This is a genomic window from Haloarcula rubra, from assembly GCF_019599465.1.
In the GTDB taxonomy this organism is placed as follows: Archaea; Halobacteriota; Halobacteria; order Halobacteriales; family Haloarculaceae; genus Haloarcula; species Haloarcula rubra.
This window is the reverse complement of the sequence record NZ_RKLR01000001.1, coordinates 54,809-164,031: the sequence shown is the minus strand read 5'-3', so window position 1 is coordinate 164,031 and position 109,223 is coordinate 54,809. Positions and strand designations below refer to the sequence as shown.

General features: G+C 67.4%; 122 protein-coding genes and 1 tRNA gene (2 of these 123 running past the window's edge). 42 read left to right on the top strand and 81 right to left on the bottom strand.

What is annotated here, in order from left to right; translation table 11 throughout:
• On the bottom strand, positions 1-323 hold the 5' end (the start) of the coding sequence (locus EGH21_RS00905; protein WP_220616595.1) for a DUF7839 domain-containing protein. 448 nt of this gene lie to the left of the window's left edge; 323 of the gene's 771 nt are visible here — the first part of the coding sequence; it begins with the start codon at positions 321-323; its stop codon lies beyond the left edge, outside the window.
• Positions 324-406: 83 nt separating this feature from the next.
• On the opposite strand from EGH21_RS00905, the gene EGH21_RS00900 reads away from it, so the two are divergent.
• Positions 407-1,087 carry a metallophosphoesterase gene (locus tag EGH21_RS00900; protein ID WP_220616594.1) on the top strand — a complete coding sequence of 227 codons (681 nt, stop codon included), beginning with the start codon at positions 407-409 and terminating at the stop codon, positions 1,085-1,087.
• A 102-nt stretch (positions 1,088-1,189) separates the two neighbouring features.
• On the top strand, positions 1,190-1,345 hold the full coding sequence (locus EGH21_RS00895) for a hypothetical protein (RefSeq protein ID WP_220616593.1): 156 nt from the start codon (positions 1,190-1,192) through the stop codon (positions 1,343-1,345).
• 29 nt (positions 1,346-1,374) lie between these two features.
• Here EGH21_RS00895 and EGH21_RS00890 read toward each other — a convergent pair whose 3' ends face one another.
• Entirely contained in the window at positions 1,375-2,634 is a 1,260-nt protein-coding gene (locus tag EGH21_RS00890) for an NAD(P)/FAD-dependent oxidoreductase (RefSeq protein WP_220616592.1), read from the bottom strand.
• 82 nt (positions 2,635-2,716) lie between these two features.
• Here EGH21_RS00890 and EGH21_RS00885 point away from each other — a divergent pair, with 82 nt between their 5' ends.
• On the top strand, positions 2,717-3,844 hold the full coding sequence (locus EGH21_RS00885) for a threonine synthase (protein WP_220616591.1): 1,128 nt from the start codon (positions 2,717-2,719) through the stop codon (positions 3,842-3,844).
• 41 nt (positions 3,845-3,885) lie between these two features.
• Positions 3,886-4,332, top strand: a complete 447-nt coding sequence (locus EGH21_RS00880; protein WP_220616590.1) for a DUF6653 family protein — start codon at positions 3,886-3,888, stop codon at positions 4,330-4,332.
• A 13-nt stretch (positions 4,333-4,345) separates the two neighbouring features.
• Here the strand turns inward: EGH21_RS00880 and EGH21_RS00875 are convergent, their stop codons facing one another.
• From EGH21_RS00875 to EGH21_RS00850, 6 genes are read right to left on the bottom strand one after another with little or no spacing between them, the layout of a single operon-like run.
• Complete coding sequence (locus EGH21_RS00875; protein ID WP_220616589.1) at positions 4,346-4,945, bottom strand: J domain-containing protein; 600 nt, start codon at positions 4,943-4,945, stop codon at positions 4,346-4,348.
• Between the two features lie 40 nt (positions 4,946-4,985).
• The gene (locus EGH21_RS00870) at positions 4,986-5,744 is read right to left on the bottom strand and encodes a proteasome assembly chaperone family protein (protein ID WP_220616588.1); all 759 of its coding nucleotides are present in this window, start codon (positions 5,742-5,744) and stop codon (positions 4,986-4,988) included.
• Between the two features lie 5 nt (positions 5,745-5,749).
• The gene (locus tag EGH21_RS00865; RefSeq protein ID WP_220616587.1) at positions 5,750-5,932 is read right to left on the bottom strand and encodes an RNA-protein complex protein Nop10; all 183 of its coding nucleotides are present in this window, start codon (positions 5,930-5,932) and stop codon (positions 5,750-5,752) included.
• 2 nt (positions 5,933-5,934) lie between these two features.
• Positions 5,935-6,735 (bottom strand): translation initiation factor IF-2 subunit alpha, encoded by an 801-nt coding sequence (locus EGH21_RS00860; RefSeq protein ID WP_220616586.1) that lies wholly within the window; start codon positions 6,733-6,735, stop codon positions 5,935-5,937.
• 1 nt (position 6,736) lies between these two features.
• On the bottom strand, positions 6,737-6,910 hold the full coding sequence (locus tag EGH21_RS00855; protein WP_220616585.1) for a 30S ribosomal protein S27e: 174 nt from the start codon (positions 6,908-6,910) through the stop codon (positions 6,737-6,739).
• A 2-nt stretch (positions 6,911-6,912) separates the two neighbouring features.
• Positions 6,913-7,191 (bottom strand): 50S ribosomal protein L44e, encoded by a 279-nt coding sequence (locus EGH21_RS00850; protein WP_166969205.1) that lies wholly within the window; start codon positions 7,189-7,191, stop codon positions 6,913-6,915.
• Positions 7,192-7,328: 137 nt separating this feature from the next.
• Between EGH21_RS00850 and EGH21_RS00845 the strand changes: the two genes are divergently transcribed.
• Positions 7,329-7,601 carry an HAH_0734 family protein gene (locus tag EGH21_RS00845; protein WP_220616584.1) on the top strand — a complete coding sequence of 91 codons (273 nt, stop codon included), beginning with the start codon at positions 7,329-7,331 and terminating at the stop codon, positions 7,599-7,601.
• A gap of 18 nt (positions 7,602-7,619) precedes the next feature.
• Here EGH21_RS00845 and EGH21_RS00840 read toward each other — a convergent pair whose 3' ends face one another.
• Positions 7,620-9,938 (bottom strand): DUF2298 domain-containing protein, encoded by a 2,319-nt coding sequence (locus EGH21_RS00840; RefSeq protein ID WP_220616583.1) that lies wholly within the window; start codon positions 9,936-9,938, stop codon positions 7,620-7,622.
• A gap of 101 nt (positions 9,939-10,039) precedes the next feature.
• On the opposite strand from EGH21_RS00840, the gene EGH21_RS00835 reads away from it, so the two are divergent.
• The 3 genes from EGH21_RS00835 (at position 10,040) to EGH21_RS00825 (ending at position 11,438) form a co-directional block, all read left to right on the top strand.
• Positions 10,040-10,807: a glycosyltransferase gene (locus EGH21_RS00835; RefSeq protein WP_220616582.1), complete on the top strand. Its 768-nt coding sequence runs from the start codon at positions 10,040-10,042 to the stop codon at positions 10,805-10,807.
• Complete coding sequence (locus EGH21_RS00830; RefSeq protein WP_220616581.1) at positions 10,804-11,295, top strand: GtrA family protein; 492 nt, start codon at positions 10,804-10,806, stop codon at positions 11,293-11,295. The genes EGH21_RS00835 and EGH21_RS00830 overlap by 4 nt, the downstream gene beginning before the upstream one ends.
• Positions 11,296-11,363: 68 nt before the next feature.
• A tRNA-Met gene (locus EGH21_RS00825) sits at positions 11,364-11,438 on the top strand.
• Positions 11,439-11,556: 118 nt separating this feature from the next.
• Here the strand turns inward: EGH21_RS00825 and hpt are convergent.
• From hpt to EGH21_RS24340, 20 genes are all read right to left on the bottom strand, one after another.
• A complete protein-coding gene (gene hpt, locus EGH21_RS00820; RefSeq protein WP_220616580.1) occupies positions 11,557-12,126 on the bottom strand; it encodes a hypoxanthine/guanine phosphoribosyltransferase in 570 nt (189 codons plus the stop codon).
• Between the two features lie 44 nt (positions 12,127-12,170).
• On the bottom strand, positions 12,171-14,069 hold the full coding sequence (locus EGH21_RS00815; RefSeq protein WP_220616579.1) for a hypothetical protein: 1,899 nt from the start codon (positions 14,067-14,069) through the stop codon (positions 12,171-12,173).
• The gene (locus EGH21_RS00810) at positions 14,066-14,554 is read right to left on the bottom strand and encodes a hypothetical protein (protein ID WP_220616578.1); all 489 of its coding nucleotides are present in this window, start codon (positions 14,552-14,554) and stop codon (positions 14,066-14,068) included. Before EGH21_RS00810 ends, EGH21_RS00815 begins: the two co-directional genes overlap by 4 nt.
• Before the next feature lie 87 nt (positions 14,555-14,641).
• Positions 14,642-15,145, bottom strand: a complete 504-nt coding sequence (locus EGH21_RS00805; protein WP_220616577.1) for a type IV pilin domain-containing protein — start codon at positions 15,143-15,145, stop codon at positions 14,642-14,644.
• 269 nt (positions 15,146-15,414) lie between these two features.
• Positions 15,415-15,984 carry a DUF7344 domain-containing protein gene (locus EGH21_RS00800; protein WP_220616576.1) on the bottom strand — a complete coding sequence of 190 codons (570 nt, stop codon included), beginning with the start codon at positions 15,982-15,984 and terminating at the stop codon, positions 15,415-15,417.
• A gap of 122 nt (positions 15,985-16,106) precedes the next feature.
• Positions 16,107-16,586 (bottom strand): type IV pilin domain-containing protein, encoded by a 480-nt coding sequence (locus EGH21_RS00795; RefSeq protein ID WP_220616575.1) that lies wholly within the window; start codon positions 16,584-16,586, stop codon positions 16,107-16,109.
• A gap of 144 nt (positions 16,587-16,730) precedes the next feature.
• Entirely contained in the window at positions 16,731-18,524 is a 1,794-nt protein-coding gene (locus EGH21_RS00790) for a Na(+)/H(+) antiporter subunit D (protein WP_220616574.1), read from the bottom strand.
• Entirely contained in the window at positions 18,524-20,221 is a 1,698-nt protein-coding gene (locus EGH21_RS00785) for a cation:proton antiporter (RefSeq protein WP_220616573.1), read from the bottom strand. Before EGH21_RS00785 ends, EGH21_RS00790 begins: the two co-directional genes overlap by 1 nt.
• Positions 20,218-21,696 carry a monovalent cation/H+ antiporter subunit D family protein gene (locus tag EGH21_RS00780; protein WP_220616572.1) on the bottom strand — a complete coding sequence of 493 codons (1,479 nt, stop codon included), beginning with the start codon at positions 21,694-21,696 and terminating at the stop codon, positions 20,218-20,220. Before EGH21_RS00780 ends, EGH21_RS00785 begins: the two co-directional genes overlap by 4 nt.
• Positions 21,689-22,057, bottom strand: coding sequence for a cation:proton antiporter subunit C (locus EGH21_RS00775; RefSeq protein ID WP_220616571.1), 369 nt, complete (start codon positions 22,055-22,057; stop codon positions 21,689-21,691). The genes EGH21_RS00780 and EGH21_RS00775 overlap by 8 nt, the downstream gene beginning before the upstream one ends.
• The gene (locus tag EGH21_RS00770) at positions 22,054-22,524 is read right to left on the bottom strand and encodes a Na(+)/H(+) antiporter subunit B (protein WP_220616570.1); all 471 of its coding nucleotides are present in this window, start codon (positions 22,522-22,524) and stop codon (positions 22,054-22,056) included. Before EGH21_RS00770 ends, EGH21_RS00775 begins: the two co-directional genes overlap by 4 nt.
• Positions 22,521-23,060: a DUF4040 domain-containing protein gene (locus tag EGH21_RS00765; RefSeq protein ID WP_220616569.1), complete on the bottom strand. Its 540-nt coding sequence runs from the start codon at positions 23,058-23,060 to the stop codon at positions 22,521-22,523. Before EGH21_RS00765 ends, EGH21_RS00770 begins: the two co-directional genes overlap by 4 nt.
• Positions 23,057-23,377, bottom strand: a complete 321-nt coding sequence (mnhG, locus tag EGH21_RS00760) for a monovalent cation/H(+) antiporter subunit G (RefSeq protein WP_220616568.1) — start codon at positions 23,375-23,377, stop codon at positions 23,057-23,059. Before mnhG ends, EGH21_RS00765 begins: the two co-directional genes overlap by 4 nt.
• A complete protein-coding gene (locus EGH21_RS00755) occupies positions 23,374-23,649 on the bottom strand; it encodes a cation:proton antiporter (RefSeq protein WP_220616567.1) in 276 nt (91 codons plus the stop codon). The genes mnhG and EGH21_RS00755 overlap by 4 nt, the downstream gene beginning before the upstream one ends.
• On the bottom strand, positions 23,642-24,688 hold the full coding sequence (locus EGH21_RS00750) for a monovalent cation/H+ antiporter subunit E (RefSeq protein WP_220616566.1): 1,047 nt from the start codon (positions 24,686-24,688) through the stop codon (positions 23,642-23,644). Before EGH21_RS00750 ends, EGH21_RS00755 begins: the two co-directional genes overlap by 8 nt.
• A 92-nt stretch (positions 24,689-24,780) precedes the next feature.
• A complete protein-coding gene (gene coaBC / locus EGH21_RS00745) occupies positions 24,781-25,959 on the bottom strand; it encodes a bifunctional phosphopantothenoylcysteine decarboxylase/phosphopantothenate--cysteine ligase CoaBC (RefSeq protein ID WP_220616565.1) in 1,179 nt (392 codons plus the stop codon).
• 51 nt (positions 25,960-26,010) lie between these two features.
• Positions 26,011-27,513 carry a DUF7519 family protein gene (locus EGH21_RS00740; RefSeq protein ID WP_220616564.1) on the bottom strand — a complete coding sequence of 501 codons (1,503 nt, stop codon included), beginning with the start codon at positions 27,511-27,513 and terminating at the stop codon, positions 26,011-26,013.
• The gene (locus EGH21_RS00735) at positions 27,510-28,859 is read right to left on the bottom strand and encodes a DUF58 domain-containing protein (protein ID WP_220616563.1); all 1,350 of its coding nucleotides are present in this window, start codon (positions 28,857-28,859) and stop codon (positions 27,510-27,512) included. The genes EGH21_RS00740 and EGH21_RS00735 overlap by 4 nt, the downstream gene beginning before the upstream one ends.
• A complete protein-coding gene (locus EGH21_RS00730; protein ID WP_220616562.1) occupies positions 28,856-29,623 on the bottom strand; it encodes a DUF7269 family protein in 768 nt (255 codons plus the stop codon). Before EGH21_RS00730 ends, EGH21_RS00735 begins: the two co-directional genes overlap by 4 nt.
• The gene (locus tag EGH21_RS24340; protein WP_220616561.1) at positions 29,620-30,621 is read right to left on the bottom strand and encodes a DUF4129 domain-containing protein; all 1,002 of its coding nucleotides are present in this window, start codon (positions 30,619-30,621) and stop codon (positions 29,620-29,622) included. Before EGH21_RS24340 ends, EGH21_RS00730 begins: the two co-directional genes overlap by 4 nt.
• Before the next feature lie 107 nt (positions 30,622-30,728).
• Here EGH21_RS24340 and EGH21_RS00720 point away from each other — a divergent pair, with 107 nt between their 5' ends.
• Complete coding sequence (locus EGH21_RS00720; protein WP_220616560.1) at positions 30,729-31,769, top strand: M48 family metalloprotease; 1,041 nt, start codon at positions 30,729-30,731, stop codon at positions 31,767-31,769.
• Position 31,770: 1 nt separating this feature from the next.
• Here EGH21_RS00720 and EGH21_RS00715 read toward each other — a convergent pair whose 3' ends face one another.
• On the bottom strand, positions 31,771-32,508 hold the full coding sequence (locus EGH21_RS00715; protein WP_220616559.1) for an NAD(P)/FAD-dependent oxidoreductase: 738 nt from the start codon (positions 32,506-32,508) through the stop codon (positions 31,771-31,773).
• 153 nt (positions 32,509-32,661) lie between these two features.
• Between EGH21_RS00715 and pan1 the strand changes: the two genes are divergently transcribed.
• Together pan1 and EGH21_RS00705 are read left to right on the top strand one after the other, a co-directional pair.
• On the top strand, positions 32,662-33,876 hold the full coding sequence (gene pan1 / locus EGH21_RS00710) for a proteasome-activating nucleotidase Pan1 (protein ID WP_220616558.1): 1,215 nt from the start codon (positions 32,662-32,664) through the stop codon (positions 33,874-33,876).
• 76 nt (positions 33,877-33,952) lie between these two features.
• Positions 33,953-34,594: a DUF420 domain-containing protein gene (locus EGH21_RS00705; protein WP_220616557.1), complete on the top strand. Its 642-nt coding sequence runs from the start codon at positions 33,953-33,955 to the stop codon at positions 34,592-34,594.
• 46 nt (positions 34,595-34,640) lie between these two features.
• On the opposite strand, the gene EGH21_RS00700 is transcribed toward EGH21_RS00705, so the two are convergent.
• The 7 genes from EGH21_RS00700 to EGH21_RS00670 all read right to left on the bottom strand — a co-directional run bounded on the left by EGH21_RS00700 (position 34,641) and on the right by EGH21_RS00670 (position 42,983).
• Positions 34,641-38,498: a glycoside hydrolase family 97 N-terminal domain-containing protein gene (locus tag EGH21_RS00700; RefSeq protein ID WP_220616556.1), complete on the bottom strand. Its 3,858-nt coding sequence runs from the start codon at positions 38,496-38,498 to the stop codon at positions 34,641-34,643.
• Positions 38,499-38,690: 192 nt separating this feature from the next.
• Positions 38,691-38,948, bottom strand: coding sequence for a hypothetical protein (locus EGH21_RS00695; protein WP_220616555.1), 258 nt, complete (start codon positions 38,946-38,948; stop codon positions 38,691-38,693).
• On the bottom strand, positions 38,920-39,660 hold the full coding sequence (locus tag EGH21_RS00690; protein WP_220616554.1) for an ABC transporter permease: 741 nt from the start codon (positions 39,658-39,660) through the stop codon (positions 38,920-38,922). Before EGH21_RS00690 ends, EGH21_RS00695 begins: the two co-directional genes overlap by 29 nt.
• Positions 39,657-40,598 carry an ABC transporter ATP-binding protein gene (locus EGH21_RS00685; protein ID WP_220616553.1) on the bottom strand — a complete coding sequence of 314 codons (942 nt, stop codon included), beginning with the start codon at positions 40,596-40,598 and terminating at the stop codon, positions 39,657-39,659. Before EGH21_RS00685 ends, EGH21_RS00690 begins: the two co-directional genes overlap by 4 nt.
• 49 nt (positions 40,599-40,647) lie before the next feature.
• A complete protein-coding gene (locus tag EGH21_RS00680; protein WP_220616552.1) occupies positions 40,648-40,878 on the bottom strand; it encodes a SelT/SelW/SelH family protein in 231 nt (76 codons plus the stop codon).
• A 39-nt stretch (positions 40,879-40,917) separates the two neighbouring features.
• Complete coding sequence (locus tag EGH21_RS00675; protein ID WP_220616551.1) at positions 40,918-41,592, bottom strand: DUF7546 family protein; 675 nt, start codon at positions 41,590-41,592, stop codon at positions 40,918-40,920.
• On the bottom strand, positions 41,589-42,983 hold the full coding sequence (locus EGH21_RS00670) for a heme o synthase (RefSeq protein WP_220616550.1): 1,395 nt from the start codon (positions 42,981-42,983) through the stop codon (positions 41,589-41,591). The genes EGH21_RS00675 and EGH21_RS00670 overlap by 4 nt, the downstream gene beginning before the upstream one ends.
• 191 nt (positions 42,984-43,174) lie before the next feature.
• Between EGH21_RS00670 and coxB the strand changes: the two genes are divergently transcribed.
• On the top strand, positions 43,175-43,948 hold the full coding sequence (coxB, locus tag EGH21_RS00665; RefSeq protein ID WP_220616549.1) for a cytochrome c oxidase subunit II: 774 nt from the start codon (positions 43,175-43,177) through the stop codon (positions 43,946-43,948).
• Positions 43,949-44,006: 58 nt separating this feature from the next.
• Positions 44,007-44,438, top strand: coding sequence for a MaoC family dehydratase (locus EGH21_RS00660; RefSeq protein WP_220616548.1), 432 nt, complete (start codon positions 44,007-44,009; stop codon positions 44,436-44,438).
• On the opposite strand, the gene EGH21_RS00655 is transcribed toward EGH21_RS00660, so the two are convergent.
• Together EGH21_RS00655 and EGH21_RS00650 are read right to left on the bottom strand one after the other, a co-directional pair.
• Positions 44,435-44,713 carry a hypothetical protein gene (locus tag EGH21_RS00655; protein WP_220616547.1) on the bottom strand — a complete coding sequence of 93 codons (279 nt, stop codon included), beginning with the start codon at positions 44,711-44,713 and terminating at the stop codon, positions 44,435-44,437. The two genes, EGH21_RS00660 and EGH21_RS00655, sit on opposite strands and share 4 nt — an antisense overlap.
• A 56-nt stretch (positions 44,714-44,769) precedes the next feature.
• Positions 44,770-45,561 (bottom strand): CAP domain-containing protein, encoded by a 792-nt coding sequence (locus EGH21_RS00650; RefSeq protein WP_220616546.1) that lies wholly within the window; start codon positions 45,559-45,561, stop codon positions 44,770-44,772.
• A gap of 144 nt (positions 45,562-45,705) precedes the next feature.
• Here EGH21_RS00650 and srp19 point away from each other — a divergent pair, with 144 nt between their 5' ends.
• Genes srp19 through EGH21_RS00635 form a run of 3 tightly spaced genes read left to right on the top strand, consistent with a single transcriptional unit; the run spans position 45,706 to position 47,269 of the window.
• Complete coding sequence (gene srp19 / locus EGH21_RS00645) at positions 45,706-45,984, top strand: signal recognition particle subunit SRP19 (protein WP_220616545.1); 279 nt, start codon at positions 45,706-45,708, stop codon at positions 45,982-45,984.
• Positions 45,981-46,208, top strand: a complete 228-nt coding sequence (locus EGH21_RS00640) for an H/ACA ribonucleoprotein complex subunit GAR1 (protein WP_220616544.1) — start codon at positions 45,981-45,983, stop codon at positions 46,206-46,208. Before srp19 ends, EGH21_RS00640 begins: the two co-directional genes overlap by 4 nt.
• A gap of 59 nt (positions 46,209-46,267) precedes the next feature.
• Complete coding sequence (locus EGH21_RS00635) at positions 46,268-47,269, top strand: presenilin family intramembrane aspartyl protease PSH (protein ID WP_220616543.1); 1,002 nt, start codon at positions 46,268-46,270, stop codon at positions 47,267-47,269.
• Here the strand turns inward: EGH21_RS00635 and EGH21_RS00630 are convergent.
• On the bottom strand, positions 47,266-48,267 hold the full coding sequence (locus EGH21_RS00630; protein ID WP_220616542.1) for an ornithine cyclodeaminase family protein: 1,002 nt from the start codon (positions 48,265-48,267) through the stop codon (positions 47,266-47,268). The genes EGH21_RS00635 and EGH21_RS00630 overlap by 4 nt on opposite strands.
• 83 nt (positions 48,268-48,350) lie before the next feature.
• Positions 48,351-48,572, bottom strand: coding sequence for a DUF8015 family protein (locus EGH21_RS00625; RefSeq protein ID WP_220616541.1), 222 nt, complete (start codon positions 48,570-48,572; stop codon positions 48,351-48,353).
• A gap of 469 nt (positions 48,573-49,041) precedes the next feature.
• Between EGH21_RS00625 and EGH21_RS00620 the strand changes: the two genes are divergently transcribed.
• A complete protein-coding gene (locus tag EGH21_RS00620; protein WP_220617319.1) occupies positions 49,042-49,251 on the top strand; it encodes a DUF7331 family protein in 210 nt (69 codons plus the stop codon).
• Positions 49,252-49,334: 83 nt separating this feature from the next.
• On the opposite strand, the gene EGH21_RS00615 is transcribed toward EGH21_RS00620, so the two are convergent.
• Complete coding sequence (locus EGH21_RS00615) at positions 49,335-49,754, bottom strand: DUF3054 domain-containing protein (protein WP_220616540.1); 420 nt, start codon at positions 49,752-49,754, stop codon at positions 49,335-49,337.
• A 20-nt stretch (positions 49,755-49,774) separates the two neighbouring features.
• Positions 49,775-50,356, bottom strand: a complete 582-nt coding sequence (locus EGH21_RS00610; RefSeq protein ID WP_220616539.1) for a class I SAM-dependent methyltransferase — start codon at positions 50,354-50,356, stop codon at positions 49,775-49,777.
• Positions 50,357-50,433: 77 nt separating this feature from the next.
• Here EGH21_RS00610 and EGH21_RS00605 point away from each other — a divergent pair, with 77 nt between their 5' ends.
• On the top strand, positions 50,434-50,958 hold the full coding sequence (locus EGH21_RS00605; protein ID WP_220616538.1) for a GNAT family N-acetyltransferase: 525 nt from the start codon (positions 50,434-50,436) through the stop codon (positions 50,956-50,958).
• Here the strand turns inward: EGH21_RS00605 and EGH21_RS00600 are convergent.
• Positions 50,955-51,761 carry a DUF8054 domain-containing protein gene (locus EGH21_RS00600; protein WP_220616537.1) on the bottom strand — a complete coding sequence of 269 codons (807 nt, stop codon included), beginning with the start codon at positions 51,759-51,761 and terminating at the stop codon, positions 50,955-50,957. The genes EGH21_RS00605 and EGH21_RS00600 overlap by 4 nt on opposite strands.
• An 80-nt stretch (positions 51,762-51,841) precedes the next feature.
• On the opposite strand from EGH21_RS00600, the gene fen reads away from it, so the two are divergent.
• Positions 51,842-52,822 (top strand): flap endonuclease-1, encoded by a 981-nt coding sequence (gene fen / locus EGH21_RS00595; protein ID WP_220616536.1) that lies wholly within the window; start codon positions 51,842-51,844, stop codon positions 52,820-52,822.
• Positions 52,823-52,849: 27 nt separating this feature from the next.
• On the opposite strand, the gene EGH21_RS00590 is transcribed toward fen, so the two are convergent.
• From EGH21_RS00590 to EGH21_RS00580, 3 genes are read right to left on the bottom strand one after another with little or no spacing between them, the layout of a single operon-like run.
• Positions 52,850-53,992 (bottom strand): ABC transporter ATP-binding protein, encoded by a 1,143-nt coding sequence (locus tag EGH21_RS00590; protein ID WP_220616535.1) that lies wholly within the window; start codon positions 53,990-53,992, stop codon positions 52,850-52,852.
• A 14-nt stretch (positions 53,993-54,006) separates the two neighbouring features.
• Positions 54,007-54,939, bottom strand: a complete 933-nt coding sequence (locus EGH21_RS00585) for a carbohydrate ABC transporter permease (RefSeq protein ID WP_220616534.1) — start codon at positions 54,937-54,939, stop codon at positions 54,007-54,009.
• Positions 54,936-56,006: a carbohydrate ABC transporter permease gene (locus EGH21_RS00580; RefSeq protein WP_220616533.1), complete on the bottom strand. Its 1,071-nt coding sequence runs from the start codon at positions 56,004-56,006 to the stop codon at positions 54,936-54,938. Before EGH21_RS00580 ends, EGH21_RS00585 begins: the two co-directional genes overlap by 4 nt.
• Positions 56,007-56,745: 739 nt before the next feature.
• On the opposite strand from EGH21_RS00580, the gene EGH21_RS00575 reads away from it, so the two are divergent.
• A complete protein-coding gene (locus EGH21_RS00575; RefSeq protein ID WP_220616532.1) occupies positions 56,746-58,152 on the top strand; it encodes a class II fumarate hydratase in 1,407 nt (468 codons plus the stop codon).
• 147 nt (positions 58,153-58,299) lie between these two features.
• Here EGH21_RS00575 and EGH21_RS00570 read toward each other — a convergent pair whose 3' ends face one another.
• Positions 58,300-59,088 carry a hypothetical protein gene (locus tag EGH21_RS00570; protein WP_220616531.1) on the bottom strand — a complete coding sequence of 263 codons (789 nt, stop codon included), beginning with the start codon at positions 59,086-59,088 and terminating at the stop codon, positions 58,300-58,302.
• Positions 59,089-59,169: 81 nt separating this feature from the next.
• On the opposite strand from EGH21_RS00570, the gene gatE reads away from it, so the two are divergent.
• Both gatE and EGH21_RS00560 read left to right on the top strand, forming a co-directional pair.
• Positions 59,170-61,044: a Glu-tRNA(Gln) amidotransferase subunit GatE gene (gene gatE / locus EGH21_RS00565; RefSeq protein ID WP_220616530.1), complete on the top strand. Its 1,875-nt coding sequence runs from the start codon at positions 59,170-59,172 to the stop codon at positions 61,042-61,044.
• Positions 61,045-61,105: 61 nt separating this feature from the next.
• Positions 61,106-62,590, top strand: a complete 1,485-nt coding sequence (locus tag EGH21_RS00560) for a DUF7504 family protein (protein WP_220616529.1) — start codon at positions 61,106-61,108, stop codon at positions 62,588-62,590.
• A 1-nt stretch (position 62,591) separates the two neighbouring features.
• Here EGH21_RS00560 and EGH21_RS00555 read toward each other — a convergent pair whose 3' ends face one another.
• The 4 genes from EGH21_RS00555 to EGH21_RS00540 all read right to left on the bottom strand — a co-directional run bounded on the left by EGH21_RS00555 (position 62,592) and on the right by EGH21_RS00540 (position 66,074).
• Positions 62,592-63,338 carry an RNA methyltransferase gene (locus EGH21_RS00555; protein WP_220616528.1) on the bottom strand — a complete coding sequence of 249 codons (747 nt, stop codon included), beginning with the start codon at positions 63,336-63,338 and terminating at the stop codon, positions 62,592-62,594.
• The gene (locus EGH21_RS00550) at positions 63,335-63,859 is read right to left on the bottom strand and encodes a DUF8114 family protein (RefSeq protein ID WP_220616527.1); all 525 of its coding nucleotides are present in this window, start codon (positions 63,857-63,859) and stop codon (positions 63,335-63,337) included. Before EGH21_RS00550 ends, EGH21_RS00555 begins: the two co-directional genes overlap by 4 nt.
• A 48-nt stretch (positions 63,860-63,907) precedes the next feature.
• The gene (locus EGH21_RS00545; RefSeq protein WP_220616526.1) at positions 63,908-64,480 is read right to left on the bottom strand and encodes a DoxX family membrane protein; all 573 of its coding nucleotides are present in this window, start codon (positions 64,478-64,480) and stop codon (positions 63,908-63,910) included.
• Between the two features lie 136 nt (positions 64,481-64,616).
• Positions 64,617-66,074, bottom strand: a complete 1,458-nt coding sequence (locus tag EGH21_RS00540) for an alpha,alpha-trehalose-phosphate synthase (UDP-forming) (RefSeq protein WP_220616525.1) — start codon at positions 66,072-66,074, stop codon at positions 64,617-64,619.
• A 213-nt stretch (positions 66,075-66,287) separates the two neighbouring features.
• On the opposite strand from EGH21_RS00540, the gene EGH21_RS00535 reads away from it, so the two are divergent.
• The gene (locus EGH21_RS00535; RefSeq protein WP_220616524.1) at positions 66,288-66,983 is read left to right on the top strand and encodes a 6-hydroxymethylpterin diphosphokinase MptE-like protein; all 696 of its coding nucleotides are present in this window, start codon (positions 66,288-66,290) and stop codon (positions 66,981-66,983) included.
• An 11-nt stretch (positions 66,984-66,994) separates the two neighbouring features.
• On the opposite strand, the gene EGH21_RS00530 is transcribed toward EGH21_RS00535, so the two are convergent.
• Entirely contained in the window at positions 66,995-67,993 is a 999-nt protein-coding gene (locus EGH21_RS00530) for a TIGR04024 family LLM class F420-dependent oxidoreductase (protein WP_220616523.1), read from the bottom strand.
• Complete coding sequence (locus EGH21_RS00525; protein ID WP_220616522.1) at positions 67,990-68,754, bottom strand: SDR family NAD(P)-dependent oxidoreductase; 765 nt, start codon at positions 68,752-68,754, stop codon at positions 67,990-67,992. Before EGH21_RS00525 ends, EGH21_RS00530 begins: the two co-directional genes overlap by 4 nt.
• Positions 68,755-68,869: 115 nt before the next feature.
• On the opposite strand from EGH21_RS00525, the gene EGH21_RS00520 reads away from it, so the two are divergent.
• The gene (locus EGH21_RS00520; RefSeq protein WP_220616521.1) at positions 68,870-69,550 is read left to right on the top strand and encodes a haloacid dehalogenase type II; all 681 of its coding nucleotides are present in this window, start codon (positions 68,870-68,872) and stop codon (positions 69,548-69,550) included.
• A gap of 4 nt (positions 69,551-69,554) precedes the next feature.
• Here EGH21_RS00520 and EGH21_RS00515 read toward each other — a convergent pair whose 3' ends face one another.
• Positions 69,555-70,712, bottom strand: coding sequence for a dihydropteroate synthase (locus EGH21_RS00515; protein ID WP_220616520.1), 1,158 nt, complete (start codon positions 70,710-70,712; stop codon positions 69,555-69,557).
• 63 nt (positions 70,713-70,775) lie between these two features.
• On the opposite strand from EGH21_RS00515, the gene EGH21_RS00510 reads away from it, so the two are divergent.
• Positions 70,776-72,227 carry a sulfatase-like hydrolase/transferase gene (locus EGH21_RS00510; protein ID WP_220616519.1) on the top strand — a complete coding sequence of 484 codons (1,452 nt, stop codon included), beginning with the start codon at positions 70,776-70,778 and terminating at the stop codon, positions 72,225-72,227.
• Positions 72,228-72,354: 127 nt separating this feature from the next.
• The gene (locus tag EGH21_RS00505) at positions 72,355-73,368 is read left to right on the top strand and encodes a phosphotransferase family protein (protein WP_220616518.1); all 1,014 of its coding nucleotides are present in this window, start codon (positions 72,355-72,357) and stop codon (positions 73,366-73,368) included.
• A 128-nt stretch (positions 73,369-73,496) separates the two neighbouring features.
• On the opposite strand, the gene EGH21_RS00500 is transcribed toward EGH21_RS00505, so the two are convergent.
• The 12 genes from EGH21_RS00500 to EGH21_RS00445 all read right to left on the bottom strand — a co-directional run bounded on the left by EGH21_RS00500 (position 73,497) and on the right by EGH21_RS00445 (position 81,494).
• Complete coding sequence (locus EGH21_RS00500) at positions 73,497-74,009, bottom strand: HTH domain-containing protein (protein WP_220616517.1); 513 nt, start codon at positions 74,007-74,009, stop codon at positions 73,497-73,499.
• Between the two features lie 388 nt (positions 74,010-74,397).
• Complete coding sequence (locus EGH21_RS00495) at positions 74,398-75,471, bottom strand: methionine synthase (protein WP_220616516.1); 1,074 nt, start codon at positions 75,469-75,471, stop codon at positions 74,398-74,400.
• On the bottom strand, positions 75,468-76,463 hold the full coding sequence (locus EGH21_RS00490; RefSeq protein ID WP_220616515.1) for a 5-methyltetrahydropteroyltriglutamate--homocysteine methyltransferase: 996 nt from the start codon (positions 76,461-76,463) through the stop codon (positions 75,468-75,470). Before EGH21_RS00490 ends, EGH21_RS00495 begins: the two co-directional genes overlap by 4 nt.
• Positions 76,464-76,525: 62 nt before the next feature.
• Entirely contained in the window at positions 76,526-77,140 is a 615-nt protein-coding gene (locus tag EGH21_RS00485) for a HemK2/MTQ2 family protein methyltransferase (protein WP_220616514.1), read from the bottom strand.
• A gap of 3 nt (positions 77,141-77,143) precedes the next feature.
• Positions 77,144-78,001, bottom strand: a complete 858-nt coding sequence (locus EGH21_RS00480) for a 16S ribosomal RNA methyltransferase A (RefSeq protein WP_220616513.1) — start codon at positions 77,999-78,001, stop codon at positions 77,144-77,146.
• Between the two features lie 80 nt (positions 78,002-78,081).
• The gene (locus EGH21_RS00475) at positions 78,082-78,660 is read right to left on the bottom strand and encodes a DUF655 domain-containing protein (RefSeq protein ID WP_220616512.1); all 579 of its coding nucleotides are present in this window, start codon (positions 78,658-78,660) and stop codon (positions 78,082-78,084) included.
• A gap of 76 nt (positions 78,661-78,736) precedes the next feature.
• The gene (locus EGH21_RS00470; RefSeq protein ID WP_220616511.1) at positions 78,737-79,093 is read right to left on the bottom strand and encodes an RNA polymerase Rpb4 family protein; all 357 of its coding nucleotides are present in this window, start codon (positions 79,091-79,093) and stop codon (positions 78,737-78,739) included.
• A 3-nt stretch (positions 79,094-79,096) separates the two neighbouring features.
• A complete protein-coding gene (locus EGH21_RS00465; protein WP_220616510.1) occupies positions 79,097-79,390 on the bottom strand; it encodes a 50S ribosomal protein L21e in 294 nt (97 codons plus the stop codon).
• A 120-nt stretch (positions 79,391-79,510) separates the two neighbouring features.
• A complete protein-coding gene (locus EGH21_RS00460; RefSeq protein WP_220616509.1) occupies positions 79,511-79,777 on the bottom strand; it encodes an elongation factor 1-beta in 267 nt (88 codons plus the stop codon).
• Between the two features lie 2 nt (positions 79,778-79,779).
• On the bottom strand, positions 79,780-79,959 hold the full coding sequence (locus EGH21_RS00455; RefSeq protein WP_166969363.1) for an HVO_2753 family zinc finger protein: 180 nt from the start codon (positions 79,957-79,959) through the stop codon (positions 79,780-79,782).
• Between the two features lie 72 nt (positions 79,960-80,031).
• Positions 80,032-80,625, bottom strand: a complete 594-nt coding sequence (locus EGH21_RS00450; protein WP_220616508.1) for a DUF2391 domain-containing protein — start codon at positions 80,623-80,625, stop codon at positions 80,032-80,034.
• Entirely contained in the window at positions 80,622-81,494 is an 873-nt protein-coding gene (locus tag EGH21_RS00445) for a 3-hydroxyacyl-CoA dehydrogenase family protein (protein ID WP_220616507.1), read from the bottom strand. The genes EGH21_RS00450 and EGH21_RS00445 overlap by 4 nt, the downstream gene beginning before the upstream one ends.
• Before the next feature lie 138 nt (positions 81,495-81,632).
• On the opposite strand from EGH21_RS00445, the gene EGH21_RS00440 reads away from it, so the two are divergent.
• Positions 81,633-82,592: a transcription initiation factor IIB gene (locus EGH21_RS00440; RefSeq protein ID WP_166969369.1), complete on the top strand. Its 960-nt coding sequence runs from the start codon at positions 81,633-81,635 to the stop codon at positions 82,590-82,592.
• Between the two features lie 54 nt (positions 82,593-82,646).
• Here EGH21_RS00440 and EGH21_RS00435 read toward each other — a convergent pair whose 3' ends face one another.
• Together EGH21_RS00435 and EGH21_RS00430 are read right to left on the bottom strand one after the other, a co-directional pair.
• Positions 82,647-83,348: a bacteriorhodopsin gene (locus EGH21_RS00435; RefSeq protein WP_220616506.1), complete on the bottom strand. Its 702-nt coding sequence runs from the start codon at positions 83,346-83,348 to the stop codon at positions 82,647-82,649.
• Between the two features lie 2 nt (positions 83,349-83,350).
• Positions 83,351-85,672 carry a methyl-accepting chemotaxis protein gene (locus EGH21_RS00430; protein ID WP_220616505.1) on the bottom strand — a complete coding sequence of 774 codons (2,322 nt, stop codon included), beginning with the start codon at positions 85,670-85,672 and terminating at the stop codon, positions 83,351-83,353.
• A 131-nt stretch (positions 85,673-85,803) separates the two neighbouring features.
• Here EGH21_RS00430 and EGH21_RS00425 point away from each other — a divergent pair, with 131 nt between their 5' ends.
• The 10 genes from EGH21_RS00425 (at position 85,804) to EGH21_RS00380 (ending at position 96,820) form a co-directional block, all read left to right on the top strand.
• Complete coding sequence (locus EGH21_RS00425; protein WP_220616504.1) at positions 85,804-87,210, top strand: protein kinase domain-containing protein; 1,407 nt, start codon at positions 85,804-85,806, stop codon at positions 87,208-87,210.
• A complete protein-coding gene (locus EGH21_RS00420) occupies positions 87,200-87,928 on the top strand; it encodes a hypothetical protein (protein ID WP_220616503.1) in 729 nt (242 codons plus the stop codon). Before EGH21_RS00425 ends, EGH21_RS00420 begins: the two co-directional genes overlap by 11 nt.
• 38 nt (positions 87,929-87,966) lie before the next feature.
• Entirely contained in the window at positions 87,967-88,923 is a 957-nt protein-coding gene (locus EGH21_RS00415) for an NADPH:quinone reductase (protein WP_220616502.1), read from the top strand.
• A 33-nt stretch (positions 88,924-88,956) separates the two neighbouring features.
• On the top strand, positions 88,957-89,667 hold the full coding sequence (locus EGH21_RS00410) for an SDR family oxidoreductase (protein ID WP_220616501.1): 711 nt from the start codon (positions 88,957-88,959) through the stop codon (positions 89,665-89,667).
• Between the two features lie 469 nt (positions 89,668-90,136).
• The gene (locus tag EGH21_RS00405; protein WP_220616500.1) at positions 90,137-91,480 is read left to right on the top strand and encodes a sodium-dependent transporter; all 1,344 of its coding nucleotides are present in this window, start codon (positions 90,137-90,139) and stop codon (positions 91,478-91,480) included.
• A 54-nt stretch (positions 91,481-91,534) separates the two neighbouring features.
• Positions 91,535-92,935, top strand: coding sequence for a sodium-dependent transporter (locus EGH21_RS00400; protein ID WP_220616499.1), 1,401 nt, complete (start codon positions 91,535-91,537; stop codon positions 92,933-92,935).
• A 67-nt stretch (positions 92,936-93,002) separates the two neighbouring features.
• On the top strand, positions 93,003-93,905 hold the full coding sequence (locus EGH21_RS00395; RefSeq protein ID WP_220616498.1) for a DNA-3-methyladenine glycosylase family protein: 903 nt from the start codon (positions 93,003-93,005) through the stop codon (positions 93,903-93,905).
• 53 nt (positions 93,906-93,958) lie between these two features.
• Positions 93,959-94,234 (top strand): acylphosphatase, encoded by a 276-nt coding sequence (locus EGH21_RS00390; RefSeq protein WP_220616497.1) that lies wholly within the window; start codon positions 93,959-93,961, stop codon positions 94,232-94,234.
• A gap of 55 nt (positions 94,235-94,289) precedes the next feature.
• The gene (locus EGH21_RS00385) at positions 94,290-95,732 is read left to right on the top strand and encodes an NAD(P)H-hydrate dehydratase (protein WP_220616496.1); all 1,443 of its coding nucleotides are present in this window, start codon (positions 94,290-94,292) and stop codon (positions 95,730-95,732) included.
• 122 nt (positions 95,733-95,854) lie between these two features.
• The gene (locus EGH21_RS00380; protein ID WP_220616495.1) at positions 95,855-96,820 is read left to right on the top strand and encodes a dienelactone hydrolase family protein; all 966 of its coding nucleotides are present in this window, start codon (positions 95,855-95,857) and stop codon (positions 96,818-96,820) included.
• Here the strand turns inward: EGH21_RS00380 and hflX are convergent.
• Positions 96,812-98,122, bottom strand: a complete 1,311-nt coding sequence (hflX, locus tag EGH21_RS00375; RefSeq protein ID WP_220616494.1) for a GTPase HflX — start codon at positions 98,120-98,122, stop codon at positions 96,812-96,814. The genes EGH21_RS00380 and hflX overlap by 9 nt on opposite strands.
• A 112-nt stretch (positions 98,123-98,234) precedes the next feature.
• Here hflX and EGH21_RS00370 point away from each other — a divergent pair, with 112 nt between their 5' ends.
• On the top strand, positions 98,235-98,582 hold the full coding sequence (locus EGH21_RS00370) for an FUN14 domain-containing protein (RefSeq protein ID WP_220616493.1): 348 nt from the start codon (positions 98,235-98,237) through the stop codon (positions 98,580-98,582).
• A gap of 36 nt (positions 98,583-98,618) precedes the next feature.
• Here EGH21_RS00370 and EGH21_RS00365 read toward each other — a convergent pair whose 3' ends face one another.
• The 7 genes from EGH21_RS00365 to EGH21_RS00335 all read right to left on the bottom strand — a co-directional run bounded on the left by EGH21_RS00365 (position 98,619) and on the right by EGH21_RS00335 (position 102,559).
• Positions 98,619-99,347, bottom strand: coding sequence for a ribosome assembly factor SBDS (locus tag EGH21_RS00365; protein ID WP_220616492.1), 729 nt, complete (start codon positions 99,345-99,347; stop codon positions 98,619-98,621).
• Positions 99,348-99,449: 102 nt separating this feature from the next.
• On the bottom strand, positions 99,450-100,223 hold the full coding sequence (gene psmA / locus EGH21_RS00360) for an archaeal proteasome endopeptidase complex subunit alpha (protein WP_220616491.1): 774 nt from the start codon (positions 100,221-100,223) through the stop codon (positions 99,450-99,452).
• Between the two features lie 2 nt (positions 100,224-100,225).
• The gene (locus tag EGH21_RS00355) at positions 100,226-100,705 is read right to left on the bottom strand and encodes an Rpp14/Pop5 family protein (RefSeq protein WP_220616490.1); all 480 of its coding nucleotides are present in this window, start codon (positions 100,703-100,705) and stop codon (positions 100,226-100,228) included.
• Positions 100,706-100,783: 78 nt separating this feature from the next.
• Positions 100,784-100,960 (bottom strand): hypothetical protein, encoded by a 177-nt coding sequence (locus EGH21_RS00350; protein ID WP_220616489.1) that lies wholly within the window; start codon positions 100,958-100,960, stop codon positions 100,784-100,786.
• Between the two features lie 285 nt (positions 100,961-101,245).
• Positions 101,246-101,944 (bottom strand): RNase P subunit p30 family protein, encoded by a 699-nt coding sequence (locus tag EGH21_RS00345; protein WP_220616488.1) that lies wholly within the window; start codon positions 101,942-101,944, stop codon positions 101,246-101,248.
• The gene (locus EGH21_RS00340) at positions 101,944-102,369 is read right to left on the bottom strand and encodes an RNA-binding protein (protein WP_220616487.1); all 426 of its coding nucleotides are present in this window, start codon (positions 102,367-102,369) and stop codon (positions 101,944-101,946) included. The genes EGH21_RS00345 and EGH21_RS00340 overlap by 1 nt, the downstream gene beginning before the upstream one ends.
• A 7-nt stretch (positions 102,370-102,376) precedes the next feature.
• Positions 102,377-102,559 carry a DUF1918 domain-containing protein gene (locus EGH21_RS00335; RefSeq protein ID WP_166969410.1) on the bottom strand — a complete coding sequence of 61 codons (183 nt, stop codon included), beginning with the start codon at positions 102,557-102,559 and terminating at the stop codon, positions 102,377-102,379.
• Positions 102,560-102,757: 198 nt separating this feature from the next.
• Here EGH21_RS00335 and EGH21_RS00330 point away from each other — a divergent pair, with 198 nt between their 5' ends.
• A complete protein-coding gene (locus EGH21_RS00330; RefSeq protein ID WP_220617278.1) occupies positions 102,758-103,318 on the top strand; it encodes an NUDIX hydrolase in 561 nt (186 codons plus the stop codon).
• Between the two features lie 46 nt (positions 103,319-103,364).
• Here EGH21_RS00330 and EGH21_RS00325 read toward each other — a convergent pair whose 3' ends face one another.
• The 3 genes from EGH21_RS00325 to thiC all read right to left on the bottom strand — a co-directional run bounded on the left by EGH21_RS00325 (position 103,365) and on the right by thiC (position 106,097).
• A complete protein-coding gene (locus EGH21_RS00325) occupies positions 103,365-103,604 on the bottom strand; it encodes a glycine zipper 2TM domain-containing protein (protein WP_220616486.1) in 240 nt (79 codons plus the stop codon).
• A gap of 52 nt (positions 103,605-103,656) precedes the next feature.
• Positions 103,657-104,481: a hypothetical protein gene (locus EGH21_RS00320; RefSeq protein WP_220616485.1), complete on the bottom strand. Its 825-nt coding sequence runs from the start codon at positions 104,479-104,481 to the stop codon at positions 103,657-103,659.
• Between the two features lie 197 nt (positions 104,482-104,678).
• On the bottom strand, positions 104,679-106,097 hold the full coding sequence (gene thiC / locus EGH21_RS00315; protein WP_220616484.1) for a phosphomethylpyrimidine synthase ThiC: 1,419 nt from the start codon (positions 106,095-106,097) through the stop codon (positions 104,679-104,681).
• Between the two features lie 111 nt (positions 106,098-106,208).
• Here thiC and EGH21_RS00310 point away from each other — a divergent pair, with 111 nt between their 5' ends.
• Entirely contained in the window at positions 106,209-107,093 is an 885-nt protein-coding gene (locus EGH21_RS00310; protein WP_220616483.1) for an extracellular solute-binding protein, read from the top strand.
• Positions 107,068-107,868, top strand: coding sequence for a molybdate ABC transporter permease subunit (locus EGH21_RS00305; protein WP_220616482.1), 801 nt, complete (start codon positions 107,068-107,070; stop codon positions 107,866-107,868). The genes EGH21_RS00310 and EGH21_RS00305 overlap by 26 nt, the downstream gene beginning before the upstream one ends.
• Here EGH21_RS00305 and EGH21_RS00300 read toward each other — a convergent pair.
• On the bottom strand, positions 107,865-108,698 hold the full coding sequence (locus tag EGH21_RS00300; RefSeq protein ID WP_220616481.1) for a molybdopterin synthase: 834 nt from the start codon (positions 108,696-108,698) through the stop codon (positions 107,865-107,867). The two genes, EGH21_RS00305 and EGH21_RS00300, sit on opposite strands and share 4 nt — an antisense overlap.
• Positions 108,699-108,861: 163 nt before the next feature.
• On the opposite strand from EGH21_RS00300, the gene EGH21_RS00295 reads away from it, so the two are divergent.
• On the top strand, positions 108,862-109,223 hold the 5' portion of the coding sequence (locus tag EGH21_RS00295) for a DUF4382 domain-containing protein (RefSeq protein WP_220616480.1). 235 nt of this gene lie beyond the right edge of the window; only the first 362 of its 597 coding nucleotides appear in the window; its start codon is at positions 108,862-108,864; its stop codon lies off the right edge, out of view.

The following is a 109,223-nucleotide window of genomic DNA, read 5'->3' as shown; positions in this document are numbered from 1 at the left end:
TCTAACGCGGCCTCGGCGATGGCGGCGTCTTCCTGGACGCTCCCGAGGACGTCGTCGGTGACGCGGTCGACGAACCGCCGCATGTCGGTCGCCGACTGGAACACCCAGTCGACGCCCTCCTTCGTGACCCGGTAGCGAGAGCGCCCCTCCTTCTCGACGAGGCCCTCGTCGACGAGGTCGCGGATGTACTCGCTGACCGCCTGACTCGTCACACCGACGGCCTCAGCTATCTCGCCCTGACTGACCGCGGGTTGGCGCTCCGCTATCTCCACGAGGATGCGAAAGCGCGTCGCGGCCCGTTTGTTCTCGAGGACGTCGACCATAGTGGCCCGTAGTCGGCACGGCTAAAAATACCTCTGTCCTGCGGACGCCAGCGATATGTGCGCGTAGCCCCGACACCGACCCGATGGACGCACGATACGACGACCGGGCGCTGGTCGTCGGCGACACACTCGTCGTCGCCGACCTCCACGTGGGCCGCGGCACCGGCGGGAACCTCGAGTTTCCGGTCGGGTCGGGGACCGACGTCGTCGAGCGGTTCCGCTCGCTCGTCGAGCGACACGGTCCCGAGACGGTGGTGGTCGCCGGCGACTTGCTCCACTCCTTCCAGACGGTCCCTCGGACCGTCGAGGACACCGTGGCTGGCCTGAAAGCCGTCGCCCGCGACGCCGGGGCCCGTCTCGTCGTCACGCCGGGCAACCACGACACGATGCTGGACTCGGTGTGGGACGGCCCCACGGAACGCGAGCACCGAATCGGCGACACCGTCGTCCTGCACGGCCACGAGGCACCCGACAGCGACGCCGACCGCTACGTCGTCGGGCACGACCACCCGACCATCGTCATCGAGGGACAGCGCCGCCCGTGCTATCTGGTCGGCCCGGACCAGTACCGCGGTGCGGACGTGGTGATGCTCCCGTCGTTCAACCGCCTTAACGCCGGCGTCGTGGTCAACGAGATGTCGGCCGGCGACTTCCAGTCGCCGCTCGTCACCGACGCCGACAGGCTCGAACCGGTCGTCTGGGACGAGAGCGCCCGACAGACCCGGTCGTTCCCGCCGCTGGGGGAGTTCCGTCGGCTGTTGTAAGGGCTCGGCGACCGGCGGGAGACGGCCGCGAACGGCGCGGTGACGCGCGGCACCGGAGCGTATAACGGTAGGTATTTGGGCTACCGCGGTGGACCCACGGATATGGTTCAGACTGGTGCCGCACTCGCGCTTATCGCGATAACGCTGTTCTGCCTGCTGTTGCTGTACTTCGCGACGATAAAGTACGTCTCGGCGGTCCTCATCGACGACGAGGAGGGACACGAGGGAAACACGAGTAGCGGCGGCCCGGCAGCGTAGGCCCGCCGCGACGCCTTCGAGACGTCGTCTCAGGACAGTCTCTCCGCCGCGATTCTCCCGCTCTCCAGCGCACCCTGAATCGACGACCAGCGGGTGTAGTCACCGGCCAACACGACGTCGCCGTCGGGGGCGTCGGGGTCCGGCAGGCCCGCCCTGAAGCCCGGCGGTTGCGCGAACTGCGCGAGAGGCACCCGGTCGGTCCGCAGGTGTTCGAGCGCGTCGAACCCGGCCGCCGGGTACCAGGACCCGAGCGTCTCCTGCACCGCGGCCGCCAGCGTCGCGTCGTCCTCGTCCGGGACGCCGAGGAACGTCGCGCTGTACAGTTCCATCCCCTCGGGGGCGTACTCGGGCGCGACGGCGGACATCGGCGCGACGGTGTTCGGGCGGTCGTCGGCCGCGTTGAGGACGATGCGTTTGCCCATCGACGGCGCCTTGCTCGTCGGCAGCGAGAAGTACTGGGTGACACAGCCCAGCGCGTCGGACGGGACGGCGTCGACGCCGGTGAGTTCACGAGCGGTGGCGGGGTCCGTCGCGACGACGGCCCCGTCCGCCGTCACCGTCTCGCCGGCCACCTCGACGGTCACTTCGCCGTCGCTCCCCTCGACGGCCTGCACCTCGCGCCCCGTCTCGATGGTCGCCCCCGCCGAGACGGCGCGGTCGGCCAGTTGCTCGGGCATCGCCTGCATCCCCGCCGCGGGGACGAATATCTCGCCCTCGCTCAGCATCTTGTAGGTGTACTCGAAGACGGCGCTGTCGGTGCCCAGCGAGCGGTCGAGCGTGATGCCGCCGTAGAACGGCGCCGCGAACCGCTCGACGAAGCGCTTCGAGAACCCTCTGTCGGCGAGGTACTCGGCGATGGACTGCCCGCTACCGGGGCCGTCGAGGATGGTCTCGGCGTCCCGCCCCGCCAGTTCACGCTGGAGCGAAAAGAGTCGAAGTTTGTCGGCCGTCCGGACGTCCGTGTTGAACAGCGTCTGCGGCGCGGCCGTCGGGTTCCGAAGTGGGTCCGACAGCACGGACCGGTGGTTCGGGCGAGCGATGGTCGCGCCGGGCGTGAAGGGACGGGGCGAGAGTGCCTCGACGTCGAGTTCGCGCCGGACCGCTGGGTAGGCGGAGAACAGCACCTGGAACCCCCGGTCGAACGTGTAGCCGTCCTCGTGGGTGGTCCGGACCCGGCCGCCCACGCCGTCACTCGCTTCGAACACCGTCACGTCCAGTCCCGACTCTGCGAGGTGGCGGGCCGCGACCAGTCCCGCGAGGCCCCCACCGGCGACGACCACGTCTGTCATGGGCCGTGGTTCGGACTCGTGGCTCATGAGGATGCTGGAGTGGACCGGACGACACTTGTGGGTGCCGTCCTCACGGCCGGGTATGCAGACGACAGCGGCGTTCCGTGGCCTCTCCTGTACCGCGTGTGGCGCGTCAGCCGACCCCGACGAAGAGCGCTGTCCCGACTGCGGCGGCGTCCTCGCCCCCGAGTACGACGCCGACGAGGTGGCGAGTGCCGACGACGCCCGACCGTTCCCGACCGACGCGGCCGTCAGCATCGACGAGGGGGCGACGCCGCTCGTCGCGGTGCCGACGCTGGCCGACGAACTCGGCGTCGCCAGCGCCGCGGTCAAGGACGAGGGCCGCAATCCGACCGGGTCGCTCGCCGACCGGAAACTGGCACTGGCCGTCTCGGCGGCCGTCCAGCAGGGCGCCGACCGCGTCGCGACGCCTTCGCCGGGCAACGGCGCACAGGCCGCCGCGGCGTACGCCGCCCGCGCGGACGTCGACTCGAAGGGGTTCGTCCCCTCGCGCTGTCCGTTCCTCAACAAGGCGATGGTGAACGTCCACGGCGGCGACATGTACGTCGTCGAGGGCCGCTATCCCGACGCTGTGGCGGCGTTCGAAGGGAGCGACGAGGCGTTCACGTCCGTCGCGCCCGGCCACCCCTTCCGCGTCGCCGGCGGCGTGGCGCTGGCGCTGGAACTCCTCGACGACCGCGCGTGGACCGCACCCGACGCCGTCGTCCACCCGACCGGCCACGGCGAGACGGTCGTCGGCCTCGAACGCGGTTTCGCACTCGCCGCGGCGACCGGCCTCGTCGAGTCGGTCCCCCGACTCTACGCGGCCCAGCCGGACGCGTCGGCGCCAATCGCCGACGCGGTGCGCGACGGCGTGGCCGACCCGACGCCGGTCGACCACCCGGACACCATCGTCGGGCCACTGGAGATTCCCGACCCGGCCGCCGGGGCCGCCGCCGTCGACGCCCTGCACGCGACCGACGGCGGTGCCGTCGCGGTACCCGACGAGGACGTGTTGCAGGGTGCGGTCGACGGGTGCGAGATGGGGCCCGAAGTCGGGGCGACCGGCGGGACTGCCGTCGCCGGCGTCCGAGCGCTCGCCAACCGCGACGCCTTCGCGCCGGACGAGGACGTGGTGCTCGTCAACCCCGTCGCCGGGAGCAAGGAGGCCGACCTCCTCCGCTCTCACCTGATGAGTCAGGGGCTCTGAACCGTCGGTAGGGATTTGACGGGGCGAGCCGACCGTTGGGTATGGCCCCGTCCCACCTCCCCTCGGACGACTCCGCCCTCGACCGCTACTTCTGGGCGCGTCACGCCAACCCACTGAGCGGGTGGTCCCGCGTCCCGACCCTGCCGCTCCTGATTGCCTGCCTCTACCGGCGGGACTGGCGCGGCCTCGTGCTGACGCTCGCGTTCGTCGCCGTCAATCCCTTCCTGTTCGCGCCGCCCGAGGACGACAGTGCGTGGATGACGAAGGGGGTGTACGGCGAGCGGCTCTGGACGAAGGCGGACCGCGACGCGACCAGCTATCCGACCGTCCTGAACTACCTCACCGGCGTGGCGGGGCTGTACGCGCTCTACGCTGCCGTCCGCCGTCACCCCGCGGAGACGGCGCTCGCGACGGCGCTGTCGATGGCGCTGAAACTCTGGTTCGTCGCCGAGATGGTCCACCTGTACGAGGCCCAGCGAGACGGCTAGTGGTCGCCCCCGACTACGAGGCGTGCTGTTTCGCCATCGTGTACGCCTCACGCACCCGCTTGAACTCGTCCTCGTCGCCGCCGTGGTCCGGGTGGACCTCTTTCACCCGGTCGCGGTAGGCCGACTTCACCTCGGCCAGCGTCGCCGTCTGTCGCAGTCCGAGTTCGGCGAACGCCTGCAACGTCGGGTCGGCGGACCGCTCGGGGGCCGGTCCGAGCGACACCTCCGGCGTCTCGAAGGGGAGGCGAGCGCCCAGATGGACGCCCGGCATCTCGTGCTCGACGAGGACCGGCCGCGTCGGCGACCGCTCGATGCGGTAGTACGCCCGCGCGTCGAACGTGATGGCGACGTCCCGTTTGGGGAGGTAGAAGGCGACGTGCTGGCCCTCGACGAAGTGGTTCTCCGCGAACTGCTCGTCGATGGCCTGCAGATACTCTCGCAACTCCGCGCGTCGGCGTTCCTCGCCGCCGTCGCGCAACTGGCGTGCCTGCTGGTCGGCGGGAAAGAGTCGCCCCGCGAGGACGAACAGTCCGGCGACCAGCAGACTCCCGCCGAGGCCGAGGACCACGCCGAGGAGCAACCACTCCGGTACCGAACTCGGGTCTACCTGCACGCGAGTCCGTTGGCGCCGGCGAAATAAGAAATTCTCGCTGTCACCCGATGTACCGGAGGTCCTCGTCGGCCGGCGACGGCGCGTTCTGCTGTTCCATCTCCTGTATCTTCCGGACGACTTCCTCCATCTCGTCGGCCCGTTCCTCCAGCGACTCGTAGTCGACGTCGAAGCCGACGACGTCCTGGAGGATTTCGAGGACGGCCTGCGCGCTCTTGGGGTCGACCAGATAGCCGGACGTCTCGCCCATCAGACAGGCCGCCGGGATGTCGCGCCGTTCGCCGAGGCCCAACAGGAGTCCGGAGACGCCGACGATGCCGCCGGCGGGTTCGTCCTCGCGGAAGACGACGCCCGACGCTTCGAGCCTGTCGGCGAACTCGTCGGTGGTCGTCGCGCCCAGCACGTCGTACTCCTCGATGAGTTCGCCGGTGGGGACCCCGCCCAGCGCGAACACTTCCTCCACGCCGAAGTCCTCGCCGACGTCGAGGAACGCGTCGGTCAGGCCGTAGTGGCCCTCGCTGTCCTGTGCCTGATGGTCGCCCGAGAGGACGAGCATGTCCCGGCCCTCCTCGGGCGTGACGGCGTGGAACTCGGCGCTCGCTAGCTGGGCCGTCCGGTCGTCGATGCTGACCTGCGGCGGGAAGTGCGTCGAGTAGACGCGCCGGACGAGTTCGCTGTCCAGTTCCTCCAGCAGGTGCTCGGCGGCGAGTTTTCCGACGTGTCCGACACCGGGGAGGCCCTCGACGAGGACGGGGTCCTCCAGGTCCGGGTCGGCGAGTACTTCGATGTCGAATTCGTCCATACCGCCTATTGGCGGTTGCGGCGCTTAAGTGAACGTCGATACTCGCCGTGGGGGTCCGTCGGGTCGAACGGTGCCGGGGCGCTGTTGACCGCCTCGGCGCCACACTCGGGACAGGAGTCGGAGAGGGTGTACACCGGGGCGCCGTGTTCGGTGTCCCACGCCGAACACACCCGGATGTCGGACTTCATCGTTACTCGTCGTCTTCGCTACGCTCGCGGTGGAACTCGGCGCTCCCGCCGTGCTCCTCGACGACGGCCTTCGCGCGGGCGGCGCTCTCTTCGAGTTCGCCCTCGGCCGTCTTGTAGTCGGGCGCCTGTACCTGGATGCGGTACTCCGGGGACCCGACGTAGGTGACTTCGAGTTGAATCTCCTCGGGCACCTCGCCGTTGCCCTCGGCGGCCTTCAGCGCCTCCTTGATGACGTCGACGCCGTCGGCGGTCGGGCACTCGAGGTCGACGTAGCCCGTGACGTTGACGTACGGCACCGAGACGTTGTTGCGGGCCGTCTGGACGATGGCCTCGACTTCGTCGTCGTCGAGGTCCGTCTCGTCGAGAGCGTCGGCGCCGTGGATGGCGGCCGCCTCGAACCCGTCGTACAGCGACCCGAACTCGGCCAGGAGCGCGTTCGCGACGGCGCTGTACGCCTCGTCGTCGATGTCCTCGCCGAAGGCCAGTTCCATCCAGTTGTCGGCCTTCTGCTCGTTCTTCCACTCCTGAATCTTCTCTTTGCGCTGGTGGTCGTTGACGTCCTTGATGGAGAGGTCTATCTGCTGGGCGCTCTCGTCGACGTCTAGCACCTTGGCGACGACCGTCTGACCCTCGTTGACGTGGTCGCGGACGTTCTTGATCCATCCGCTGGCGACCTCGGAGATGTGACAGAGGCCACGCTTGCCCTCGTACTCCTCGAGGTCGACGAACACGCCGAAGTCCTCGATCTCGTCGACCTTGCCGACGACGAGTTCGCTCGGTTCGGGCCAGCCGCTGTATTTCATCCTATCGGGCCTCGACGACGTCGGTCACTTCGCCTTCGATGGCGGCTTTCCCACCGGTGGGTCGGGCGAGGGTGTGGCCACAGACGGCACACGAGACCTCGGTCGACGCCTTCTCGAAGAGGGTCTGTTCGTTCTCGCAGTCCGGACAGGCGACGGTGACGAAGCTTCCAGCCATGATTACTCCTGGAACTCCAGTCGGCCGGCGCGCCATCCTTCGCGGAGGTGGGCCTTGCCACACTCTCCGCAGCGGTACTTGAGGTCCGTCTTCTTGGTGGGTTTGTCCCCACCGGGGACCTTCGAGAACTTCCCGTCGTTCCCGATACCGGAGTTGCGTTTGCGCTGGCGGTCGATCCACTTCATTCCGGTCTCGCGACCGGAACGGACCTTCTCGACCTCGTGTTCGTTGTGCTCGTTACAGTGCGGACAGTACGTATTGAAGCGTCGCGGCATCTCCATAGATATCGACCTTACGGGCGATTCGACACGGGCGCTTAAAACCCGTACGGTTCGGAGTGGGCCGCCGTCTCGCCATGTGGACCGTTCTCTCGCTCGCCTTCGAAGTCACTAAGTACGCCGTTTCCGAAGCCACTGCCATGAAGAAGCTCATCATCCACGGGGACCCCGGCCTCCGGAAGGGCGGCCGCATCGAGTACGACGGCGACGAGTACGAGGTGTTCGCCGTCGCTCGACAGGGCGACTGGCACGGCCCAGACCGCCCGCAACTGTGGTGTACTATCGGACAGGAAGACGAGGAGGAGACGTTCAAACGACAGGACTACATCCCGATTCACCTCGACACCGAGGACGTCGAGGCCGAAGCGGTCACGGTCCTTCGCGAACGCGGCGAACCGAGCGCCGAAGCCTGAACGCGGTCCCGTCGCTTCTCAGAGCTGTTCTCGGTGGACGCGGTACACCACCACATCCCCGGCCCGTTTCTCTACAGTCACGCCCGAGACGTGGTCGACCGTTATCTCCCCGTACCGGGCGCGCTCTGCGGGCCCGACGTAGACGTACCGCACGTCGTACTGCCGCAGGAGCGCTATCTGGTCGCCGGCGCTGCCGGTGTATATCGTCCTGACGTCCTCGACGCGCGTCTGATACACCGTTTCGTTGCGGTACTGGGCCTCGTGGTACCAGCCAGCGACCGTCGGCAGGCCGGTCAGACTCGCCGGGGCACTGGACCCCTTGCCCTCGTCGGGGTTCCACCGGTAGCCGGCGGGCGCGGCGGTGACGATGGTCGGTCGCCCCTCGACGGTCCGGTCCAGCCAGCGAATCGCCTCGGCCTCCCGTGGGTGTTCGCGGTCCAGATACGCAGTGCCGTCCAGCGTCGGGTCGCCGGCGGCGCCGACGTGGTTCGAGAGCGCGAACGCGCCGTACACCGACGTCGAGACGACGAGCAGGGCGACGAACGCCCGTATCCCGGTCGTCGTCACCGTCCGCCGCGTCTCCCCGTCGGGCCGCCACCGTGTGAGGAGCCACGCCAGCACGGGGCCGACGGCGGCCGCCCACAGCACCCACACCTGCATGTACGTCTTGAACACGGTGTTCATCCGGCCGATGTTCTCCTTCACGAAGACGAACTCCACGAGCAAGACGAGGCCGGCACCGGCCAGAATCAGGACGACTTCGAAGTCGACAGTGCGGTCACCGCCGTCGGTGAGCGCGGGCACGGAATCGAGCGACCGACTCAGCGACGGCGACCGGGCGAACAGCCACGTTCCGGCGACGAGCGGGACGAGGAGTCCGACCGCGGCGAGGTCGACCGCCGCGCCGAGGAAGACGACGCCCACCGTCGCCACACCGACCACCCGTGCTCGGTCCGTCCCGAGCGCCCGTCCGGCCTGCGCGTAGAGGTAGAGCGCGAACGGGACGAGGAACACGCCGTGGACCGAGAGCAGTTCGAGCAGGGAGGTCCGGTCCGGGAGGACGGCTATCTCGCGGCCGCTCGCCGCACCCAGCCAGAACGGGAGCGACCACAGCAACCCGACGAGGACGATGGCGACGGCGACGGCGAGTGCGACGCCGACGCGGACGGCCTCGTGTGTCAGGCCGGTCGTCCGGAGTCGCCGGCCGACGCCGTTGGGCAACAGCGTCGTCGGGTCCGACGGGGCGAGGACGACGGTCAGCATCGCGAGGCCGGCGACGGAGGGGAACGACCACGTGTTCGTCACGGCCATCAGGCCCGCCAGCGTCGGGAGCGCTCCGAACAGGAGCGTCAGTCGGCGACGCCACTCCACCGCCGGCGTCTGGTAGTAACTGAAACACAGCGCGGCAGCCAACAGCAGGAAGCCCGTGCTCATCATGTGAGCGTGCATGTCGCCGTTGAGCCACGCGAAGAGGGGGAACTCGTCGATGACGAAGGCCGCACTGGGCTCGTAGGTCACGAAGTCACCGGCGTCGTCGGTGATGACCCGGCTGGCGTCCCAGTAGCTGAAGCGGTCGGGTCCGGCGGCGAGCCCCTCGATTTCGTAGCCGACGGCGCTCGCCACCCACTGCGTGACGCCCTCGGGCAGGAGCCAGATGAGGAACCGCGTGGGCGTCGAGAGGTTGCTGGCGACGCCGACGAAGAAGGCTGAGAACCCCGCGGCCAGTCGGCGGGGGACGCCTCTGTCGGCCGCGACGGCGCCAGCCAGTCCGTAGGCCGCGGTCACGAGCGTCGCGTAGAACCCCGCGAGAGCGAGGTTGTAGGCGTACTGGCCGGCAGTTCCCGTGAGACGCGTGAGGATGGCCGCCAGCAGGTGGCCGCCGTAGTAGTACGCCACCGGTTCGCCGGCGAACCACATGTCCTCCGGCGGGAGCGTGTCGGCCCGCAACAGCGACTTCAACAGGCCGTAGTCGAGGAACTTCTCGCCACCGATGGGGACGATGGCGGGGTCCAAGGCCCGGACGGCGACAAGGAAACCGAAGGCGAGCGTGAACACGGCCGCGACCTCCGCGTAGGCCCGTCCGTCGACGGTGACGCCCCGGACGGCGGCGACCCCCGCGGCGGCGACGAGGGCGACGAGTCCGAGGTAGATGCCCGCGGTCAGCGAGAGGCGACCGACGACGTAGGTGACGAGCCACAGTATCGTCAGCGCTACGGGGATACCGAACGCGACGCCACGGTTCGCGAACCGCGGGAACAGGACCGCAGCGACCGTCGCGCCGACGTAACAGAGCGACAGGTAGAGCGCGAGCCAGAGGACGACGAGGCCGTACTCCATCACCCGAGAGAGTGCGACGCGGGCCTATACGTCTTTTGCACCGGTCGGTGTAGCACGCGTCTTCGAACTGTTTTTACTCGCCCACCGAGGAAGCTAACACGATGTCGCGTTCCGTCGGTATCGTCGTCCCGGCTTACCGCCCCGACGTCGCCCAGTTGCGGACGTACGTCACCGCCATCGACGAGTACCTCGACCCGGCGACCATCGTGGTCGAACTCGACGCGCCGAGAGACGACGTGCCCGAGCGACTGGCCGACCTGCCGGCGCGCGTCGAGACGGTGCCGTACCGCCGCGGGAAAGGTGCCGCCGTCACCGCCGGGTTCGAGACGCTGTCGACGGACGTCCTCGTCTTCGCCGACGCCGACGGGTCGACCCCCGTCGACTCCCTCGCCGAAGTGGTGTCGCCGGTCGCCAACGGCGACGCCGATCTCGCCGTTGGGTCCCGACGCCACCCCGACGCCGCGGTCGCCAGCCACCAGACGTTCGCCCGCCGGTTCCTCGGCGACGCGTTCGCGTGGCTGGCCGGCCGCCTCCTCGACGTCTCGCTGTACGACTACCAGTGTGGCGCGAAGGCCATCGACGCTGGCGCGTGGGCGCAGGTCCGCCGGCACCTCTACGAACCCGGGTTCGCGTGGGACGTCGAACTGGTCGCGATGGCCGGGGCGCTCGATCTGCGCGTCACCGAGGTGCCGATAACGTGGGAGGACAGACCGGGGTCGACCGTCTCGCCGGTCCGTGACTCCGTCGCATTGTTCCGGGCGCTGTTGGCCGCCCGTCACCGGGCGAAACAACTCAGTGACGACCGCCTCCACACCGCTATCGCCGCCCGCCGGGAGGACCCGACGGCGCTCGTCGAACGTGACCGATGAACGGACCGGGTGACCGCCTCCGGCGCTTCGTTCCCGACCGGTTCGAGTCGCTCGTCTCCGGTGTCCGGTTCGGCCAGTTCGTCTCCGTCGGCGTCGTCGGTGCCGTCAGCGACAACACCGTCCTTGCGGTTCTCGGCCTCGTCTTCGGCGTCCCGGACCTCTGGGCGAAGGCCGCCGGCATCGAGACGGCCATCGTCGTGATGTTCCTCGTCAACGAACACTGGACGTTCTCGACGATGGGTGCCGCCGGTCGTGGCCCTTTCCTCAAACGCCTCGTGAAGTCCCATGTCGTCCGCTCGGGCGGCGTCACCGTCCAGCTCGTCGTCTACTGGTTCCTGACCCAGTACCTCACCGTCGAACTCGTCGTCTTCGATACCGACCTCTGGTTCATCGCCGCGAGCCCTATCGCCATCGCCGTCGCGATGCTCGTCAACTACGTCTTCGAGAGTCTGTTCACGTGGCAGGTCCACCGGGACGGCGCCGCATAGCGCGTCACTAATTCACGGACGGCACTCGAATCACAACCCTTAATGAGGGGCCTCGGGTATGAACAGGTAGCGGGATGGGATAGCCAGGAGATTCCGGCGGGCTCATAACCCGCAGATCGGTAGTTCAAATCTACCTCCCGCTATATTCTGTCGCTCTCAAGACCCAGAGCGACGAACCCGTCCACGGAGATTATAACTATACTACGGACGACCGAGCCGGTATCCGTCTGACGAACTCCAAAACCGCAGGCAGTGTGCGTGCTATCCGTCGCCGTGTTCGTCGACGATGACGACTTCGCCGTCGTCGACGGTGACGTTGATGAGCGTCTTCGCGTCGTAGCCGGCCTCGTCGAGGCGGTTCTCGCCGTCGGCCTTCTTGATGACACAGACGATGTCGCGGATGTCGGCACCGATGTCTTCGAGCGCGCCGGTCAGTGCCGCGAGCGTCCCGCCCGTCGAGAGCACGTCGTCGAGGACGAGGACGCGGTCGCCCTCGTAGACGTCGTTGACGTACATCTCGTTCTCGGAGTAGCCGGTGACCTGCGAGAGCGCGACTTCTCCGTCCAGTCCGTACTGGCGCTTGCGGACGACGACGAGGGGGATGTCGGTCATCAGGGAGACGGCCGTCGAGAGGTGGATGCCCATCGCCGCGGGCGTGACGATCTTGTCGACGTTCTCCAGTTCCGCCTTCCGGATGATCTTGATGACGATTTCGCGGAGGAGTTCCGGGCGCAGCATCGGGACGCCGTCGCTGATGGGGTGGACGAAGTAGTGATAGCCGTCCTTTTCGATTATCGGCGCGTCGAGGAGCGACTCCTTGAGCTGGTCCATGCTGGCGGTACTGCGAGCCCGTACAAAAATTCGTCGTCAACGAGTCACAGCAGGGGCAGCAGTTCACCGAGGGCGCGAACCATCGGCAGAGCGTGTGTGTCGCCGAGCGCGTAGTACTCGACGGCGGTGAGGAGGCCGAACAGCGCCGGGAGGGCCGTGGTCACACCGAGGAGCACGGCACCGACGCGCCCGGACCAGCCGTCCGAACTGCCGGCGACCGCCCACACGCCGAGCGGAATCGCGACGGCCAGCGAGAGCAGTGCGTGGAACTGGAACGCTTCGCCGAGGCCGTTCGTCGTGAGCGCGACGACCACGACGACGAGTTGGCCGCCGACGGCGATACTGCCGGCCACTGTCCAGGCGAACAGTCGATAGTTCTCCGCGAGCGTCGCTCGCAAGACCGGGAGACGAATCAGGAGGTAGATACCCAGCGGGTAGAGCGGGAACAGGTACCGAACCGTTATCTGGGCGTGAATCGGCAACCGACTGGCGTACTGCAACGTCACGCCCAGCAACAGGAGTATCGCGAAGATATCGACGACGCGTGGTCCCGAGAGAATCCGAGACGGAATCGACGGCCGTCGGCGTCGTCCCCGAAGTGACGCGACGACGCCGGCGAGGGCGAGCAACACTGGGGCCGACTCCAGCAGCGAGAGGTTGACCGCCTCCTCGTTCGACAGGTCGACCGTCCCGGCCGTGTAGCCCGAGCGGACGAGGGCGTGGTAGAGTTCGGACGGTTGCGAGACGATTGCCTGTGCGCCTACGAGGAGTTCGCCACCGAGGAGGAGCAGGGGCTCGACAACCGGTTCGATGGCGGTGAACAACGGAGCGAGCACCGTCAGGATGCCCGTCGAGGTAGCACCACTTCCCGACCCGGCGGCTGCGGTGCCGGTACTCCCGCTCCCGCCACCCGACCCGGCGACGGCGAGCAACCGTGGCGGGCGGATTGGTGACCCGGCGACGAGTGCGTTCGTCACGAAGAACGGGACCAGCGAGAGGCCGAACGCGACGGCGACGAGTAGCAGCGTCCTCGGACTGTTCTCCGGCGCGGTCGGGACGTCGACGAGCGCGAGGACGACGGCGAGGAGCAACGCTTCTGGCGCGTGCACCCACGCGTACAGCCCGACGAGCGCGTAGGCGAGCGCACGGAAGGTCGCTGGCCGTCTCATCAGGACGCCGTCGGTCGGCATCCGGCTCCGGTAGAGGCAGTACGCGACTGCCACGACCACGGTCGCCGTCAAGACGTGGCGTTTCGGTACCGTCGCCCAGAGCGCCAGCGGCGTTCCGAGGGTGAACGCCACTGCAGTCAGGGTACCGACGCGACTCGTGTGCATCCGCCGGACCAGTCGATACAGCAGGACTGGCGCGAACGCCGCGACGGTGAGGTGGAACAACTGGAGCGCGTAGAGATGGGTCGACGCGCTATCGAGCGGCCGGGCCAGTGCGACGTTCAGGCCGAAGACGGCGAGCACGAGCACGCTCCCCCCTGCGACGACAGTCTCGCTATCGAGGTGTCGGCCGAGGGTGACGACGAATGCGAGCAATCCGAGCGACCACAGTGCGACGATGCCGATTCGCAGGTCGACGACCGCGCCGAGACCTTCGAGCAGCGCCCAGAACGGTAGCGAGAGGACGATAGCGCCGTAGTTCCGAGCGATAGGGTTGCCCCGGTAGTACTCCGTGCCCGGCGTGTCCAGACTCGGGCCGTACACCGCCTCGGTGAGGAAGACGTTCCCGTTCGAGAGACTGTAGAGGCCGTTCGCGAGCGTGTACGTATCTGTGATGAGGATCGTCGTGCGCCAGAACAGCGCGAACAGACAGGCACACCCGAGGAACAGGGCGAGGCCGACTCTATCGCCGAAGAGTACGGCGACGACGCTCTCGCGGACGCGTGTGAGCCGCTTCCGGTCGAGACGTCGTCCGACGACGGTGTCGGTGCTCATCCCACCACCTCGACGGTGACGTTCCGCTGGCCCACTACGCGGCGACTACGCGCGTCGTCCACGACGACGTCGAGCGTCCCGGCGTAGCTCTCTCGGGACAGTTCGTCGGCACCGAAACTGTCGGCTTGCAGCGTCACCTCGAACCGCTTGCCGACGCCGTCGTCGAGAAAGTGCACCGTCGACCTGCTGTACCCGAGTTCCGCGACGCTCAGACGGTACGTGACCGTCGGTGACCCCGATAGCGAGGTGAACTGCACCGTCGCCGGCGGGATGTCGAGGTAGTACCCCTCCTGCCCGTACGAGGCCCGCTCGACGGTCACACGGTCGGGAAACTGCACCCCCGCGACCGTCGCGTTCCCCTCTCCGTAGGCGACGTCGTGCTCCTGTGTCAGTGTGACACCGGGCACCAGCGGCCCCGAGACGACTGCCGTGACGACGACGACGCTCGCCACCCCCAGCACGATGGCACGCTGGTAATCCATCATTACGTTGCTCTTGGGTGGTGTAAATAAAAGCATCGTGGCGTAGCCGTCGCTATCGGGCTGAAAAATACGAGAATGGAAGCGAGTTAGTTACGCTTCGGGGCCGGAGTCTTGAGCGAGCGTGGCGGAGTTGTCGCCTTCCGGTGGTTCGTAGACGACGCGAACATCGTAGTCGTTGAACGCAGCAGCATCTATACCGGAACCTGCTGAGACCTCACTGCTAGTTCCTCCAAAGGCTGATGAGTCTGACCACGCACCATCTCCTTCGAAGTAGTTAGCATTCGAAATACTGTCTGTACTCGCTTCCGAGGAGGTCATGATATTGCTACCCCGAAGGTAGAGACTGCCTGCTTGGATGGTATCGCCGCCATCGTGAGTGATGGTAAGAATACCACTGTCAGACGCAGTACCAGCACTAGCGTCGTAGTCGAATGCGAAGCTCGCCTGAGGAGTCGTCTGCTGTGCCTGGTCGCCGAGTCCGAGGACGAACGACGCGATGACCGCCGCGAGGATGACTGTGATAGCTACCATCAGGATGACCCCGATAACGGGCGAGACAGCGTCGTCGTCGTTGAACAGTTCTTTTAGGTCCATGTGTTTGTGTCCACGCACACCGCAGTGTGTTGTTTCCCGGGCGATAATCAGTCCTTAACCCCACCACACCACAGATTATCGCTCGCGAAGGTGTGCTGTGTCACCTCACATGAGGTGGGTACACTTATACCCACACTACGTTTTAGCGCTTCAAGCCGGGCCTGAAACCCCTCAAGACCCACCTGTAAACCGAAAAACTGGTTCGAGGGCTCGATATTTAAAAAGGCGGTCGAACGCCCTCTGATTATCATCAGTGAATACTGGAGACGTCACTTGTCGTCGTCGTTGAACTCGGTCAGCGTCATCTCCCGGCCCAGCACGGTGTGGTACAGCGCGGACCCGGTGAGGACGACGGCCATCACCGTCGCCCACACGAGCGGCGGGAGCAGGGTGAAGGGGTAGACGCCGACCCAAAGAACGACGACGACGGCGAGACTGATGGCGCCGAAGGAGAGGTAGTACTCGCGCCACGGGAACTCGCTCCCGGGGACGATTTCGAGATACACCGTCAGTTCGTTCGTCTGCGGCGTCGTCGCGATGACGCCGTCGTCGGCGTCGTACTCGACGATACCGGCTTCGTCCATCCGCGGCAGGTGGGTCTGCTGGAGCGTCGTGTAGACACGCTTCCGCTGAGCGCTGGAGACGTCGTCGGAGTCGCAGTCGTACTCCCGTGACGCGACGTGTGAGGCGAGGGCACCCAATTCTACTGGGCCGCCGTTCTCGCGGAGGTACTGCAGGACGTAGCGACGGCGTTCGTTCTGGAGGACGTCGAAAATCTCGCCCTTCGAGAGCGAGTCTGCGGAGTCCTCCGACGGGCGGGGTTGTGCCTGCTGACTCATGCACCGGTCACTTCCCTTCGCCCGACCCGAATCATGTGTCGTAGTCATGCGAGTCGACGGTAATAATCGGTACGGTCCGCTAGTCGTCTGGTGCCCGAGTCGAAAGAAAAGCAGCGACGTGTTTAGGCGTCCGGACCGGACCACTCGGCGAGCGTTGCGGAGTTGTCGCCTTGGTCAGACTGGAAGGTGACGCGGACGGTACCGTCATCTAAGTCTCCTGAGGAACTTGCTTCAATGGTAACTGAAGTCCCTGCCGAAATCTCGCTTCCGTCACTGTACGCGGCGAACTCGGTGAACGCAGCTGATGTTTGTCCAGAGACAGTGCCAGTACCGTCAAAACTGGTATCAGAAGTTATCTGCAGGTTCTGAGCTTCTATAGTGTCGCCACCATCGTGAGTGATATCTAACTCACCGTCACCAGTTGCACTATCGTAGTCGAAGCTGAAACTCGCCTGCGGCGCGGTGTTGCTGACCTGGTCGCCCAGACCGAGCACGAACGTTGCGATGACCGCTGCGAGGATAACTGTGATGGCGACCATCAGGATGACGCCGATAACGGGAGAGACGGCGTCGTCGTCGTCGAAGAATCGTTTGATGTCCATGGTTTGTCTTGTGTCCGACACTTTCGAGTCGAGCCGATAGCGGAGAGTATCCGCCCGTCTCGCAGTGTCCTTACTTGATTGAGACAGTGCGTGTGTATATAAATGGACGGCACCGATTATCCACTGTGAAAATACCCTCAGCTATCAGGGTAGTAAGAGTAACGCGACTGTCACGAAGATGGCGAGCACGAGGATACTGAACCCGATACCGGCCCGGAGGGGATAGGCCGGTTCGTCTTCGTCGGCACCGACGACGCGGTCGTACAGCGCGTTGGGGTCGGTGACGGCGACGGTGAGTGTGTTGGTCGCACCGACGACGGCCCGGTCGACGGCGGCGTACAGTTCGGTGACGCCGACGACGAGCGCTCGCGTCCCGTAGAACACCGTCGGGTTGTACAGCGAGTCGACGTCGGGGACGCGACCGAGTTTCGAGAGCGGTTTCTTCGTCAGGGCGAACCCGACCAGCCCGGCGGCGGCGAGCGCCAGTCCCTCGACGAGGTGGTCGACGGTGTAGGTCGTGTAGACGTGCGAGACGACGGCCCCGTCGGTGACGTCGAACGGCAGGATGCTGAACAGCGCGCCGTCGAAGACGCCGAAGCCGACACACAGCGCCGCGACGGTCACCATCGCGACGCTCTGCAGGCGGTTGGCGTCGGTCACGCTCCCGTCGTACTCGCCGTGGAAGAAGGCGTAGTAGCCGAACTTGATGAACGACATGAAGGTGCCGACGCCACCGATGAGGAGGAGCCACTCGAGCGTCGTCCGGCCGCCCACGTACAGCGGCCCCTTCACGAAGTCGTAGTGGCTCCCGGCGATGACGATGCCCTTGCTGACGAACCCGTTGAAGCCGGGGAACCCGGCGATGGAGAGCGCCGCCACGGTGAACGCCGTCGCCGTAATCGGCATCTCCCGCCAGAGGCCGCCGAGTTTCTTCAGGCTCTCCTCGCCGGTGCGGTAGACGACGACGCCGGCGGTCATGAACAGCAGGCCCTTGTAGAGGATGTGGTTGAACACGTGGGCGAACGCCCCGGCCTGTGCGAGGGCGCCGCCGATGCCGACGCCGGCTATCATGTAGCCGACCTGCGACTGGATGTGGTAGGAGAGCAGGCGGCGCATGTCGTTCTGGAACAGCGCGAACGTGGCGCCGAAGACGGCCATCCCGCCGCCCATGTACGCGATGGCGACGTTGCCGTCGGGGAACGCGCGGTACATCCCGTAGACGCCGGTCTTGGTCGTGAACACGCAGAGGAAGACGCTCGCGGCGACGTGGGGCCGCGGGTAGGTGTCCGGGAGCCACGCGTGCAGGCCGATGAAGCCGACGTTGACGCCGATGCCGACGGCCGCCAGCGCGGCGGGCAGGCCGGCGACGATACCGGCAGTCTCGGGCCCGCCGGGGACGGAGGCGAACAGGAAGGTCCCCTTGGCGACGTAGTTCTGGAGGATGGCCGCCATCAGGAGCGTCCCGCCGATGCCGTGGAACAGCGCGTAGCGGAAGCCGGCCCGGACCGCCGCGCCGCGGTAGTGCCACACCAGCAACGTGCTGGTGATAGCCATCAACTCCCAGAAGAACAGCATCGTGAGCCAGTCCCCGGCGAAGACGGCACCGAAACTGGTCGCGACGTACGAGAGCGCGAACGCCGTCTGGACGTTCTCGGCCTCGCTGGCGTAGGAGTACAGGACCGCGGCGGCGCCGATGAACCCGAAGATGAGTCCCATCAGCCGCGAGAACTCGTCGACGTTCAGGAGGACGGCCTCGAAGCCGAGGAACGTGGTCTGGAGGTGCGCGCCCGACGGGACGACCCACGCCCAGACGGTCGCTGCCCCGGTCGCCGCTACGCCGAGGGCGTGGCCGACCCGTCGTGGGAGGAACGCGACGAGGACGGCGACCGCCAGCAACACGACGACGGGTGGCACCGCCGTCAGCGGTCCGGTCGCCATCAGAGCACCACCCCCGGGAGACTCCCGACGATAGTCTCGACGATTCGCAGGAAGACGACGCCACGCGGGACGATGCCGAGCAACAGTGACAGCGTCGCCGCTGTCAGAATCGGGCCGAGCATGAACCACGTGCTCTCGGCCCCGCGCCAGTTGCGCTGGTCCCAGCCACTGGCCGGCGGACCGCCGTGGTGTTCGACGTCCTCGCGGTGTTTCCCGAGGTGGTCGATGTGTTGGGGGTCGGGGACCTCGTCGTCGTCGGCCGCCGCTTCCTCGGTCTCTGGGTCGACGGTCTCGGCGTCACCGCCGTCCGCTCGAACCGAGCGACCGCCCAGCACCGCTTCGACGAGCGGTTTCTCGTCGTGGCTCTCGGGCGACTCGAAGTACGCCTGATAGACGATGGGCCAGAAGTACGCGATGTTGAGCACGCCCGAGACCAGCAGCGCGGCGGCGAAGACGAGGCCGCCGCCCTCCAAGGCCCCGATGACGAGGTACCACTTGCTGACGAACCCGGCCACGAGGGGGATGCCGGCCATCCCCGCGGACGCCACGGCGAAGGCGGCCATCGTGAGCGGCATCCGCGTCCCGATGCCGGCCATGTCGCTGATGTCGTCGGTGTGGGTCTCGACGTGGATGGCGCCCGCACAGAAGAACAGGGTGAGCTTCATGAACGCGTGGGCGGGGATGTGGAGCAACCCCCCGACCAGCGCCTGCCCCTCCAGCAAGGCCAACCCGAGGACGATGTAGGAGAGTTGGCTGATAGTCGAGTACGCCAGCCGTCGTTTGAGGTTGTCCTGTCGGAGCGCGATGACGCTCGCGGTCAGGAGCGTGAACGCGGCGACGGCGGCCAGCGGCAGGTCCACGCCGAGGTCGCTCATCAGGTCCGTCCCGTACACGTCCAGCACGAGGCGAGCGATGCCGAACACGCCGCTCTTGACGACAGCGACGGCGTGGAGCAGGCCCGAGACGGGCGTCGGCGCGACCATCGCGTCCGGGAGCCACGAGTGGACCGGCATCAGCGCCGCCTTCACGCCGAACCCGGCCGCGAGCAGCGCGAACGCCGCGCGGGCGAGCGTCGGGTCGGCCGTCGCCAGCGCCTCGATGCCGCCGGGGGTGAACGCCGTCGTCCCGGTGAGGAAGAACACGAGGACGGTGCCGCCGAGGACGGCGACGCCGCCGCCGAAGGTGTACGCGAGGTACTTTCGACCGGCCGCGCGCGCCTCGTCCGTCTCGTCGTGGGTGACCAGCGGGTACGTCGACACCGTCAGCAGTTCGTAGAAGACGAACAGCGTGAGCAGGTTCGCGCTGAAGGCGACGCCCACGGCGGAGGCCAGACTCGCGGCGAACGACGCGAAGTACCGGGTCTGGGCGTGTTCGTCCAGTCCGCGCATGTAGCCGATGGAGTAGAAACTCGTCACTATCCACAGCAGACTCGCCAGCGCGGCGAAGAGGAGGCCCAGCGGGTCGGCCCGCAGAGCCAGTTGGATGCCGGTGGCGAACTGACCGAAGGAGAAGACGTACACCGTCCCCGAGAGGACGCCCGGCACCATGCTGGCCACGATGGCGAACTTCGCCGCGGCGACGGTGAGCGTGACGCCTTCGCGGACGTTCGGTCGCCCCTTCAGCGAGAGGATAATCGGGATGGCGACGGCCGACACGAGGACTGCGAGCAGCGGTCGGATGGATGCGACGTCTGTCATTGGTTCAGGAGTGGGGGGAGCGTCTGTTCGAGCACCTGTTCGAGTGCGGGTACGGCGGCGGTGAGTGCGACGGCGAGGACGGCCGCGACGACGACGACGGCTATCATCCCCGTCGAGACGCTCGCCCCGCCGTCGGCGACGGCGGCCTCCTCGCGGATGGTCGGTTCGGCGAAGTAGAGCCGTTCGACCAGCCGGGCGAAGTACGCCAGCGTCAGGAGCGTACTCGCCAGTAAGACGGCGACGACGGGCCAGACGCCGGCCTCGACGGCGCCGACGACGATGTACCACTTCCCGACGAACCCGACGGCCGGCGGGACGCCGACCATCGCCAGTGCGAGGACGGCGAAGGAACCGGCGGCGACCGGGGCCCGGGCGGCCATCCCGGCGTAGCCGCCGACGGTGGTCGCCCCGGTCTCACGCTCGATGACGCCGCTGGCGGCGAACAGGCCCCCTTTCATCACGGCGTGGCCGAGCAGGTGGACCGTCGCCCCGACGACGGCGATGGGCGTCGCGACGGTGAACCCCGCAATCACGAGGCCGAACTGTGAGACCGACGAGTACGCGAGCATCCGCTGGACGCTGTTCTGTGAGACGGCGAGAGCACTGCCGGCGACGATACTCACCGAGGCCAGCGTCAGCAGTGCCCAGCGGGCACCGGGCACCGCTTCGAGGAATTCGACGGTGAACACCGAGAACAGCAGTCGGGCCAGAGCGTACGCCGACACCGTCGAGACGAGCGCGGAGATGAACGCGCTGACGCTGTCCGGCGCGTTCGCGTAGGCGTCGGGTTGCCACGTGTGCAGGGGGAACAGGGCCACCTTCACCGTGAGTCCGCCGACCATCAGGCCGAACGCCGTCAGGACGAGCGTCGAGTCGTAACCGACCGCCGCGAGTTTGTCCGCGAGGTCGGTCATGTTCAGCGTCCCCGTCGCCGCCAACGCGTAGCCGACGCCGAGGAGGTACAGCGACGCGCCGACCGTGCCGATGATGAGGTACTTCAGCGCCGCCACGGCCGAACTCGCCTCGCGGCCGCTTGCGACGAGGCCGTACGCGGCCAGTCCCGTGATTTCGAGGAACACGTAGAGGTTGAACACGTCGCCGGTGACGGTCATCCCCGTGAGGCCGGTGACCAACAAGAGGTACTGGCTGTAGAAGGCGTTCGAGTGCGGGCCGGCGTGTCGCGCGTAGGCGAGGACGCCGAGTGCCACGACGCCGACGAGGACGACGACGGACGCCGAGAGGCCGTCGACGACCAACTCGATGCCGTACGGTGCGGCGAACCCGCCGACGGCGTAGGAGACGACGCCCTCGGTCCAGACGGTCCAGCCGAGCAGTCCGGCCAGCACCGCGTGGACGAACACGGTCAGCGTCGCGACGGGCCACCCGGCGCGGTCGGTGAACAGACTGGCTACCAGCGGGACGGTCCCGCCGACGATGGGCAACACGACCAGCAAGACGGGGAGATGTTCAATCATAGTAGAGTTGCTCCAGTGTGTCTTCGTCCAGCGTCCCGTACTCCGCGTAGATGCGGACGATGAGCGCAAGTGCGACCGCCGTCAGACTCACGCCCACGACGATAGCCGTCAGGATGAGGACGTGCGGCAACGGGCTGACGTAGGGGCCGCCGCCGTCGGTGATGACCGGCGGGTTCCCGCCGGTGCGGTAGGCCAGCGTGATGAAGAAGAGGAAGATGCCGGTCTGGAAGACGTTCATCCCGATGACCTTCTTCACCAGGTTCGCCGACTCCACCAGCATGTACAGGCCGATGCCCAGCAACAGGACGACGGCGTAGTAGTTGTAGTGCGTCGTCAGCAGGTCCAGTTGTAACGGTATCATGCCTCACCCTCCTCGTCGACGACGTGCCCGAACCCGGCCGCGAGCAGGAAGAACAGGCCGATGGCGACGCTGGCGACGATGGCGCCGATGCCCAGTTCGACCAGTTCGATACCGTACTTGCTCGCGTGCGAGAGGAACACCTCGTACTCGGTGTACTGGAGGAACTGCCCGCCCAGGACGATGGTGCCGAGGCCGATACTGGCGAAGGTGAGGACGCCACCGGCCGCGAGCGCGACGACGACGCGCACGTCCAGCCACTGTCGCGTCGACTCGATACCGTAGGCGAAGGCGAGCATCAACACGACGGACCCGGCGATGACGCCACCCTGGAACCCGCCGCCCGGCGAGTCCGCGCCGTGGAACATGATGAACAGCGCGAACGTGAGGACGAACGGCGCGACGACCCGGACCGTCGTCATGATGATGGTGCTCTCGACGTAGAGGCCGGGTTGGTCGTCGACGCTCATGCGAACACCTCCCGACGGAGGACCGTCAGCGCGGCGACGCCGGCCGCGAACACCACGACGGCCTCGCCGAGCGTGTCGAACCCACGGTAGGCCGCGAGCACCGCGGTGACGGCGTTCTTCACGTCGGTCTGCTCGTAGGCGTTGTCGAGGTAGTACTGGGTCACCTCGCCGCCGACGACCGGCGAACTCGGGTCGCCGATGGCCGGCAGCGCGGGGACGGTGGCCGCCATCACGAGGACGAACGTGCCCACGAGCAGTACCGTCCGGACGTTCACCGGTTCCAGCAGTCGGTCGGCGTCGGGCGTGACCGTGTTCGCCAGCGCCACCAGGAGCAGGATGGTCATGATGCCGGCACCGACCGCCGCTTCGGTCAGGCCGACGTCCGGGGCCTGCAGGATGAGCCAGATGATGGAGACGCCCAGACTGTACGCGGCGAACGACATCACCGACGCCAGCGTGTCGCGCAGCAGCGCGGCCCCGAGCGCACACCCGACGACGAACAGGAGCAGTGCGCCTTCGAGGGCGGTCAGCGTCACGTCTCTCCCTCCCCGTCGTCGAGCGTCCACGGTTCGATACCCTGGTCCTGTGCCGCCCGGGCGATGGCGTGGGCGGCCGTCGGGTTGGTGAGGAACATGAACGTGAGCAGGAAGACGGCCTTCACCGTCGAGATGTCCGACTGGAGGGCCAGCGCGGCCGCGCCGACGGTGAGGACGGCACCCAGCGTGTCGCTCTTCGACGCCGCGTGTGCGCGGGTGTACACGTCCGGCAACCGGACGATGCCCAGCGCCGCGACGGCACCGAAGAAGGCGCCGACGAGGGCGAGGGCCACGATACCCCACTCGACGGGCGTCATAGCACACCCCCGTGTTCGACGTTGAACTTCGAGAACGCTATCGAGAGCAGGAAGTTCAGCAGGGCGTAGACCAGCGCCACGTCTAGGAACACCGACTCCTGGAACGCCGCGGCGACGAGCGCGATGGCGATGACGGTGTTGGTCCCCATGACGTTGACGGCGATGACCCGGTCGTGGATGGTCGGGCCGACGAAGACGCGGTACAGCGCCACGACGGCGAAGACGACGAACGCGGCCGCGATGGCCAGCAGCGCCGTCGCGAACTCAACCATCCTGCCCCTCCCCGTCGTCCCCGCGTTCACGGGGCGACGCGATGGCTGCCGCCTCTCGGCCGTAGAAGACGAACCTGACCGCCCGTTCGAGGCCGCCCGCGAACAGGTCCTCGCGGGACCCGGCGGTCAGCGAGTGGATGTCGAACGCGCGGTCGGTGACATCCACCGTGAGCGTGCCCGGCGTGAGCGTGATGCTGTTCGCGAGCGTCGTCACCGGGGCGTCGCCCCAGACCGCCGCTCGCAGTTCGACGATTTTCGGGTCGATGGGAAGACTCGGATGGAGGACGACGTACGCGATTTGGAGGTTGGCGACGGCGATCTCCTTCAGCAGGTACGGCACGAACACCGCCATCCGAGCGAGTTGCTTCCCGACGCGGAAGACGGAGGGTTGCTGACTGAACGCGACGGGAGCCAACAGCACCGCCACGAGCGTCGCGGTGAAGAAGCCGGTGAGGAAGTCGAGCGGTTTCCACGCGCTCAACAGCATGTAGAACAGGTACGACGCGCCGAAGACGGTGAGGTACTTCGGGAGCGAGGCGGCCCGGCCGAGGACTGTCGCCTCTGTCCGTCGCTCGACCGGCGCCTCCTCTACGGCGATGTCGTCGCGCGTCAGTTCGAGTTGCAGCGGACGCAACATCGGCGTCGCACCGCCGGGGCTGTACTCCGGGTCGAGGACGATTCGGTCGGCCCCCACGTCGGCGGCGTAGTCGAGTATCGCCTCCGCGTAGTCGCCGGGGCTGAAGAGGTAGCGGTCGGCACCCAGCACCGCCGTCTCGACGCTGATACCCGTCGGCGGGTCCTCGCCGAGGTCCTCTTCGACCCACACCTCCACGCGTTCGAGTAGTTCGGTGGCCTCGGAGAGTTCCTCCGGGGCGTCCGGGTCGACCGACCGGGTGGTGGCGACGTCGACGAAGTGGAGTTCGACCGGCCCGTCCGTGGCCGCCGTCTCGGCCTCTGCGACGACGTAGGCGACGGTGTTCCGCAAGGTCACCGAGTCGTCGACCGGCACCAGTAGACGGCGGGCGTCAGATGCAGTCACGGTAGTAGTTGAGAATCCTGTTTTTGGGTGGTTGACGCACGCTACAGTCGTTACCGAAAGCGAACCACGGGATACGCAAAACTATTTCGCAATCACTCGGTTGGCGAGGCCCGGTCCCCGAGTTCGTCGGCGAGTTCCGCCGCCACTCGCGTGCCGAGGCCCTGCTTGTCGCCGACGTACTCGCTCGTCTCGTCGGCGCGGACGACGAGCGCGCGGGTGTCGGCCGCCCCCATCACGCTCGCGTCGTTGGCGACGACGAACGCGAGACCGGCCCGTTCGAGGACGTCGCGGGCTCTGCGCACGAGCGTCTCGTCGTCGGCCGTCGACTCGACTTTGAACCCGACGATTGGGAGGTCGGGGTTGTCCTCGCGGACGGTGTCGATGAGTTTCGGCGTCCGTTCGAGCGTCAGCGTCAGGTCGTCCTGCCCGCTCTGTATCTTCTCGTCGGCGGCGTCGACGGTGTAGTCGGAGATGGCCGCGGCGGAGACGAGGGCGTCGGCGTCGGGCGCCACGTCGGCGACGGCCGCCGTCATCTCCGCGGCCGATTCGACCGCTTCGACGGTGGCGTACGGGACGTCCGGGCTGTCGTGGACGAGCGTCACGGCCGCGCCGTGGACGTAACAGGCCCGTGCGACCGCACGCCCGGTGCGACCCGACGCGCGGTTCGACAGCGTCCGTACGGGGTCGACGGACTCGGTGGTCGCCCCGCTCGTGACGACGACGTGCCGGCCGTCGAGCGGCCGGTCTCCGGCGGCGCGGGCCACCTCGGTGACGATAGCCTCCTCCGTGGCTATCTTCGCCTTCCCCTCCTCTACGCGCGGGTCGACGAACTCGACGCCCCACGACTCGACGCGCTCGATGGCGTCGAGGACGCCGGGGTGGTCGTACATCGGTTCGTGCATCGCCGGCGCGACGACGACGGGCAGTCCCGCGCCCAGCGCCGTCGTGGCACAGGTCGTCACGGGCGTGTCGTCGATGGCCGCCGCGACTTTCCCGACGGAGTTAGCCGTCGCCGGCGCGAGGAGCAGTACGTCCCCCCACCCGTCGACCCCGCAGAGGTCGACGTGTTCGACCCGCCCGGTCAGTTCCGTCACCACGTCGTGTTCGGTCGCGAACTCGACGGCCCACGGGTGGACGATACCCGTCGCCGCGTCGGTCATCACCGCTCGGACCGACGCCCCCTGTCGACGCAACTCGTGGGCCAGTTCCACCGTCTTGACCGCGGCGATGGAGCCTGAGACCCCCAACACGACGTTGACTCCCTGCAACATGCCTCGCCCTTCGCCGTGACGGCCTAAAAGTGTCTGTCCTCGGGTCCGGTATCACTCGCCGGCCGGACGGCCGTCTCGGAGCGTGATGGCGACGCCGAACGCGATGACGGCGACGACGACGAGGCCGAGCGCGACAGCCGACCTGCCAGCGGCGGTCGGGTCGGCAGGCGGCGCGAGCACCGGGACGAGGAGGTAGCGTGCGGCGAGGGCCAGCCCGACGCCGCCGGCCAGTACTAGCGCGCTCCCCGTGACGTGGACGAACTGGCTGTCCGTCGAGTCGGCGGCCCGGCCGAGGTGGTCGCCGATGTTGCGGGCGTGAGCGCCGGTGTCCCAGACGAGTATCGCGCCGGCGACGCCGAGGACGACCAGCGGCGTGGCCAGCCCCATCTCCGCGGCGGCGAGCGTCGTCACGAACAGGAGAGCGCTCCCGGCCGCGAACCCGGCCGTCGACGACGGGAGGAGCCCGTAGGCCGAGAGCACGGACGGTATCTGGAGGGCGATACCGACGAGCAACAGCAGCGAGACGGCCCCGCCGAGCACGACGCCCGCCGGACCGACGAGCGGCGCCACGCCGGCCGTGCCTACCGACAGGGGCGTGACCCCCAGCGCCGACGCGACGGCGGTGCCGACGAGGGTGGCAGCGACGGCCACCAGACCGCCGGCCTGCAGAGCGAGGGTCCGCGCGGGGTCGTCACCGAGCCAGTCGACCACCCAGACCTGCGCGGCGTCGGCGAGGAGGACGGCAGACAGCGCCGCGCCGACGAGTCCGACGAGGACGTGGAGCGGCCACCCGAGCGCCAGTTCGAGCAGCGGCCCCACGACGGGGACGCTGTCGAGCAACAGGGCGAACAGCGACCGGCCGACGGGACTCAGCGCGACGAGCACTTCGAGGCCCACGACGCCCCAGACCGCCCTCGGGAGCGCTCGCGGCGAGACGGCCACGTCGTCGAGCGTCGCGAGCGGACCGTCGGAACCCGTCTCCGGGACCCAGTCGGTCAGTACCGGGACGGCACGCGAAAGCAGGCCGAGGACGCCGAGGACCGCTAGCTGGAGCGTCACGAACGCGCCCAGCGGGGTGGCAACCGCGGCGGCCAGTAGCGCCCCGAAGAACGCGGTCGCCACACCGAACTGGGCGTTCAGGTTCAGCAGGACAGCGATGACGATACCGACGAGTAGCGCGTTCCCGTTCTCGCGCAACGCCGTCCCGAGCGACTCGCTCTCGACCAGCCCGGTCGTGGCGTCGACGGCGACCAGCGCGACCGCGACGCCGATGCCGGCGTACACGGGGAGGGCGTAGCTCCCGCGCCCGAGGTACAGCGCGAGGCCGAGACAGAGCGACCCCGCGAGGAGTGCGACGCTCCCGGCCGCGGTTCGTGCGTTCGTCTCCCGGTCCAGTGCCCACGCGCCGCCGGCGACTGCTAGTCCCCCGACGACGCTCGTCGCGACGGGCAGCGGGGACCCGACTCCGAGGCCGACGGCCAGTGCGACGACGACGGCTAGCGTCCCCGCAAGCGCCGCCGTCGACTCGACCGGGCGGGCGTCGAGACCCGTCACGCCGACCACCGTTCCGTGGCCCGCGCGAGCGTCTTCGCGAGCGGGTCCGTCAGCGTCCAGTCGGCCACGCGGACCGTCCCGCGGAGGCCGTCGATGCGTTCGTCCCGGTCGAACCCCGCGAGGGTGCCGCCGGCCGTCTCCGACGCCGTCACGTCCGGGCTGACGACGGTCACCGCCTGGCCGTACGCGGCGAGACGTCTGGCCGCGTCGGCCGCCCGGTCGTCCAGTAGCGGGCTACAGAACACGACCTGTGCCTCGTCGGGGAGGCGACGGTCGAGCGTCTCGACGGCGTCGCCGCCGTCCGCGACCGGTCCGTGGCGGTCCGGTGCCGACCCCGTCGGGGAGGGGCGGTTCGCTCGCAGTTCGGCGCCGGGCGGGAACAGGCGGCCGACCTCGCCGTCGTCCCGCTGTCCGTCGGCTGTCACGCCGTCGCCGCCCGTCACGGCGGCGAGGAACGCCCGCAGGCGGCGGTACTGGTTCCTGTCGGCCGCGGGGCGGAGGTACGCACAGTCGTCGAAGGTGGCGGCACCGACCCGGTCGTTCTCGGCCAGTAACGTCTCGGCCAGTCGCTCGGCGGCGTACGTACAGAACTGGACCGCGTCGGGGTCGCGTGGCCGCGCCGCGACAGGGTGCCGCGTGTCGACCAACAGGACGACGCTCGCCGCGGCCGTCTCCCGGTACTCGACGGTCGACAGTTCGCTCGTCCGGGCGAAGCGGTTCCAGTCGATGCGTCGCATCGGGTCCGTCGACTGGTACTCGCGGATGCCGTAGAACGAGACGCCGTCGCCGCCCGCCTGCGTCTGGACGCGTCCGGTCTGGGTGAGTTCGCGTGCCGAGAGCGGGAGCGACTCCACGTCCGCGCCGCAGTCGATGGTCGTCTCGACGGTCACCGACGCACGGGACTCCGTGGTCCCGGCGAGGTCACGGCAGACGACGGTCGTCTCGCCGAACGGGTGTTCGCCGCGTCGCGCCCTGACGCTGTAGCCGAAGGCGGCGCTGTCGTCGACGTCGAGCGTCGTCCCGAACCGTGGCGACCCGTCGACGACACGGAGGCGGTCGGGGACGCCGTCGACGACGCGCACGTCCGGGAGGTGCCTGCGTCCCTCGTTGCGGACCGTCACGGTCACCGACACCTCGTCGCCCGGGAGCGGCGCGGCCGGTTCGAGCGTCCGCTCGACGGTCAGTTCGGGTTCGGGGTGTCGCGTCGCGCTCTCGTAGGCGGCGTACACGAGGCCGACCGTCGAGGCGACGAAGATGGCCGCGTTCCCGGTCGCGAGGCCGGCGGCGCCGGTCACGAGTGCGACCGAGAGACCGACGGCGCGGCGACCCCGCCGTCGCTCGCTCACGCGCCGTCACCTCCCCGAAGGCGCCGAATCTCGGCCAGCGTCGCGTCGACCTTGCGGTCGAACCCCTCGCCGCTGGCCCAGTCGCGGACCTGTCGCCCGAGCGGCGGGTCCGGGACGCCGTCGCCGCCGAGGAACGACGCGGCGCGAGGGTCGTCGGTCCACGTCCCCGCCTCGACCGCGTCCTGGGCCTCCTCGGCGTCTAGTCCCGTACGGCGGACGAGCGTCCGTTCGACCGTCTCGCGGAGTCGCCGGCGCACGTCGGCCGCGTAACTCGCTTCGAGTCCGTCGTAGGGGTCGACGCGACCGTCGATGCGGTCGAGCAGGTCGTCGACGTCGTCGCCCACGACGGTCTGGGTAGGCCCCTGCATCGACTCGGGGGTAGCCGTCGGGAGTTCCACGGGGGCGGGGTCGTCGCTGTCCGCGGCGTGGGACCGTGTGACGACGCCGTAGAGGCCGAGCAGTGTGACGAGGCCGGCCGTCGCCGGGATGGCGGCACGGAGCGTCGCCGTCGTCCCGGCACCGACCAGCGAGCCGACGAGTCCGGGGACCGTCGCGACGACGACGGCGGCGAGGAGCGACACGAGTCCGACGGCGGCGAACAGCCGCCACCAGCCGCCGGTGTCGTCCCGGTCGACCGTGCCGTCGACTCTCGCCCGTGCCGACCGCGTCGCGGTGACGGTTTCGTCCGGGTCCGTCGCGGTGTCCCGGGTCGGGACCGTCACCTCGTCGGTGGTGCGCTCGTCCGTGGTCACCGTCTCGCTCACGACTCGTCACCTCCGCCGAAGACGTCGCGGAGTGCGTCACGGGCGGCCTCCGCCCGACCGGTCGACGGCGACTCGCCGCCGTAGGTGACGGCCCGGAACACCTCGGTCAGTCGCCAGACCGGTCCCGCGGGGAGGCCGGCGGCTATCGCCTCGCGTGCGTACTCGCCGGGCGTCGTGGCGGTCGGATTGTCGACCGGGACGGCGTCGGTCAATCGCTCCCAAGCCTCGCGTATCGTAAGCGGACTCGAGTCTTCGCCGGCGTCGCTACCTACCGGGACCGACGCGGCGGTCCGAGCGTCCTCTGTCGTCGGGTCGTCCGGTTCCACGAAGCCGGGGCGCTCGAAGCCGTCGCGGAGCGACGCGAACAGGCCACCACCGGCCAGCCCGGCCAGCGACCGCACCGGTGCCGTCGCGAGGATGGCGAGCGCACCCGGGAGGGCGGTGACCGACCGTCCGAGTATCCTGCCGACGGGGCCCAGACCGGCCGCGACGCCGTGCCCGACGCCCCGGACCACCGTGCCGACGCCCGCCGCGACTCGGGCGAGGCCGCCCCCACCGGCGAGCAGGACGGTGGCCGTGACCTGCGGAATCCGCTGGACGACGCCAGCGAACGGGAGTGGGATACGTCCCACCCAAGGGAGCCTGATGTCTGCCTCTCCGTAGCCGTCGCTGGACCGGACCAGCACCACGCCGACGTAGCCCACGGCTGTCAGGCCGAGCAACGCGAGCAACGTCGGGAGGAAGGAGAGGTCCGGCAGGCCGCCGCCACCGTCCGCCTCGGGTGGCGGTGCCGCGGTCGGTGTCGCCGTGGGCGTGGGCGAGGACGTTGGTGTCGGGGTCGGCGTGTCGGGCGTCGGGGTCGGCGTCGGTGCCGTCCCCTCGACGGGTGCCTGTTGCCGGAGTTCTACGTCCAGCGCAGCGGGGAACAGCGCCGTCGCGTAGATGACGGCACCTGCACAGAGGAGGGCCAGAGCGGCGCGGATGGGGCTGGAAGGCACTACCTTTGATTTCTTGCCAACCAATCTAAAGTATTGTCCTTGGTCAGACGCATTCTTGAGCCACCAGAAGGATTTTGGCGTGTTGACAGTAAGTTCAGATACGCCCTATGCGGAGACTCACCCGCCGTATCCTCCTGACCCTCTCCCTGTTACTCGCCGTCGACGTCGCCGTCGTCGCGACGGCCGCGTACCTCCTGACCCCGTGGCTCTCGCCGGCCCGTGACGCCGTCGCGGCGGCACTCCCGGTCGGCGCCGGCGTCGCGTGGTGGGTCGCCGTCGTCGTGCCCGCCCTCGTCGCGTTCGTCTGGGCGCAGTTGCGCTACACCCGCGCACAGACCCTCTCGGACGCCGACGCACGCGAGGTCACACGCGACGAGTTCCCCGACCTCTACGACCGAGTCCAGCGACTCAGCCAGCAGGCGGACGTGGCGATGCCGACGCTCGCGGTGGCCGACAGTCCGGTCCCGAACAGTTTCGCCGTCGGGACGTTCGGGAGTGCGACCGTCGTCGTCAGCGAGGGGCTACTCGCGACCCTCGACGGCGACGAACTCGACGCCGTCCTCGCCCACGAGCTGATGCACGTCTCGAACCGCGACGCGACGGTGATGACGCTGGCGAACTTCCTGCCGGCGCTCACCAACGGCGAGTACGGCCCGCTCGACGACTCGCTCCCGGGCGCACGCGGGAGCCGACTCCTCGCCGGTGTGGTCGGGGTCGGCGTCGCCTACGTCCTCAGCGCACGCTTCCTCTCCGCCCCCTTCGGGTCCGTCGCCTTCACGGCCGGGTTTCTGGTCGTGTTCGGCCTGACCGTCGTCGTCGGGGGTATCCTGCTCGGCGTGTTCACGGCACCCGTCGTCGTGCTCGCGCGGTCGCTCTCGCGTGCGCGGGAGTACACCGCCGACCGGAGCGCCGCGAAACTCACCGGGAAGCCGTCGGCACTGGTCGGCGCACTCCAGACACTCGACGCCGACGCGGCGCCGACCCCGGCGACGGACAAGCGGCGCGCCTACGACGGGGTCAGCGGGCTCTGTTTCCTCCCCTACGGATTCGACGAGTCCGGTGGCGACGAGTTCCACCTCGAGACGCGCTCGCACCCACCGACCGCCGAGCGAATCGAACGGCTGGGTGACCTCCTCGGCGACCGCTGACTCACTCCTCGTCCGCGACGCTGGGGTGCATCGTGGGTTCGCCCGGCATCGGTTCCTCGAAGTAGCGCTGCATCATCTCCAGTGACTCCTGTTCCCGGCGCTTTCGCTCTTCTTCGCCTATCTCCTCACAGCCCGGTGGCACCTCGCGGTCCCGGTCGGTGAAGTACCCTTCCGGCGCGGTCCAGTCGTGGTAGAAGTCCACGTCGCTGTCCTCGACGAGCGTCAGCCCCACCTGTGCGCCGTGCCCGGCGGCGACGATGGTCTGGTGGTGTTGCTCGGCCAGTCGGCCGGCCGCGTAGAGGCCGTCGACGGCGGTCCGGCCACAGTCGTCGACGCCGATGAACTCTTTTGTCCCGCGGTCCACGACGTCGACGTCGAGGCCGTCGAGGTACGTCGCGTCGGCCCACGAGGCCGCGATAACGTAGTCGGACTCGAACGTCTCCCCGTTCTCGACAGTCGTCTCGAAGCCGTCGTCTGTCTCCGTGACGCGCTGGACCCGTCCGTCCACGAACCACGCCCCCGCTCGCCGCGTCTGTGCGCGGATGAGTTCCAGCAGGAGCCGCGGGTTGACGCCCGCCGGGAAGCCGGGGTAGTTCTCCAGATGCGCGTTCCGGTTCAGGATGGACTCGCCCGTCGAGACGATTCGCGTCGAGATACCGGCTCGTGCCGTGTATATCGCCGCCGAGAGGCCGGCGACGCCGCCGCCGACCACGACGACTGAGTCAGGTTCGTCGGACATACGCGGCGGTTGCCGGGCCCGCAACAGAAACCTGCCGGTTCGTTGCGACTGTGCTCGCGTGCCGAGAACCAGAGGTACGACCCCTCTATGTCCCGAATCGAATGCTGGCACTACCCGAAGCCTCATAATGATTCACCTACTAGGAGTGGCGTAATGACCGACACCGTCGACGAGGTCGACCTGCCCTACGACGAGGACGCCTCACAGCAGAAGAAGATCGAGGCGTTGCAGGAGCGGCTCGAGGTGCTCGAAGCACAGAACGAGGAGATGCGCGACAAACTGCTGGACGCCAACGCGGAGAACAACAAGTACCAGCAGAAACTCGAACGGCTGACCCACGAGAACAAGAAGCTCAAGCAGTCGCCACTGTTCGTCGCCACGGTGCAGGAACTCAGCGACGACGGCGTCATCATCAAACAGCACGGCAACAACCAGGAGGCGCTCACCGAGGTCACCGACGAGATGCGCGATGGCCTCGAACCCGACGACCGCGTCGCCGTCAACAACTCTCTCTCTATCGTCAAGCAACTCGACAACGAGACCGACGTGCGTGCCCGCGTGATGCAGGTCGACCAGTCGCCGGACGTCACGTTCGCCGACATCGGTGGCATCCAGGAACAGATGGAAGAGGTCCGCGAGACGGTCGAGATGCCGCTCACCAGCCCCGAGATGTTCGAGGACGTGGGCATCGACCCGCCGAGCGGCGTCCTCCTCCACGGCCCACCGGGGACGGGCAAGACGATGCTGGCGAAGGCCGTCGCCAACGAGACCGACGCGACGTTCATCAAGATGGCCGGGTCCGAACTCGTCCACAAGTTCATCGGCGAGGGCGCGAAACTCGTCCGTGACCTGTTCGAACTCGCCCGGCAGGAGGAACCGGCGGTCGTCTTCATCGACGAGATAGACGCCATCGCGGCCAAACGCACGGAGTCGAAGACCAGCGGCGACGCCGAAGTCCAGCGGACGATGATGCAGTTGCTCTCGGAGATGGACGGCTTCGACGACCGTGGCGAGATTCGCATCATCGCCGCGACCAACCGCTTCGACATGCTCGACCGCGCCATCCTCCGGCCCGGCCGGTTCGACCGCCTCATCGAGGTTCCGAAACCCGACTTCGAGGGCCGCAAGCAGATATTCGAGATTCACACCCGCGGGATGAACGTCGCCGACGACGTCGACTTCGAGGCCCTCGCCGAGGACGTCGAGGAGGCCTCCGGTGCCGACGTGAAGGCCATCTGTACCGAGGCCGGGATGTTCGCCATCCGCGACGACCGCACCGAGGTCGCGATGGACGACTTCCTCGACGCGTGGGAGAAGATTCAGCAGGAAGAGACCGAAGACGAAGACGTCTCGCGGACCTTCGCCTGACGGCGTCGGCCCGATAGACGACAGTTTTGGCGCAGGCTTTCAGAACACAGAAACCACTCGCTTCCTACGTATCAGTATGGCCGTCGCAGACAGACTCCAGTCGCGCGCTCGTGCGTCGCCGAGACTCGTCACCGCTGTCGCCTCCGTCGTCGGCTACGCACTCGTCCTCGGGACGTTCGGGGGCCTGCTCCCCTTTCCCTCGATAAGCAACGAGACAGTCATCCTCCTCTCGGACGCCATCGCGGTGGTCAACGCCGCTGCACTGACCGCCATCGTCGTCGGCGTCTACTTCATCAAGACCGACCAGGTTCGCAAGCACCGGGCCGCGATGCTGACGGCCTTCGGCCTCATCCTCGCGTTCCTCGTCATGTACCTCCTGAAGGTGGGTGGCGGCTTCGAGAAGTCGATTCTGGTCGAAGGGCCGGTGTACTGGGCCTATCTCGTGATGCTGGCTATCCACATCCTCCTGTCGGCCGTCTCCGTCCCCGTCGTGGTCCACGCCGTGGTCCTCGGACTCTCGCACTCCGTCGCGGAACTCCGCGAGACGGCCCACGCCCGGGTCGGCCGCCTCGCCGTCGCCGCGTGGGGTCTGAGCCTCTTTCTGGGCCTCGTCACCTACGTAATGTTGAACCACATCTACGGCTGGGTGCCCCGTGGCGGCGAGGCAGCACTGCTGCTGGCCGTGGCTGGGCCGCAACTCGCAACTCTCCGCGAGTAACCGAAAAATAGCGTCTCGAAGGTCGATTCTCCAGTCGTTTCCCCCGCTACTGTAGGGGTGTGAACGGCACCGTGGCCAACGTCTCCGAGTCGTAGTCGAGCGCCTCGCTCTGGTCGACGCCCTCCGGGGTCAGGCAGTCGATGATACTGGTCGCGTTGTCGACAGCCCCGCTCTTCGCGCCGCCGAAGGTGTATCCTCCGACTTCTTCCTGCACGTCGCGGAAGGCTCCGTAGTCCTCGGACCCGACGACCGGTGCGACGGACACCGAAGAGATGTCGATACCGCCCAGCGCGCTCTTGTCGACTGAGAGGATGACCGAGTTGCGGTCGAAGTCGACCAGTTTCCGGGGCGACCCGGTCTGGGTACCGGTGGCGTCGACGACACCACCACCGAACCCGCTGGCCGCGACGCGGTAGTCCCACTCGCTGCCGAAGTTCGCGGTGACGTTCAGGTCCCCCAGTTCGGTCGTCCGGCCGCCCTCACGGGACGGGTCGCTGAGGTACAGGACGAAGTAGTGCGGCGAGAAGTCCCCGCCGAAGGCGTCGTAGAGGTTCCCCACCTCGAACGAGAACAGGTACGCCGAGTCGTCCTCGTAGACGCTGAACGATCGGAGGTCGAACGCGCCGGCCTGGAACGCGCCGTTGGTCGGGTAGACGTACCCGCCCGGCCCGTAGTCGTCGCCGCTCGGGTCGGTGAACGAGGCGACGAGTTCGCCGGGCCGAATCTCTACGGTCTGTTCGGCGAGGATGTCACCGTCGTCGGGGTCACGGAGCGCTACGTCGTAGGTGCCCCGCGAGGAGATGGTGTAGCCGAAATGGAACGTCTCGTCGGTCGCACCCGGTTCCAGACGGACGTTCTCCGTCGACACCACGTCGCCGTCGACGAGTATCTCGACTGTCCGCCCGCCGACGAACTCGCTGTCGTTGGACCCCATCGCAGTGATGAACTGGTCGTCGAGCGACGCGCTGTCCTCGATGGCGAACGTGAGGTCCTGTTCCGGCCGTTCGTACTCGGTGAGGCGGTTGATCTCTCGCCCCTTCGCGGGACGGAGTTTGACCGCCGTCCCGCCGCCCCGGGCCATCGACGCGAGGAAGGTCGTGCTCGGGTCGACGACGGCCTCGTCGATGCGGACGTACGTCGGGTCGGCGTCTACGTCCGCACGGGCGCCGTCGGAGTAGATTTCGGCGACGTACTTCCGGCCCTGTGGATCCTTGCCGTTGGAGTTGCTACGGCCGTTGGCCGTCCCTTCGTTGAGGAAGTCGAGGGGGACGTCGACTGCGCGCCCGCCGTCGTCGGACATCGCACCGAGGTACCACGTCTCGCCCTCGCGCCGAGCAGTCACCGAGTAGTCGCCGATTTCGCCGGCGACGGCGACGGTGTCGTCCCAGCCGCCGGCGGGCACGTCTTCGACGAACGCGAACTCGGGTTCGGCGGCGACGTTCTCGTTCGCGACGTGGCTCTCGTCGAGGTCGGTGTACTCGGCCGGGAACGGGGCGCTCGCTCCCCGTTCGGTGACACCGACCGTGTTGACGTTCAACCCACCGACGTCGCCGCTCTCGAAGTTCCCCTCCGAGTCGACGCTGTACTCGATACCGAGGCTGACCGTGTTGTCGCCTTCGTCGAGGTCCACGTCGACGGCGTGCACCTGCCAGTCGTCCCAGTACTCCGTGAACGAGGGTTCGACCGTCTGCGTGGTGCCGTTCACGCCGAGCGTGAACTGCGGGTTGCCGTTGTCGACGACGCGGCCGGCGTTCTCCTCGCCGTCGCTGGCGTAGCGGAGATGCAGCGTGTAGGTGCCGGCAGCCGGAACGTCGGTGACGGTGAACGACACCGACGCGCCCGACGGTTCGCGGTTGGGGTCCAGCGGAACGTAGTTGGTCCCGAAGGCGTCCCGCCAGTCGTCGGCCGTGATGGTCCCCTCGCTCAGGGTGCCCGCGGCCGCCTGTACGAACTCGCCGACGCCGAGTTCGTCGTCGATGTAGGCCTCGATCCGGTCGGCGGCCATCTGGATACCCGCGTTGTACGTGGGATACATCGCGAGTTGCTTCGCTCGCGTCGTCTGAATCTGGCCGCCGGTGTCGTCGTTGAACGTGATGTCGAAGATGCCGGGCTGGAAACTGGTCGGGCCGGCGAGCATCCGCGTGTACGGGAGGGTGACGTGGTGCTCGCGGCCGACGCTCGACCCGAGGGCACCGAACCCGTCGTACTCCTGTGCCTTGACGACTTCGCGGGCGGCGACGTTCGGGTAGGTCCGGCGCTCACCGGTGGGCTTGATACCCTCGTGAATCTCCAGCAGTTGGCGCTCGCCCGCCGCTTCCCGGATGACGGTCCGGTGGTGGTTGACCGCGAGTTGGCAGTGCTGGTTGTGTGTCGCTGTCGTCCCGTCACCCTCGAAGCCGAGGCCGGGGTCCGAGACGTAGCCGTTCTTGATGGAGCGGATGCCGGCGCTCTCGTAGCCGTCGAAGACGTCGTCGTCCAGTATCTCGTCCTCGTAGTTCGGGATGTTGCCGGCCGTCTCGTTGTGGATGGTCATCTCCACCGACGACGAGAGGTTCGCCCCGTAGTCGGTCACTTCCGGCACGTCGAAGTCCGGATACGAATCGTCGACGCCCATCTCCAGTCCCGACCCGTCGCCGGGGTAGGTGTCCCAGCCCTCGTTCCACCCTTCCACCAGCACACTGTCGATGCCGTTCTGGCTGGCGAAGTGCATGTACCGCTTCATCCGCTCGGTGCGCGCACCGTGGATGTACCCGGCCGGGTCGTTGCCGCTGTTCGATATCTCGGCGTCGGTCTTGTACTCCCAGTTGGCGTTCCCGGCGATCATCGTCCACCAGATGCCGATGTACGTCCGGGGGGTCAGCCAACTCGTGTCGACGCCGCCCGACCCGTCGCTCGGCAGCACCTCGTCGTTCCGGTCCTCGTTCAGCAGCGGAATCAGCGACGACTCCACGAGGTCACCCGGACTCCGGCCGAACTGGATGGTCCGCCACGGCGTCGCGTTGGGGGCCGACAGCGACGCTTTGGTGTTGTCCGGGAGCGGCGCCAGTTGCGTGGTGAAGGCCGTCCCGCCACTGTCGGTAGCCGGGACGATAGAAGCCGTCGAGTAGTCGTCTAAGTCGGCCTCGTGGACGCTCATGTAGGCGTCGTCGCCGGCCTTGATAGTAAACGGCGTGTGCGCGCCGGTCCGAACCGTGTTGCCGTTCGGTTGGATGCTCCGGGTCCCGGCGTCGACGTCGCTCAGACTCGACTCCCGGTACTCCTGTTCGAAGCGCGGATTGGTGAACTCGTTGCGAATCCACCACGCTGTGTAGTCGTCGGCGAAGTTGTACTGCGTGTTCTCCGAGGCGACGACGAGTTTGTCGCTGTTCGCCGCAAAGGAGTCGTCGAAGACCACGCGGAACCCGAGGCCGTCGTCGAACACCCGCAGTTCGAGGTTCGCCGACCGGCCCGGACCGGCCGTCTCCTCGAGGCCGAGGCGGAGATAGCTGTACTCCGCCGTGACGCTGTCGTACTGGTCCCACTCGGGGGTCCACGACTCCGTCTCGGTGCCGCGCTCACTGCCGGTGACCGTGATGCCGGCGCCGCTACTGCCGTCGTCACTGACGCCGAACGTCGCCTGGTTCTGGAAGTCGAAGCCCAGCGCCGACGGTTCGACGTAGGTCGTCCCGTCGAAGGCGACGCTGTAGGTCGGTGTCCCACCAGACACGTCGACCCGTACGTCGATGCTGCCGTCGGGGGAGGTGACCGTCTGTCTGTCGCTGTCGTCGCCACCTGTGACCTGTGCCGCCGCCGACGCCGGAACGTCCTGCGTGTACGCCGCCGCCGCCACCAGCGACGCGACGCCGCCGAGGAACTCTCGCCGACCCAGTTTGTTAAGTGATTGTTGAGATTGTCTACTAACCATTCCACGAGCATAGGCGAAGACGCACATCATAAATCCAACGATTGTTCACCATATAGCGTCGCTAAATAATCCGTTCACGTCCACGAGAATCACATTAGAGGTCGAATAATGCTACAGACGACGAGCGGCCGGAGTCGCCCCGGGTTCTACGCCGGCCGCGCTAGAGCGACGTGAACGGCAACTGTGCCAGCGTCAACCCGTCTTTGGCGCCGCGAACTTGTACTGGGTGGCGTCAACTTCGACGTTCCGGTACTCGCCGTAGTCCTCGGAGCCGACCACCGTTTCCTCCCGGTCGACTGGGGCGTTCTCGACGTAGTCGAACTCGGGTCCCGTGTCGAAGTACTCGTTGCTCGGTTCGACGTTGACATAGGTGGCCGCCACGCGCTCGGCCGCTCCCGCACCGTCGGTCCAGAACGGCCACTCAGTCGGTCCGCGGGAGCAGACGCGCACCGACGAGGAACCCGACGACGGCACACGCTGTCAGGACGGCCAGTGGGAGCAGTGAATCCCCCGTGCCCGTCGTCGCCGCGCGCACGCCGCGCGAGAAGTACGTCAGCGGCGACAGCCACGTCGGGAGCCATCCGGGGAGCAGCGAGGGCGGGACGAACGTCTCCGAGAGGAACAGGAGGGGGATCGCGATGCCGTTGCTCGCCGAGATGACGCCGTCCTGTGAGTCTGCCAGACTCCCGAGCATCGCGCCGACGCCGCAGAACAGCGCCACGCCGAGGACGACGAACGGGACCAACAGCGGTGACGGCCGAATCTGGGCCCCGGTCAGCGCCACCATCAGCCCCAGTAGGACGATGCCTGCGAGGCCGATGATGACGACGTTGACGAGCGTCTGCGCGAGCAACCACTCCGGCCGGGTCAGCGGCGTCGTCGCCAGTTTCTCGAACCGGTTGCCGTCGCGGTGTCGCGCGACTTCGCTCCCCACTCGGGAGAGCGGTGTGAACAGGACGACGACGGCGAGGTACCCCGGCGCGTAGTACGCCGGCGGTTCGGTGAACAGGCCCCCGCCGCCGGGGCGGGTCTGGACGAGGACGCCGAAGATGACGACGATGATGAGCGGGAAGAAGAACGTGAAGAAGACGGCGGTCCGCCGGCGCAGGAACGCCAGCGACGCCGCCCGGGACTCCGACCGGAGACGGCCGAGTCGGCTCATCGGGCACCCCCCGCCGCTACCTCGTCGGCGCGCGGTTCCCCGCCGCTCCCGACCCCCGTCCCGGTCAGTTCGAGGTAGACGGCCTCGAGGTCCGGTTCCGTCCACGTCAGACTGTCGTAGCCGACGCCCGCGGCGTCCAGTTCGTCCACCACGTTGCCGATGGACTCCGGGCGCACGCCGTAGACGACGAGCGTGCCGTTCCGGAGTGCCGTCCGGGCGGGGTAGTCGATTGCGTCCGGCGTTCCCTCGTCGAACGTCCCCTCGACGAGCAGTTGGCTGTCGCCGCCGTGGTCGGCGATGAGCGTCTCCGGGTCGTCCAGCGCGACGAGTCGTCCCTCCGAGAGCAGGCCGACCCGGTCCGCGAGGCGCCGTGCCTCCTCCATGTAGTGTGTCGTCACGACGATGGTCACCCCGCGGTCGGCCAGTCCCTCCAGCAGGTCCCACAGCGACTGCCGGCCGGCGGGGTCGATGCCCGTCGTCGGTTCGTCCAGAAACAGCAGGTCGGGGTCGTTGATGAGCGCCGTCGCCACGCAGGTCCGGCGTTTTTGGCCGCCCGAGAGGTTCTCGTAGGCGGTGTCGGCCGTCTCAGCCAGCCCCACGTCGGCGAGCACGCGCTCGACGTCGCGCGTCTCGTCGTAGAGGCCCGCGTAGTAGGTGACGAGTTCGCGGGCGGTCAGGCGCTCGTGCGGTGCGAACGACTGTGGCAACAGGCCGATACGGTCCCGCTCGACGGCGGTCGGCGACTCGCCGAACAACTCGACACGACCCTCGGCGTCCGTCGTCCCGGTCAGCGCTCTGACCAGTGTCGTCTTCCCCGCGCCGTTCGGCCCGACCAGTGCGAGCACCTCCCCCGCCGTCGCCGAGAGCGATACGCCGTCGAGTGCGACGGTGTCGCCGTACGCCCGGCGGACGTCCTCGGCGACCAGTACCTCGTCCATGTCTCTCCGTCGGGTACCCCCGCCGAAAGCCGTTCCGCTCTGGCCGCGGTTACAGTCGCTCCCGCACCCGGCGGACGATGTCGTCGACGTCGTAGTCGTCCTCGTCCTTGTCGTACACCGTCTCGCCGTCCACGTCGACACGGAACACGCCGTGGTCGCCCATGACGAGACTCATCCGGTCTAACTCGCCCTCGACCCCGTTCAGGATGGCTCGTTCCACGTCGAGCGCGCGCTCGCGGAACCCACACGGGACGCAGTACTCGATTTCGACTGCTGGCATACCCGTCGCTTGTGACCCGCCGGGTAAAACTGCTGGCACCTACCGGCCGATGGGTCGCCAGTACAGCAGTGCGATAGAGACCAGGTACACCACCGTCGCCGCGCCGTAGGACTGGGGAATCAACTGCCCGACTGCCGCGGCCGTCCCGCCGAGGACGCTCGACAGCGTCGGCACGAGTATCCCGAGGACACACGAGACACAGGAGAACAGTCCCGTGAGACTCCCGAGCGAGATGCCGGCGGTGTCGAGTACCATCACGTAGACGAGATACGACAGCGCGCCGTAGCCGGCCAGTTTGTACGGGATGAGCGTCACCGAGACGACGTTCCCGAAGTACGCGACCATCGGGTTCCACCCCGGCGGGAGGTAGAGGAGGTTGAACTGGACGTACGACTGTATCTCCGGGGACCCCGGACGGACGATGCCGCCGATGGCCGCCAACACGAGGAAGTAGAGGACGCCGACGACGAGTGCCCGCCGGCGCTGTTTCGTCGGCACCGGTGGCGGCGTCGTCGTCAGGACGGCGAGCAGGGCGACGTTTATCCAGACCAGCGGGTAGACGTACTGGAACACGCCCTGCCACGACGTCGCGCTGGTGCCGCCGAAGAAGACGTGGAGCGTGACCAACAGGAGTTCGGTGTTGAGGACCAACGCCGCGTACACCATCGTCTCGCGGTCGACGGAGAAGTCCGGACGGCGGGTGATGGTGCTCATAGGACGAGGGCGTCGACGACGATGGCCAGCAGGAGCGTCCCGAGGTAGGCGTTCGAAGCGTGGAACGCACGGAACGCGGCCGCCTCGGTCTGTTCACGGTGGAGCGCCACCACGGCCCAGAGGAAGACGGCGCCCAGCGCCGCCGACGTGAGCGCGTACAGCCACCCGAGCGAGGTCAGCGACGCCAGCACGCCCGAGGCGACGAGCGTCGCGCCGAGGTAGTAGACGATGTGCTTGCGCGTCTCCGTCTCGCCGCGGACGACGGGCATCATCGGGAATCCGCCGGCCTCGTAGTCGTCCTTGTACGCGAGCGCGAGGTTGTAGAAGTGCGCGGGCGTCCACAGGAAGATGACCCCGGCGAGGGCCAGTCCGGGCAGTCCGATGGTCCCCTCGACGGCGGCCCAGCCGATGAGCGCGGGGAGCGCCCCCGCGGCCCCGCCGATGACCGTGTTCTGGACGGTGTTGGGCTTCAGGACGAGCGTGTAGACGACGCTGTAGAACAGGATGGCGGTCAGTCCGAGTGCCGCCGCGAGGACGTTCACCTGCCAGAACAGCGCCAGCGCGGCCACGGTCAGCGCACCGCCGAACGTCAGCGCGTTCCGGACCGGAATCTGGTGGGTCGCGATGGGTCTGTCCGAGGTCCGGTCCATCCGCTTGTCGATGTCGCGTTCGAGGACGTGGTTGAACGTGCCCGACGCGCCGATGGCGAGGACGCCGCCGCCGAGCGTCAACACCACCGTCCGGACGGTGAGCGACGGGCCGGCCGCCAGCGTCATCCCCGCGGCGGCGACCAGACACAGGAGCCACATCAGACGCGGTTTCGTCAGTCGGAAGTACGCGAACACCGTGCCGAGCAGTCTCTCCCGCGTCGAGAGGTCCGGCGTCGGCACCGGGTCGTCAGCGTCGTCGGGTATCGGGGCCGGCGAGAGGTCGTCGACCGGGTCCTCGTCGTCGCTCCCCGTCTCGGCCTCGAGGTGCCACGCGAGCGCGAGGACGAACGAGGTGAAGATGGCCATGCCAGTCGCGAGGTGAGCGCTGGGGAGTTGCCCCGCGGCGCCGGTGGTCGCGACGAACGCGCCGAGCGCGACCTGCACCGGGTACAGCGCGAGGCCCGTCACGAGCGCCGCCTTGACGCGGCGACGGGTCGCGGTCCGGAGACCGATGCCAACCGTCACCAGCGTGAGGACGCCGACGACGGCGGCAGTCAACCTGTGGCCGCGCGCGATGAGCAGGTCCGGGTTCGAGAACGTGACCGGCCCCTGACACAGCGGCCACGTCGTACACGCGGCCACCGCGTCGGTGATAGCGGCCGTCGCGCCCGCGATGACGAGCAGATAGACGCCGACGGCCGTGGCGGCCAGTAGACCCGAGAACGTCCTGCTCTCTGCCATTAGTGTAGCCTTCGGCGGCGGACACTTAGACTCCTCGCTTTTGCCCCCGCACGCGTCCCCCTCGTGACCCAGTATATAGAGGGCTGACGGGCCGTTCCGGGACCGTCCGCCGACAGACCCGTGAGTCGAAGACGGAGTCGGGGTGAGGGCAAGACAGCAGTTATTTATCTCCGAAATCCTAAGCCGCGCACATGACTCGGAGACGCGCCGGTCTGGTCGCTCTGTTCGGCGCCGCGTTCCTCGCGCTCGCCGCCGAACCGGTCGCAGCACAGCCGTCCGCCTCGACGACGGTACGACAGATTTGGGACCTCAACATGAACCTGCTCTACGTCGCCATCCCGATTACGGTACTGGTCGAGGGGATTCTCATCTACACCGTCTGGCGGTTCCGCAATCAGGACGAACCGCTCCCGACGATGGAGAACCGTCGCCTCGAGATCACGTGGACCATCGCGACGGCTATCATCCTCCTGTTCGTCGGTGTCGCGTCGTATCAGGTGATGGCGAGCCCGTACGTCACCGCCGAAGCGGGTGACCAAGCGGCGCTCCAACAGGAGAACCCCGAACGCATCGAGGTGCAGGCGTACCGATACGGCTGGTCGTTCTACTACAACGGTTCGAGCTTCGGGCAACCCGCCGAAGCGACGTCGACCGGAACGCTCCGTCTCCCGGCAGACAGGGAGGTGGTGTTACGGATCACGTCACGGGACTGGCTCCACGCCTTCCACGTGCCGAGTCTCGGTCTGAAGGCCGACGCGTTCCCCGGCCAGTACAACCGTCTGCGGACCGTCCCGACGGAACCGGGCACCTATCAGCTCTACTGTGCGGAGTACTGTGGCTCCGGCCACTCGAAGATGCTCGGCACCGTGCAGGTGATGCCACAGGACGAGTACGACCAGTGGGTAGCCGACCAGCAGTCGGGCGGGCAGCAGAACGGTAGTCAGCAGAACCAGACCAGCAACTGATTTTCGCGGTTCCGGTACTCGGCGCAACTGTTAGGCGGCGACGTCGACTGTGTCCGGTATGGACTACTTCGAGGACCTGTCCGTCGGTGAGACGGACCAGTTCGGCTCCTACGAGGTCACGCGGGAGGAGATTACGACGTTCGCCGGGACGTACGACCCACAACCGTTTCACACGGACCCGGCGGCCGCCGAGGACTCGATGTTCGGCGGCCTCGTCGCCAGCGGGTGGCACACCGCCGCGATGACGATGCGGCTTCTCGTCGACCACCAGCTATCGGCGTCCGGTGCGATGGGCGCCCTCGGCGTCGACTCGCTGCGGTGGCCGACGCCGGTCTACCCGGGTGATACGCTCTCTGTCGGAACCGAAATCGTCGAGAAGGAGGCGTGGGACGACGACCGGGGCCGAGTCGCCACCGAGGTGACCACGACCACGCAGGCAGACGAGACGGTGCTCTCGATGGTCGGACAGGTGCTCTGGCGTCGTCGCTAGTCGCCAGTGGCCGACTGTGCGGTCCCGCTCCCGGCGGCGAGCAACTGCTCGCCGTCGTCGGTCACCCTGTAGACGGGTTCCGGCGAGACGCGTTCGACGAGGTCCCGTTCTGCGAGTTCCTCGAACCGGGGTCGCGGGGCGTCGACCGAGAGCGGACACCGGACGGCGGCGACGGTCGGCGCGGTCGGTCCAACCGCTTCGAGGGTCCGTAGCAGCACCCGGTCGACCGGGGCGGACGAGTCTCCAGTTGGTTGTTGCATGGTAACGTCTATCACACCAAATCGTCGCCGACAACTTAAACGTATCGGCGAACCGGAAGAACGCCGGCGACCTATCCGCAGACGTTCGCAGTCGCGTAGACGTCGCCCTGTTCCGTGACGTTGATGCCGACGCCCATCCGCTTGGCGTTCTGGTAGGTCAGGCGGTCACGGTACGGTTGCGTCTCGAACCAGTTCTTGACGATGGCCTTCGCGACTTCGCGTTCCCCGCCGTTGAACCGTTCCTGCCCGTCGTCCGTGTAGACGTGTCCGGCGACGGTCTTACCGATAGCTTCGAAGTTGGCGCCGTCCGGATACCGGATGTACGACTTCCCGGCCGCCTGGAACTTACAGGACTCGTAGAGGTCGTTCCGGCGATATCGGTCGGCACTGTCGACGCCGTCTATCTCGTGGAGCGTCCGTCCCTCCTCGGCCATCGCGACGCTGTGCCCGCCGGCCATCGACGAGAGTTGGTTCGCCGTCGTTCCGCTGGCGGACATCGGGTCGAGTTTCCGGTTCGCGCGGCGTTCGTTGACGAACTCGACCACGAACCGCTCTATCTCCGCCTCGTCGTAGTACCGTGCCGGAACGTACGGTTCGCGTTCGGTCTGTTGGGCTGTCGCCGTCTCGACCGGCGTCGCCGTCACCGTGGCGGTCGCGGTCGCGGGCGTCTCGGTCGTCGGCGTCGACGTACTGGAACCGCCGTCCCCACCGTCGCCACCGCCCCCGTCGGCCGTCTCAGTCTGCCCCCCGGGGTCCTCCGGCGCGGCGGCCGGGCCGCCTATCTGCATCCCGACGACGACGCCGACGCTGAGTGCAGCGACGAGCACCACGACCGAGATGCCCAAGAGCGATTTATTAACCATGGTATCCATTCAGACCCCAGTTGGTAATGTAAGTTTCCCACTACTGCATCGTACGGTCTGCTGCCGGATTGCGTAGGAACCGTCTACTCCGGTGTGGGGCTCTCCGTCGGAAAGGCACATAAGCCCGCGGGGGCCACTCTCGATATGGTCGAGAACGTCATCTGGCCGGCAGCGTTCGACGCGGAGTGCTCCCGAAGCGACGGGCGTCGGGTCCCCCGGGACCTCGCCATCACGGACCCGACGGTCGACGAGATAGCCAAGGCCGTCCAACAGGTCGGCTACGACGCGGTCATAGAGCGTGACAAGACGTACCCTCGGGAGTACGAGCAGCGCGGCCGCGTGGTCGTGAAGAACGCGGACGACGCGACGAAGACGGACCTCCTCGGCGCGGTGGCCGCGTACATGCAGGCCCTCCGCGAATGAAGCGCGTGGGGTCCGTCGTCAGGACTGCCCAGGGGCTGGCCATCGTTCGGTCGCCCGACGACGGCCACGCCGCCCTCGGGACGGCACTCGTAGACGAGGAACTCCAGACGGTCGGCGACGTGGTGGACGTGTTCGGCCCCGTAGACAGCCCCTACATGTCCGTCTCGCCCGCAGACGGTGTCCACCTCCCCGCCCTCGTCGGCGCGGCGCTGTACGCTCGCTGACCGGCCGGACGGCGGGCGTCTCCGTAACGCTCAAACCCGGCCCTGTCGGAGGTTGTCGCATGGATAGGCGCTGGCGTGTCGTCGCTGGATGTGGACTCATCGGACTCATCTTCCTGTTCGTTCAGCTAGGAGCGCTGGCACTGGTCGACCCGTTCAAATCCGCCGGGTATCAGGCCGTCGAGGACCCCTCCGACCCGACGAACAGCCTCCTCTACATCGGCGGTATCCTCGTGGCGACGGCCGTGATGCTACTGGCGTTTCGCTACGACGCCGACACCCTGATTCGCGGTCTCATCGTCTTCTCGGGGGCCTGGCTCTCGCTGTACGTCTTCCGGGTCCTGATTCCACCCGTCGTCGTCGCCGGGGGCGTCAACGTCCTCGCAGTCGGACTGGCGGCGCTGCTCGGCGTCGGACTCCTCGTCCACCCGGAGTGGTACGTCATCGACGCCGCAGGGGCGGTGATGGGCGCCGCGGGTGCCGGGTTGTTCGGCATCAGTTTCGGGATTCTCCCGGCGCTGGTCCTGCTCTCGGTACTGGCCGTCTACGACGCTATCAGCGTCTACGGCACCGAACACATGCTCACACTGGCGTCCGGCGTGATGGACCTCAAGGTGCCCGTGGTCCTCGTCATCCCGCTCTCGCTCTCGTACTCGTTCCTCGACGCGACGACGCCAGACCCGACGGGCGACGACGCGGCGGCCGACGGCGGCGGGGACGCTACCGACGACCCCGACGAAGCGGCCGACGCCGACCCGCTGGACCGCGACGCGCTCTTCATCGGCCTCGGTGACGCCGTCATCCCGACGGTGCTGGTCGCGAGTGCCGCCTTCTTCGCGCCGGCGACGGTCGAGACGGTGCTGGGCATCCCACTCCCGGCATTGACGGCGATGGTCGGTACGTTCGCCGGACTGGTGGTGCTCCTCTGGATGGTCCTCAAAGGCAGGGCACACGCCGGCCTACCGCTGCTCAACGGAGGGACGATAGCCGGTTACGTCCTCGGGTCGCTCGCCGCGGGTATCACGCTCGTCGAGACGCTGGGCCTCGCGCCGTATCTGGGTTAGTCCATCGCTCTGCTCGCGGGCGCGAACGGAATCTCCTCGCCGACGCCGGCCTCGCGGGCGCGGTCGTACAGCATCTTCCCGGCGGCTACCGTCTCGATAGCGGTCCCGCCCGAGTCGAAGACGGTGATGTCCTCCGGGGACTCTCGGCCCGGCGCGTCGCCGACGAGTACCTCGCCCAGTTCGGCGTGGACGTCGTCCTCGTCGACGACGCCCTCCTCCATCGCGTACATGAACGACCCGGCGTCCTGTGTCACACGGGCGCGCAGGTCGGCCACGTACGTCGCACGCTCGATAGTCGTCGTGTCGAGTTCGCGCTTCGCGGGGTTGTACTGTCCCATCGCCGTGACGTGTGTCCCCGGTTCGAGGACGTCACCGTCGAAGACCGGGTCGCTGGCGTTCGTCGCCGTCACGACGACGTCGGCCCCCTCGACGGCGGCGGCCGAGGAGGCGACGGCCGCTACCGTGGCGTCCAGCGCTTCGTTCATCTCGGCGGCGAACGCCTCCCGGTGCTCCTGTGTCGGCGAGTAGACTTCGACCCGCTCTAAGTCCCGGACGGTAGCGGCCGCTCTCACCTGCCCTCTGGCCTGCGTTCCGCTCCCGATGACCGCGAGGTCGGTGGCGTCGGCCCGCGCGAGGGCGTCCAGACCGACGGCGCCCGCCGCGCCGGTCTTCAGCGGGTTCATGCTCGCGCCGTCGAGCAGCGCCAGCGGTTCGCCGGAGTCGGCGTCGAAGAGCGGCAGTGTGAAGTGGGCGTCACGGCCCTCGAACCCAGCGGCGTACGTGTAGCCGCCCATGGCTCCGGTCTCCGGGAGGATGGCGAGATACCCCGTGAGCATCCCCGCAGGACCGTCGTTGAAAAGCGTCGTGCGCGGTTTCGCCGGGGCGCCGTGGCCCCGTTCTCTGTACCCCTCCCGGACGGGGTCGACGTACTCGTCCGGGTCCGCGAGGTCAGCTATCTCGTCGCTCGTGAGGAACAGCGCTGTCGCGTCGGTCGACATAGATGCGTCTTCGGCCGACCGGTCCTTAACCTCGGTGGCGAGTCGCGAAGACAGCGAAAGAAATCGGTGACGGGTGCGTGCTCTCAGTCCGCCGTCTGGACGGCGTCTGATTGTGCGGTGGCGTCGGCCGGAACCGGGTCGACCGGTGCGCGGACGAACATCGCGTGGCCGATGAGGCCCACGGCCACGACCGATGCCATCGGAATCGCCGTCGTCAGAGCGAAGCCAGCGACCGAGAGGACACCGGTGATTCCAGCCATTGCGAGTGGGATGAGCCCCAGAACGACGTCGTAGTAACCCGTCATAAGTGTGAATTATACTTCGCTCTATGGGTACATAAGTGTTTCCCGTAAACACTGCATAGTATTCTATATAGGCATCTGGTAGATTGTACAGTGAGTTTACCGATACTACCCATAACTTATGAGAATATAAAATGGCGATTTTTGCTGCTAGAGGTTGTCTACCGATGGTTTCTGTTCGTACGGGCGGTGTCGTGTGAACCGCTGCAATTCGTGTCAGCAAAAATCTATTTACGCTTCGCCGATACAGGACGGCATCGAGAAACTTGACGGCGGTGATACATTTAACCAAGTGCGGCCGATACGAGCCAGTTCGATCGGCCTCGTCGGCCTATACCGTGTGGGACTTCCTCTGCCTGCGATTTTCAGACTCTGAGAACTGGTTTTGCCCGTGATTAACCGACGAGCCCCCCAGTTTTACGCTGTGATAACTGGGGGATAGTCCTTATTAACAACGGCGAAATATCGCATTATGACAGCAGTGGGGCGGACGGCGCCGACTGCCATCAGGACTATGAGTACGAACGCCACGGACAACACGAGTGAGGCCGGCACAGACGATTCGGCACGGCGGTACGCCGAGCTGAACATCGGTGACGAGGAGTTCGTCATCTACGACCGAGAGAACCATCAGGCGTGGATTCAGTCCACACTGTCGCTCGACGTAGACCAACTCAGATAACCGTGGCTCGACACCCGGCTTCCTGTCGGTGTGTCTGCTGAGCACAGACGGAATCCGATTCCGAGGCGTTTAATGCGGTATTTTCACTCAGAGAGGAGCACCGTCGCACCCGCTCGCCAGAGACACAGGAGCGTCCCGCCGACGACGACGGAGACGACGGCGAACGTGAGCGCCGCGTCACCGTGGAAGTACGCCGTCGCACGCAAGGCCTGTGCGACGACGACGGCGAGGACCCAACTCACGAGAGTGACGCTCAGCGACCGCTTGAGGTCCACCGTGGCGTCGCTGGCGTACATCCCGCTGAGGCCGGCCACGAGAAGCCAGCCGACGAGAAACGGTGCCAGCGTCCCCGCGACGCGGCCGATGTCGACGAACGGGTTGTAGCCGTGCGTGTACTCGCCGACGGCGACGAAGAGGAGTATCGCGGCGACGTCGCCGGCCGCCAGTGTCGCCGACGTGGCCGACAGTTCGATGCGACCCCGACCGACCGTCGAGACGCTCATGCTCGCGCTTCGACCCCGGGTCACTTTGCTCTCTCGCTTTCCTCGACACCGACGACCGTGTATCCGAAGCCGCGTTCGAGCACTGTCGGGTCCAGTCCGGCCGACGCCAGCCGCGTCGCCAGTTCGTCCGGCGTGAAGAACGCCGAGTCGAACCCGACGAGATGCTCCGCCGCGACGAGGCCTCGCCCGCGGAGCGTCGCGGGGTCGAACTCCCGGACGACGAGGACCCCGCCGGGTCTGAGGACGCGCGCGGCCTCCGCGAAGACTGCGTCGACCGCCGGCATGTGGTGGAGAGCGTCGACTATCAGCACCGCGTCGGCGCTCTCTGTCGCGAGCGGGAGACGGCCGGCGTCACCCGCGATTGCGACGAGGCCGTGACTGCGTGCTCGCCGGAGCATCCCGGGCGCGGCGTCGACGACGATTCGCTCCGGCAGGTCGAGCCGTCTGATGGCCCGCCCCGGGCCACCGCCCACGTCGACGACTCGGTCGACCTCTCGGGTCGCCAGCGCGAGTCCGCGTCGTAACTTGCTCGCTCGTGCCGGCGGCATCACGAGGTCGTACAGCGGCGCGAACCGGTCGAACGGGCCGACGTCACCGTGCATACGCTGCGTTCACCCAGCGGTCACTAAACCGCTCCGCCGGTCGCAGGGTACTACTCGCTCGAAGCCGCAGTTGCCGTATGGAGTTCGCGTTGCTCGGGTGGCCCGAGGACGGGCATCGGCTTCGCCTCGACCACGAACGGTTCGCCTACGCCGGGAAGTTCGTGATGACGTCGACGGGGAAGGCCGTCGTCGGGGACGACGGCGTCGTAGCGGCGGCGGCGTTCGACGCGGACCGCACCGACGCCGACACGCTGTGTATCCGGTACGTCACTGTCCGACAGGACCGGCAGGGTGACCGTCTCGGTGCCAGACTCCTCCGGTTCGTCCGCGACCGGGCCGTCGAACGGGGGTACGACCGGGTCACCATCGGCGTCAACAACCCGTTCTCGTATCAGGCGGCGTACCGCGCGGGGTTCGCCTTCACCGGCGAGGAGCGCGGCCTCGGAGAACTCACGCTGGAGTGGCCCGGGACGCGCGAGGACGCTCGCTATCAGGCCGGCCTCGACGTGTACCGCGACCGCGACCTCTCCGACGCCGAGGAGTCGTTTCTGGCCGAGAAACGCGACGCCGGCCCGCCCGACGTGGTCCCGGCCCCCGTCTAGACCGGGTTCGATTCGAACAGGCGCGCCGCACAGTTCTCACAGGTGACCGCCGCGACCTCGTGTTCGCTACAGCACGACTGGACCGTCTCGGTGTCGAACGTCGGCGTCCCGCCACAGCGCGGGCAGGTATCGACGAACAGGCGAAGACCGTTCAGGACCTGTCCGCGCTGTGCGACCGAGAGGTGGTCCCAGTCGTCGTAGGTCTCCCGTAGGACCGCCGCGTTGGCGACGTCGGCTTCGAACGCCGGACGGGACTCCCACGTCCCGACGTACCGCTCGCCGACGCGTGCGCGGAAGGCGTCGCCGTGTTCCTCGAACTCGACCGTCGACGCGTCGACGTCCAGTCGGTCCAGCAACGTCGCTCGGTCCGGGTCGTGACTGTCGAGCGCGTCTCGCCACATCTCGCCGTACCACTCGGTCAGACACAGGTCGTCGCCGCAGGGCTCGACGGCACCCACCTCGAGGAGTATCGCTTCGACGTCGACGTCGGGCGGCGGGCCGGGACTCTGGGACTTGCTCGTCGGGGCCTTCCCGAACATCCGGCGGACTCGCTCGGGCAGGTACCGCTTCGTCAGCGTCGGCGTGCCGGGGACGAGGTAGCCCCGCAGATAGATGGCGGCCGCCGACGGGAGCGCGACGGCCAGCGCGGCCGGCAGTGCGAGCGCCGTCGCACCGGCCGCGACGGCGACGCCAGCCGCCAGTACCGAGAGCACCACGGCGACGAGGCCGTTGACGACCGTACACGGGAGACAGCGGTCGGCACCGGTGTACTCCGGCCGCCTGAGCCTGTCCACCACGGACATGTCGTGTGACGACGTCCCACACGCAGTTCAATCTTGCTCGTCCCGGGAGATTCAAACCGCTGTCCGTCCAACGCTCGCCAATGGGAAACGCAGACCTCCGCTCGCTGGCGGCCATCGAGGACGTGTCGTTCGAGGACCTCGACGGGAGCGTCGTCGCCGTCGACGCCCACAACTGGCTCTACCGCTACCTGACGACGACGGTGAAGTTCACGAGCGACGCGAAGTACACCACGGCCGACGGCACCGAGGTGGCGAACCTCATAGGCGTCGTGCAGGGGCTGCCGAAGTTCTTCGAGCACGACCTGACGCCCGTGTTCGTCTTCGACGGCGCCGTCACCGACCTGAAGGACGACGAGGTGGCGAAGCGGCGCGAACAGCGTGAACGGTACGAGGACGAACTCGAGGACGCCCGCGAGGCCGGCGACTCGGTTCGCGTGGCGAAACTCGACTCCCGCACCCAGCGGCTCACCGACACCATCGTCGAGACGACGCGGGAACTGCTGGAGATACTGGACGTCCCGGTCGTCGACGCGCCGGCCGAGGGCGAGGGACAGGCCGCCTACATGGCTCGGCAGGGTGACGTCGACTACGTCGGGACCGAAGACTACGACGCACTGCTGTTCGGGGCGCCGTACACGCTCCGGCAACTCACGTCCAGCGGCGACCCGGAACTGATGGAGTTCGAGGCGACCCTGACGCGACACGACCTCACGTGGGAGCAACTCGTCGACGCCGCCATCCTCATGGGGACCGACTTCAACGAGGGCGTCTCGGGTATCGGCCCCAAGACGGCAGTCAAGGAGATTCACGAGCACGGTGACCTCTACGGCGTCCTCGAGGCGCGCGGCGAGCACGTCGACCACGCCGACCGGATTCGGTCGCTGTTCCTCGACCCCGCCGTCACCGACGAGTACGAGATTCCGACCGACGTCGACCCCGACCTCGACGCGGCCCGACGGTTCGTCACCGAGGAGTGGGAGGTCGACGCCGAGGAAGTGGCTCGTGGGTTCGAACGCATCGAAGAATCGGTCGTCCAGACGGGGTTGGACCGCTGGACCTGAGAACTGACCGCGAAGGACGCGGCCGAGTCAGACGATAGGTTCGACCTTCTCGACGGAGTCGAGTTCCCGGTTCCGAACCGCTTCGCCGGTCGCCGAGTCGAAGACGTGGATGGCCTCCTCGGGGAACCGGACGGTGACGTGTTCGCCCCATTCGACGTCGCGCATCCCGTCGACGGTGGCGACGAAGTTCGCACTGTCGCTCGCGTCGAACGTCATGTGGACGGTGTTCTCGCTCCCACGCGGTTCGACGACGTCGACGACGCCGGCGTAGTCGTGGGCGCCGGAACCGCCCTCGACGAGTTCGATGTCCTCCGGTCGGATACCGAGTGTGAGGTCGGTGCGGTCGCCCAGTTCGCGCGCCGTCTCCTCGGAGAGGTCGTACTCGAAGTCGTCGGCGACGAGCGTCGAGCCACGTCGGTCGACGTCGAAGAAGTTCATCGAGGGTTCGCCGATGAACCCGGCGACGAACATGTTGTTCGGTTCGTGGTAACACTCCAGCGGCGTCGCGGCCTGCTGGAGTTTCCCGTCGTTGAGGATGGCGATGCGGTCGGACATCGTCATCGCCTCCGTCTGGTCGTGCGTGACGTAGACGGTGGTCACGCCGAGTCGTTCCTGGAGATGCTGGAGTTCGGTGCGCATCTCCGCCCGCAGTTTGGCGTCCAGATTCGCCAGCGGCTCGTCCATCAGGAACACCTCCGGGTCACGGACGATAGCGCGGCCCAGTGCGACGCGCTGTTGCTGCCCACCGGAGAGTTCGCCGGGCTTGCGGTCGATTAGGTCGTCGATGCCGAGCAGGTCCGTCGCCTCTTCGACCTGCTGTGCTATCTGCTCGTCGGACATGTCGGTTGACTGCTCCAGTCCGAACGCCATGTTCTCCCGCACGGTCATGTGCGGGTAGAGGGCGTAGGACTGGAACACCATCGCCACGTCTCGCTGGGCGGGCGGTTGGTCGTTGATTATCTCGCCGCCGAGTCGAATCTCGCCGGAGCTGATGTCTTCGAGGCCGGCTATCATCCGGAGCGTCGTGGACTTCCCGCATCCGGAGGGACCGACGACACAGAGGAACTCGCCGTCCTCGATGTCGACCGATACCTCGTCGACGGCGACGATTTCGCCCTCGTCGTCGTCGTGGAATATCTTCGTTACGTCGTCGAGTGTGAGTTGTGCCATCGTGTCAGCCTCCGTTAGGTCTCCCCCGCGACACCCTTCGCGAACTGTTCACCGAAGACGATGTAGACCAGTAGCGTCGGGAGTGCTGCGACGATGGCACCGGCCATCGTGGTGTTGAACGACTGGACGACACCGCCGGTCAGTGCGGCGAGTCGCTGGGTCGCCACCTGTGAGGACGGCTCGTTGACGAGCACCAGCGCGAACAGCAGGTCGTTGTACACCTGCGTGAACTGGTAGATGAGCGTCACCGCGAACATCGGAAGCGACAGCGGCAGGATGATGTTCTTGTAGATGCTGAACGCCGTCGCGCCGTCGAGGCGGGCGGCCTCTATCATCTCGTCGGAGATGCTCTGGTAGTACGACCGGAACAGCAGCGTACAGATGGGAATCCCGTAGGCGGCGTGGGTCACCGAGAGCTGGAACAGCTGGAGGTAACCGTTTCGAATCGGATACGTCCAGTTGCCACCGGTGGCGAAGCCGAAGACGGTGTTGACGAACCCGTTGAGGAGGTCCGGCAGAATCTGGTACCAGAACTGTGCGAGCGGCACCAGCACCGCCTGATACGGGATGAAGATACCGGCGATGATGAACACGACGACGCCGACCTGTCCGCGCCAACTGATAGTCGTCAGCCCGTACGCGGTGAGGCTCCCGAACAGCGCCGAGAGGATAGTGGCCGGGATGGCCATTATCATCGAGTTGATAAGGCCGGGACGGAGCGTGTTCCACGCCGTCGTGAGCGCCTCGAGGGTGAACCCGTCGGCGCTCGGCGGTGCGAACGGCACCGTCTCGATGAACGACTGCTGTGTCTTGAACATCGTCATCACGGCCGTCTCCACCGGGAAGAGGTAGAAGACCAGACCGAACAGGAGGACGGCGTACAGTCCGATGCGGCTGTTCTCCATCTCCTGTATCTTCGACAGGGGGTTACGACTCTCGGTACTCATAGTTCACCTCGTCTGTATTCGCTGTATAGATACGGTCCGATGACCAGCAACGCGAGCAGGAACAGCACGATCGCGATGGCCGACCCGTAGGCCCATCGGAGACTGTCGAACGCCACGCGGTACATCATCGTCGCCAGGATGTCCATGTTCGCCCCTGGCTGTGAGCCGCGGAGCGAGTAGATGAAGTCGAACGCCTTCAGCGCGAACACCATCAGCACGACCGACGCCGAGACGGCCGAGGCTCGGAGTTGCGGGATGATGACGCGCATGTACATCCGCACGGTCGACGCGCCGTCGACGCGTGCGGCCTCGTAGTGTTCGGTCGGAATCGCGCGCAACCCGGCGAGGAACACGACCATCGCGTAGCCGCTGAACTGCCAGATGAGCGCGAAGATGACGGCGGCGAGGGCCGTCGTGTTCCACGACAGCCACTGCACCACTTCGGCGGTAACCCCTGCGGGCTTCAGCAGGGTGATGATGAGTCCTTCGAGGTTGAGCAGTCGAAGCAGTTGATTGAACACGCCGTTCTTCGCGTTGTACACCCACGACCACATCGTCGCCGTCACGACGAAGGACAGGGCCATCGGCAGCAAGTAGATGGTCCGGAAGGTGTTCTCGAAGCGGATGTTCTGGTCGATGAGGATGGCCACGAAGAGGCCGAGTGCCAGACAGAATATGGTAAACACCACCAGCAAGACGAGCGTGTTCTGTGTGGCCTGCCAGAACGCCCCGTCGCTGGCCATCTGGGCGTACATGCTGAGGTCCAGTTGGCCGTAACTGGGCTCACCCAGTCCCTGGAAGTCCGTCAGCGAGAGGACGGCGTTCCACGCGATAGCCCCGTAGACGAAGAACGCCGCCAGTAGCACCGGGGGGAGCCAGAACGGCGCGGATTCGATGAGTTCCCACTCGACCGGCAGCGAGTTTCTGAGAGTATCGCGCCGTCGGTCGCCCACTGCTGTTTCGGTCCCACCGTCTGTCGCAAGTGTTTGCCCGTCCGATTCGTCTCTCGATACCACCGACCGGAGTGAATCTCCGGCAGTTCTGAGTCTATTGAGTATCTCGCGCATAGTTGTGTCAGTCGTACGCGGACGTGAGTTCGTCGTACACCACTGCGGCGGGCCGGGCGCCCCGGGTTCGGGACGGACGGGACGCCGTCGTCACGGGTCCGCCGCTGCCTGCTGTCGAGTCGTTCACCCACCAGTGAACGCGTCTGCCTGCCGTCGAAACCGCTGGTGTACCACTGTCGCCCGTCGTCGTTCCGCCGTATCGGTCGTCGGCGACGCGGCCGCCAGGACCGACGACGAGAAACACACCCGACGACGCTCTCGAACCGACCGACCGAGAACGTGACAGGTGTGAGACGGGGTCGTCAATCATGGGTGTCACCGTGGAGTCGAACTCATCCTAAGTGGATACACGCAACACTTAATGCTTCCGAATATTCATGCATGTCATTCGGCCCCTCAGACGCCCGAAATCGGCAGTCTGGGAGTTATCTTGTGAGAGGTTTCGGCTGTAACTTTCTCCCGCTTGGGTGGAGTTATCACAGTAGGCGATTTTCGACACTCGAGTGCTGAGGAGACACATTTCGGCAGTTTAGCTCAGTACAATAATTAACTCACTCCCGAGTTTAACTCTCGACTGCCACACGCTGCAACCGGCCCCTCCTCGACCCACGTTTCGACTGGAGAGTGGGAAAATATTGTTGTAGAAGTACCTCGTATTTTCACAACTGCGTGGGGTTCGACGGGGTGTGCCGGCGCGTACCGGTGGGTTTTACGAGCGGGCGTTCGACCCACCGGACGTATGAGTGACGAGTTCAGGACCGAACGGGACAGTCTCGGCGAGATGGAGGTTCCGGCCGACGCGTACTGGGGCGCACAGACACAGCGTGCGATTCAGAACTTCCCCATCAGCGACGTCACCTTCGGACGCCGTTTCGTCCGGGCACTCGGTATCGTCAAGAAGGCCGCCGCACAGGCCAACCGCGACCTGGAGATGATTCCCGAGGACAAGGCCGAGTGTATCATCGAGGCCGCAGACGAGGTCATCGCGGGGGACCACGACGACCAGTTCCCGGTCGACGTGTTCCAGACCGGGTCGGGCACCTCCTCGAACATGAACGCCAACGAGGTCATCTCGAACCGCGCGACCGAACTGTACGGCGGCGAAATCGGCACTCGCGAGATTCACCCGAACGACCACGTCAACTTCGGGCAGTCCTCGAACGACGTCGTCCCGACGGCGATGCACGTCGCCTCGCTCGAGGCCGTCGAGAAGGACGTCCTCCCGGCGCTGAAGACCCTGCGTGACGCCCTCGCCGAGAAAGAATCCGAGTTCGAGAACGTCGTCAAGACCGGCCGAACCCACCTGCAGGACGCGACGCCCATCATGCTCGGACAGGAGTTCTCGGGCTACCGCACGCAGGTAGAGAAGGGCATCTCCCGCGTCCAGGACGTGGAGGGCCGACTCTCGGAACTCGCGCTCGGTGGGACTGCCGTCGGCACCGGCCTCAACACCCACCCCGAGTTCCCCGAGAAAGCGGCCGAGTACATCAGCGAGGAGAGCGGCGTCGACTTCCGCGAGGCCGACAACCACTTCGAGGCGCAGGCCGCTCACGACGCGATGAGCGAGGCCCACGGCGCACTCCGGACCGTCGCGGGGTCGCTGAACAAGATCGCGAACGACCTGCGACTCCTCGCGTCGGGGCCACGGAACGGCCTCGGCGAAATCGACCAACCGGAGAACCAGCCCGGGTCCTCTATCATGCCCGGCAAGATCAACCCCGTCGTCGCCGAGGCGGTCAATCAACTCCACAAGCAGGTCGTCGGCAACGACGCGGCCGTCTCGGCCGGTGCCGCCGAGGGACAGATAGACCTCAACCTCTACAAGCCGGTGCTGGCCTCGAACTTCCTGCAGTCGGCCCGTCTCATCGCCAACGGGAGCGAGGTGTTCGCCGAGAAGTTCGTCGCCAAACTGGAGGCAGACGAGGAGTACTGCGCCGAGCGCGTCGAACAGAGCATGGCGCTGGCGACGGCGCTCAACCCCGCTATCGGCTACGACAAGGCCAGCAAGGTCGCGAAGAAGGCCCTTGCCGAGGACAAGACGATTCGAGAGGTCGTCCTCGAAGAGGGGTACCTAGACGAGGACGAAGTCGACGAGGTGCTGGACCCCGCGAAGATGACCGAGCGCGGGATTCTCGGCGACGAGTAGCGAGACGCCGAGCGAAGCGAGGGGTCTCGTACTGGAACGGCAACCATCGGGAGCCGTGGAGGAGTAGTGAGGAGCGGCGACCGAACGATAGTGCGGGAGTCGGTCCTCGAATAGCGAACGAGGAACGACGACTGGCGTGATGGTTTCTCACCCTCCGTCGGCGCCGACCCATCCCGGCGTCGGGACGCTGGTCTGGCCGACGCGCTCGTACCAGAAACTGTACCACACTGTCCTCGTCCCGGTCCGATACCGGACGTCGAGCCGGTGAATCAACCCGTCACTGTCGACGACGAGCGAGACGGTGTAGGCGTCGACGTCTCGGCCGGACGGGGGTGTCCCGTCCGTCCCGGTCACGCGGAAGTACTCGCGACCGTCCCACCGGGTTCGCCGCGTCCGGCTCTCGGTGACGGTGACGTACCGCGCTACGTAGAACGCGGCTTCCGAGGCGAACTTGTCCTCCGTGAACCGGAGCGTCCCCGACGTCTCGGTGACGGTGCCGTCGTCTCGGCGTTCGTACCAGCGCTCCCCGTCGGCGAACGCCGTCTGCTCGTACCGGCTCAGCGTCTCGCTGCCCCGGTACCGCTGTCGGTGCAGTCGGTGGAGGTACCGCTGGGGGCCGGCGACCAGCGTCGTCTCGTTCCGCACGAGCGTGACCGTCCCGTTCGGCGTCTCCCGCTGCCGTTCGTACCGTTCGTAGAAGGTGTACGACTGGTTCCAGAGGGCCGTCTGGTGACTCGCGGCGAGCGTCTCTACTCGTTCGATGCCACCGTCGCCGATGCCCGGCGGGGGTGCCGGCCGCTGCTCGCTCCCGGTCGTCGCCTCGGGGACCGGCGCCGGCGTGACGGACTCTGCCGGGTCGCTGCCGAGGCCGGCGATACCACTACACCCCGCGCTCAGCACGAGCAGACCGGCCAGCAGGACGGGGTGGAACCGCACACGTGATACAGCGTCGGGACCGACAAAAACACGAGGGCCGGAAGGGTGCGTTTTTTGCCCCCCGGTTCCGGACAGTCGACTATGACTGCTGCCGACTTCGACTACGAGGACCTGGGCCTCGTGGCCGGGCTGGAGATTCACCAGCAACTCGACACGGCCACGAAACTGTTCTGTGACTGCCCGACGGAACTGCGCGAACCGGAGGCGTCCGACCGCTCGTTCACGCGGTACCTCCACCCGACGAAGAGCGAACTCGGCGAGATAGACGACGCCGCCCTCGAAGAGAGCATGGTCGACCGAGAGTTCGAGTATCTGGCCTACGACACCACCTGTCTCGTCGAGGAGGACGACGAACCGCCACACCGCGTCGACCGCGAGGCCATGGAGACGGCCATGGAGATAGGCCAACTCATGGACATGCACGTGGTCGACCAGGTGAACGTGATGCGGAAGATAGTCGTCGACGGGTCGAACACCACCGGGTTCCAGCGCTCGATGCTCGTCGCCAACGACGGCGTGATAGAGACGAGCGACGGCCCGGTCGGCATCGAGGACATGCTACTGGAGGAGGAGTCCTGCCAGCGCGTCGCGGAGACCGACGACGGCGTCCGGTTCTCGCTGGACCGACTGGGCATCCCGCTGGTCGAAATCGGGACCAAACCGGACATCCGCTCGCCCGAACAGGCCCGAGAGGCCGCCGAGCGCATCGGGATGTTGCTCCGGTCGACGGGGAAGGTCAAGCGCGGCCTCGGCACCATCCGGCAGGACGTCAACGTCTCCATCGAGGAGGGCGCCCGCATCGAACTCAAGGGCGTCCAGAGCCTCGACGACATCGACGACCTCGTGCGAAACGAGGTCCGGCGACAGGTCGAACTCGTCGACGTCGCCGCGGAACTCGCCGAGCGAGACGCGTCGGTCGGGGACCCAGAGGACCTGACCGACGTCTTCGAGGGCACGGAGTCGGGCGTTATCGGTGGTGCGCTCGACAGCGGCGGGCGGGTGCAGGCGGTCCTGCTCGAAGGCTTCGACGGCCTCGTCGGCCGGGAGATTCAGCCGGACCGCCGCCTCGGGACGGAGTTCTCCGACCACGCCAAGCGCCACGGCGCCGGCGGCATCTTCCACACGGACGAACTGCCGGCCTACGGCGTCACCGAGGCGGAAGTCGAGGCGCTCCGCGAGGCAGTCGGTGCCGGTCCCGACGACGCCGTCGCCCTCGTCGCGGACGACCCGGAGACGGCCGAACTCGCCATCGAGGCCGTCGTCGAACGGGCGGAGACGGCGCTGGAGGGGGTCCCCGAAGAGACGCGCGACGCCCTCGAAGACGGAACTTCTCGATACTTGCGGCCGCTCCCCGGGGCGGCGCGGATGTACCCCGAGACGGACGTGCCGCCCGTCGAACCGGACGTGACCGAGGTCGAGACGCCGGAACTGCTCACCGAGAAGGTCGCGCGCTACGAGGACGAGTTCGGTCTCGACTCGGGACTGGCCGAACAGGTGGCCTACGGGCAGCGCTGGCCCCTGTTCGAGGCTGTCGTCGACGACGGTGTCGACCCGACGCTCGCCGCGGGGACGCTCGAATCGACGCTGACGGAACTCCGGCGTGACGACGTGCCCGTCGAGAACCTCACCGACGACCACCTCCGTGCGACGCTCGTCCTGGTCGACAGCGGCGAGGTGCCTCGCGAGGGTATCGAGGACCTGCTGACGGCGTTGGCGAACGATCCCTCGCTCACCGCCGAGGCGGCCGTCGAACAGGAGGACCTCGGTGGCGTCGACGAGGACGAGGTCCGTTCGGCCGTCGCCGACGTGGTCGACCGCCACGAGGAACAGGTCGCCGAGGAAGGGATGGGTGCGTTCTCCGCACTCATGGGCGAGTGTATGGGCGCGCTACGCGGGAAGGCCGACGGGGACACGGTCAGTGACGTGCTCCGCGAAGAGATTCAGAAACGCGCCTGACGTACTCCTGCGTCGATAGCTGGGCCGGTACACTTCTATTCTCCCCGGCCGTACGGACCGTATGTACGCTATCGGGGACGACCTCCCCGTCGAGGGGTTCGAACCCGGGTCCACTCTGCTCGTCGTGGGGCCGCCGATGACGGGCAAACGCACCCTCGTAACCCGACTACTCGCCCACGGCTTCGACCACGGTGAGGCCGTCGCCGTCCTCTCCACGGACGCCAGCGCCGCGGACGTCCGGGAGTCGCTCTCAGACGCCGCCGGTCGACCGGTCGACACCCTCCCCGTCGGCGTCGTCGACTGCGTGAGCGACTCGCACGGGGCGACCGAGCTCGCGTCGCTCGACGGCAGCGTCGGGTCGCCCGCCGACCTGACCGGTCTCGGTATGGAACTGACGCAGGTACTGGAAGCCCTGTACACGGAGTACTCGACCCGCATCCGGTTCGGGCTCTTCTCGCTGACGACGATGTCGCTCTACACGTCGCCCGAGCAGGTCGTCCGGTTCCTGCACGTCGTCACGAACCGCATCAGCGAGGCGAACGGCGTCGGGTTCGTCGTCGCCCACTCGGACACGATGGACCCCGAGCACCTCCAGCGACTCCGCTCGTTCGTCGACGGCGTCGTCGAGGTCAGGGAGGCCGACGGCCGGTCCGAACTCCGGGTGCTCGGCGTCGAGCCAGAACCGACGCCGTGGACGCCGTTCGACCAGACCGACGGGTCGCCCGACCCGACCGACCGCTCGCCACGGGTCGACCAGACCGATAGACCGCTCCCGGATTCGCTCCGCTCGGTGTTGGACTCGGTCCGGGCGGACTCGCCGACGCTGACGGTCTGTAACTACGAGGGGCCGCCAGACGCGCTCGAATCGGTCGAGCGGTACTTCGACAGGCACGGCGTCACCGTCCGGGAAGCCTCCCTCGACGTGGCCCAGCCCCGCTCCGTGGCGCTCCTGCACCACGGCGACGACCTGCTGGCCAGTGAGTCCGTGACGGCGTTGGCCGCGGCTATCGACATCCAGTCCGACGGGGACGACGCGTTCACCGACCGACGGACGAGCGACCTGTTGCGGCAACTCGACCGGTCGGTGTTCGGCGCGGCGGCGGCGGACAAGAACCTCCTCGTCGACGTGAGCCACACCATCGAGTTGCTGGCCGACCGGGTCGGGAGTGGGCGTCTCCACGCGGGCTTCCAGCAACTCTCCCGGCTGGTCGACGACCCACGGAGCGCCCGCATCTACGAGCGACTGGCCGACACCGGCGTCGACGTCCACGTCTACGGCGCCGACGACACCGACTCGCCGCTCCCCGGCGTGACCGTCCACGGCGGCGAGACGACCGAACTCGCCGAGTCGTGGTTCGTCGTCTTCGACGGCGACGGTGACCCGACACGTCGGGCCGCGCTGCTCGCCGTCGAGCGAGACGCTGGCGAGGGGTACGAAGGGTTCTGGACGTACGACAGCGACATCGTCGGGCGCGTCGACGCGTACCTCACGGAGACGTACGGCGACGCCTCGACGGGACGGGAACGCGAACCGGTGACCGACTGACTCAGGTCTCGTCTCCGGGGTCGGACTCGGCGGTGGCCCGGTCGATGCGCTGTCTGGCCCGTCGGAAGAGGCCCCGGAGCGTCCGTGTCTCCCGGCCCGTCGGATGGGCCCGCCCCAGCAACCGGCGGAACATCCGCTGGGTCTTCGCCTGCTTCTCCGCCGGGTGACCGATGGTCTCGAGGAACGTCTCGAACTCGCCGTGGAGGCCTTCGACGGCCCGTTCGTCGGCGCGAGCGTGTAGCTCGTCGGGGTGCTGGTCGCGCTCGACGGTCACCGACCGGAGTTCGTACAGGACGATAGTGGCGGCTTGCCCGAGGTTCAACACGGGGTAGTCGGCGCTGGCCGGAATCGAACAGAGTTCGTCCAACCGGGCGAGTTCGTCGTTGGTCAGGCCGACCCGTTCCCGGCCGAAGACGACGCAGGTGTCGCTGTTGACGCCGGTCAGCGAGTCGGCGAGTTCCGCCGGCGTCTTGGCGGGGTAGCGGACGTGGTTGGAGGCGTCCTCGTTCGTCGTCGCCGTGCAGGCGACCGTGTGGTAGTTCTCGACGAGGTAGTCGAACGTGACTTCGCGCGCCTCGGGGAGGATGTCCTCGCGGGCCTGTCCGGCGAACCCGTAGGCCTCGCCGTCGGGGTCCAGTTCCGGCGGATCGACGAGCAGTAACTCCGAGAGGCCGAAGTTCTTCATCGAGCGGGCGATGGTGCCGATATTGCCCGGCGTCTCGGCGTCGACGACGGCGACCGATATCATACGTCCAGGTCGCCGAGGTCCATCTCGATGGCGTCTAAGTCCTCGTCGTCGAGTTCCTCGACCTCCTCCTGCAGACCCGGGACGGCCTCCGACGCGTCCGGGGCCTCGGGGAGGGCGGTTGGGTCCTCCTCGACGTGGTCGAGGCCCTCGTAGCCGTCGGGGGCGCGGTTCCCGTCGTCGAACCACTCGTAGAAGGCGTCGCGGAGTTCGAGCTCCCCGGCGTAGGCGTCACCGCCGGCCTCCCGGAACCAGTAGAGGAAGTCGGGTTCGTGGACCGAGCAGAGGACGACCGACCCGCGCGGTTCACCGTAGATGACTTCGGCGACGTTGCACTCCTCGACGTCCGCCTCGCCGTGGACGAGCCAGCAGGCGTCACAGGGGTCGACGACGCGGTCTGCCAACACGAGGATGCGCTGTCGAACGTCGGGTTCGAGCGTCTTCAGGGGTCGCACTCTCCCCTCGTCGTTCAGTACGTCTTCGTCGAACCGCCACCCGCGGAGTCCGATGTTGACCTTGGCCATACGCCGCCGTAGTCGGCAGCGAGACTAAAAGAGCGCGGTGTGGCTGTCCTACCCGAGCAGGAGGCGGAGCCACCGGTTGTTCTCGACGACCGAGAGGTCTTCGAGGTAGCTGTCCAGCCCGAGGATGCGACCGGCACCGAACGCGCCGAGGCCGAACAGCAGGGCGGCGTAGACGATGTGGTCGTCGACGACCCAGCCGTGCGCGACCGGGAGTCCGGCCAGCAGGCCGCCCTGCAGCGCCGCGAGCCAGTAGAACAGCATCATCACGGCGCCCCAGAACGCGGCGAAGCGGACCAGCACGCCCAGTAGGAGCGCCAACCCGGCCAGCGTCAGGCCCAGCATGTTCAGCCAGTCGACGAGCGGATTGCCGGCCATCGCGACGAACATCCCGGTGAAGGGGTTCCCCTCGGGGATGGCGTTGGCGAGGAAGCCCGCCGCCGTCCAGTTGTTCTCCGGGTTGCCGTCGAGGTAGGTGACGAGTTTCGTCACCCCGCCCTGGAACAGCGTCCAGCCCATCACGATGCGGAGGAGGAACAGCGAGTAGCCGACCCACGTCTCCGAGTAGTCGAAGGTCACGTCCCGCCCGAGTATCTCCGATTGGAGTGTCTGTTTCGTACTCATGTCTAATAGTAGACTGTAAGACGAGATATATCTACGGGATGGTTCTCGTACTTTGGGAATCGAATACCCGGACAACTTCGGCCTAGAGCCCCTCTACCGTGCGAACACTATACAATCATGGGTTGTCGGGCCCGTCTCAGTCTGGCCCGGTGGCGAACTGTCGCTCGACCCAGTGCCGACTGTCGAGGGCCGCGACACTCTCCTGTAACCGTTCGAGTCGGTCCCGGCGCTCGTCGTCGTCGAGTTCGAGCGCTCGTTCGAGCGCGTCGGCGATGCCGGCGATGTCGTGGGGGTTGACGGTGAGCGCGCCGTCGAGTTGGGTCGCCGCGCCGGCGAGTTCGCTCAGGACGAGTGCGCCGTCGCCGTCGACGCAGGCGGTCGGGTACTCGTGGGCGACGAGGTTCATTCCGTCCCGGTGTGGCGTCACAAGTGCCACGTCCGCGACCCGGTAGAGGCCGTCCAGCGTCTCCGTGCTGAGTTTCCGCTCCGTGTACGCTATCGGTTGCCAGTCGTCGGTGGCGTAGAGGTCGTTGACGCGCTGAATCTCTGCGACCACGTCTTGCCGATAGCGCCGGTACGTGGCGATTCCCTCCCGGGTCCGACTCGCCTTCTGGACGTAGGTGAACGCCCCCCGCAGGTCGGGACGGCGCTCCCAGAGGTGGTCGAGTGCCGCGATGCGTTCGGGAATCCCCTTCGAGTAGTCGAGCCGTTCGACGCCCAGTACGATCGGAATCGACGGGTCGGGGACCGTCTCACCGAGGACACGCCGCCTGACTGCGGCGGTGTCCGCCGCTGTTGCCCGCTGGCGGACGCCCTCGACGTCGATACCGAGCGGGTTCGCGACGACGTGGGTGGACGCCCCGTCGTAGTGGACGACGCCGGCGTCCTCGTCGACCGTCGCGTCCGGGAGCGTCGACTCGACACACCGGAGGAACCGGGCGACGAACACCGTCGTGTGGAAGCCGATTACGTCACACGCCAGCAACCCGTCGAGAATCTGTCGTGCGTGGGGACAGTGGTCGAACACCGACGGCGCGGGCCACGGGATGTGCCAGAAGTGGTGGAGCGTCGCGCCGGGCCGGGCGCGACGCACCACCCGCGGGGCGAGTGCGAGGTGGTAGTCCTGAAACCAGACGAAGTCGTCGGCGTCGGTCACGGACCTGACGGCGTCCGCGAACCGGTCGTTGACCGCCCGGTACTGCTCCCAGAAGGTGGGATCGCCCCACATCCGCCCGGTGTCCTCGTGACAGAGCGGCCAGAGGACCTGGTTCGCGTAGCCGTGGTAGTAGCCGTCGATGGCCTCGTCCGACAGCGGGACGCGTTTCAGGCGGTAGGACCCCTCACCGGGAGGTACTTCCACGACGCCGTCCTCGGCGACGGCCATGTCGGCCCCACCGCTGGCCCACGCGACCCACGTCCCGCCGCGGGCCCGCATCAGCGGGTCGAGCGCACTCGTGACGCCACCGGTCGCCTCCGAGACGGTCACGTCGTCGTCCTCGATGGGGCCGTCGACGGGGCCAGACGCCCACTCGTGGCTGTAGGGCTGTCTGTTCGAGACGACGACCAGTGAGTCGGGGAGCGCCTCGGCTCTCATTCTCGTCTCGTTGGTGCCTCCGGCCCTTGAGGTTGTCGCGAACGTGGTAAGGGCCCGGTACGTTGCCGTCACACAAGTGGGAGTAAGAGAAAGCTTATACCGGAGGCGTCAGAAGAACTGGGTGAAAGCCGAAAGGGCACCCGGGTAGGGGTACACGGACGTGCCATTTCGGCTCAACCCGGTTTATCTGGTACCGACCTACCAGCGACAGCTATGGAGTTCGACACATGGGAACCCGTCTACACCGCCATCCTCGACGACTTCGGCTACGGTCGCGGCGGCGACGAACGGGCGCGTGACAGACTCGGCGCGACGCTCGCCGAGAGCGAGACGTATCGGCCGTCGAGACTCGGGCTGGAATCGGCGACGGTGGCCATCGTCGGTGCGGGCCCCTCGTTAGAGAGCGAGGCCGACCGGGCGGCCGAGGCCGACGCGGTGCTGGCCGCCTCGACGGCCGCCGACCGACTCCGAGACGTGGGCGTCGCCGTCGACTGCATGGTGACCGACCTCGACAAGAACCCCGAGACGGCACGGGAACTCACCGAGTCGGGGACCCCGGTGCTCGTCCACGCCCACGGCGACAACGTCCCCGCCGTCGAAACGTACGTCCCGACGTACGACGCCGCCTTCGTCGTCCCGACGACACAGGCGGCACCCACCGACACCGTCCACAACTTCGGGGGGTTCACAGACGGCGACCGGGCGGCGTTCTTCGCGGACCACTTCGGAGCCGAGGCCCTGCGATTCGTCGGATGGAACTTCGACGACCCGGACGTCGGCCCGGAGAAACGACGGAAACTCGCGTGGGCAGAGCGGTTGCTGCACTGGCTGGAGTCGCGACGTGGTGACCGGTTCGACGTCCTCGACGGTCGCAGAGACGGCATCGACCCAGTCGAACGGTCGCTGTAGACGGCCGCCGGTCAGGGCGCCAGCACGTCGATAGTGGCGTCGATGTCCGCTCGGTCCGCGGCCCGCGGGAAGGAGACGTTCAGAGCGTCGACGCCGTCGACGGACTCGAACCGCTCGATTTGCTCCCGGCACTCCGACGGCGTCCCGGCGACGGCGATGGCGTCCAGCAAGTCGTCGCCGATGGCGTCGGTGGCAGCGTCCTGTTCGCCGGAGGCCCACTTCTCGGCCACCTCGTACGCCGTGTCCTCGTACCCCTGTCTCGCCAGCGCGTCCCGGTAGTAGGTCCCCATCCCGCCGACGTAGAAGGCGACGTGCTGACGGGTCAGGTCACGGGCACGCTCCCGGTCGTCGAGCGCACAGCAGGGCAGCGACAGGGTCACGCGCTGGTCCTCGCGGTTCCGGTCCCCGAGGTCCGTCCCGCGCTCGAAGTCGTCCAGTCGGTCCTCGAGGCCCGCTCTCGTCATCAGGAGGGCGTGCCACCCGTCGGCGAACCGGCCGGCGAGTTCGACGGACTTCGGGCCGAGGCCGCCGGCGTCGACGGGCGGGACGGGGTCCGGCGGGTCACAGCGCAGGCGAAAGCCGGATAGCTGGAAGACGTCGCCGTCGTAGTCGACCGTCTCGCCGGAGAGCACCTGCTTGACGACGTCGATGGTCTCGCGGGTCCGACGGAGCGGTCGCTCGAAGTCGACGCCGTGCCACCCCTCGACGACGATGGGGCCCGACGGGCCGACGCCCATTCGGAGGCGGCCGTCCGAGACTTCCTGCAGCGTCACCGCCGTCTGCCCGATGAGCGCCGGCGACCGGGAGTAGACGTTCATCACCGACGTCCCGATACCCACGTCGTCGGTGCGTTCGGCGATGCTCGTGAGCGTCGTGACGGCGTCTCGGCCCCACGTCTCCGGGAGCCAGACGCGCTCGTAGCCGGCGTCTTCGGCGAGTTGACTCATCTCGACGAGCGTGTCGACGGAGGGCTGTGCGGCGACTGGCAGGTAGATGTCTCTGACTGTCATAGGTCTGGAGTCTCCTCTATCGGCGGCACACCGCGCGGGGTCAGCGTCTGCCCCGTGACGAAGGATGCGGCGTCGCTGGCGAGGAACCGCACCACGTCCGCTATCTCCTCGCTGACGCCGACGTTGCGGTCCACCTCGTCGCGGTCGACCGCGTCTGCACTGATTCCCATCTGTGATTCGAGGCCCGGCGTCGCGACGTAGCCGGGCGCGACGCAGTTCACGCGGACGTCGTCGCCGGCCCACTCGTAGGCCAGCGTGCGCGTGAGGTTGATGATGGCGGCCTTCGAGGCGGCGTAGTGGCTCATGTAGGGCGCGCCGTCCTCGCCGGCGACGCTGGCGACGTTGACGACGCTCCCGCCGCCGGCGATGTGGTCGCTGGCCGCCTGCGCGCAGTTGACCGTCCCGGTGAGGTTGACGTCGACGACGGACTGCCACCCGTTCGGCGAGATGTCGTCGAACGACGCCACGAACGAGGCCCCCGCGTTGTTCACGAGAACGCCGAGGCCGCCGAACTCCGCGACGGCCGCCTCGACGAGTGCCTCGACGCTGTCCCGGTCACGCACGTCGCACTCGACGCCGATGACCTCGCCGGGATGGGCGTCGGAGAGGGCCGCCGCCGTCCCGGTAATCTCTCCCTCGTCGCGCGAACAGATGGCGACGTCCGCTCCGTCGGCCGCGAACGTCGCGGCGACGGCCCGCCCGATACCCCTCGACGCGCCGGTGACCACCGCTGGCCCGTCGACGCTGAACCTGTCCGGCATGGCCCGGACTGCGTCCGGGTGTGGCATAAACCCACAGGCGCGTCCGGGTCGCAGTGTTCAAACGGAGTTCAATCCCCCGCCCGTTCTTTTCCGTCCGGCCCGCGAATGGGGTGCTATGACGTTCGACCCCGACCGCGTCACGACGATAACGTTCGACTCGTACAGCACCATCGTCGACGTCGAGGCCGCAGAGAAGGCCCTCCGGGAGCGAGTTCCCGACCCACAGCCAGTGTCGCGGCTCTGGCGCTCGCGGTCGCTGGCCTACACGTTCATCGCCAACGCCGTCGACGCCTACAAGCCGTTCTACGAGATGAACCGCGACGCCCTCCAGTACGCGCTGGACGCCCACGGCGTCGATATCGCAACCGAGGAACGCGACGAGATTCTGGCGGTCTACCACGAACTCGACGTCTTCGACGACGTTCGAGACGGGATGAACCGACTGTACGACGCCGACTACGACCTCTACGTGGTCTCGAACGGCAACCCCGAGATGCTCGACTCGATGCTCGACCACGCCGGCATCGGCGGCCTCGTCGAGGACACGGTCAGCGCAGACGAGATAGGGACGTTCAAGCCCGACGCCGAACTGTACCGCCACGCCGCCGCTCGGACCGGCACACCTATCGACGAGATAGCCCACGTCACGGCGGGGTACTTCGACGTCTACGGCGCGATGCACGCCGGGATGCAGGGCGTGTGGGTGAACCGCGATGACGGCCCGTGGGACTCGTTCGCCGGCGACCCCGACCTGACCATCGGGTCGTTCCACGACCTCCTGAACGAACTGGACTGACGACTCAGACTCGGCGCGAGAGTGACTCGCGGAGCGTTCCGGCCAGTTCGCGGTGGCCGTCCTCGGCGAGGCTGTCGGCGACGACTTTCACGGCGGCCGCCGACCCGCCGAGATACAGGGCACCGCTGGACTTCTCGACCAGTACCACGTCGACGACGTCTGCGACGGCCCGGACGCTCGCCGCTTCGTCCTCGGCGAGGTCACCGAGCAGGAACGTCAGCGTCGCGCCGTCCTCGGTGTCGCCGGCCAGCGTCTCGCCCAGCGAGCGGTTGCGCTCGACCTCCCGCACGGTCACGTCGGTCAGTTCGGCGACGGTCGGTCCCGGGTCCGTCTCCGGTCGGACGGTCCGCTCGTCACCGAGTGCGTCGGCCACCTTCACGACGTCGTGTGTCTCACTGGTGTCGTGGGTGCGGATGACGTGGGCGCCGCGTTCGGCCTCCATGGTCGCCGCGGCGAGGCTGACGGCCAGTTGGTCCTCCGTCTCCGGTCGCCCGGCGAGGTCACCGAGGAAGTCCTCGCGGTTGGTCGCGGTGAGCATCGGCCGGCCGAACGCGCGGAACTCCCGCAGGCGACGGAACATCTCCCAGTTGTCCTCGAACTCCTTGCCGTCGTACCACCCGCCGAAGGCCGGGTCGATGATGGTCTGGTCGGTGAACCCGCCGCGCTGGAGGGCCTCGAACAGTTCGTCCATCGTCTTCAGCGCACCGGGCGCGGAGAGGTCCGGCGGACTCGCCATCTTCACGACCGGCATGTCGTGGGCCTCGACCACCGACTTCATGTCGGGGTCGGCGAAGCCACAGACGTCGTTGATGAGGTCGAACCCGTAGCCGATGGCCGCCTCGGCAACCTCGGCGTAGCGGGTCTCCAGCGAGAGGGGCACGTCGGCGTCCAGTTCGTCGACGAGCGGGGCGACCTCCTCGAGTCGGTCGAGTTCCTTCTCGACCGGTTTGGACTCGTACTTCGGGTTGGCCGACTGGAGGCCGACGTCGACGATGTCGGCCCCCGCAGGGACGAGGGTGTTCTCGATGGCGTCGGCGGCCTCGGCGGGGTCCAGGTAGACGCTCGGCTTGTACCCCGAGTTCGAACTCATGTTCAACACGCTCATGACTCGCGTCGGGTGACCGTCCCCCACCGGAAGGCCGTCGATGTCGACCGTGCGCATGGCCGGGACTGAGGACTGCGTCTACATAGACCCTCCACTTCCGGCGGTGCTCGATACGTATTTTTGGAGGCAGACCTAACGGCGGACAACGCACGCGTCACGATGGCCCACCGAAACGTCGTCGTCCTCTGTCTCGACACGGTCCGTGCCGACAGTTTCCGCGTCCACGCCGACAGGATACGCGACCGGGCCGCCATCGTCCACGGTGGCTGTCGGGCACCCAGTGCGTGGAGCGTCCCGAGCCACGCCAGCCTGTTCACCGGCGAGTTACCCCACCGGCACGGCGTCCACACGCACGCCCGACACTACGACGGCGTCGGGCCGAGCGACACGTTCCTCGGCGACCTCCCGGACGCGTACCACACCGCCTGTATCAGCGCGAACCGCTGGGTGAGCGACGCCTTCGGCGTCGACCGGTTCTTCGACGAGACGACGTTCGTCCCCGGCGGCACCGTCGTTCCCGACGCACCGAACCCGGTGTGGGAGGCCGACGGCACGCTGTCGGCGCTCCACGACGCGCTGACGGGCGACCAGTCGCTCGGGGCCCTCGCCAACGTCGCCGCCGACCGGGTCCGTGCGGCGATGCTCGACCATCCCCGACTGCAAGGACTGCCCGTCCCCGCGCCCACGGACAACGGCGGCACCGCCGTCCTCGAACGGGCCCGGCGGGCGGTCGTCGACCGCGACGACCCAGTGGTCTGTTTCGCGAACCTCATGGACGCACACGCACCCTACTGGCACTGGCGGGGGATGGCCGACCACGGGGTCTCCAGACGGTGGTCCGACCGGCGACTGGACACGTGGGCCGTCAACACGGCCGGGGACATGGGGCCGTTCGCCGACGACGTCGGCGCGCTCAGAGCCCTCTACGACGCGCGGGTCCGGTATCTCGACCGCATCGTCGCGGAGTTCCTCGACTCGGTCGTCGCGGCGACGGCCCGCGAGACCACCGTCGTCGTCACGAGCGACCACGGCCACAACCTCGCGTACCCGGCCGACAGGGGTTTGCTCGACCACACCAGTAGCCTCACCGAGGGACTGTTACACGTCCCCTTCGCCGTCGTGAACCCCCCGACCGACGGCGCCGTCCCGTCGCTGAACGACGGTCGTCACCTCCCGCTCAGACGGTTGGGCTCGTTCGTCGAGGGCCTCGTCGACGACCACCTCCGAGACGTGACCGCCGACCGGGCCGCCGCCGAAGTCGTCGGACGGACGCCGACGTGGGACGACCCCCCGGACGACCCTCGATGGGACCGGGCGATGCGTTGCGTCTACGACGGCGACGTGAAGACGGTCTGGGACACGACCGGCGAGACGCGGCGGTACGACCTCGCCGCCGACCGACCGAGTTGGCAGTCCGAGGCCGGACGGCGAGACGGCGTCCCGGCCGCAGACACCGACCCGCCGTTCGGCGTCCCCGTCGAGTCAGCCAAACAGCGTGCGGTCGGCCGGTCCTCGACGGCGATTCTCGACGACGGCACGGCCCGTCACCTCGAACAACTGGGGTACCGGTGAGCCGCCCGTCGGTGCCCGAAGGGGACCTGCTCGGCTAGCCGCGGTGGCGACTGTCGCCCATCCGAGACGGGGTGCCGTGACGAGGCGACTGACAGTTTTATTTAGCCCTCCCGCTTAGCCGGTCAGTGTGTCGACGCCGGAACGCGACATCGGGGCCGTCCTCGACGAGTCAGGACCGGACTACGACGGCTTCTCGTTCGAGACGCCGGGCGGCGGTCACCAGAGCGACGTCTATCTGGTGACCCTCGACCACGGCGGCGAGCAGTACGAAGTAGTGGTGAAGTTCAAACCGCCCGGCGACGTTCCGTTCGACGTCGAACCGAAACTCCACGAGTACGTCGCCAACCGGACGGACGTGCCGGTCCCGCGAATCCTCGTGTTCGAACGCGACCCGGCCGTCGACGTCCCGCCGTACTTCGTCACCGAACGCGTCCACGGCGAGAACCTCGCCGAGAAGTTCGCGGGCCTCTCGACGGACCACCGCCAACGGATTCTCCGACAGGCGGGCGAGATACTGGGAGACATGCACTCAGAGATAGGGTTCGAGGCGTTCGGTCGCCTCGACCTCCACGACGACCGTCTCATCGTCCGCGACTGGATGGGGAGCTGGCGGGAGTACTTCGAACAACTCACCCGGACGCATCTCTCCCGCCTCGACGAGACACGGTTCGCCGACGTCGCTGACCGTGCGACGTCGCGCATCGAACCGGCGCTGGACGTCGTCCCCGAAGACGGCGTCCCGCGACTCGTCCACGACGACTTCCGGCCCGCGAACCTCCTGTTCGACCCCGGAGCCGAGGCCCCGATAACGGCGGTCCTCGACTGGCAGGACGTGCTGGCGGCCCTCCCCGAGTACAACCTCGCTCAGACGGAGTTCCTCTTCATCGACTCCTCGTTTCGCGACCCGGAGACGTGCGAGACGCTCCGGTCGGCGTTCCACGAGGGCTACCGCTCACAGCGCTCGATGGCCTTCGAGGACGGCTACGAGGAGCGACGCCCGCTGTACCAACTGTCGACGCTGCTGTGGCGGATGGCGGGGTTCGAGGCGGCCTTCGCCGACGAGTCGGGGCTGGCACAGGCCCGCGCGGAGGCGCAGTACCGCCAGCAGTTCGAGCGCCTCGTCGAGGCGGTTCCCTCCTGAGGCCTTTCGCCGCTCGGCACTCGTCCCGTCGCGACGATACGCCGCCTCCGGCATCCTGACCGATATCGTCGGCGGCCGCTATCGACGTGGAGAGAAACGAGTGAAGAACCAGCCGTAGCGGTACGCAGTCAGGGGGTCGTCTCGACGCCCGGTTCGAGCCACGGTTCGGTCCGCCCCACTGTCACCGAATCGAACTGGACGAGCCAGTTCTCGTCGCCGCGTTCGAACGCGTCCAGCGCGTCGCCCACCGTGTAGGTCATGTCGTCGTCGGTGCAGGGGAACACCGCCTGCAACCGCTTGTCGTCGTAGACAGCCAGCGAGACGACGGGGAACACGACGACGTCGTCGACCCGGTCCAGTCCGACGTAACTCCGGGTCCGGCGCTCGAAGGCCGGTTCGAGCGACGACCCGTTCCGCTCGGCCCAGTCGCGGAACTCCTCGTAGGTCGCCAGCGCCCCCGACCGCTTGTCCTCGGCCATCGTCCGGATGCGCTGCCACTCGCCGGCGACCATCGAGTCGGTGAAGACGCCGTTGGCCTCGAGTCGCTTCACCCTGTTGAGCACCTGCTGCTGGGCATCGAACGTGCCGTAGGTGTCTCCCCGAAGATACAGTTCCGCCCGAAGGTGTGTGTCGGTTGTCATGGCCCTCTCGTTCGAACCATCTCCGGACGACGACTAAACTCTTTCCCAGATTCTCGTGTTCGTAAAACTATACGAACTCACGAAGGAACTGCGTCTTTCGAGGCCCGAAATACGGAAAATATCCACTTGATACGATATCCAGATTGTCGCAACGTGACAACAAAAGAAAACTATATTTCTGCGGTGGTCGATGAGCGTTTCGTCCGACGTCGAAGAAACGCACGCCACACCACTGGCGAGTATTAGTCGGTGATTGCTTCGGGAGCGAGCCGGTCGGTCCCAATGTGTCCGGCTGTAGCTACCGTCGACACCAGTCGCTGTCCGAAACAAGGGGCCTCTCGGAGACGGGTACTTCGGGCGTCGGTCGCAGAAGGAGAGAACAGTCCAGTTAGTCGTCCGCGCTCGCTTCCGCACCGGTCGCGACGACGTCGATTTCGCCGGCGTCGAGTTCCTGTTCGATTTCGCGGGCGGCCTGCACCATGTTCTCCATCTTGCCACGCGCGATTTCGCGGGGCAGGAGCTTCACGCCGCAGTCCGGCGAGACGGTGAGTCGCTCCGGTGGGACGACTTCCAGCCCCTTCTTGATGTTGTCCTTGATCTCCTCGACGGACTCCACTTCGGCGGTGTGGGCGTCCAGGACACCCATCGCGAAGTCCTTCGTGAACTCGTGTTCCTTGAACACGTCTAGCTGGTCGAAGTCGCCGTTGGCGAGTTCGAGGTCGTACTCGTGGACGGGGTAGTCAAGAATCTCGGGGTAGATGCGCGAGTAGTCGCCGTAACAGACGTGGAGGCCGAGACGGACGTCGTCCGGAATCTCGTCGACGATGCGTTCGAGACACTCGCCGACGATAGCGTGGTCGTCCGGCGTCGTCGCCAGCGCCGGTTCGTCTATCTGGATGTAGCGGGCACCGGCGTCGACGAGCGCCTCTATCTCCTCGTTGACGAGGTCGGCCAGTTCGTAGGCCAGTTGCTCCTCGCTGTCGTACACCTCGTTGAACGACCAGTTCGCCAGCGTGTACGGACCGGTGATGGGGACCTTCACGGGGCGGTCGGCCACCTCGTCGGTGAACTCGAACTCCTCGACCAGCCACTGCTCGCCGTACTCCACCTCGTCGGCGACGCTCGGCTTGTCGAAGTAGTTGTGTCCCCACACCTTCACGCGGCCGTTGAACTCGTAGCCGTCGATGCGGTGGGCGAAGTACTCGACCATCTCGTTGCGGCGCATCTCGCCGTCACAGACGACGTCGAGGCCACAGCGCTCGTGTTCGTGCGTGACGAGTCGCGAGGCGTCGTCCTTCGACTCCTCCCACTCTTCGGCGCCGAAGTCGGCGTCCTCGTCCTCGAACATCTCGCGGGCGCGGTCGTGCCACTTCGGCTTGGGGTAGGAGCCGACGACGGTCGTCAGCAGGAAGTGGTCGTTCGGGTGATTCTCCGGTCGGAACTGCTCTCGTGGGCCTGTCATGCTTCCACCTCTTCGAGGTCGGCGGCGTTCGCAAGCGCTTCCAGTTTGTCCGCGAACTTGTTGACGGGGAGATAGAACAGTTCGGTGTTCGCGGTGGCGTAGACGGTGTCGTACACCGTGTTGGTCTGCTGTTCGAACCAGTCGATGCGGTCGCGGATGGTCTCGGGGGACTCGACCAGCGTGTTCTGGCCGTCGACGACGCCCAGTGCGACGTCGTCTTTCGTCCCGTACTCCTGAACGTTGTAGACGTTGCTGTCGTGGTCGGCGACGAGGTCGAAGCCGATGGCGTCGACGTCGGCGTCCATCAGGTGCGCGTAGGTCTTCTCCTCGATGGCGCCCCAGTAGGTGTGGGTGACGACGTCGGCGTCGGTGGCGTTCGCGACGGCGTCGATGGCCTCGCTCACTCGCTCGTCCGTGCCGTCTGCGGGGTCGTTCTCGACCAGCGAGGGTTCCAGCAGGAACAGCGTCTCGACCTCGGGGAACTGTTCGACCTCGCCGGCGAGGAACTCGGCGACGGCGTCGAGGAACGCGGCCTCGTCGCCGTAGTGTTCGTCCGTCGCGAGGTCCGACAGCGAGTACGGGCCCGGCAAGACCGCCTGCAGGCCGTCGTCGACCAGTTCGGCGGCCGCGTCGAGTTCGGCGGCGACGTCGCCGTCCGGCGTCAGGTCGTCCTGCACGACCGGCTCTCGGTAGAAGTTGTTGTTGTCGTAGTAGCGGACGATGCCACGGGTCTCGACGCTGTCGTGGACCGCCAGCGGGTGGGCGAGCATGTCGTCCCAGCGGAGTTGCCCCTCGACGACGCGGTCGAGGCCGGCGTCCTGCTGGAGCGAGACGACGTCTTCGCGGGCGCGGTCGTAGGCGTCGACGATTGCCGCACCTTCGTCACCGCTGACGAGGTCCGTCTTCTGGTGACCCTTCAGGTCGGACAGTTCGTCCTTGGCCCAGTCCGGCAACGGGAACAGGCCGGGTGTCGTGGCGACTATCTGTGTCATTGCACCCGGCTACGAAATGACGGACTTTAATATTTCCTATTCGAGAAAATGCTCAGTAGTAATCATACTCGTACGAACCGCAGGACGACGAGCTGTTCGTAGGGGTGTTTCTCGCTCGCGACCCGCTCTCCCGCGAGTCCGTGCTGACGGGCGTACTCGCGGACAGCGTCGGGGTCGGTGAGGCTGCTGACCAACAGGAGCGCCTCCCCGTCGGGGGCGAGCACTCGACCGACGGATTCGAGGAACGGGTCGACGAGTCGCCGCCCGTCTTCGCCGCCCGACAGTGCCTGTTCCATCCAGTCGTCCCACTCTCTCTCCGACGGCGTCGGGAGGTAGGGCGGGTTGAACGCCACGAGGTCGAACGACTCCTCGTGGAACGGGTCGACGAGGTTGCCTCGGACGACTGTCACACCACGCTCTCGGGCCTGCTGGCAGGCGAGCGGATTCACGTCGACGCCGACGGCGTCGGCACCGGCCTCGGCCATCGCCGCGGCGACGAACCCCGACCCGGTTCCCACGTCGAGCGTCTGGTCACCGTCGCCGACGCGTTCTCGCACTGCCCGTGCGAGTAGGGCCGAGTCCTCGGCCGGTTGGTACACCGATTCGACGCCACGCTGGTCCGCGAGCGACGGCCGTCCGGCGTCATCGGCACCGTCGTTCCCGCCCTCACCGGTCATCTGTCAGGCCTCCGGGTCGCCCACGTCGTAGGCCAGCGTCGCGAGGTCGGCGAAGCCGGCCGGTGTGAGGTTCCCCGCGCGGGCGCTCATCAGATCATCGTCGGCGGCGTCGACCACCGCGTCGGGGTCGCCCAGCCCCGAGATGTGGGCGGTGTTCCGGACGGCGTTGCGCATCGTCTTGCGACGCTGGGTGAACACGGCCTTCAGGAACTCCATGAAGAACTCGTCGTCGGGGACGGTGTAGTCGGGTTCGCGGGGGGTCGTCCGCACGAGCGCGCTCGTGACGCGTGGCTGGGGGTCGAACGCCCCTTTCGGCACCGTCTCGACCACCTCGACGTCGGCGTAGTGACCTGCCGTGACGGAGAGTCGACCGTAGTCGTCCGTTCCGGGGGCCGCGGCCATCCGCTCGGCGAACTCCTGCTGGAACATCAGCACCATCGGGCGACCGTGGGGCAGTAACCGGAACGCGATTTCGGACGACGCCCCGTACGGCAGGTTCGAGACGCTCGCGGTGAACGCCGGCAGGTCGACGTCGAGGGCGTCCCCTTCGACGACGGTCAGCCGGTCTGCCTCGATTTCCTCGGCGAACTCCTCGCGCAGGTGGGCCGCGAAGTCGCGGTCGCGTTCGACGACCGTGACTCGGTCCGCGACCGCCAGCAAGCGGTCGGTCAGGGCGCCGGGGCCGCCACCGATTTCGAGGACGTGCGCGAGGTCCATCTCCGCCTCGACGGCGTACTCGGGGATGCGGTCGAGGACTCGGTCGTCGACGAGGAAGTGCTGGTCCTGCCGGGTGTCGGCCCGCTTGCCCGCCCGGCGGACGAGGGCGTCGGGGTCACGGGTACCGGTCGGCGTGTCGGTCATCGTGACTCCGTAGACGGTCGGCGATTGAAAAGGGCGACTACTCGGGCCGTTCCGCGACGAGGGTGGCTCCTGAACTCCGTTTACTCGCCGCCCTCGCCTTGCTCGCTCCGGCGCACGAACAACCGATACTTCAGGTCGTCTTCGCGCAGTTCTTCGAGGATGCGCTCGACGAGCACTTCCTCTGGATTGTGGAGGCCGCTGACCCGCTCTCCGAGGTCCTCGAAGCTCTCGAAGGGCTTGCGCTTTCGCTCGTCGAGAATCGTGTTCCGGAGTTTCTTCCCGATGCCCGGCAGGAGGTTCAACTGGTGGAGTCGCAGGGTGATCGGCTGGGCGTCGTTGTAGAAGTCGACGAACCGCCCTTCGTCTGCCTCGACTACCTCTTCGACGGCGTACTCCAGTTCCGAGCGGGCGCCGCTGGGGAGGTCGTCGAACTCTCGCTCCCGCACGCGACCGAACTCGGTCAGGTCGATGCGGTCCCCGAACGCGATGTCGGCGTCGTCGGAAAGCGTGAGTTCGTAGATGTAGAACTCCTCGATACCGAGGGCGTACGCGAGCGGCTCTTTCTGGTGCTGTGGCCTGTCGTCGTCGCTCCGACCGTGTGGGAGGACGTCGAGCACTGCCGCGACCATGTCGTCGCCACCGCTCTCCGTGCTGCTCATGTACTGCGGTACGACGAGAACGCACTTAATGGCGATGGATAGACACACTACGCCCGGTGGGTCGAAACCCGACCGCTCAGGCGTACTGCTTGACGATATCGAGAATGTCGTCGAGTTCGTCGCCGCTGAGCGTGTACCGCTCCTGTGCGAAGACCGCGCGGAGTTCGTCCCGGTCGAGGGGACGGAGGTTCGCTATCTTGTAGGCCGTCGCCTCGTCGACCTTCTCCAGTTCCTGCAGTTGCTCGACGAACTCGAGGGATTCCTCGGGGTCGAGCAGGGCGAAGCGGTTGACGTGCTCGATGGCACGCTTGAGTTCGTAGCGCATCTCGCGCTCCTCGTCGGCCGCGCGCTCCATCTCGAGGTCTTCGAGGACCGCTTTCGTCTCGGCGAGGGTCAGGTACTCCTCGTCGACCTTCTCTTTGAAGATGGTCATCGCTCAGTTCTCTTGCCGGCGCAGGTGTGCGGGCTTGACGACGACCGTCTTCTCCTTGCCGCCGTCGACGATTTCGACCTGGTAGGCACGTCCCTGCTGGCCGGCGACGGTGCCGGTCTGGCCGTCGAACCGCGGGTGGAAGCGACCGTCGGGCACCGAGGGGTCGATTTTGAGGTGGACCTTTTCGCCGTTCTCGAACTGCTCGACGGCGCGCTGGGGCGGCGAGGTACCGCCGTCGCGGGGCTTGTTCTTGAGTTTGTTCCGAGTTCCTTCGAGAGGGCCGTTTGAACTAGGCATTCTTGCTCACCGCTTGTCCGGTCGCCCTAATAAAACGTGCGTTCCACGGCCGCGGGCGTGACGGGTTCTCGCAGTGCTGCGGCTACCGGATTCGGGGAACGCGAAAACGGGAGCCAGTGCTCAGAGGCGGCCGACGCTGTCGACTTCGACGGACTCGACGCCGTCGACTCCGCTGAACGCTTCCTCGACGGCCTCGGTCCCGCCGGCGTCGTCGGGGACGATGACCGTCGGGAGGAGTGCGACGAGGCCGAACGCGACGTCGTCACGCTCGAAGCCCTTGATCTTCGCTCCTTCGGGAAGCGACCCTTCGAGACGCTCCTGCAGGTCGTCGAGGTCGACTTCCGGGCTCTGCGGCATGATCTTGATCTTGGCGGCTACCTTTCCCATGGTTATGGACCCGTGAATCCGCAGTCGGGGCACTTGTAGAGGTTACTCTGCTTGCGGCAGGTCGAACAGCGGTAAATCTGCTGGCCGCAGTCCGGGCACTTGAACGCGGCGGCGTTCGTGCCGGCGATGTTGATGCCACACGAGACGCACTTTTGCGTCCGCTTTTGCTGGCTCTCGCTCATACCACCCCGTATCCGACCGCGGCTTTTAACGGTTGCCAAACGTCGTCGTCGTCACGGCAAAGAGTGGCACGCTCAGCTCCCCGGCAGGATGTCGCCCAGCGCGGCACCGATGGCCATCGGCACGAACGCCACGCTACAGACGCACAGCGACTCCCACGTGGCCGTCAGGTCCGTTGTCGACCATTCGACCACGCCCCATCCCGTCAACAGGGCGACGGCGACGACGAACGCCGTGAGGGTGACCCCGGCCAGTCGGCGCGGGACGATGCCGAAGATTCGCCTGGCGACCCGGACGTCCTGGAAGTCGGCGACGTAGAGGATACCGACGACCATCGCGATGGCCGAGACGAGCGTCCCGGCCAGATACAGCGGGTGCTGAGCGATGTGGCGACCGGCGTCGACGGTCCCGCCCTCGACGGCCATCGGAATCCCGAACAGCAGCGACCCGAGGACGGACTCCGCGAGGTCTTCGCGGTCGAACCCGTAGACGACGCGACCGAAGACGACCGGTTCGTCGTCCTGAGCCTCGGCCGCCGCCCGCATCGCTTCTCTGACCTGCCTGCGTTCTTCCGGTGAGTCGACGAGCGACTCTAACTCCTCCAGTTCGTCGAACAACTCGCTGATGCCGTCGTCGTCGTCGACTTCGACGGTGTCGTCGACGCTCATCGCTCGTCGACCCCGTCGGCGCGGGCGTCGATGGTCGGGTTCAGTTCGCCGGGGCGAGTCGGTTCACCGTTCGTCCACACGTAGAACCCCTCGCCGGTCGACTGCCCGAGTCGGCCCGCCGCGACGGCGTCCCTGAGCAGCGACGGTGGCTCGAAGCGCGCCCCCAGCCGTTCGGTCAGGTCCGTCAGTCCGTCGAGGACGGCGTCGAGTCCCATCGCGTCGGCGCGCGCGAGCGGTCCGCGGCCGTCTCCGGTGCGCGTGGCCGCCCGGTCGACGTCGGGGACGGTGGCGACGCCGTCCTCGACCATCTGGACGGCCTCACGGATGCTCGCGAGTTCGTAGCGTGCCGCGGCGAAACCGGGACTGTCCCGGACGACGACCGGGACGCCGTCGAGTCCGCGGACGAACGCCGTCGCGCGGTCACGCGTCGTCGCCGTCGTCTGGTCCGCGAGGACGACCTCGACGACGTCGCCCGCATCCGGGTCGGGGAAGTGGAGTCCTACCGCACGGTTGGGTGCTCGTAACCCCGCCGCGACGGCCGTCACCGACACGGTCGTGTCGCCGGTCGCGACGAGGGTGTCGTCGGCGACCATCGTCTCGACGTCTGCAAGCAACTCCCGGCGGGCCGCCGTCTCGCCGTCGGTCGCGTCGAGGACGACGTCGGCCCCGTCCATGGCGCTCTGGAGCCCAGTCGTCCCGTCGACCGAGTCCGTGACGGTGCCGTCGTCTACGGCCTGTGCGACGGCGTCGACGCTGTCCATCACCGCGTTCGCGTTCTCGTCGTACAGACGGACGGCGTGGCCTGCACGTACGCACCGTCGGGTGAGGACTCGCCCACGCGGGCCGGCCCCCAGTACGGCCACGTTCATGAACCAACTACCGCACTCCCTCGGGTTAAGCGTTTATTCGGCCTCGATTCACCGACGGCCCCCGGGTTTCACCCCCGATAAGTGGTGCCAACCACCCAAACATTTATACGTAATAGGCCTTTCTCCGTAAAAGAACACATGGAACGGCCGACGCGCCAGCGGGATACGGACCAGGAGGAGCGTGAGCAGGAGTCCGAGGACACTGGTCAACAAACCTGTCCCGAATGTGAGTCGGAGAATATCTCCAGTGACGGCGGCGGAGAACTCGTCTGCGAGGACTGTGGGCTAGTCATCGAGGACGAGAACATCGACCGCGGGCCCGAGTGGCGCGCGTTCAATCACTCCGAACGCCAGTCCAAGTCACGCGTCGGAGCGCCGACGACACAGACGATGCACGACAAGGGCCTGACCACCCAGATCGACTGGAAGGACAAGGACGCCTACGGTCGGTCCCTGTCGTCGGAGAAACGCTCCCAGATGCACCGCCTCCGAAAGTGGCAAGAGCGAATCCGGACGAAAGACGCCGGCGAACGGAACCTCCAGTTCGCGCTCTCCGAAATCGACCGGATGGCCTCCGCACTGGGCGTCCCACGCTCCGTGCGAGAGGTGGCCTCGGTCATCTATCGACGGGCACTCAACGAGGACCTCATCCGCGGTCGCTCCATCGAGGGCGTCGCCACCGCCTGCCTGTACGCCGCCTGTCGGCAGGAAGGCATCCCGCGGAGTCTCGAAGAGGTGTCCGACGTCTCCCGCGTCGAACAGAAGGAGATCGGGCGCACGTACCGGTACGTCGCACAGGAACTCGAACTCAAGATGGAACCGGTCGACCCCAAGCAGTACGTCCCCCGGTTCGCCTCCGAACTCGACCTCTCCGAGGAGGTCCAGTCGAAGGCCAACGAGATAATCGACACCACCGCCGAACAGGGCCTGCTCTCGGGGAAGTCCCCCACCGGCTACGCCGCCGCGGCCATCTACGCCGCCTCGCTGCTGTGTAACGAGAAGAAGACACAGCGCGAAGTCGCCGACGTGGCACAGGTGACGGAGGTCACCATCCGCAACCGGTATCAAGAGCAGATCGAAGCGATGGGCATCCACTGACTGCCCACGTCGCCACGCTCGCACCGTCGCCGTTTCTTCGAGAGCCGAACTCGCCTAGTCGGCAGTCACGACGCTGTCGCCGACGGTGACTTCGCGCATCGTCGTCCACGCCTGCAGTGCGATGACGCCGAACCCGACTTTCGTCACTACGTCGAGGTAGACGATGACCAGCGACGCCGTCTCGACGTCCATCAGGCCGATACCCGACACGCCCAGTACCCAGACGACGGGGTACACGAGCCAGAGGACGACGACGAAGTTCCGCAGCGTCCGGTAGAGACTCTCTTCGAGTTCCGAGAGCACCGTCTCGGCGGCGGCCGCGACTGGGCCGTACAGGAGGTAGACGACGCCGCCGAAACAGGCCGCACCGAGCGCGAACAGGCCGTAGTTCAGCGGGTCGGGGACGAGGGTCCCGGCGAACCCGAAGACGATGGTCAGCGCCTGCAGGCCGACGAGTTTGCCGATGTCGCTCCTGCTGGCCTGTGCGAGCAGTCCCAGATAGAGGACGTTGATGGGCGTCGTCACCAGCCAGTCCGCGTAGCGGACGACGTACACCGTGTGCCCGGCCGCCTGTATCCGGCCCACACCGAGCGCTAGCAGGACGTACGCGACGATGGCGACGCCCGGAATCGCCACGAGCAGGAGGTAACGCCTCCGCGTCGCTTCGGGGACGAGCGTGTAGCCGTAGGCCAGCACGGCCGTCCCGAGCAGTTCTCCGAGCAGTCCCAGCGTGAACCAGAGTGTTATCGTGTCCATTGTCAGTCGTCCGTCGTGGCCGTCGCGCCGCCGGCACCGGTCGCCTCGGTGGTGTCGACGTCGAAGCGGTCGAGTAGCGATTCGAGGTCGGCCGCGCGCTCACGGAGTTCCCGTGCGGAGTCGGCCACCTCCGCGATGGAGGCAGACTGGTCCTCGGCCGCACCGGCGACGGTGTCGGCCTCGGTCGCGGTCTGCTGTGAGATAGTGGAGAGGTCGTCGATGGTGCCCATGACCTCCTGTGCGGTCCGGGCCTGTTCCTCGGTCGCTCGGTCTATCTCCTGGATACCGGTGTCGACCTCCTCAGTGTACTCGACGATGGTCTCCAGTGCGTCGACCGTCTCCTCGACGGTGTCGACGCCCTCGGTGATGCGCTCGCTCGTCGACTCCATCGTCTCGACGGTGTCGCCGGCCTGGGTCTGGATGCGCTCGATGCGCTGTTCGATGTCTCCGGCGGCGGATTTGGTCTCTTCCGCGAGGCCCTTGATCTCGTCCGCGACGACGGCGAACCCGGCCCCGTCGCCGTCGGCGTGTGCGGCCTCGATGGAGGCGTTCAGCGCGAGCATGTTCGTCTGCTCGACGATGTTCGTGATGACGCCGACGATCTCGCCGATCTCGTCGAGTTCCTCGTCGAGTGCGGTAATCTCCTCGACGGTCTCCTCGGTCTCGGCCTCGATGGCGTTCATCTCCGCGATGGCCTCCTGTGCGGCCTCGCGGCCGTCTTCGCCCACCTCGGCGGCGGACTGTGAGGTGTCTGCCACCTGCTGGGCGGAGGCGGCGACTTCCTCGGCCGTCGCCGAGAGGTTGTCCATCTCGCTGGAGGCCTCCTGGAGGCGTTCGCTCTGTTCCGTGGTCCCCTCGAATATCTCCTGAATCGACTTCGAGACCTGCTGGCTGGCCTGGTCGACGCGTTCGGCGTTCGACCCGACGCGCTCGGTCGACTGGAGGACGTTCGCCGCGAACGTCTTCATGTCCGCGATAGTCTCCTCCAGTGCGTCGAGTGTGGCGTTTATCTCCGTCCCGACGTCGGCCATCGCGTCGCTCATGCTGTCGTCGTCGACGCGGGCCGTGAGGTCGCCGTTCGCGGCGGCCTCTAGCGCGTCACTGTACTCGTCGGCCTTGAGTTCGAGGTGGCCGCTGAGCGCCTGCATCTCGTTGCGCTCCTGTTCGACGTCCTCCTTGGCGGCCTGCGCCTCCTGCTTGGCCTGCTCGGCCTCCTCACGAGCGGCCTCGGCCTCGGATATCTGTTCCCGGAGGCTGGCGCGCATGTCGTCGAACGCGCCGTACAGCGTCCCGAACTCGTCGGTCCGCGACGTCCTGAGTTCGACGTCGAGGTCGCCCTCGGCCATCGCCTCGGCCTTCGCGGAGAGGCGACGGAGTGAGGCTATCGTGTTCCCGCCGATGGTCACACCGACCAGACCGAGGTTGATGACGGCCAGCAGGATGAGCGCGACGAGGTCGGAGTTTATCTGGTCGCTCAGGGCGTAGGCCTGCTCCGGGTTCGCGTGGACCATCACGACCCAGTCGTGGGAGTCCAGACGGGTGAGTCCCATCAGCATCGCCCCCGTCTCGACGAACGTGCTGTTGCCCGGTGCCAGCGAGGCGACGGGGGCACCGTCCAGTCGGGAGACGGGTGCGGTCGTCCCTATCTTCGACGTGTTCGGGTGGGCGACGAACTCCCCGTCGGTGTCGACGACGGTGGTGTACGACCCGGCCCGCTGGTTCGAGATGTCCTGTGCTTTCGATTCGAGGTCCGTCATGTAGACGACGGCGCGGTTCTCCGCCCCGGGAACCGGCGACACCACCGCGATTATCGGGTGGTCGACGACGGAGACGGTGAACGGGTCGGTGACGTGGGTGTCGTCCGGACTACTGAACGAGGGCGGGTCCGTCGCGAACGGCGCGCCCTGTTCGGCGGCGTCGACGCCGACGAACTGCTCGTTCGAACTGGCGACGATTTCACCGGTGTCGGTGTTCACGTAGTGGACCGCGACCACGTCGGGCGGCACCTCGTCGTTCTCGACGAGGCCGGTCAGTCTGTCCTGTATCGCCGTCTGTGAGCCGTCGGAGAAGACGGGCAACCGAGACGTCGTCCGCACGTTGCGCCGTGTCGTCGTCAACCAGGCGTCCAGTTGGCCGGCCTGCGTATCCGACAGCGCCGTCATGTCGCCGGCGACGTCGTCTTCGAGCGTCGCAGAGGCCTGCAAGCTGACGACGGCGCCGAACGCGACGATGACGACGATAGCGAACGCGAGCGCGACTCCCAGCCGCGCGGCGTAGCTATCGCCGACGACGCTGGGGAGCGGCGAATCCCTGTCTGTTGGCATCCCGAGGGAATATGGAAAACCACCGTTAAAACCTTCCTCCGCCATTCTCAACCCTGATAAGCCGACTATGCTCTCCACTCGCACCAAAACAGTGATACGTTCCTGCACTCGATTGTCATCGTATCGCGCCAATGACATCGGAGTCAGGTGGGGGAGGGGCACCCAGCACCGTCGTGGCGGACGTGCTGACCGGGACGGACGTCGACAGGGACCGTCTGCCGACGCTGCTGGGGTTGCTGGAGGTCGGCGACCGGCAGGTCCGTCTCGGGGTGGCGACGGCGCTCTGTGTCCTCGCCGAGGAGCACCCCGATACGGTCGCGTACCTCACCGGACGACTCGCGGACCGGATACGGAGCGACGACGACCTCGCGGCCGGCCTCGCCCTCGACTATCTCGCCGCTCGCCACCCCGACACCGTCGAGCGCGAACTCGAGGCACTCCTCGGTCCCGAAGAGTCGTCTCACGACGTCGAGAAGTCGAACCCGACGCGTGGCGGCCTCGGCAACCGGGACCTCGGACGGACGACGCTCGCCGGGGGCGGTCCCGCACCCGGACCCCGCCGGGTGTACACCGACGAGGAGGGCGAGGACGCGACCGACGCCGACGCCACGGACGACGAGACGGACGAACTGACCGAGGAATCGGGACGGACTATCGGCCAGCGCCCACGGGCGAACGACGCCGAGTGGCTCTCGCTCGTCGAGTACGAGAGTCGGTTCGACTCGTTCACGGTGCTGGCACCTCGGGACCGGCGACAGTACAGCGACACGTACCGGACGCTCGGCGTCGTCGACGACGAGGAGTACGCCGTCGCACTCCGCGTCCTGCGTGGCGGCGACACCGGCGACACGGACTTCTGTTCGGGCCTCCGGGCCCGCCTGTCCGACTGGGCGTCGGTCGGCGACGTTGACAACGTCGTGACGCTGTACGACTGGGCCGCGGACCCGCGCTTCTGGATGGCGACCGAGTACACGGACCTGCGACTGGCCGACCGCGACCGACTCCCGCCGGCCGAGGCCGCGTGGCACGCCGAACGACTCGCGAGCGCTCTCTCGACGCTCCACGAGCGAGGTGTCGTCCACGCCGGTATCGACCCGAACGCCGTCGCGTACTACGGGAACGTCCTCCGAGAGGGGGACCGACAGCCACCGTTGCTCGACAACGTCGGCCTCCTCTCGGTGTACAGACGCCACGCGGACCCGTCGCAGTTCCTCGACCCCCGCTACGCCGCGCCGGAGTACTACGAGCGCCGGTTCGGCCGCATCGACCACGCCACCGACGTCTACCAACTCGGTGCCGTCTGTTACCGCCTGTTCACCGGCCGGCCGCCCTATCGGGGCGAGTTCGAGGCCGTCCGTGACGAAGTGCTCCACGGGCCGCCACCGGCACCGACCGCCGTGGCCGACGTCCCGGAGGAACTCGACGCCGTCGTCGCGAAGGCGATGGCGAGGAAGAAACTCACGCGCTACGAGACGGCGACACACCTTGCGCAAGAGCTACGTGCCCTCAGGGACCCAGAGGTGGACGATGGTGGGTAGCATCGAGGTGGGGTTGCCGTTCGCGCCGAACAACCCGAACCTGACGTTCATCTTCTTCGTCGCGCTCACCCTGCTGGTGGTGCTTGGACTTCGGTTCAGTTTCTACGCCTACCGGAACCGGCGGGAGAGTGACCTCGTGGCCGAACACAGACTGTGGGACTATCTGGCCCTCGTCGGCCTCCTCGCGGTCGGGTTCGCGGTCCTCGGGTTGGTCGAGATACTGACGACGTACGTGTTGCCGTTCAAGAGCGCGCTGTTGCTCGCACACGTGTTCCTGCTCGCGGTGACGATGCGGATTCTCTACCGGAGCGTCGTCCCCGCTGCGACCGACGGGGGGACGACTCGCGAGCGCACGCTGACACGGGCCGCGGTCCTCGCCGTCGCCGTCGTCTTCGTCGGGTTCGCTCTCGTCGGCCGCAGTCCGGCGTTGCTGGCGGCACTGAGCGGGAGCGCGCTGGCCTTCGCCGTGGCCGGGTTCTCCTTCGGCCGACGCGGCGCCGCCGAGACGCGCGTGCAGGGGACCGTCGTCGACACGCTCCTCCGTCACCTCCTCCCGGTCCTGCTGTTCGCGTCGCTGGTCCCCGCCGTCGAACTCGCCGTACTGGTCGGACTGGACCGCGTCGTCGTCCTCCACATACAGGTGGTGTTCGTCATCATGACGGCGACGACGCTGATGACGGCGACCATCAAACTCCGGCAGAACCTCGCTAGCCTCTAACCCCACCCTTTTGCTCGCTCGCGGCACATCGTGAGTACATGCGCGCTGTCAGATTCCACGAGCACGGCGGTCCAGATGTACTCACAGTCGAGGAGATTCCCCGGCCGGAACCCGACGCCGACGAGGTACTGGTCGCGGTGGACGCCGCCGCGGTCAACCCCGTCGACACCTACTTCCGCGAGGGCGGGTACGCCCCCGGCGAACTGCCGTGGATTCCGGGCTCTGACTGTGCCGGGACGGTCGCCGAGGTCGGGGCCGACGTCGAGGGCTACGCCGAGGGCGACCGGGTGTTCGCGACGGGACTGGGGAACTGGTTGCAGGGGACCTGCGCGGAGTACGCCGTCGTCCCCGAGTCACACCTCGCGCACCTCCCCGAGAGCGTCGACTTCGAGACGGGCGCGGCCATCGCACTCGTCGGCGTCACCGCGTGGCAGACGCTCGTCGACGCCTGCTCGCTCGAACCCGGCGAGCGAGCCCTGATTCACGGCGGGAGCGGCGGCGTCGGCCACGTGGCCGTCCAGTTGGCCGCCGCCACGGGGGCGCGGGTCACGACGACGGCCTCGCCGGAGTACCACGACCGCCTGCGGGAACTGGGCGCCGACGACGTACTGGACTACCGCCGGGACGACCTCGAAGACGCCGTCGTGGCGGCCGGTCGGCCCGACGTGATTCTGGACCACCGCCTCGACGACTACCTCTCGTTCGACGTCGACGTCGCCGCACAGAGCGCCCGCATCGCCGCCATCGGCAACTCGGACCCGGACGCGACCTTCGAGAGCGTCCCGCAGTGTCGCGCGAAGGACGTGTCGGTCCACCACGTCTCGATGTTCAACACGCCCGACTTCGGCGCGGTACTCGGCCGTCTGGCGAACCTGCTCGAAGACGGCCACCTGACGGCCGACGTCGCCGAGACCTACCACCTCGGCGAGGTCGACGACGCACAGACCGACGTCGTCTCCGAGAGTTTCCTCGGGAAACTGGTCGTCACGCCCTGAAGTTTTACCCCGGTGCCGTACCTCTCCGTTCACATGTCCGTCACCTTCGACTTCGACGGGGAGGTCGCACTGGTCACCGGCGTCGGCGGCGCACTCGGGAGTTCCGTCGCGAACGCGTTCCTCGAAGCGGACGCGACGGTCTGTGGCGCCGACGTGGTCGAACCCGACAGCGACGACTTCCAGTTGTCGGACCCCGACCGCATCCACTTCCATCGGGGCGACTTCACCGACGAGGACGACGTCGCGTCGGTCGTCAAGAGCGTCGTCGACGAACACGGTCGCCTCGACTACCTGTTGAACATCGCGGGCACGTGGCGCGGCGGCGACCCGATACACGAGACCGAGGTCGACACGTTCGACTTCCTGTTCGACGTCAACCTGAAGACCATGTTCCTCGCCTCGAAACACGCTCTGCCCCACCTACAGGAGACAGAGGGAGCAATCGTCTCGGTCTCCGCCCGGTCGTCGCTCGAAGGCGGCGAGGGAGACGGCCTCTACCGCGCGACGAAGGCCGGGATTCGGCTGCTGACCGAGACCATCGCCGAGGAGAACCTCGGGACCGTCAGGGCGAACAGCGTCATGCCGAGCGTCATCGACACCCCGATGAACCGCGAGATGATGCCGGACTCGGACTTCGACGAGTGGGTCGACCCGGCCGACATCGCCGCCACGATGTTGTTCCTGTGTTCCGACGCGGCGTCGGTCACGAGTGGCGCCGCCGTGCCGGTCTACGGGGAGGCGTAGACCGAGCGAAGGCGGCGCCGATTAGCAGTGTCGAGGTCGTCCCGGTCTACGGGGAGGCGTAGACCGAGCGAAGGCGGCGCCGATTAGCAGTGTCATAGTCGTCCCGGTCTACGGGGAGGCGTAGACCGAACGGAGGCGGCGTCGCTGGCGAGTATCGTGGTCGTGTCGGGCGACGACGAAAGAGTGGACGACGGCGGCGGGGGAGAGTCGCCACCGCGTCGCACGATTGCCTGTCCACACTGGCGGGAGACGAGAGACGACGGGACACCACGACGATGGGGTAGGGTCGACGGGGTCTACTGGCGGCGAGTGTGGACAGGTCTATCTCTCGGGTCGGGCCACTAGTACGTTGGTAATATCGGTATATAGCGCTCTATGGGCGACGGGAGAGCGACGCCGGAGACGCACCCGGTGATATCGGGAGCGAATCACAGCGGTTAACCGGAGCAACGGGATAGGGCGCGTCGACATGAGCGAACGAGAGACGTGGGCCACGCGAGTCGGGTTCATCCTCGCGGCCATCGGGAGTGCAGTCGGTCTCGGGAACCTCTGGCAGTTCCCGTTCAAGACCGCGACCAACGGCGGGGCGGCCTTCGTCGTCTTCTATCTGGCGGCCGTCGTGGTCGTCGGGTTCCCGGCGATGCTCGCGGAGTTCGTCGTCGGCCGGCGGACCAACGTCAACGCCGTCGACGCGTTCGCCGAACTGGGCCACAGACAGTGGCGCGTCGTCGGCGGCCTCGCCGTCTTCACCGGGTTCTGGATTCTGTCGTACTACAACGTCGTCGGCGGGTGGGTCATCCGCTACGTCGTCGGGAGTTTCACCGGCGCGTACTTCGCCGACCCCGGCGGCTACTTCGCGGCCGTCTCGTCCGGGCCGGGCGCGGTTCTCGCACAGGCCGCCTTCCTCGCCATCGTCGTCGGCATCGTCGCGCTGGGTATCGAGGACGGCATCGAGCGAGCGACGAAGGTGATGGTCCCCAGCATCGTCGTGCTGATGGTCGCACTCGCCGCGTGGGTGGCGACCCTGCCCGGCGCCGCCGAGGGGTACGCCTTCTTCCTCTCCCCGGACGTCGGCACGATGGTCGCCAACGCCGGGAGCATCATCCCCTTCGCCGTGGGACAGGCCTTCTTCACGCTCTCGCTGGGGATGGCCATCATGGTGACCTACTCCTCGTACGTCGGGAGCGACGACAACCTCGTCTTAGACGGCGGCACCGTCGTCGTGACGAACACGCTGGTCGGCATCCTCGCCGGCCTCGTCGTCTTCCCCATCCTGCTCACCATCGGCGCGGACGTGAACTCCGTGAGCGGCGGGGCGGGCGCGCTGTTCGTCGCGACCGCCGCCGGGTTCGGGTCCGTGCCGTTCGGCCGCGTGTTCGGCGTCGTCTTCTTCGGTGTCGTCCTCATCGCGGCGCTGTCCTCGGCCATCAGTCTGCTGGAGGTGACCGTCGCCTACGCGAACGACAACTTCGGAGTCTCACGCCCCGTCCTCGCGTCCGTCGTCGGGGTTGGCCTGTTCCTGCTCGGCCTCCCGTCGGCGTGGGACACCGCGTGGCTGACGTGGTTCGACCGGTTCGCCTATCAGGTGTTCCTGCCGGTCTCGGTGCTCGCGCTGGTCGTCTTCGTCGGGTGGGTCGTCGGTCGCGACGCCGTCGCCGAACTCCGGCAGGGCGCCGAGGGTCTCGGCCCTCTCGGGCCAGTGTGGCTCTGGACGCTCCGGTTGGTCGTCGTCGTCGCTATCCTCGCCACGCTCGGCCTCGGCATCAACGAGATGTTCCTCGTCGAGAACGCCGACTTCTTCCAGGTGTTCTGACGTGGCTGCATCGCACTTCGGGCCAACGAGGACGCACGGGCGGACGGTGAGACGATGACGCGAGCCACGTGGCGCACCCGACTCGGGTTCGTCCTCGCCGCCGTCGGTAGCGCCGTCGGTCTCGGGAACATCTGGCGGTTCCCGTGGTTGACCGCGACCAACGGCGGGGCGGCGTTCCTGCTGTTGTACCTCGTCGTCATCGTCCTCGTCGGCGTCCCCGGACTGCTCGGCGAGATGGTCATCGGGCGGCGGAGTCGCCGGAACCCGGTCGGAGCCTTCGGCGCGCTGGCCGGACGGCGATGGCGTGCCCTCGGGGGCGTGGCCCTGCTCGCCTCCGTCGTCGTCCTCTCGTTTTACTCGGTGGTCGGCGGGTGGATCCTGCGCTACACGCTCGCCAGCGCGACCGGCGCGTACTTCGGCGCGCCCCAGCAGTACTTCGCCGCCATCGACTACGGCGTCGGCGCGGCGGGCTTTCACGCCCTCTTCCTGCTGGCGACGGTGGCCGTCGTCTACGCGGGCGTCGACCGTGGCATCGAGGTGGCGACGACGGTGATGGTGCCGGGCATCGTCGTCCTGTTCGGCGCGCTCGCGGCGTGGGCCGCGACCCTGCCGGGGAGCGCCGCCGGCTACGAGTTCTACCTCTCGCTGGACGTTGGCTACCTCCGCGCGAACTTCGTCGACGTCCTCGTCGCCGCGGCGGGGCAGGCGCTCTTCACCCTCTCTGTCGGGGCTGGCGCGATGCTCACCTACGCCTCCTACGTCGACGAGGACCGCTCGCTGGCCGCCGACGGCACCATCATCGCCGGACTGAACACCGGCATCGGCGTCCTCGCCGGCCTCGTCATCTTCCCGCTCCTGTTCTCGCTGGGCGTCTCGCCGGGCGCAGGGGGGCCGGGCGCGCTGTTCGTCAGCCTCGCCGGCGCCTTCGCCGACCTGCCGTACAGTCGCGTCGTCGGCGTCGTCTTCTTCGGCGTCGTCCTGCTGGCGGCGCTGTCCTCGGCCATCAGCATCTTCGAGGTGCTCGTCTCGTACCTCGTCGACGAGCACGCCGTCACGCGCTCGCGAGCGACCGCCGGCGTCGGCGGACTGTTCCTCCTCACGGGGAGCGCCACCGCGCTGTCGCCGTCGCTGTTCGCATTGCTGGCGAACACCGTCGCTAACATCGTTCTCACCGCCGGCCTGCTCGGGTTCCTGCTGTTCGATGGTTGGGTCCTCGGGCGGGCGGCGCTCGACGAGTACGAGAAGGGCGCTGGCCCGGTCGCCCGGGCCGCTGGCCTGCCGTGGTACTACGCCGTCGCCGTCGTCCTGCCGCTGTTTCTGGCGTTCACGCTCGTCTCCGGCCTCGGCGGCGCCGTCGGCGTCGCGGTCACCGCGCCGCAGGCGGCGGGCATCGCCGTTCTCGGCGTGGTGGGCGCTATCGCCCTGCTCCGAACCCGCGTCGACCCCGCGACCTGACGGTCGGCCGACGCGTCACGCTCGGCGATAGAAACCCCGAAAGGCCTCCGCCCCGTCCCACACCACGATGGAACGCGGACGCATCGACGTTGGGGCGCTCTCGGGCGGTATCGACCTGCAAGCGACCGTCGAGAGCGGCCAGTCCTACCTCTGGGACCGCGAGGACGGCGAGATGTACGAGCGAACGGCCGCGAGCGGCGGCGACGCGTGGTACTGGACGACGGTCCGGGTCGACGGTGACCCTCACGTACTCCGCGTCCGGCAGACCGACGGCGAACTCGTCTGGGAGTCGTCGTTCGACGCCGAACCGCGCCTCCGGACGCTCCTCGGCCTCGACGACGACCTGCCCGCGATTCGCGAGACGGCCCCGCCGGACGCCGTGGTCGACGACGCCTACGACGCCTACTGGGGGATGCGCATCGTCCGCGACCCGCCGTTCCCGACGCTGATATCGTTCATCTGTTCGGCCCAGATGCGCGTCGGCCGCATCCACGGGATGCAACAGGCGATGCGCCGCGAGTTCGGCGAGACGGTCACCTTCGACGGCCGGACCTACCACGCCTTCCCGACGCCGGACGCGCTGGCCGACGCGAGCGAGGCCGACCTGCGGGACCTGAACCTCGGCTATCGAGCGCCCTACGTCGAGCGCTCGGCCGAGATGGTCGCCGAGGGCGAGGCCGACCCGGCGGACGCACGAGGACTCCCCTACGAAGAGGCCCGGGAGGAACTGACCGCGTTCGTCGGCGTCGGCGACAAGGTGGCCGACTGCATCCTCCTGTTCTCGCTGGGATATCTGGAAGCCGTCCCGCTCGACACGTGGATTCGCCAGACCATTGAGGAGTACTACCCGGAGTGCGAGCGCGGCAACTACACCGACACCTCGCGCGCTATCCGCGAGACGCTGGGCGGCGAGTACGCCGGGTACACGCAGACGTACCTCTTCCACTACCTCCGCTCCGGCGGCGACTAACTGTGCCGTCCGCCGGGGATTGATTTTTGTAGCCGCCGGCGGGAGTGTCTCGCATGTCTCGCAAGCGAGTCCACGTCTTCGTCTCCGGCCGGGTGCAGGGCGTCTACTACCGGGCGACGACGCGGGATACCGCAAGAGAGCAGGGGGTCGACGGCTGGGTGAAGAACCTCGACGACGGCCGGGTCGAGGCCGTCTTCGAGGGCGACCCGGAGGCCGTCGACGCGATGGTCGAGTACTGTCACGAGGGCAGCACCAGAGCCAACGTCACCGACGTCGAGGTCAACGAGGAAGCACCCGAGGGGCTAGACGGGTTCGAGGTCCGCTGGTAGGCGCCCGCGCCGCTGGTCCCGTACCGTTACCACGGAGGCGGGCGAACCGCTACGCATGCTCACTGGCTCAGAGATGGGCGTCGTCGACGAGAACGCGGCGGCGCTGGGCGTGCCGCGCAAGCAGTTGATGGAGTCCTCGGGCAACGCCGTCGCGCAGGCGGTCCGGGCCCACGCCGACACCGGTGCCAGCGTCACCGTCGTCGCCGGTCGCGGCAACAACGGCGGCGACGCACTCGTCGCGGCCCGGTTCCTCGACGACTACGACCTGCGGGTTCTCCTGCTCGGCCGTCCCGAGACGATCACGACCGACATCGCCCGCGAGAACTGGGACGCCCTCCAGTCCGCCGAGTACCCGACTGAACAGGTCGGCGACGCGTCCCAGTTCGCCCTCGGCGACCCTGACCTCGTCGTCGACGCGATGCTGGGGACCGGCATCAGCGGGGCGCTCCGCGAACCCGAAGCCACCGCCGCGGCGGCGATGACCGCGAGCGACGCGACGGTCCTCTCGGTGGACGTGCCGTCCGGTCTGGACGCCGCGGACGGCACCCTCGCCGACAACGCCGTCGACGCCGACCACGTCGTCACGTTCCACGACACGAAACCGGGCCTGTCGGACCTCGACGCGGGCGTCACCGTCGCCGACATCGGCATCCCCGAGGCCGCCGAACTGTTCGTCGAACGGGGCGACCTCCGGCGACTGACGCGGGACCCGGCGAGTCACAAGGGCGACAACGGGGAGGTACTGGTGGTCGGTGGTGGCCCCTACACCGGCGCGCCGGCCCTCTCCGCACAGGCGGCGCTGCGCGGCGGTGCCGACCTCGTTCGGGTCGCCGCACCGGAACCCGTCGCCCGCGAGATCCAGGGGTACAGCGAGAACCTCATCGTCCGCCCGTACGACGGAGACGTGCTCGCACCGCCGCACGTCGACCGACTCGCCGACCTCGCGGCCGACCACGACACGCTCGTCCTCGGGCCGGGACTGGGCGACGCCGACGCGACCCTCGAAGCCGTCGCAGCCCTCCTCGAACGATTCGACGGCACGGCCGTCGTCGACGCAGACGCGCTCTCGGTGGTCCCGGACGTAGACACCGACGCCGACCTCGTCTGTACGCCCCATCAGGAGGAACTCGTCGGGATGGGCGGCGAGACGAGCGACGACTGGCGCGAACGCGCGGACCTCGTGGAGTCGTTCGCGGCCGACCTCGGCCACACGCTCCTCGTGAAAGGTCCGTACGACGTCGTCTCCGACGGCGAACGGACCCGCGTCAACCGTACCGGCAACCCCGGGATGACCGTCGGCGGCACCGGCGACGTGTTAGCGGGCGTCACCGGCGCGCTGGCGTGCGTGCAGGAACCGCGCCACGCCGCGAGCATCGCGGCCTACGCCGTCGGCGGCGCTGGCGACGCTGTCGTCGACGAACGGGGGTACGGACTGGTCGCGACCGACCTCCTCGACGCGGTGCCACCGGCGCTGTGGTCGGCCGACGCCGACGACTGACGGCAGTTTCGAAACCTTACCGGCAGTGTGCGGTCGCTCGTTCCCGTCGCCTCGCGGCGCGAATCTATCTGCGAGACAACTAGTAACAATCGATTTACACGAACTGCCCTTCTGGGTAGACCATGCGCTCCAGTTCGCTCGCGGTGGTGGTCGCAGTGCTGGTCGTCCTGAGCGGTTGTGCCGGCCTCTCTCAGAGCGGTGAGACGACACCGACCGAGACGAGTACGGCGACGGAGACACCGATCCCCCAGCCGACTAGCGCGGAAGCATCCTACACACAGACGCCACACATGGGGTGTCAGCCGGGCGCAATCGAGAAGAACGGTACCTGTCGAGTGGTCACCTCGGGGTCGAACGCCGAGATATTCGGCGCCGAGAACCTCTCGGCCATAACGGCGACGAACACCACGATAAACGGGACGCCGGGGTATCTGGCCCGACCGGCCGGCAACGGGACCTACCCCGCCGTCGTCATGATCCACGAGTGGTGGGGCCTCAACGAGAACATCAGGCACATGGCCGACATCCTCGCCGGCCACGGCTACGTCGTCTTCGCCGTCGACCTCTACGACGGGCGCGTGGCGACCAACTCATCGTACGCCGCCGAACTGTCGGGCGAAGTGCGGAACAACCCCGACGAAGCCGTGACGAAGATGAGCCGTGCGACCGCTGGCCTCCGAAACCGGTCGGACACGACCCGACGTGTCGCCAGTCTGGGCTGGTGTTTCGGCGGCGGCCAGAGCCTCCAGTTGAGCCTGAGCGACGCCGACCTGAACGCGACGGTCGTCTACTACGGGACCCTGACGACGAACGAGACGACGCTACAGCGTATCGACGGGCCGGTGCTGGGCATCTTCGGGTCCGAAGACCAGGTCGTAGGTATCGAGACCGTCCGCGAGTTCGACCGAACGCTGGCCCGCCTCGGTGTCGAGAAGGAGATACACGTCTACGAGGGTGCCTCCCACGCCTTCGCCAACCCGAGCGGTGAGAGTTTCCACCCGAACGCGACGCGAGACGCGTGGACGAAGACGCTCCGCTTCCTCGACGAGAACATCCGTGAGCGCGACCGAAACGCGTCGTCAGGCTGACGCGCCCACCAGGTCACCGGCTTTCGCACGGGACTGCTCGACGATGGCCGGCCTCGCTTCGAACTCGATGACCACCTCGTCGCCGTAGTCCACCGTCTCGACGTGGGCGTGGTCGTGAATCCACGAGACGACGCTCATCGTCTCATCGGTCATGGGCAGGACGAGCCGCTCGTGCTGGTAGTCGGGGAGTTCCTCGTCGATGCGGGCGGCCAACTCGTCGATGTTCAGCCCCTCTTTGCCGCTGACGGCCACGGGGTTGGGTGCGAGTTTCGAGAGCGCCGCGCGCTTGCGGGCGACCTCCTCGTCGTCGACCTTGTCCGTCTTGTTCAGCACCGTGACGATGGGGGCCTCGTTGCGCTCGTACAGCGTGTCGTGGCTCGTCACCAGTTTCTCGCGTATCTCCTCGACGGACTCCGAGACGTCGACCACGAGCAAGACGAGGTCGGCCCGGTACACCGAGTCCAGTGTGGACTTGAACGACTCGACCAGCCAGTGGGGGAGGTTCTGGATGAAGCCGACGGTGTCGGTCACCAGCACCTCGCGTTTCCCCACCTCCGCGCGGCGCGTCGTCGTTCCGAGCGTCGTGAACAGCCGGTCCTCGCTCTCGGCGGTCGTGTCGAGGTCGGGGTGGAGGTCCTCGTTCTCGTCGACGTCGAGGTCGTCGGCGAGACGCCGTAACAGCGTCGACTTCCCGGCGTTCGTGTACCCGGCCAGCGCGACGAGGTCGAATCCGGACTCCCGACGCTGTTCGCGCCGGTGTTGCTCCGTCTCCTCGATGGACGCCAACTCGTCGCGGATGTTGGATATCTGCTTCTTGATGTCCTCTTCGCGGCTCTCGTCGTACTCGCCCAGCCCCATGAACCCGGGGCGTTCGTCGCGTTTCGCGAGACTCGCCTTCGCTTCGGCCCGGGGCAGTTCGTAGCGCAGTTCGGCCAGTTCGACCTGCAACTGGGCCTTCCGGGTCTGGGCTCGCTGGCCGAATATCTCGATGATGAGGCGGAACCGGTCCATGACCGTGACGCCCTCGGGGAGTTCGTTCCCGATGTTGTACGTCTGGTACGGCCCCAACTGGTTGTCGAAGATGACCGTCGTCGCCTGTTCGCGGGCGACGGTGTTCCCCAGTCGTACGACCTTGCCCTCGCCGAGGTGGTAGGCGGGGTCCTCGGTCCGAGTCTGGGTAATCTCGCCGACCACCTCGTAGCCAGCGGCACGCGCGAGGTCGCGTATCTCCTCGGTGTCGGCCGTGCCACTGTCGACCCGTTTCGCGACAACCGCCCGGTCCGTGGTGTGTGTCGCCGTCACTCGGCTGTTACTACGCCGTCCGGTTATTTAATCTGCGGGGTGGGGCCGAGGAGTCGGGGACGGCACCGCTGTTAGCACAAAGGATTTAAAATACGACAGTCTGGTATCCGGTATGGTAGAGTTTGCTCTCCAGATGGACGGGTTCGGTCTCCAGCAGATGGGACTGGAGTTCGGGGCCGGGGGCCTCATCGGCGGCATCATCGGTTTCGCCGCCAAGAAGGTCGCGAAACTCATCGCGGTCATCGTCGGCCTCGAACTGGCCCTGTTCAAGTTCCTCGAGACGCGCGGGATACTCGAAGTCAACTGGCAGGCAATCGGCGGGGCCGCACAGAACGCGACCAGCGGAGCGACGGACGCCGCGGCCGGACAGCCACCGTCGTGGCTCATGTCGATTCTCTCGGCGCTCCCCGTCAGCGCCGGGTTCACCGGCGGGTTCCTCGTCGGCTTCAAGAAGGGATAGCTCGCGACTCCTCGGTCTCCTCGTCGGAACCGCTGGCTATCCGCGAGTACTGATGTCGTCTTCGTCCTTGATGATGCGCGTCTCGGCCTCGCCGCTCGTGTTCTCGTTGACCACGTCGTAGAAGTCGTTCTGCATCCCCGCCGGGAACGTCAACACACCGACCCACGACCCGTCGGCCTGCCACTCCTCGCGCTCTAAGTCGCCGAACTGGCGAATCTTCGCTTGCGCGCTCCCCGCGTACTCGGCGGGGACCTGCACGGCGACCGTTATCTCGTCGAACCGGATGGGGATGACCGGCCGCAGGGCGTCCAGCGCGTCGTCGACCTGCGTCTCGACTGGCTCCATCGGGTCGACGCGGAAGTCCGTCTCCTCCAGCGCCGACTCGATGCGTTCGGGCGGGTGCGGTGCGTCGTCCATCTGGGGGTTGACGGCGTTGCGGGTGATGCGCTGGACGAGTTGCTTGTGTTTCTGTTCCTGCATCTCCCGGCGCTGTTCTGCCGTTATCTGTATCTCGCCCCGCTTGATGACCTCCGGGATAATCTCCATCGGTTCCGTCGTCCCGAACACTTCCTCCAGACTCTCTTCCGGCGGTCGGTCGCCGCGCGAGGCGTTCTCGAAGACGTCCTCGGCGGCGATGACGTCCTCTAGCTCGCCGTCGAACTCCCCGCGTTTGATGGCGAGGGCGGCGTCGGGGTCGACCAGTACCTCGAACCGCTGTCCGTGGGTCTCGAGGCGCGCCGTCACCGCCTCGTCAAGCGATATCATACCTGTCGGTAACGGTGGGTTAGTTAAAGGCCTTACTGCGTCGGGCGGTCACGCAGTGGCTGGAACCCGCTGGGAGCCAGAAAGCGGGCGCGTCGTCGGGACTTACTCTTCGTCTTCGTCGGGTTCGTCCGCCGCGTCGTCCTCGCTGGCGAGTAGGTCCGCCTCGACGAGGTGGCTCTCTTTCTCCTCGTCGGAGAGTTCGCGGAACTGCTCTGTCTCGACGTCGATGACGGCGATGCCGATGCCCTCCGGCGAGAGGCCGCCGTCGTTGACCGACGCCAGCGCCGCGAGTGCGAGGTCGACACCGGCGTCTAGGTCCATCTCCTCGTCGTAGTTGGCTTCGAGGTAGTCCCGGATTTCGCCGCGGTCGGCGCCCACTGCGAGGGCCTTCCACTCGTAGGGCGTCCCCGACGGGTCCGTCTCGTAGAGGCGGGGTTCGCCGTTGGCGATACCGGCGATGATGAGTGCGACGCCGAACGGCCGAGCGCCACCGACCTGCGTGTACTGCTGGATGTAGTCCGTAATCTCCTTGGTGAGCGTCTCGACGCCGACCGGTTCGCCGTACCGGAGCTGGTTGACCTGCGCCTGTCGGCGGGCGAAGTCGATGAGCTGTCGGGCGTCGGCGACGTGGCCGGCCGAGGCGATGCCGATGTGGTCGTCGGCCTTGTGAATCTTCTCGACGGAGGAGCGCTCCATCAGCGGCGAGCGGATGCGCTTGTCGACGGCCAGCACCACGCCGTCGCTGGTCCGGATGCCGATGCTCGCGGTACCCCGCTTGACCGCTTCGCGGGCGTACTCTACCTGATAGAGACGTCCGTCCGGAGAGAAGATAGTAATCCCGCGGTCGTACGCCTGCTGTTGATTTTGTCCCTGCATAGTTATCGGAAATCGAGGTCTGTCGCGCCCACGAACGAGTGGTCGGTGCGCACGTCGACTCGCTTCTGACGGGCGAGGGCGCTCCGTTCTGCGTTCTCGAACACGACGTGTCTCTGTCCGAACGGTTCCGCCGGCCCGCGTATATATTTTTCTTCACAGGCGCGCACGGTCCCGCTCGTGCCCGTCACGCGCAAGCCCACCGGGGCCCCGTCGACGGCGTCGATACAGGCCAGCGCCGCGCGGGCCGCGTCGGTGTGGTTCCGGCGGACGCGGACGATGGCGTGTCCGGTTCCGTCGTCGTGTTCGAACCGGAGGACCGTCGCGTCGACGTCGGCACTGCCGGTGTCGCCCAGCAAGTTCTGCGTGGCGTACCACACCTCGCGCTGGAACGCCCGGCGGTCCACGTCGGCGTCGGGCCACGTCTCCAGTTCGACGGCGAGGTAACGCCACCGTGGCTGGAGGTGTTTCGGGAGGTGTTTCATCGGCCTCCCTCCGTCAGTGACTGTCCCATACCTGTCGTTCGCGTATCGGCGTAAAGAACGGTGCGGTGTCGGCGCCGGTCAGCGCAGCGTCGACCCGAACCGACTGGCGCTGTCGTCGGACGCCACGGCCGGGTCCGCGATTCGGTCCACCGGGTTCCGGACCGCCAGATAGACCACGGCGGCCACCAGCCCGACGGTCTCGGCGACCACTATCGAGTTCCCGGCCAAGACGGTCGGGCCGCTGAGACCGACCACGAGACCGAATACCGCAAAGGCGGCGTAGCGAGTCCAGACCGCCGGCGACGACGGCCAGCAGGACGCCGCACCCGACTGTCAGCGCGACGGAGTCCGCCACCAGCATCGAACCGTTCGCCGACCCAGTTATCAGTGCCAGTGCGCCGCCGAGCAGGTACTTCGTACCGACGACCCCCGCCAGCGACGCGAGGACGAGCGCACCGAACGTCGGCCGCGTCTCTGTCGTGTTCCCGCCGAGTACCGCCCCGTAAAAAATGCTCCCGATAGTTCGACCGGCCGACAGAGTCAGCCGTCGTCCTCGTCTAGCCGGACGCCGGGTTCGACGAACGAGTCGTCGGTCACTCGGCGGTTCCGTTCGGCGAGGCGGCTCCACGCTTCGAGGCCCTCACGCATCTGGTCGCCGGTGAACCCGATGGCCTCCCCGAGCGCGACGAGTTCGCGCGGGGCCCGGAGTTCGAGGTGGCTCCGGGGGTCGGCGGAGACGACGTAGGGAGCGTCCGCGTCGGCGACGAGTTCGCGCAGTTTCCGCAGGTCTCCCAAGGCCCGGACCCGACTCCCGCCGCTGTCGCCCAGCACCTGACGCAGCGAGAACTCGACGCGGACGCCGTTGTCGGCCGCGGCGTTCGCGAGGACGTGGTTGAAGTCGCCGTCGCCCCGCATCGGGTGCGCGAGGACGTCGACGGCCGGGTTCTCGACGGCGAACCGATTGATGGCTCGGTCGCCGCCGTGGACGACGACGACGGTGTGTTTCGAGCGGTGGTTCCCGACGAGGCCGCTGGCCTGCGAGGGGGTGTCCGCCCGGACCTCCACGCCCTCGACGACGTCGATACCGTACGCCTCGGCGACGGCCTCGGCGTCGTAGTCGGCGGGTTCGTCGCCGTGGTTGCGGACGACGACACCGTCGAAGCCGTAGTCGGCCGCGGTGAGCGCCTGTCTGGCGACGGTACTGTCGCCGTCCGGGTGCGCGTGGACGGCCTCGTACATCACAGTTCGTCGAGCAGGTCGCGGGCGTTAGCGACCGCCTTCTCCCGCTTCGCGGGGTAGGCCTCGACTTTGGCCCGCAGGGTGATACCGTCGCCTCGGCGGACCTCGCCGCCGAAGGCGGCCTGTTTGTCGAAGGTGAGAAAGAACGAGCAGTTGTCGTCGACCCTGTCGTCTAGTTCCGCCCGCACGTCGTCGATGTCGTCGAGGGTCGCCACCTGCGAGAGGACGTGGCGCACGTCGTCGGCGTTCTCGACGCGGGCCGAGAGGACGACGATACGGTCGCCGTAGTGGCCCTCGCTCTCCGTCCGCTCTAGCTCCCAGTCCTCCGGGAGGAACGTACGCAGGGCTTCGGCGACGCGTCTCTCGTCCTCCGTGGCGTAACAGAACGTCCGGAGGTCGACGTAGTGGAACGGCACCGACGACATCTGGGCCTTACTCCTCGGCCGCTTCGAGGTTGTCTTCGGGGACGCCCTGCTCCTGGCCGTCCTCGAAGGAGACGGTGTAGTTGGCGTCGCCGAACATCGTCTCGACGACCTGTGTGATGGTGCCTTCCTGCCCGTCGTAGTCGCTGTGCTCGTCGTGGAGAATGACGCTGTCGTCTTCTTCGAATGCCATGCCCGGCGGTACTGGGTGCCCGGTCAAAAAGGGACTGATTCGCCCCGACGGCCGCTGTCGATGTCGAACGTCCCGTGTCCGGACAGGTGTCGAAGGGTTATAGTGAATCTCACGCGTACCTCTGGCTATGACCGGTTCGTCTACGCCTCTCCAGTCGCTGTCCCCGTGCGGCAGACACGTCCCCTCCAGCGACCACAGATGACCACCGTCGACGACCTGTGGTACCTCGCCGACGTCGCCAGCCAGCAGGCCGAGCAGACTTACCACGACCTGACGGAGCGACACGACGACTTCGTCGAGTTCACGCGCCACCGGCGGGTCCCCCGACCGCGGTTTCGGTCCGTCGCCGAGGACGCCCGCGACCACGGCGCACCCTACGGTGCCCACACGCTGACGTACCGCCCCTCCGGCGACCTCCTCTTGGTCCGCCATGAGGGCGTCGGTAAGTGGGTCCTCCCGGGTGGCGAACTCGACGGCGGCGAGACGTTCCGCGAGGCCGCACTCCGCGAACTCGGCGAGGAAGGCGGTATCGAGGCGACTATCGAGGGACTGGGGATGCTCGGCCGGGTGGAGTTCCACTGTGACGGCAACAGCACGTGGGGCGTCCTGCCGGTCTTCGAGGCGCGTGCCGAGACGACGACCGCCGTCGTCGACGACCCCGACCACGAGATAAGCGCGGCCCGGTGGTTCGACGAGTTGCCAGCGGACACGCGGGACCGCGACGAGATTCTGCGCTGGCGTGACCGACGGTTCGACTGACGCACACCGCGGCTTCGGCGGACAGTGCAAAAATCAGGCGGAGAAGTTACGCCTCGTCCTCGGTCACGTCCGGCCGCTGTTTCTTCGGGACTCTCGATTTGGCCTTCTCGACCATCGGCGCGGCCGACGCCCACTTCTCGCCGACGATAGCGCCGACGAAGGCACCGAGGCCGGCGGCCGTACTCGCGGCGTTTCGCCCTATCAGGCCGCCCAGTGCGCCCCCGACGGCGCCACCGATTGCGGCGTACTTCGCGCGACTGACGGTTCGCTTGATTCGTGCTTTCATATCAGACACGACACGCGTCGGACGGAAAAAAGCATCTGCCGACTACCGTCGGTCACTCGGGGCCGAACGACTGCCCCTCGCGTGCGTCGGCGTCGAGTCGACGGACCGTCGCGCGGGCGTTGCTGGCGTCGTAGCCGAAGAGGACGGTGTGGCCGTACTCGGCGGCCACCTTGACGGCCTTCGCGAGGTCGTCGATGTCGACGTCGACGGCGTACAGTTCGATGCTGAACTGGGTGTCGAGTCGGTCGACGAACCCCTTCGCGAGAATCTCCAGCCAGTACGTCGTCGAGTAGGCCATGTCGTAGATGGGGACGACGAACTCGTCGACGTACTCGTCGATAGCGTCCACGTCGACGCCGGTCCGCGATTCAAGGTGGCCCGGATAGGGGTCGGGGTACAGCGTGAGATAGAGGTCGCCGGGCACTCGCTCGCGGGCGTCGGCGACGAAGGAGGTGATGACGTTCGTCCGCCACGCTGCCCAGTCCTCGAACTCGCTGTCGGCGAACTTCCGTTCGCACCGGTCGCAGTGGCAGTACTCGTCGCGGGGAAAGCCCACGTCGTCCAGACGGACGTCCTCGTTGACCTCGGCGGCCTCTTCGACGATGTCCAGCAACCCTTCCCGATAGCGTTCGTGGGTCGGGCAGACGTACGTCCAGTCGAAGTACGGTTCGTTCCGCGTGGCGGCGGTGCCCTCGTCGTCGAACGCCAGCAGGTCTTGCTCGCTCTCGACGGCGTTGTCCCCGAAACACGACACCATGTTCACCGCGCCGGGAATCGGTTCGACGGCCCGGCCGGTGACGTCCTTGACCTCGTAGAACGCCCGGTCGAACTCCGACCACTCGGTCTCCTCCTCGTTGCGCGTGACGACGCCGTACATGGAGTCCCGTTGGTCACTGGCCGGGGTAAGGGTTCTGAAAAGGGTGGTCGTAGGCTGTACTAGTGGGGACCCTCTGTCGTTACTTCTTGGCGAAGTAGACCAGTGCGAGGGCGACGATAGCGACGACGGCGAGTACCTTCTTCGACATCGTTTCGTAGTACGCGACACACTCACAAAGAACTATCGCCGGACTGGCGTCAGTCGTCGTCGGCCGTGGTAGCCTCGTCGACAGGCGTGCTCTCGTGCGTGCCGACCGGCGGGCGGTTCACCTCGGCGGCCACCGACGTCGAGAGGTCCGTGCGCTCCTCGTCCTCGGACGCGATGGTCGCCATCTCGCCCGCCTCCCGGGCGTCTTGGTCGATGCGCATCGAGCAGAAGTCGACGCCGCACATCGAGCAGAAGCGAGCCTCCTTGTAGTTGTCGCCGGGGAGCGTCTGGTCGTGGTAGGACCGGGCGCGGTCGGGGTCTAACGCCAACTCGAACTGCTCGGCCCAGTCGAAGGCGTAGCGGGCCTCTGAGAGCGCGTCGTCCCAGTCGCGAGCGCCCTCCCGGCCGTTCGCTACGTCGGCGGCGTGAGCGGCGACGCGATACGCCGCGAGGCCGTCGCGCACGTCCTCGCGGTCTGGCAGTCCAAGATGCTCCTTGGGCGTGACGTAGCAGAGCATCGCCGCGCCGGCTCGGGCCGCCTCGGTCGCCCCGATGGCGCTGGTGATGTGGTCGTACCCCGGTGCGACGTCGGTCACCAGCGGTCCCAGCACGTAGAAGGGCGCGCCGTCACAGACGTCCTGTTGCCGTTCGACCTGGTCGGCAATCTGGTCCATCGGGACGTGGCCGGGACCCTCGACCATCACCTGCACGTCGTGTTCCCACGCCGTCCGCGTGAGGTCGCCGAGCGTGTCCAGTTCCGCGAACTGGGCGTCGTCGCCGGCGTCGGCCAGACACCCCGGACGGAGGCCGTCGCCGAGACTGAACGTCACGTCGTACTCGCGGAACAGTTCGCATATCTCCTCGAACGTCGTGTACAGCGGGTTCTGCATCCCTCGCTCCTCTATCCACTGGGCGAGGATGGACCCGCCGCGCGAGACGATGCCGGTCGTCCGGCCGTCGGTCAGCGGCAGGTGCTCCAGCAGGACGCCCGCGTGGATGGTCATGTAGTCGACGCCCTGTTCGGCCTGCTTCTCGACGACGTCGAGCAGTAGTTCGTGCGTGACGTCGGCCACGTCGTCGACCCGCTTGACCGCCTCGTAGATGGGGACGGTCCCTATCGGCACCGGCGAGTGTTCGACGTTGGCCTCACGAATGGCGTCGAGGTTCGCACCCGTCGAGAGGTCCATCACGGTGTCGGCGCCGTAGTGGACGGCGGTGTGGAGTTTCTCCAGTTCGCCGTCGACGTCGCCCGTCTCCTCGCTGTTGCCGATGTTCGCGTTGACTTTGGTCCCGAACTCGCGACCGATTACCATCGGGTCCAGCGCGTCGTGGCCGACGTTGGCCGGAATCACGGCCCGTCCGTCGGCCACCTGCTGACGGACGAACTCGGGCGCACACTGCTCCCGCTCTGCGACTCGCTCCATCGCTTCGGTGACGGTGCCACGTCGGGCGGCTGCCAGTTGCGTCATCGGATAACCTAGTTATATCACTTAGTTATAAAACTACCGTCGGCATAAAACACCGCCAATTGTTGGTACCCATCCGAACAAGCAAGTGGCCGAACGCCGAAGCACGGAACGATGACGGCCTGCCATCGGCGGCGCTTCCTCGGCCTGCTCGGGAGCGGTGTCGCCGCCGGTATCGCGGGCTGTGGCGCCGTCGGGCAGTCGCGCGTCCGAGCGCTCGTGGCCGGCAGTCTGCAGGCCGCCGCGAGCGAGACGCTCCAGACGACGACGCGCCCAGAACTGGCCGTCGAAGCGCACGGCTCCGTCCACGCCGCGCGGTTGGTCGCCGACGGGAAGCGGGACCCGCACGTGCTGGCGCTCGCGGACCCCGAACTGTTCGAGCGGTTGCTGTCGGCGCCGTGGTACGCCATCGTGGCGAGCAACGAACTCGTGCTGGCGTACAACCCCGAGACGCCCGGCGGCCGTCGCGTCGCCGAGGCGGAGTCGTGGACGGCGCCGCTGGGCCGGGCGGACGTCTCGCTGGGTCGGACCGACCCGGACCTGGACCCGCTGGGCTACCGGACCATCTTCGCGCTCGAACTGGCCGCTCGACGGCGTGACGACCCGGGCTTCGCGGCGTCGGTGCTGTCGCCGGACCAGCGTTACCCCGAGACGCAACTGCTGGCGCAGTTCGAGACGGGGAGCATCGACGCCGCGTTCGTCTACCGGAGCATGGCCGTCGAGCGCGACTACCCCTTCCGCGAACTGCCGCCGGCGGTCAACCTCGGCGACCCGGCCTACGCCGACAGCTACGCCGACGTCCAGTACGAACTCCCCGACGGGACCGTCGCCCGCGGCGCGCCCATCGAGTACGCCGCGACGCGCCGGGCCGACGACGCGGAGACGAGACGGGTGTTCGAGACGCTACTCGCGGGCGCGTGGCTCCGTGACCACGGGTTCCTCGTCCGCGACCAGTACCCACGCATGGAGGGCGATGTCCCGAACGGTCTCCGAGGCTGAGACGGTCACGCGGAACGGCGCGCTCGAACTCCGGCATCTGGTGCCGGTTCTCGGTGCCGTCCTGCTGCTGTACTTCGTGGTCCCGGTGGCCGTCCTCGTCGTCACGTACTCCCCGACGGCGCTGGCGGATCTCGCCTCCGGCTACGTCGTCGACGCCGCGACCACCTCCCTGCTCGCGGCGCTGTCGAGTACGACGCTGGCGTTCGTCTTCGGCCTCCCGCTGGCCTACTGGCTCTCGCGGAGCGACCACGTCCTCGCCACGGTGGCGCTGGGCGTCGTGGTCCTCCCCCTCGTCCTGCCACCGGTCGTCAGCGGGATGCTCCTCCTGACCGTCGTCGGACCGGAGGGGCTGGGCGGCCTCACCGACCTCCGCCTGACGCGCTCGCTGGTCGGCGTCGTCGCGGCCCAGACGTTCGTCGCCGCGCCGTTCTTCGTCGTCACGGTGAAGGCGGCCTTCGACGGCGTCGACAGTCACTTCGAGGAGGCCGCCCGCTCGCTCGGCCGCAGTTGGCCCGAGACGATGCGTTCGGTGACGATTCCGCTCGCCAAACCGGGCATCCTCGCCGGTCTCGTCCTCACGTTCGCTCGCGCTATGGGCGAGTTCGGCGCGACGATGATGCTCGCGTACTACCCACGGACTCTGCCGGTCCAGATTTGGGCGTCGTTTATCTCTAGCGGCCTCGACGCGGCGCTCCCGGTCGCCGTGGTCCTGTTGAGCGTCGCGCTGGGGACCCTGCTCGTGGTCCACGGACTGCGGGCGACGCCGTGGCGCTAGCAGTCCCGCTCGTGGGCCCAGAACTCGTCGTCCACGGTCACTTCCTTCTTGAACAGCGGTACTTCCTCCTTGAGGCGGTTGATGCCGTCCTCGACGGCCCGGAACGCCTCGCCGCGGTGGCCCGCGAGAATCACCACGAAGACGATGTCCTCGCCCGCGTCGACCACGCCGGTCTTGTGGTGCAAGCGGACCGCGTGGACGCCGTCGCGGGCTTCGAGGTCCGTCCGTAACTCGGCCATCCGCTGGGCGGCCACCTCGTCGTAGCGTTCGAACTCCAGAAACTCCGTGGGCCGGTCGTCCGCGCTCTCCTTCGCGCGGACGCGGCCCGTGAACGTCGCGATGGCACCCGCTCGGTCCTCGTCGGGCGAGCGCTTGACCTCCTCGACGAGCGTTTCGAGCGTGACGTACGGGTCTCGCTCGTGGAGGGCGTCGAGGACGGCGTCGACGTCCGTCTGCTCGCCGCTCTCGGCCCGGTGGAGGACCGGGTCGGCCGCCTCCCGGTCGCCGAGGACGACTTTCGGAATCGCCGCGTCGCCGAACCCCTCGACGAAGGCGTAGTCGTAGTCCGGTGCGAGGCCGTCGAGCGTGTCGGTCAGCGTGTGGGCGTCGCCGGTCGCGAACCACTCGCCGTCGTCGGTCACTGCGACCGTCTGGCTCGCGCCTGCGTCGCGGTGTCGCGCGGAATCTTTCCCGTCCGTGTCGACGTCGGGCGAATGGGTACAGTGCTTGACCGTCGCGACCGACCCGGACGCCGAACAGCGCTCTACGAGTCGCTCGACCAGCGTCGTCTTGCCGGTGTCCGAGTGGCCGGCGATACCGAGGACGTGCATGGATACACGTTGTGACGGCGGCCACCTATGTGTTTCCGATGGTTACACCGGTCTTCCCTCGACCGTCGGGTCAGACGCGACCGCGACACGCCACCGAGTCACTCCGAACCACACCTTACTAGTTGGCCACCAGCCCGATACTGGGGACTCCAGACACTAGCGTATGGACCGACGAACCTACCTGAGTGGTACTGGGACGCTCCTCGCGACTGGCTTGCTGGCTGGCTGTTCCGGCGGCGGAACGGCGACCGGCACGCTCGCGACGAGCGTCAGCGACCAACCCGGCGACATCGGCGACTTCGACTCCTGTGTCGTCACCATGGCCGGCCTGTGGGTCAAGCCAGCGAGCGAGGAGACGACGGACACGTCGACCGGTGACGGCGAGGACGACGGCCGTGAGTACGTCGAGTTCGACGAGCCACAGGAGGCCGACCTGACGGAACTGCAGGGCGAGAAGTCCCAACTCGTCGGCGAGGAGTCCGTCGAGACGGGCGAGTACGAGTTCCTACAGCTCGACGTCACCGG

Coding starts and splice junctions, on each gene's coding strand:
- EGH21_RS00900 (WP_220616594.1), top strand. CDS start 407: ATGGACGCACGATACGACGACCGGGCGCTGGTCGTCGGCGACACACTC.
- EGH21_RS00895 (WP_220616593.1), top strand. CDS start 1,190: ATGGTTCAGACTGGTGCCGCACTCGCGCTTATCGCGATAACGCTGTTC.
- EGH21_RS00890 (WP_220616592.1), bottom strand. CDS start 2,634: ATGACAGACGTGGTCGTCGCCGGTGGGGGCCTCGCGGGACTGGTCGCG.
- EGH21_RS00885 (WP_220616591.1), top strand. CDS start 2,717: ATGCAGACGACAGCGGCGTTCCGTGGCCTCTCCTGTACCGCGTGTGGC.
- EGH21_RS00880 (WP_220616590.1), top strand. CDS start 3,886: ATGGCCCCGTCCCACCTCCCCTCGGACGACTCCGCCCTCGACCGCTAC.
- EGH21_RS00870 (WP_220616588.1), bottom strand. CDS start 5,744: ATGGACGAATTCGACATCGAAGTACTCGCCGACCCGGACCTGGAGGAC.
- EGH21_RS00865 (WP_220616587.1), bottom strand. CDS start 5,932: ATGAAGTCCGACATCCGGGTGTGTTCGGCGTGGGACACCGAACACGGC.
- EGH21_RS00860 (WP_220616586.1), bottom strand. CDS start 6,735: ATGAAATACAGCGGCTGGCCCGAACCGAGCGAACTCGTCGTCGGCAAG.
- EGH21_RS00855 (WP_220616585.1), bottom strand. CDS start 6,910: ATGGCTGGAAGCTTCGTCACCGTCGCCTGTCCGGACTGCGAGAACGAA.
- EGH21_RS00850 (WP_166969205.1), bottom strand. CDS start 7,191: ATGGAGATGCCGCGACGCTTCAATACGTACTGTCCGCACTGTAACGAG.
- EGH21_RS00845 (WP_220616584.1), top strand. CDS start 7,329: ATGAAGAAGCTCATCATCCACGGGGACCCCGGCCTCCGGAAGGGCGGC.
- EGH21_RS00840 (WP_220616583.1), bottom strand. CDS start 9,938: ATGGAGTACGGCCTCGTCGTCCTCTGGCTCGCGCTCTACCTGTCGCTC.
- EGH21_RS00835 (WP_220616582.1), top strand. CDS start 10,040: ATGTCGCGTTCCGTCGGTATCGTCGTCCCGGCTTACCGCCCCGACGTC.
- EGH21_RS00830 (WP_220616581.1), top strand. CDS start 10,804: ATGAACGGACCGGGTGACCGCCTCCGGCGCTTCGTTCCCGACCGGTTC.
- hpt (WP_220616580.1), bottom strand. CDS start 12,126: ATGGACCAGCTCAAGGAGTCGCTCCTCGACGCGCCGATAATCGAAAAG.
- EGH21_RS00815 (WP_220616579.1), bottom strand. CDS start 14,069: ATGAGCACCGACACCGTCGTCGGACGACGTCTCGACCGGAAGCGGCTC.
- EGH21_RS00810 (WP_220616578.1), bottom strand. CDS start 14,554: ATGATGGATTACCAGCGTGCCATCGTGCTGGGGGTGGCGAGCGTCGTC.
- EGH21_RS00805 (WP_220616577.1), bottom strand. CDS start 15,145: ATGGACCTAAAAGAACTGTTCAACGACGACGACGCTGTCTCGCCCGTT.
- EGH21_RS00800 (WP_220616576.1), bottom strand. CDS start 15,984: ATGAGTCAGCAGGCACAACCCCGCCCGTCGGAGGACTCCGCAGACTCG.
- EGH21_RS00795 (WP_220616575.1), bottom strand. CDS start 16,586: ATGGACATCAAACGATTCTTCGACGACGACGACGCCGTCTCTCCCGTT.
- EGH21_RS00790 (WP_220616574.1), bottom strand. CDS start 18,524: ATGGCGACCGGACCGCTGACGGCGGTGCCACCCGTCGTCGTGTTGCTG.
- EGH21_RS00785 (WP_220616573.1), bottom strand. CDS start 20,221: ATGACAGACGTCGCATCCATCCGACCGCTGCTCGCAGTCCTCGTGTCG.
- EGH21_RS00780 (WP_220616572.1), bottom strand. CDS start 21,696: ATGATTGAACATCTCCCCGTCTTGCTGGTCGTGTTGCCCATCGTCGGC.
- EGH21_RS00775 (WP_220616571.1), bottom strand. CDS start 22,057: ATGATACCGTTACAACTGGACCTGCTGACGACGCACTACAACTACTAC.
- EGH21_RS00770 (WP_220616570.1), bottom strand. CDS start 22,524: ATGAGCGTCGACGACCAACCCGGCCTCTACGTCGAGAGCACCATCATC.
- mnhG (WP_220616568.1), bottom strand. CDS start 23,377: ATGACGCCCGTCGAGTGGGGTATCGTGGCCCTCGCCCTCGTCGGCGCC.
- EGH21_RS00755 (WP_220616567.1), bottom strand. CDS start 23,649: ATGGTTGAGTTCGCGACGGCGCTGCTGGCCATCGCGGCCGCGTTCGTC.
- coaBC (WP_220616565.1), bottom strand. CDS start 25,959: ATGTTGCAGGGAGTCAACGTCGTGTTGGGGGTCTCAGGCTCCATCGCC.
- EGH21_RS00720 (WP_220616560.1), top strand. CDS start 30,729: ATGCGGAGACTCACCCGCCGTATCCTCCTGACCCTCTCCCTGTTACTC.
- EGH21_RS00715 (WP_220616559.1), bottom strand. CDS start 32,508: ATGTCCGACGAACCTGACTCAGTCGTCGTGGTCGGCGGCGGCGTCGCC.
- pan1 (WP_220616558.1), top strand. CDS start 32,662: ATGACCGACACCGTCGACGAGGTCGACCTGCCCTACGACGAGGACGCC.
- EGH21_RS00705 (WP_220616557.1), top strand. CDS start 33,953: ATGGCCGTCGCAGACAGACTCCAGTCGCGCGCTCGTGCGTCGCCGAGA.
- EGH21_RS00700 (WP_220616556.1), bottom strand. CDS start 38,498: ATGGTTAGTAGACAATCTCAACAATCACTTAACAAACTGGGTCGGCGA.
- EGH21_RS00690 (WP_220616554.1), bottom strand. CDS start 39,660: ATGAGCCGACTCGGCCGTCTCCGGTCGGAGTCCCGGGCGGCGTCGCTG.
- EGH21_RS00685 (WP_220616553.1), bottom strand. CDS start 40,598: ATGGACGAGGTACTGGTCGCCGAGGACGTCCGCCGGGCGTACGGCGAC.
- EGH21_RS00680 (WP_220616552.1), bottom strand. CDS start 40,878: ATGCCAGCAGTCGAAATCGAGTACTGCGTCCCGTGTGGGTTCCGCGAG.
- EGH21_RS00675 (WP_220616551.1), bottom strand. CDS start 41,592: ATGAGCACCATCACCCGCCGTCCGGACTTCTCCGTCGACCGCGAGACG.
- EGH21_RS00670 (WP_220616550.1), bottom strand. CDS start 42,983: ATGGCAGAGAGCAGGACGTTCTCGGGTCTACTGGCCGCCACGGCCGTC.
- coxB (WP_220616549.1), top strand. CDS start 43,175: ATGACTCGGAGACGCGCCGGTCTGGTCGCTCTGTTCGGCGCCGCGTTC.
- EGH21_RS00660 (WP_220616548.1), top strand. CDS start 44,007: ATGGACTACTTCGAGGACCTGTCCGTCGGTGAGACGGACCAGTTCGGC.
- EGH21_RS00650 (WP_220616546.1), bottom strand. CDS start 45,561: ATGGTTAATAAATCGCTCTTGGGCATCTCGGTCGTGGTGCTCGTCGCT.
- srp19 (WP_220616545.1), top strand. CDS start 45,706: ATGGTCGAGAACGTCATCTGGCCGGCAGCGTTCGACGCGGAGTGCTCC.
- EGH21_RS00640 (WP_220616544.1), top strand. CDS start 45,981: ATGAAGCGCGTGGGGTCCGTCGTCAGGACTGCCCAGGGGCTGGCCATC.
- EGH21_RS00635 (WP_220616543.1), top strand. CDS start 46,268: ATGGATAGGCGCTGGCGTGTCGTCGCTGGATGTGGACTCATCGGACTC.
- EGH21_RS00630 (WP_220616542.1), bottom strand. CDS start 48,267: ATGTCGACCGACGCGACAGCGCTGTTCCTCACGAGCGACGAGATAGCT.
- EGH21_RS00625 (WP_220616541.1), bottom strand. CDS start 48,572: ATGACGGGTTACTACGACGTCGTTCTGGGGCTCATCCCACTCGCAATG.
- EGH21_RS00620 (WP_220617319.1), top strand. CDS start 49,042: ATGACAGCAGTGGGGCGGACGGCGCCGACTGCCATCAGGACTATGAGT.
- EGH21_RS00615 (WP_220616540.1), bottom strand. CDS start 49,754: ATGAGCGTCTCGACGGTCGGTCGGGGTCGCATCGAACTGTCGGCCACG.
- EGH21_RS00610 (WP_220616539.1), bottom strand. CDS start 50,356: ATGCACGGTGACGTCGGCCCGTTCGACCGGTTCGCGCCGCTGTACGAC.
- EGH21_RS00605 (WP_220616538.1), top strand. CDS start 50,434: ATGGAGTTCGCGTTGCTCGGGTGGCCCGAGGACGGGCATCGGCTTCGC.
- EGH21_RS00600 (WP_220616537.1), bottom strand. CDS start 51,761: ATGTCCGTGGTGGACAGGCTCAGGCGGCCGGAGTACACCGGTGCCGAC.
- fen (WP_220616536.1), top strand. CDS start 51,842: ATGGGAAACGCAGACCTCCGCTCGCTGGCGGCCATCGAGGACGTGTCG.
- EGH21_RS00590 (WP_220616535.1), bottom strand. CDS start 53,992: ATGGCACAACTCACACTCGACGACGTAACGAAGATATTCCACGACGAC.
- EGH21_RS00585 (WP_220616534.1), bottom strand. CDS start 54,939: ATGAGTACCGAGAGTCGTAACCCCCTGTCGAAGATACAGGAGATGGAG.
- EGH21_RS00580 (WP_220616533.1), bottom strand. CDS start 56,006: ATGCGCGAGATACTCAATAGACTCAGAACTGCCGGAGATTCACTCCGG.
- EGH21_RS00575 (WP_220616532.1), top strand. CDS start 56,746: ATGAGTGACGAGTTCAGGACCGAACGGGACAGTCTCGGCGAGATGGAG.
- gatE (WP_220616530.1), top strand. CDS start 59,170: ATGACTGCTGCCGACTTCGACTACGAGGACCTGGGCCTCGTGGCCGGG.
- EGH21_RS00560 (WP_220616529.1), top strand. CDS start 61,106: ATGTACGCTATCGGGGACGACCTCCCCGTCGAGGGGTTCGAACCCGGG.
- EGH21_RS00555 (WP_220616528.1), bottom strand. CDS start 63,338: ATGATATCGGTCGCCGTCGTCGACGCCGAGACGCCGGGCAATATCGGC.
- EGH21_RS00550 (WP_220616527.1), bottom strand. CDS start 63,859: ATGGCCAAGGTCAACATCGGACTCCGCGGGTGGCGGTTCGACGAAGAC.
- EGH21_RS00545 (WP_220616526.1), bottom strand. CDS start 64,480: ATGAGTACGAAACAGACACTCCAATCGGAGATACTCGGGCGGGACGTG.
- EGH21_RS00540 (WP_220616525.1), bottom strand. CDS start 66,074: ATGAGAGCCGAGGCGCTCCCCGACTCACTGGTCGTCGTCTCGAACAGA.
- EGH21_RS00535 (WP_220616524.1), top strand. CDS start 66,288: ATGGAGTTCGACACATGGGAACCCGTCTACACCGCCATCCTCGACGAC.
- EGH21_RS00530 (WP_220616523.1), bottom strand. CDS start 67,993: ATGACAGTCAGAGACATCTACCTGCCAGTCGCCGCACAGCCCTCCGTC.
- EGH21_RS00525 (WP_220616522.1), bottom strand. CDS start 68,754: ATGCCGGACAGGTTCAGCGTCGACGGGCCAGCGGTGGTCACCGGCGCG.
- EGH21_RS00520 (WP_220616521.1), top strand. CDS start 68,870: ATGACGTTCGACCCCGACCGCGTCACGACGATAACGTTCGACTCGTAC.
- EGH21_RS00515 (WP_220616520.1), bottom strand. CDS start 70,712: ATGCGCACGGTCGACATCGACGGCCTTCCGGTGGGGGACGGTCACCCG.
- EGH21_RS00500 (WP_220616517.1), bottom strand. CDS start 74,009: ATGACAACCGACACACACCTTCGGGCGGAACTGTATCTTCGGGGAGAC.
- EGH21_RS00495 (WP_220616516.1), bottom strand. CDS start 75,471: ATGACAGGCCCACGAGAGCAGTTCCGACCGGAGAATCACCCGAACGAC.
- EGH21_RS00490 (WP_220616515.1), bottom strand. CDS start 76,463: ATGACACAGATAGTCGCCACGACACCCGGCCTGTTCCCGTTGCCGGAC.
- EGH21_RS00485 (WP_220616514.1), bottom strand. CDS start 77,140: ATGACCGGTGAGGGCGGGAACGACGGTGCCGATGACGCCGGACGGCCG.
- EGH21_RS00480 (WP_220616513.1), bottom strand. CDS start 78,001: ATGACCGACACGCCGACCGGTACCCGTGACCCCGACGCCCTCGTCCGC.
- EGH21_RS00475 (WP_220616512.1), bottom strand. CDS start 78,660: ATGAGCAGCACGGAGAGCGGTGGCGACGACATGGTCGCGGCAGTGCTC.
- EGH21_RS00470 (WP_220616511.1), bottom strand. CDS start 79,093: ATGACCATCTTCAAAGAGAAGGTCGACGAGGAGTACCTGACCCTCGCC.
- EGH21_RS00465 (WP_220616510.1), bottom strand. CDS start 79,390: ATGCCTAGTTCAAACGGCCCTCTCGAAGGAACTCGGAACAAACTCAAG.
- EGH21_RS00460 (WP_220616509.1), bottom strand. CDS start 79,777: ATGGGAAAGGTAGCCGCCAAGATCAAGATCATGCCGCAGAGCCCGGAA.
- EGH21_RS00455 (WP_166969363.1), bottom strand. CDS start 79,959: ATGAGCGAGAGCCAGCAAAAGCGGACGCAAAAGTGCGTCTCGTGTGGC.
- EGH21_RS00450 (WP_220616508.1), bottom strand. CDS start 80,625: ATGAGCGTCGACGACACCGTCGAAGTCGACGACGACGACGGCATCAGC.
- EGH21_RS00445 (WP_220616507.1), bottom strand. CDS start 81,494: ATGAACGTGGCCGTACTGGGGGCCGGCCCGCGTGGGCGAGTCCTCACC.
- EGH21_RS00440 (WP_166969369.1), top strand. CDS start 81,633: ATGGAACGGCCGACGCGCCAGCGGGATACGGACCAGGAGGAGCGTGAG.
- EGH21_RS00435 (WP_220616506.1), bottom strand. CDS start 83,348: ATGGACACGATAACACTCTGGTTCACGCTGGGACTGCTCGGAGAACTG.
- EGH21_RS00430 (WP_220616505.1), bottom strand. CDS start 85,672: ATGCCAACAGACAGGGATTCGCCGCTCCCCAGCGTCGTCGGCGATAGC.
- EGH21_RS00425 (WP_220616504.1), top strand. CDS start 85,804: ATGACATCGGAGTCAGGTGGGGGAGGGGCACCCAGCACCGTCGTGGCG.
- EGH21_RS00420 (WP_220616503.1), top strand. CDS start 87,200: ATGGTGGGTAGCATCGAGGTGGGGTTGCCGTTCGCGCCGAACAACCCG.
- EGH21_RS00415 (WP_220616502.1), top strand. CDS start 87,967: ATGCGCGCTGTCAGATTCCACGAGCACGGCGGTCCAGATGTACTCACA.
- EGH21_RS00410 (WP_220616501.1), top strand. CDS start 88,957: ATGTCCGTCACCTTCGACTTCGACGGGGAGGTCGCACTGGTCACCGGC.
- EGH21_RS00405 (WP_220616500.1), top strand. CDS start 90,137: ATGAGCGAACGAGAGACGTGGGCCACGCGAGTCGGGTTCATCCTCGCG.
- EGH21_RS00400 (WP_220616499.1), top strand. CDS start 91,535: ATGACGCGAGCCACGTGGCGCACCCGACTCGGGTTCGTCCTCGCCGCC.
- EGH21_RS00395 (WP_220616498.1), top strand. CDS start 93,003: ATGGAACGCGGACGCATCGACGTTGGGGCGCTCTCGGGCGGTATCGAC.
- EGH21_RS00390 (WP_220616497.1), top strand. CDS start 93,959: ATGTCTCGCAAGCGAGTCCACGTCTTCGTCTCCGGCCGGGTGCAGGGC.
- EGH21_RS00385 (WP_220616496.1), top strand. CDS start 94,290: ATGCTCACTGGCTCAGAGATGGGCGTCGTCGACGAGAACGCGGCGGCG.
- EGH21_RS00380 (WP_220616495.1), top strand. CDS start 95,855: ATGCGCTCCAGTTCGCTCGCGGTGGTGGTCGCAGTGCTGGTCGTCCTG.
- EGH21_RS00370 (WP_220616493.1), top strand. CDS start 98,235: ATGGTAGAGTTTGCTCTCCAGATGGACGGGTTCGGTCTCCAGCAGATG.
- EGH21_RS00365 (WP_220616492.1), bottom strand. CDS start 99,347: ATGATATCGCTTGACGAGGCGGTGACGGCGCGCCTCGAGACCCACGGA.
- psmA (WP_220616491.1), bottom strand. CDS start 100,223: ATGCAGGGACAAAATCAACAGCAGGCGTACGACCGCGGGATTACTATC.
- EGH21_RS00355 (WP_220616490.1), bottom strand. CDS start 100,705: ATGAAACACCTCCCGAAACACCTCCAGCCACGGTGGCGTTACCTCGCC.
- EGH21_RS00345 (WP_220616488.1), bottom strand. CDS start 101,944: ATGTACGAGGCCGTCCACGCGCACCCGGACGGCGACAGTACCGTCGCC.
- EGH21_RS00340 (WP_220616487.1), bottom strand. CDS start 102,369: ATGTCGTCGGTGCCGTTCCACTACGTCGACCTCCGGACGTTCTGTTAC.
- EGH21_RS00335 (WP_166969410.1), bottom strand. CDS start 102,559: ATGGCATTCGAAGAAGACGACAGCGTCATTCTCCACGACGAGCACAGC.
- EGH21_RS00330 (WP_220617278.1), top strand. CDS start 102,758: ATGACCACCGTCGACGACCTGTGGTACCTCGCCGACGTCGCCAGCCAG.
- EGH21_RS00325 (WP_220616486.1), bottom strand. CDS start 103,604: ATGAAAGCACGAATCAAGCGAACCGTCAGTCGCGCGAAGTACGCCGCA.
- EGH21_RS00320 (WP_220616485.1), bottom strand. CDS start 104,481: ATGTACGGCGTCGTCACGCGCAACGAGGAGGAGACCGAGTGGTCGGAG.
- thiC (WP_220616484.1), bottom strand. CDS start 106,097: ATGACGCAACTGGCAGCCGCCCGACGTGGCACCGTCACCGAAGCGATG.
- EGH21_RS00310 (WP_220616483.1), top strand. CDS start 106,209: ATGACGGCCTGCCATCGGCGGCGCTTCCTCGGCCTGCTCGGGAGCGGT.
- EGH21_RS00305 (WP_220616482.1), top strand. CDS start 107,068: ATGTCCCGAACGGTCTCCGAGGCTGAGACGGTCACGCGGAACGGCGCG.
- EGH21_RS00300 (WP_220616481.1), bottom strand. CDS start 108,698: ATGCACGTCCTCGGTATCGCCGGCCACTCGGACACCGGCAAGACGACG.